This is a genomic window from uncultured Halomonas sp., assembly GCF_947501415.1.
Taxonomy (GTDB): domain Bacteria; phylum Pseudomonadota; class Gammaproteobacteria; order Pseudomonadales; family Halomonadaceae; genus Halomonas.
This window is the reverse complement of the sequence record NZ_CANMVL010000017.1, coordinates 55341-137614: the sequence shown is the minus strand read 5'-3', so window position 1 is coordinate 137614 and position 82274 is coordinate 55341. Positions and strand designations below refer to the sequence as shown.

The 82274-nt window shown below is 65.5% G+C and carries 72 protein-coding genes and 2 tRNA genes (1 of these 74 only partly in view); 25 read left to right on the top strand and 49 right to left on the bottom strand.

Features of this window, described 5'->3' with window-relative positions; genetic code table 11:
- Positions 1-235, top strand: a 235-nt coding sequence (locus Q0894_RS12390; RefSeq protein WP_299235813.1) for a hypothetical protein, incomplete at its 5' end; no start/stop codon positions are given.
- Positions 236-298: 63 nt separating this feature from the next.
- Here Q0894_RS12390 and pssA read toward each other — a convergent pair.
- Positions 299-1168: a CDP-diacylglycerol--serine O-phosphatidyltransferase gene (gene pssA / locus Q0894_RS12385; RefSeq protein ID WP_299235810.1), complete on the bottom strand. Its 870-nt coding sequence runs from the start codon at positions 1166-1168 to the stop codon at positions 299-301.
- A gap of 161 nt (positions 1169-1329) precedes the next feature.
- Positions 1330-2346 (bottom strand): ketol-acid reductoisomerase, encoded by a 1017-nt coding sequence (gene ilvC / locus Q0894_RS12380; protein ID WP_132045234.1) that lies wholly within the window; start codon positions 2344-2346, stop codon positions 1330-1332.
- Positions 2347-2535: 189 nt separating this feature from the next.
- On the opposite strand from ilvC, the gene ilvY reads away from it, so the two are divergent.
- Positions 2536-3423, top strand: a complete 888-nt coding sequence (ilvY, locus tag Q0894_RS12375; protein WP_195689332.1) for an HTH-type transcriptional activator IlvY — start codon at positions 2536-2538, stop codon at positions 3421-3423.
- 153 nt (positions 3424-3576) lie between these two features.
- Here the strand turns inward: ilvY and ilvN are convergent, their stop codons facing one another.
- The 5 genes from ilvN to rluD all read right to left on the bottom strand — a co-directional run bounded on the left by ilvN (position 3577) and on the right by rluD (position 10993).
- Complete coding sequence (ilvN, locus tag Q0894_RS12370; protein ID WP_132045230.1) at positions 3577-4068, bottom strand: acetolactate synthase small subunit; 492 nt, start codon at positions 4066-4068, stop codon at positions 3577-3579.
- Positions 4068-5792, bottom strand: a complete 1725-nt coding sequence (locus Q0894_RS12365) for an acetolactate synthase 3 large subunit (protein ID WP_299235800.1) — start codon at positions 5790-5792, stop codon at positions 4068-4070. The genes ilvN and Q0894_RS12365 overlap by 1 nt, the downstream gene beginning before the upstream one ends.
- A 544-nt stretch (positions 5793-6336) precedes the next feature.
- A complete protein-coding gene (gene clpB / locus Q0894_RS12360) occupies positions 6337-8922 on the bottom strand; it encodes an ATP-dependent chaperone ClpB (protein ID WP_299235797.1) in 2586 nt (861 codons plus the stop codon).
- A gap of 330 nt (positions 8923-9252) precedes the next feature.
- On the bottom strand, positions 9253-10008 hold the full coding sequence (gene pgeF, locus Q0894_RS12355) for a peptidoglycan editing factor PgeF (protein ID WP_299235794.1): 756 nt from the start codon (positions 10006-10008) through the stop codon (positions 9253-9255).
- 25 nt (positions 10009-10033) lie between these two features.
- Positions 10034-10993: a 23S rRNA pseudouridine(1911/1915/1917) synthase RluD gene (rluD, locus tag Q0894_RS12350; protein ID WP_299235791.1), complete on the bottom strand. Its 960-nt coding sequence runs from the start codon at positions 10991-10993 to the stop codon at positions 10034-10036.
- A 135-nt stretch (positions 10994-11128) separates the two neighbouring features.
- On the opposite strand from rluD, the gene Q0894_RS12345 reads away from it, so the two are divergent.
- Positions 11129-12013 carry an outer membrane protein assembly factor BamD gene (locus Q0894_RS12345; RefSeq protein ID WP_299235788.1) on the top strand — a complete coding sequence of 295 codons (885 nt, stop codon included), beginning with the start codon at positions 11129-11131 and terminating at the stop codon, positions 12011-12013.
- Positions 12014-12150: 137 nt separating this feature from the next.
- On the opposite strand, the gene Q0894_RS12340 is transcribed toward Q0894_RS12345, so the two are convergent.
- Entirely contained in the window at positions 12151-13782 is a 1632-nt protein-coding gene (locus Q0894_RS12340; RefSeq protein WP_299235785.1) for an NAD+ synthase, read from the bottom strand.
- A gap of 96 nt (positions 13783-13878) precedes the next feature.
- Between Q0894_RS12340 and Q0894_RS12335 the strand changes: the two genes are divergently transcribed.
- The gene (locus tag Q0894_RS12335) at positions 13879-14175 is read left to right on the top strand and encodes a PP0621 family protein (RefSeq protein ID WP_299235782.1); all 297 of its coding nucleotides are present in this window, start codon (positions 13879-13881) and stop codon (positions 14173-14175) included.
- Between the two features lie 52 nt (positions 14176-14227).
- Here the strand turns inward: Q0894_RS12335 and Q0894_RS12330 are convergent, their stop codons facing one another.
- From Q0894_RS12330 to Q0894_RS12295, 8 genes are all read right to left on the bottom strand, one after another.
- Positions 14228-16054, bottom strand: a complete 1827-nt coding sequence (locus Q0894_RS12330; RefSeq protein ID WP_299235779.1) for a DEAD/DEAH box helicase — start codon at positions 16052-16054, stop codon at positions 14228-14230.
- A gap of 130 nt (positions 16055-16184) precedes the next feature.
- Positions 16185-16775, bottom strand: coding sequence for a HupE/UreJ family protein (locus Q0894_RS12325; RefSeq protein ID WP_299235776.1), 591 nt, complete (start codon positions 16773-16775; stop codon positions 16185-16187).
- A gap of 92 nt (positions 16776-16867) precedes the next feature.
- Positions 16868-17620: an urease accessory protein UreG gene (gene ureG, locus Q0894_RS12320; RefSeq protein WP_299235773.1), complete on the bottom strand. Its 753-nt coding sequence runs from the start codon at positions 17618-17620 to the stop codon at positions 16868-16870.
- Between the two features lie 22 nt (positions 17621-17642).
- Complete coding sequence (locus Q0894_RS12315) at positions 17643-18500, bottom strand: urease accessory protein UreD (RefSeq protein ID WP_299235771.1); 858 nt, start codon at positions 18498-18500, stop codon at positions 17643-17645.
- Between the two features lie 85 nt (positions 18501-18585).
- On the bottom strand, positions 18586-19260 hold the full coding sequence (locus tag Q0894_RS12310) for an urease accessory UreF family protein (protein ID WP_299235768.1): 675 nt from the start codon (positions 19258-19260) through the stop codon (positions 18586-18588).
- 12 nt (positions 19261-19272) lie between these two features.
- Positions 19273-20982 (bottom strand): urease subunit alpha, encoded by a 1710-nt coding sequence (locus Q0894_RS12305; protein WP_299235766.1) that lies wholly within the window; start codon positions 20980-20982, stop codon positions 19273-19275.
- Positions 20975-21460, bottom strand: a complete 486-nt coding sequence (locus Q0894_RS15780; RefSeq protein WP_366131013.1) for an urease subunit beta — start codon at positions 21458-21460, stop codon at positions 20975-20977. The genes Q0894_RS12305 and Q0894_RS15780 overlap by 8 nt, the downstream gene beginning before the upstream one ends.
- 38 nt (positions 21461-21498) lie before the next feature.
- A complete protein-coding gene (locus Q0894_RS12295; protein ID WP_132045202.1) occupies positions 21499-21801 on the bottom strand; it encodes an urease subunit gamma in 303 nt (100 codons plus the stop codon).
- 297 nt (positions 21802-22098) lie between these two features.
- On the opposite strand from Q0894_RS12295, the gene Q0894_RS12290 reads away from it, so the two are divergent.
- Positions 22099-23247 (top strand): PQQ-dependent sugar dehydrogenase, encoded by a 1149-nt coding sequence (locus Q0894_RS12290; RefSeq protein WP_299235761.1) that lies wholly within the window; start codon positions 22099-22101, stop codon positions 23245-23247.
- 190 nt (positions 23248-23437) lie between these two features.
- Here Q0894_RS12290 and purL read toward each other — a convergent pair whose 3' ends face one another.
- Positions 23438-27400 (bottom strand): phosphoribosylformylglycinamidine synthase, encoded by a 3963-nt coding sequence (gene purL, locus Q0894_RS12285; RefSeq protein ID WP_299235758.1) that lies wholly within the window; start codon positions 27398-27400, stop codon positions 23438-23440.
- Positions 27401-27576: 176 nt separating this feature from the next.
- Here purL and mltF point away from each other — a divergent pair, with 176 nt between their 5' ends.
- A complete protein-coding gene (mltF, locus tag Q0894_RS12280; protein ID WP_299235755.1) occupies positions 27577-29007 on the top strand; it encodes a membrane-bound lytic murein transglycosylase MltF in 1431 nt (476 codons plus the stop codon).
- A 3-nt stretch (positions 29008-29010) separates the two neighbouring features.
- On the opposite strand, the gene tadA is transcribed toward mltF, so the two are convergent.
- Positions 29011-29469 carry a tRNA adenosine(34) deaminase TadA gene (gene tadA, locus Q0894_RS12275; RefSeq protein ID WP_299235753.1) on the bottom strand — a complete coding sequence of 153 codons (459 nt, stop codon included), beginning with the start codon at positions 29467-29469 and terminating at the stop codon, positions 29011-29013.
- A gap of 87 nt (positions 29470-29556) precedes the next feature.
- Here tadA and Q0894_RS12270 point away from each other — a divergent pair, with 87 nt between their 5' ends.
- From Q0894_RS12270 to Q0894_RS12260, 3 genes are all read left to right on the top strand, one after another.
- The gene (locus Q0894_RS12270) at positions 29557-30384 is read left to right on the top strand and encodes an acyl-CoA thioesterase II (RefSeq protein WP_299235750.1); all 828 of its coding nucleotides are present in this window, start codon (positions 29557-29559) and stop codon (positions 30382-30384) included.
- A gap of 35 nt (positions 30385-30419) precedes the next feature.
- Positions 30420-30495 (top strand) — tRNA-Thr (locus tag Q0894_RS12265).
- Positions 30496-30625: 130 nt separating this feature from the next.
- On the top strand, positions 30626-34144 hold the full coding sequence (locus Q0894_RS12260) for an EAL domain-containing protein (protein ID WP_299235747.1): 3519 nt from the start codon (positions 30626-30628) through the stop codon (positions 34142-34144).
- A 49-nt stretch (positions 34145-34193) separates the two neighbouring features.
- Here Q0894_RS12260 and Q0894_RS12255 read toward each other — a convergent pair whose 3' ends face one another.
- The gene (locus tag Q0894_RS12255; protein WP_299235744.1) at positions 34194-36869 is read right to left on the bottom strand and encodes an EAL domain-containing protein; all 2676 of its coding nucleotides are present in this window, start codon (positions 36867-36869) and stop codon (positions 34194-34196) included.
- 123 nt (positions 36870-36992) lie between these two features.
- Here Q0894_RS12255 and Q0894_RS12250 point away from each other — a divergent pair, with 123 nt between their 5' ends.
- Positions 36993-38273 (top strand): MgtC/SapB family protein, encoded by a 1281-nt coding sequence (locus tag Q0894_RS12250; RefSeq protein WP_299235741.1) that lies wholly within the window; start codon positions 36993-36995, stop codon positions 38271-38273.
- Positions 38274-38372: 99 nt separating this feature from the next.
- On the opposite strand, the gene Q0894_RS12245 is transcribed toward Q0894_RS12250, so the two are convergent.
- Positions 38373-38822, bottom strand: coding sequence for an META domain-containing protein (locus Q0894_RS12245; RefSeq protein WP_299235738.1), 450 nt, complete (start codon positions 38820-38822; stop codon positions 38373-38375).
- A 168-nt stretch (positions 38823-38990) separates the two neighbouring features.
- Entirely contained in the window at positions 38991-40181 is a 1191-nt protein-coding gene (locus Q0894_RS12240; RefSeq protein WP_299235735.1) for a Xaa-Pro peptidase family protein, read from the bottom strand.
- Between the two features lie 136 nt (positions 40182-40317).
- Between Q0894_RS12240 and Q0894_RS12235 the strand changes: the two genes are divergently transcribed.
- Complete coding sequence (locus Q0894_RS12235) at positions 40318-41043, top strand: YebC/PmpR family DNA-binding transcriptional regulator (RefSeq protein WP_299235730.1); 726 nt, start codon at positions 40318-40320, stop codon at positions 41041-41043.
- 75 nt (positions 41044-41118) lie between these two features.
- Here the strand turns inward: Q0894_RS12235 and Q0894_RS12230 are convergent, their stop codons facing one another.
- The 3 genes from Q0894_RS12230 to Q0894_RS12220 all read right to left on the bottom strand — a co-directional run bounded on the left by Q0894_RS12230 (position 41119) and on the right by Q0894_RS12220 (position 44210).
- A complete protein-coding gene (locus Q0894_RS12230) occupies positions 41119-42021 on the bottom strand; it encodes a PA4780 family RIO1-like protein kinase (protein WP_299235728.1) in 903 nt (300 codons plus the stop codon).
- Between the two features lie 94 nt (positions 42022-42115).
- Positions 42116-43549: an ATP-dependent RNA helicase DbpA gene (gene dbpA / locus Q0894_RS12225; protein WP_299235726.1), complete on the bottom strand. Its 1434-nt coding sequence runs from the start codon at positions 43547-43549 to the stop codon at positions 42116-42118.
- 268 nt (positions 43550-43817) lie between these two features.
- A complete protein-coding gene (locus Q0894_RS12220) occupies positions 43818-44210 on the bottom strand; it encodes an HIT family protein (RefSeq protein WP_299235723.1) in 393 nt (130 codons plus the stop codon).
- 195 nt (positions 44211-44405) lie between these two features.
- On the opposite strand from Q0894_RS12220, the gene Q0894_RS12215 reads away from it, so the two are divergent.
- From Q0894_RS12215 to Q0894_RS12205, 3 genes are all read left to right on the top strand, one after another.
- Positions 44406-44723, top strand: coding sequence for a hypothetical protein (locus Q0894_RS12215; RefSeq protein WP_132045174.1), 318 nt, complete (start codon positions 44406-44408; stop codon positions 44721-44723).
- 126 nt (positions 44724-44849) lie between these two features.
- Entirely contained in the window at positions 44850-45800 is a 951-nt protein-coding gene (locus tag Q0894_RS12210) for an LD-carboxypeptidase (protein WP_299235721.1), read from the top strand.
- Between the two features lie 249 nt (positions 45801-46049).
- Positions 46050-46436 (top strand): septal ring lytic transglycosylase RlpA family protein, encoded by a 387-nt coding sequence (locus Q0894_RS12205; protein WP_299235719.1) that lies wholly within the window; start codon positions 46050-46052, stop codon positions 46434-46436.
- Here the strand turns inward: Q0894_RS12205 and Q0894_RS12200 are convergent.
- A complete protein-coding gene (locus tag Q0894_RS12200; protein WP_299235716.1) occupies positions 46429-47061 on the bottom strand; it encodes a LysE family transporter in 633 nt (210 codons plus the stop codon). The two genes, Q0894_RS12205 and Q0894_RS12200, sit on opposite strands and share 8 nt — an antisense overlap.
- A 126-nt stretch (positions 47062-47187) precedes the next feature.
- On the opposite strand from Q0894_RS12200, the gene Q0894_RS12195 reads away from it, so the two are divergent.
- Entirely contained in the window at positions 47188-48057 is an 870-nt protein-coding gene (locus Q0894_RS12195; RefSeq protein WP_299235712.1) for a LysR family transcriptional regulator ArgP, read from the top strand.
- A gap of 5 nt (positions 48058-48062) precedes the next feature.
- Here Q0894_RS12195 and Q0894_RS12190 read toward each other — a convergent pair whose 3' ends face one another.
- Positions 48063-48479, bottom strand: a complete 417-nt coding sequence (locus tag Q0894_RS12190; protein WP_299235709.1) for a thioredoxin family protein — start codon at positions 48477-48479, stop codon at positions 48063-48065.
- Positions 48472-49353: a glutathione-dependent disulfide-bond oxidoreductase gene (yghU, locus tag Q0894_RS12185; RefSeq protein ID WP_299235706.1), complete on the bottom strand. Its 882-nt coding sequence runs from the start codon at positions 49351-49353 to the stop codon at positions 48472-48474. Before yghU ends, Q0894_RS12190 begins: the two co-directional genes overlap by 8 nt.
- A 240-nt stretch (positions 49354-49593) precedes the next feature.
- Between yghU and Q0894_RS12180 the strand changes: the two genes are divergently transcribed.
- The gene (locus tag Q0894_RS12180; RefSeq protein ID WP_299235704.1) at positions 49594-50130 is read left to right on the top strand and encodes a GspH/FimT family pseudopilin; all 537 of its coding nucleotides are present in this window, start codon (positions 49594-49596) and stop codon (positions 50128-50130) included.
- Between the two features lie 124 nt (positions 50131-50254).
- On the opposite strand, the gene Q0894_RS12175 is transcribed toward Q0894_RS12180, so the two are convergent.
- The 16 genes from Q0894_RS12175 to rplU all read right to left on the bottom strand — a co-directional run bounded on the left by Q0894_RS12175 (position 50255) and on the right by rplU (position 65464).
- A complete protein-coding gene (locus tag Q0894_RS12175; RefSeq protein ID WP_299235702.1) occupies positions 50255-51358 on the bottom strand; it encodes a PilX N-terminal domain-containing pilus assembly protein in 1104 nt (367 codons plus the stop codon).
- Complete coding sequence (locus Q0894_RS12170; RefSeq protein WP_299235699.1) at positions 51355-52065, bottom strand: prepilin-type N-terminal cleavage/methylation domain-containing protein; 711 nt, start codon at positions 52063-52065, stop codon at positions 51355-51357. The genes Q0894_RS12175 and Q0894_RS12170 overlap by 4 nt, the downstream gene beginning before the upstream one ends.
- A complete protein-coding gene (gene pilV / locus Q0894_RS12165) occupies positions 52065-52499 on the bottom strand; it encodes a type IV pilus modification protein PilV (RefSeq protein WP_299235696.1) in 435 nt (144 codons plus the stop codon). Before pilV ends, Q0894_RS12170 begins: the two co-directional genes overlap by 1 nt.
- Positions 52496-52936 (bottom strand): GspH/FimT family pseudopilin, encoded by a 441-nt coding sequence (locus tag Q0894_RS12160; RefSeq protein ID WP_299235693.1) that lies wholly within the window; start codon positions 52934-52936, stop codon positions 52496-52498. The genes pilV and Q0894_RS12160 overlap by 4 nt, the downstream gene beginning before the upstream one ends.
- Before the next feature lie 6 nt (positions 52937-52942).
- A complete protein-coding gene (locus Q0894_RS12155) occupies positions 52943-53359 on the bottom strand; it encodes a type IV pilin protein (RefSeq protein ID WP_299235690.1) in 417 nt (138 codons plus the stop codon).
- A 288-nt stretch (positions 53360-53647) separates the two neighbouring features.
- Complete coding sequence (gene ispH, locus Q0894_RS12150) at positions 53648-54601, bottom strand: 4-hydroxy-3-methylbut-2-enyl diphosphate reductase (RefSeq protein WP_299235687.1); 954 nt, start codon at positions 54599-54601, stop codon at positions 53648-53650.
- A 59-nt stretch (positions 54602-54660) separates the two neighbouring features.
- The gene (gene fkpB / locus Q0894_RS12145) at positions 54661-55122 is read right to left on the bottom strand and encodes an FKBP-type peptidyl-prolyl cis-trans isomerase (RefSeq protein ID WP_161424024.1); all 462 of its coding nucleotides are present in this window, start codon (positions 55120-55122) and stop codon (positions 54661-54663) included.
- Positions 55123-55272: 150 nt separating this feature from the next.
- The gene (gene lspA / locus Q0894_RS12140; protein WP_299235679.1) at positions 55273-55788 is read right to left on the bottom strand and encodes a signal peptidase II; all 516 of its coding nucleotides are present in this window, start codon (positions 55786-55788) and stop codon (positions 55273-55275) included.
- Positions 55781-58624, bottom strand: coding sequence for an isoleucine--tRNA ligase (ileS, locus tag Q0894_RS12135; protein WP_299235677.1), 2844 nt, complete (start codon positions 58622-58624; stop codon positions 55781-55783). Before ileS ends, lspA begins: the two co-directional genes overlap by 8 nt.
- A 10-nt stretch (positions 58625-58634) precedes the next feature.
- A complete protein-coding gene (gene ribF, locus Q0894_RS12130) occupies positions 58635-59735 on the bottom strand; it encodes a bifunctional riboflavin kinase/FAD synthetase (RefSeq protein ID WP_299235675.1) in 1101 nt (366 codons plus the stop codon).
- Between the two features lie 256 nt (positions 59736-59991).
- Positions 59992-61515 (bottom strand): murein biosynthesis integral membrane protein MurJ, encoded by a 1524-nt coding sequence (gene murJ / locus Q0894_RS12125; protein ID WP_299235818.1) that lies wholly within the window; start codon positions 61513-61515, stop codon positions 59992-59994.
- Positions 61516-61698: 183 nt separating this feature from the next.
- Entirely contained in the window at positions 61699-61965 is a 267-nt protein-coding gene (gene rpsT, locus Q0894_RS12120; protein WP_132044187.1) for a 30S ribosomal protein S20, read from the bottom strand.
- Positions 61966-62349: 384 nt separating this feature from the next.
- Positions 62350-63489: a glutamate 5-kinase gene (gene proB / locus Q0894_RS12115; protein WP_299235673.1), complete on the bottom strand. Its 1140-nt coding sequence runs from the start codon at positions 63487-63489 to the stop codon at positions 62350-62352.
- Between the two features lie 87 nt (positions 63490-63576).
- Positions 63577-64764 (bottom strand): Obg family GTPase CgtA, encoded by a 1188-nt coding sequence (cgtA, locus tag Q0894_RS12110; protein ID WP_132044183.1) that lies wholly within the window; start codon positions 64762-64764, stop codon positions 63577-63579.
- Positions 64765-64862: 98 nt separating this feature from the next.
- Positions 64863-65120, bottom strand: coding sequence for a 50S ribosomal protein L27 (gene rpmA, locus Q0894_RS12105; RefSeq protein WP_132044181.1), 258 nt, complete (start codon positions 65118-65120; stop codon positions 64863-64865).
- A gap of 32 nt (positions 65121-65152) precedes the next feature.
- The gene (rplU, locus tag Q0894_RS12100; RefSeq protein WP_132044179.1) at positions 65153-65464 is read right to left on the bottom strand and encodes a 50S ribosomal protein L21; all 312 of its coding nucleotides are present in this window, start codon (positions 65462-65464) and stop codon (positions 65153-65155) included.
- A 259-nt stretch (positions 65465-65723) separates the two neighbouring features.
- Here rplU and ispB point away from each other — a divergent pair, with 259 nt between their 5' ends.
- Entirely contained in the window at positions 65724-66722 is a 999-nt protein-coding gene (ispB, locus tag Q0894_RS12095) for an octaprenyl diphosphate synthase (RefSeq protein ID WP_299235669.1), read from the top strand.
- 81 nt (positions 66723-66803) lie between these two features.
- Positions 66804-66880 (top strand) — tRNA-Pro (locus tag Q0894_RS12090).
- Positions 66881-67147: 267 nt separating this feature from the next.
- Here Q0894_RS12090 and Q0894_RS12085 read toward each other — a convergent pair.
- From Q0894_RS12085 to Q0894_RS12070, 4 genes are all read right to left on the bottom strand, one after another.
- The gene (locus tag Q0894_RS12085) at positions 67148-67711 is read right to left on the bottom strand and encodes a PIN domain-containing protein (protein WP_299235667.1); all 564 of its coding nucleotides are present in this window, start codon (positions 67709-67711) and stop codon (positions 67148-67150) included.
- On the bottom strand, positions 67711-68163 hold the full coding sequence (locus Q0894_RS12080; RefSeq protein WP_132044173.1) for a helix-turn-helix domain-containing protein: 453 nt from the start codon (positions 68161-68163) through the stop codon (positions 67711-67713). The genes Q0894_RS12085 and Q0894_RS12080 overlap by 1 nt, the downstream gene beginning before the upstream one ends.
- A 318-nt stretch (positions 68164-68481) precedes the next feature.
- Positions 68482-68934: a universal stress protein gene (locus tag Q0894_RS12075; RefSeq protein ID WP_132044171.1), complete on the bottom strand. Its 453-nt coding sequence runs from the start codon at positions 68932-68934 to the stop codon at positions 68482-68484.
- Between the two features lie 128 nt (positions 68935-69062).
- Positions 69063-69314: a hypothetical protein gene (locus Q0894_RS12070; protein WP_132044169.1), complete on the bottom strand. Its 252-nt coding sequence runs from the start codon at positions 69312-69314 to the stop codon at positions 69063-69065.
- 174 nt (positions 69315-69488) lie between these two features.
- On the opposite strand from Q0894_RS12070, the gene Q0894_RS12065 reads away from it, so the two are divergent.
- Entirely contained in the window at positions 69489-70301 is an 813-nt protein-coding gene (locus Q0894_RS12065) for a TlpA disulfide reductase family protein (RefSeq protein WP_299235662.1), read from the top strand.
- Positions 70302-70303: 2 nt separating this feature from the next.
- Here the strand turns inward: Q0894_RS12065 and Q0894_RS12060 are convergent, their stop codons facing one another.
- On the bottom strand, positions 70304-71752 hold the full coding sequence (locus Q0894_RS12060) for a sigma 54-interacting transcriptional regulator (RefSeq protein WP_299235659.1): 1449 nt from the start codon (positions 71750-71752) through the stop codon (positions 70304-70306).
- 230 nt (positions 71753-71982) lie between these two features.
- Here Q0894_RS12060 and speB point away from each other — a divergent pair, with 230 nt between their 5' ends.
- From speB to rapA, 5 genes are all read left to right on the top strand, one after another.
- Positions 71983-72933 (top strand): agmatinase, encoded by a 951-nt coding sequence (gene speB, locus Q0894_RS12055; protein WP_299235656.1) that lies wholly within the window; start codon positions 71983-71985, stop codon positions 72931-72933.
- Between the two features lie 92 nt (positions 72934-73025).
- Positions 73026-74411 (top strand): YjiH family protein, encoded by a 1386-nt coding sequence (locus tag Q0894_RS12050; RefSeq protein ID WP_299235653.1) that lies wholly within the window; start codon positions 73026-73028, stop codon positions 74409-74411.
- 51 nt (positions 74412-74462) lie between these two features.
- Entirely contained in the window at positions 74463-76103 is a 1641-nt protein-coding gene (locus Q0894_RS12045) for a 5-guanidino-2-oxopentanoate decarboxylase (protein ID WP_299235650.1), read from the top strand.
- A 46-nt stretch (positions 76104-76149) separates the two neighbouring features.
- Positions 76150-77598: an aldehyde dehydrogenase family protein gene (locus tag Q0894_RS12040; RefSeq protein WP_299235647.1), complete on the top strand. Its 1449-nt coding sequence runs from the start codon at positions 76150-76152 to the stop codon at positions 77596-77598.
- 257 nt (positions 77599-77855) lie between these two features.
- Entirely contained in the window at positions 77856-80804 is a 2949-nt protein-coding gene (rapA, locus tag Q0894_RS12035) for an RNA polymerase-associated protein RapA (RefSeq protein WP_299235644.1), read from the top strand.
- 133 nt (positions 80805-80937) lie between these two features.
- Here rapA and Q0894_RS12030 read toward each other — a convergent pair whose 3' ends face one another.
- Entirely contained in the window at positions 80938-81843 is a 906-nt protein-coding gene (locus Q0894_RS12030; RefSeq protein WP_299235641.1) for a TIGR01777 family oxidoreductase, read from the bottom strand.
- Positions 81844-81928: 85 nt separating this feature from the next.
- Between Q0894_RS12030 and Q0894_RS12025 the strand changes: the two genes are divergently transcribed.
- On the top strand, positions 81929-82274 hold the 5' end (the start) of the coding sequence (locus Q0894_RS12025) for an FAD-dependent oxidoreductase (protein ID WP_299235638.1). Its footprint extends 695 nt past the window's final position; the window shows 346 of its 1041 coding nt (coding positions 1-346); the start codon lies at positions 81929-81931; its stop codon lies beyond the right edge, outside the window.

Here is an 82274-nt window from a genome sequence, read left to right as displayed (position 1 = left end):
CCCTGAAGGATCGTTTCGAGAGGATCGCCGCGGAGACCTTGAGGTCGCCGTCACGAGTGGCGCACATTCTAGCGAATTTGCCGCGACTGTCAACCGGTCATTTTCGAAGCATTCCGAAAAAACCATTTCAGAACAGCCACTTCTGCCACATCCACCGCCTGCAACGTTTGCCCGTCGCCGGCAGCGGATGCGTACTTTACGGCTTTACTGGCGGGTCCGCAAGGCCTTCCTGTAAAAAGTTTCAAAACCGACGACGCCCGCACGGGGCGGGCGTCAATACATGCGGCGTGAGTGCGGATCAGTCCGACGGCGGCGCATGTCGCAGCTTGCGCATCGTCGCCATCAGCGGGCCCGAGATGACATAGGCGCCGAAAAGCAGCAACAGCATCACGGAGGGCTCCAGGGAGATCACCACGAAGCCCAGCACGATGGCGAGCAGCACCACGAAGGGGACCGGCCCCTTCAAGTCCACATCCTTGAAGCTGTAGTAGCGAATATTGCTGACCATCAGCACACCGGCGGCACCGACAATCACCAGCATCAGCAACTTGTAGCCAAAGGCATCGGCATCGAAGCTATGGAAGGTCCAGACACTGGCCGCCACCAGCGCCGCCGCCGAGGGGCTGGGCAGGCCGATGAACCACTTCTTGTCGACGCTGCCGATCTGTACGTTGAAGCGAGCCAGCCTCAAGGCAGCACAGGCCACATAGAGAAAGGCCACCACCCAGCCGGTCTTGCCGATATCCTGAAGAATCCAGGTAAAGGACACCAGCGCCGGCGCCACTCCGAAGGAGAGCATATCGGAGAGGCTATCGTACTCGGCACCGAAGGCGCTCTGGGTATTGGTCATCCGGGCCACCCGGCCATCCAGCCCATCGAGCACCATGGCGATGAAGATCGCCACGGAAGCCGCGGCAAAGTCACCGTTGATACCGGCAACAACGGCGAAGAAGCCAGCGAACAGGGCCGACGTGGTAAAGAGGTTGGGCAACAGATAGATACCCTTGCGCCGAACGGTACGCCCATCCTCTTCGGCCTCCTCGATCACCTCCGTCTCACGCAGAAAGACCGACGCCAGGGCCTCCTCCCGGTGGGCACCCTGCTCCCGGGGCGAATCCTCGCCATGCGGCGTGTCGACATGCTCGTTGTTACGGGAATCCTGACTCATTGTCCCACCCATTGCCTGGAAGTCATGCTGGCCATTCTTGCACGACCACCGACAAGCGCAAAGCCGACTCGCTGCCATTCAGCGTCGGCCACACGAAAACGACCAGAGGCGCGGTCGCCCGCGCCCCTGGTCGTGTTGCCACTCTCGACCGAACCGATCGATCAGTTCTTGGTCTTGTCGACCAGCTGGTTGGCGGCGATCCACGGCATCATGCCGCGCAGCTTGGCCCCCACCTGCTCGATCTCATGCTCGGCGTTCAGGCGACGGCGGGCGGTCATAGAGGGGTAGTTGCTGTTGCCCTCGTTGATGAACATCTTGGCATACTCGCCGGTCTGGATACGCTTGAGCGCATTGCGCATGGCGGCACGCGACTGCTCGTTGATCACCTCGGTGCCGGTCACGTACTCGCCATACTCCGCGTTGTTGGAGATGGAGTAGTTCATGTTGGCGATGCCGCCCTCGTACATCAGGTCGACGATCAGCTTGAGCTCGTGCAGACACTCGAAGTAGGCCATTTCCGGTGCGTAGCCTGCCTCAGTGAGGGTCTCGAAACCGGCCTTGACCAGCTCGACGGCGCCACCGCACAGCACGGCCTGCTCACCGAACAGGTCGGTCTCGGTCTCATCCTTGAAGGTGGTCTCGATGATACCGCTGCGACCGCCGCCGATGGCTGCCGCGTAGGAGAGCGACAGCTCCTTGGCATTGCCGGTAGCGTCCTGGTGAATGGCGATCAGGTCGGGGATGCCGCCGCCACGTACGAACTCGGAGCGCACGGTATGGCCCGGGGCCTTGGGGGCGATCATCACCACATCCAGGTCGCTGCGCGGCTCGATCTGGTTGTAGTGGATGTTGAAACCGTGGGCGAAGGCCAGGGTCGCGCCCTGCTTCAGGTTGGGCTCGACCTGATTCTCGTAGATCGCCTTCTGGTTCTCGTCAGGCGCCAGGATCATCACCACATCGGCGCTCTTGCACGCCTCCTCGACGGAAGCCACCTTGAGGCCAGCACCCTCAGCCTTGGCGGCAGAAGAGGAACCCTCACGCAGGGCGACGGTAACGTCGACACCCGACTCCTTGAGGTTGTTGGCATGGGCATGACCCTGGGAGCCGTAACCCACGATGGTGACCTTCTTGCCCTGGATAAGGGAGAGATCGCAATCCTTGTCGTAATAAACGTGCATCTCGTGCTCCTGGAAACGTGATCTGAAAAGCATGGTTGAGTAAAGCGTGTCAGCGTCGATGGCCACCCGCCCCGTCTATCGCAGGGCTGGGCTTGCGGCATCCGATGACTCAACCATACGTCAGCCCAGCCATTGCGTAAAACGCTATATTTGCAACGACACATCCCGGTTTGTGCAATAATAATGACCATGGACATGCGCCCCCTCAATCACTTCCTCGCCCTGGCGGAATCCCTGCACTTCGGGCGCGCCAGCGAGGCGTGTCACATCAGCACCTCCACCCTCTCCCGCTCCATCCGACATCTGGAGGAGAGCCTGGGCGTCACGCTCTTCGAGCGCGACAATCGCCACGTGGCTCTGACCCGCCAGGGCGAGATCTTCCAGCACTATGCCCGTGAGACCCTCGAGCGCTGGGAAGAGCTTCGCCAGTCGCTGATGAGCGAGGCCCGACGATTGACCGGCAAGATCAGCGTCTACTGCTCGGTCACCGCCAGCTACAGCTTTCTCTACGAGCTGCTTAGCGAGTTTCGCAGCCACCACCCCGGTATCGAGCTCAAGCTGCACACCGGTGACCCCGCCGAAGCCATGAACCGGGTCCTGGCCGGTGACGAGGACATGGCGATCACCCCTCGCCCGCGCCAGCCCCCCGAAGCCCTCGCCTTCAAGTCGCTGACCCGGGCCCCACTGGTGTTTATCGCCCCCAGGGAGGCACCCGACTGGATCCCCTCCACGCCCGAGACGCCCTGCGCCGAGCAGTGGCGTGAGGTGCCGATGATCCTCTCCGAGGCGGGGCTCTCGCGCAGCTACGCCGATACCTGGTTTCGCGCCCTGGGCATCGTGCCGAGGATCTATGCCCAGGTCGCCGGACACGAGGCGATCGTCAGCATGGTCGGCCTGAGTTTCGGCATCGGTGTGGTACCCAGGATCGTGCTCGACAACAGTCCGCTGCGTGAGCGAGTGCGCGTGCTACCCGTGAAACCGGAACTGCCCCATTACGACGTCGGCCTCTGCGTGCTGGAACGGCGCCTGAAGAGCCCGCTGATTCGGGCGCTCTGGGATGAAGTGGCGGAAAGGTAGGAAATGGCGGAAAGGTAGACGAGGCAGGGAAGCCCAGAGAGGGTGGAATGAAGATGAGATGGAATGATGGGTGAGGTGGAAAGAAACGACCGAAAAAGCAGAAGGCCGCCTCTCGAGGCGGCCTTCGCATGCCAGTAACAACCAGGAGTCGAGCTAGAGGCTCAACACCTTGTCGCCCCGGGCAATCCCCGACACCCCGGTACGCGCCACTTCCAGCACCCCTACTGGCTCCATGGCCTGCAGGAAGGCATCGAGCTTGCCGGCGTCGCCGGCAATCTGCACGGTGAACAGGCTCGGGCTCACATCGACGATCTGCGCGCGGAAGATATCCGCGGTGCGCTTGACCTCGTCGCGATTCGCCCCCAGTGCCTTCACCTTCACCAGCATCAGCTCCCGCTCGATATGGTTGCCCTCGGTGAGGTCGACCAGCTTGACCACATCGATCAGCTTGTTGAGATGCTTGGTGATCTGCTCGACGACCCGGTCGTCCCCCACGGTCGTGACCGTCAGGCGCGACAGGGTAGGGTCCTCGGTGGGCGCCACGTTCAGCGTCTCGATATTGAAGTTACGCTGAGAGAAGAGCCCCACCACGCGAGACAGGGCGCCCGGTTCGTTTTCCATCAGAATCGAGATGATATGGCGCATCAGGTCCGCTCCGTCTTGGAAAGCAGCATGTCACGCATGGAGCCAAGGGGCACCTGCATCGGATAGACGTGCTCGTGCGGGTCAACCGCAACGTCGAGGAACACCAGCTCGTGCGGATCGGCGAAGGCACGCTCCAGTGCCGGCTCGAGCTCTTCGAGGGTCTCGACCTTCAGCGCAGTGAAGCCATAGGACTCGATCAGCTTCTGGAAGTCGGGCAGCGACTCCATGTAGGAGTGCGCGTGACGCGACTTGTAGTTGAGGTCCTGCCACTGGCGCACCATGCCCAGTGACGCATTGTTGAGGTTGACGATCTTCACGCCGCCCCCGAACTGCTTACAGGTGGAGAGCTCCTGCATCATCATCTGGAAGCTGCCCTCCCCGGTCACACAGATCACCTGCTCATCCGGGAAGTTCTGCTTGATTCCCATGGCGGCCGGGAATCCGAAGCCCATGGTGCCAAGCCCCCCCGAGGTAATGAAGCGGTTGGGCTTGTCGAACTTGTAATACTGGGCCGCGAACATCTGGTGCTGACCGACATCGGTGGTCACATAGGCCTCACCGCGCGTCACCCGGCACAGAGCCTCGACCACCTCCTGGGGCTTGAGCGTCTCGCCGGGCTTGGAGGGCTCATAGAGCTTGCCCGCGCGCTCTTCGCGCCAGCCCTCGATCTTCTGCCACCACTCCTCGAGGGCCTCCGGATTGGCGATCTCCTTGCCCTGCACCAGGCTGATCATCTCGCTGATCACGCTGCCCGCCGGCCCCACGATGGGCACATCGGCTCGCACGGTCTTGGAGACCGAGCTGGGGTCGATATCCACATGGATGACCTTGGCGGTGGGGCAGAACTTCGAGGTGTTGTTGGTCACCCGGTCGTCGAAACGCGCGCCGATGGCGATCACCAGATCGGCATGGTGCATGGCCATGTTCGACTCATAGGAGCCGTGCATGCCCAACCAGCCCAGGCACTGACGATCGCTCTGGGGATAGGCGCCGATGCCCATCAGGGTGGTGGTGATGGGGTAGCCCAGACGCTTGACCAGGTCGGTCAGGCCTTCGCTGGCCCGCCCGGTAATCACCCCGCCGCCGGTGTAGAACACCGGGCGCTTGGCCTTGAGCATCAGCTCCACGGCCTTCTTGATCTGACCGCTATGGCCGCGGGTCACCGGATTGTACGAGCGCAGCTTGACCTTCTTGGGGTAGACGTACTCGTAGCGCTCGGTGGGGGCCGTCATGTCCTTGGGAATATCCACCACGACCGGGCCCGGCCGGCCACTGGCGGCCAGGTAGTAGGCCTTCTTGAGGACTTCCGGAATCTCGCTCGGATGCTTGATCGAGAAACTGTGCTTCACGATCGGCCGAGTCACGCCAACGATGTCGGTTTCCTGGAAGGCATCATCGCCGATCAGGTGACTCATCACCTGGCCACATAGCACCACCATCGGAATCGAGTCCATGTAGGCGGTGGCGATGCCGGTGACGGCGTTGGTAGCGCCGGGACCGGAGGTCACCAGTACCGTGCCTGGCTTGCCGGAGGCTCGCGCATAACCATCGGCGGCATGGGTGGCGGCCTGTTCATGGCGTACCAGGATATGTTTGACCTTGTCCTGGCGGAACAGGGCGTCATAGATATGCAGCGCCGCGCCACCGGGATAACCATAGATATATTCGACGCCCTCATCCTGCAGGAAGCGGGCGATCATGTCCGCGCCGGAAAGCAATTCCACGTGTTTTTCTCCCCTGGAGGTCTCGAGTGCGATCCGTCACCACTTGGGGCAACGGTGTCGAGTGCGGCGGTATGCCGCTGCCGGATACACCGGCACCTGATGCCAAACCCTGGCAAGAAGCCCTGTTAGGGCCTGCACTCTCATCACGGCGGTTTGCCGCGTCGGGGCGTTGGCCGACCCGGGCGGTGAGCCCGCAATCGGAAGTCCTTCGGCGGGTAGAGGCCACAGGCCTACCCTTCACACGGTAATGGGGGATTGCCCGCTGGGTCCGTGCCCGTATCAGGAAGGGTCAAGATTCCATTAGCGCCAAGGGCGTGTCAACCGCGGAAACAGCGTGGGTAGTCCATGGAAGGGGGTTGGGCAAGGCAATATTGGGAACAGATCCAAAAAAAGCCCGCACTCTCGCGGGGAGAGACGGGCAAGGGGGGTTACAGGACGCAACCTGTCATTCAGTCTAGACGGCCAGGCTCAGGATGCGAGTGCCGGCGCCCGCTCAGCGTGCGCCGGCACCGGCTCCCTTTCACTTCTGTGCGGCGACACCGTCTCAAGACTTGTCGAACACCAGCCGATCCTCATCGGCATCTACCCGGATGGTGTCGCCGGGCGAAAACTTCCCGGCCAACAGATCCTGGGCCAGCGGGTTCTCGATACGCGCCTGGATGGCCCGCTTGAGCGGCCGCGCGCCGAAGACCGGATCGAAGCCCACCACCGCGAGCTGGGCCATGGCCGCATCGCTGACCTCCAGAGAGAGCTCATGCTCCGCCAGCCGCACCCGCAGGCGATCGAGCTGGATCCCGGCGATGGCCTGGATCTGCTCCTGTCCGAGGGCATGAAACACCACCACCTCATCGATGCGGTTGATCAGCTCGGGGCGGAAGTGAGTACCGACCACCTCCATTACCGCGCTCTTCATCTGCTCGTATTCGGTGTCGCCACCGCCCATGCGCTGGATGATGTCCGAGCCCATGTTGGAGGTCATCACGATCACCGTATTGCGGAAGTCCACGGTGCGACCCTGGCCATCGGTGAGGCGTCCATCTTCCAGCACCTGCAACAGGATATTGAAGACATCCGGGTGTGCCTTCTCCACCTCGTCGAGCAGCAGCACCGAGTAGGGCTTGCGACGCACCGCCTCGGTCAGATAGCCCCCCTCCTCGTAGCCGACATAGCCGGGAGGGGCACCGATCAGCCTTGCCACGGAGTGCTTCTCCATGAACTCCGACATGTCGATGCGCACCATCGCCTCCTCGGTATCGAAGAGGAAGTTGGCCAACGACTTGCACAGCTCCGTCTTGCCGACTCCGGTGGGGCCGAGGAACAGGAAGGAGCCATTGGGGCGATGTGGGTCGGCCAGCCCCGCCCGGGAGCGACGCACGGCATTGGCCACCGCGGTCACCGCCTCGTGCTGGCCGATCACCCGCTCATGCAACGCCTCCTCCATGCGCAGCAGCTTGTCGCGCTCACCCTCGAGCATCTTGGCGACCGGAATGCCGGTCCAGCGCGAGACCACCTCGGCGATCTCCTCCTCGGTGACGTTGGAGCGCAGCAGGGTATGCTTCGAGATATCCGACTCGGCCTCGCTGAAGTCCGCGATCTTCTTCTCGAGCTCGGGTATCACGCCGTACTGCAGCTCGGACATCCGCGCCAGGTCACCCTGCCGCTTGGCCTGCTCCAGATCGATGCGAGCACGATCGAGCTCCTCCTTGAACTGTCCCGCCCCCTGGATGCTGGCCTTCTCGGCCTTCCACACCTCGTCGAGATCGGCATAGTCGCGCTCGAGCCCGGCGATCTCCTCCTCGAGACTCTCCAGGCGCCGGCGAGAAGCCTCGTCGGTCTCCTTCTTGAGGTGCTCGCGCTCCATCTTCAGCTGAATCAGCCGGCGGTCGAGGCGATCCATCTCCTCTGGCTTGGAGTCGAGCTCCATGCGGATGCGCGAGGAGGCCTCGTCAATCAGGTCGATCGCCTTGTCGGGCAGCTTGCGATCGGTGATATAGCGGGTGGAGAGCTTGGCCGCGGCGATAATGGCGCCATCCGTGATGTCGACCTTGTGGTGCACCTCGTAGCGCTCCTTGAGGCCACGCAGGATCGCTACGGTGTCTTCCTCCGAGGGTTCATCCACCACCACCTTCTGGAAGCGACGCTCCAGCGCCGCATCCTTCTCGATGTACTGGCGATACTCATCAAGGGTGGTGGCACCCACGCAGTGCAGCTCGCCACGAGCCAGGGCCGGCTTGAGCATATTGCCGGCATCCATGGCCCCCTCGGCCTTGCCGGCCCCCACCATGGTGTGCAGCTCATCGATAAACAGGATGACCCGGCCCTCCTCCTGGGCGAGCTCCTTGAGCACCGACTTGAGACGCTCCTCGAACTCGCCACGGAACTTGGCCCCGGCCAGCAGCGCGCCCATATCCAGCGACAGCACGCGCTTGTCCTTGAGCCCCTCGGGCACCTCGCCATCGACGATGCGCTGGGCCAGCCCCTCGACGATGGCGGTCTTGCCGACGCCGGGCTCACCGATCAGCACCGGGTTGTTCTTGGTACGCCGCTGGAGGACCTGAATGGTGCGACGGATCTCGTCATCACGCCCGATTACCGGGTCGATCTTGCCGCTGGCGGCCCGCTCGTTGAGGTCCAGGGTGTACTTTTCCAGCGCCTCGCGCTGATCCTCGGCATTGGGGTCATCGACCCTCTCGCCGCCACGCACGCCATCGACCGCGGACTCCAGCGCCTTGCGCGAGAGCCCCGCCTGTGTGAGCAGCTTGCTGACCGCGCCCCCCATCTCCAGCGCGGCGAGCAGCACCAGCTCGCTGGCGATGTACTGATCACCACGCTTCTGGGCTTCGCGATCGGTAAGATTGAACAACTTGATCAGGTCGCGTGAGGGCTGCACCTCGCCGTCGAACTGGGCGACCCTGGGCAGGTCGTCGAGATGCCCAACCAGCACATCGCGCAACCGGGCGGCATCGCCACCGGCCCTCTGAACCAGCGCCTTGGCACCGGTGTCGGTGGCGTCGAGCAGTGCCAGCAGCAGATGGCCGGGCTCGAGCTGGTTATGACCGTGCCCCACGGCCAGCGACTGGGCATCGGCCACGGCGTTCTGCAGCTTGGCGGTAAACTTGTCGAAACGCATATCACGTCCTCCATCGGGATGACGAGGCGATCGGACGCCCCGCTTGACCCTGTGAATGTCTTGACAACTTAAATGGCGTCAAGACAGGCCGGTTTCAAGTCGGCCGTCGGGAGGAAGTGCATGACAAGTTGACGCGGATCAAGCGACAAGGGGTTGCGCGAGGCTGTTCCGGCGACAGGCCTTCGAGGGGGCGCTGTAAATACTTCCCTGTACGCTACCTCGGCCATCCCTGGTCCTCGGACCCCCTCTGCGACCTATCCCCGGCGCCTCTAGCTTAGTGCGTCTGCGATAGCCGCGGGTTTCCTTGAGCCTTGAAGCTTGTAGCTCGCTTCAGCGCAGCCAGATCACGCTGGCCATTCTTCCCGTGCTGCCATTGTCGCGGCGGTGGGAGTAGAAGCGTGACTCGCAGGCGGTGCAGAAGTGGCCGCCGCTGATATGGGAGACGCCCAGACGCTCCAGACGCAAGCGCGCCAGGCGGTAGAGGTCGGCCATGTAGTGGCCCAGGCGATAGGGGCTGGGGTCGAAAGCATCGGCGGCCTCGGGGTGCACGCCAACGAAGGCCTGATAGACCTCGGGTCCCACCTCAAACTGGGCATTGGAGATCGCCGGTCCCAGCCAGGCCAGCTGCTCCTCGGGCGGCACACCCAGTGCCGCCACCGTGGCCTCCAGCACCCCGCCCGCCAGCCCGCGCCAGCCGGCATGGGCCACCGCCACGCGCTCGCCGCGGCGGTCACAGAAGAAGACCGGCAGGCAGTCGGCGGTAAGGACCACACAGGCATGGCCACGATCGAAGGCGACCGCGGCATCGGCCTCCGGCGATTCGTCCGTATAGCCTTGCTGCACCCGCGCGCCGTGTACCTGATTGAGCCACAGCAGCGGTCGTTCGTTATCAACCTGCTTGTGCAGCAGGCGACGGCATAGTGCCACATGGGCGGGATTGTCACCCACGTGGTCGGCCGGGTTGAAGCAGGCAAAGTCCCCCTGACTGGGACCGGTCTCGCGGGTGGTGACGAAGGCCCCCACGGAGGTGGGTGCCGGCCAGTCGGGCAGGACCAGGGTGGGCCGCAGGTCGGGGGCGTCGCTCATGACAGTATCCTCGGTGCCGCAGGGTTCAGCGCATCGTCTCGTGGTCGTCACGCAGGTAGTCGAGCAACATCAACAGGTCGTCCGGCAGGGCCGCCCGGAAGCTCATCGTCTCACCACTGCCCGGATGCACGAAAGCCAGCCGGCGGGCGTGCAGCGCCTGGCGCGGAAACTCGCGCAGAATCTCCTTGAGCGTATCCGAGGAGCCGGCGGGCAACTTCAGACGACCGCCGTAGACGGGGTCGCCGACCAGCGGGTAGCGCAGATGCGCCAGGTGCACGCGGATCTGGTGAGTACGCCCGGTCTCCAGCCGGCAGCGCACATGGGTATGAGCACGGAAGCGCTCGACCACTCGGTAGTGGGTCACCGCCGGCTTGCCGGCGGCGGTCACCGCCTGGCGCTTGCGATCCTTGGCATGTCGGCCGATCGGCGCGTTCACCGTGCCGCCGGCAGTCATCACCCCAACGCAGATGGCGTCATACTCCCGTGACACCGTGCGCGCCTGCAGCTGCTCCACCAGCGCCGTCTGGGCGGCCAGCGTTCTGGCCACCACCATCAGGCCACTGGTGTCCTTGTCCAGGCGATGAACGATGCCGGCCCTGGGCACCGTCGCCAGCGCCGGGTCGTGATGCAGCAGCGCATTGAGCAGGGTGCCATTCGGGTTGCCTGCTGCCGGGTGCACCACCAGACCCGGCGGCTTGTTGACCACCAGCACCTGCTCATCCTCGTACACCACCTCGAGGGGAATATCCTCGGGCTCGAAGCGGGTATCGTCCTCGACTTCGGTGCAGAGGCGCAGCCATTCGCCTCCGTAGACTTTATCCTTGGGGCGCGCCGGCTGGTCATCCAGGGTCAGGTCGCCGGCCTTGATCCAGGCCTTCAGGCGCTCGCGGGAAAAGTCGGAGAAGAGCTCCGCCGCGGCCTGGTCGAGCCGCTGGCCGGCCATGGCGTCGGGAACACGCTGCTGTGCTTCGAAGGTCTGGGACATGAAGAGAGTGACCGTTTCGGGGATCGGAATCGGGCGCCGCCGATGACTGCGTTTTGCCACGCAGTGCTTTATAGTGGGCGGGTTTACGGCCGATTCTAACACGGCCCGTCCGCGTTGTTTGCCACGAGGATCACGATGCGCGTTTCCAACACCCCTGCCCGTTTCGCGGCCCTGCTCCTGGCTACCAGCCTGCTGACCGGCTGTTCCCTGTTCGGCGGTGGCTCCGACGCCTCGCGCGACGAGAGCGACAGCAGTGCACAAGCCAGCCCCTCACAGCGGGTCGCGGAGGAAGAGGTCGAGTATGCCAACCTCGGTGAGCGCGAACTCTACGAGGAGGCGCGCGACTCCCTGGACCGCGGCAACTTTACCGCGGCGATTTCCCGGCTCGAGGCGCTCGATACCCGCTTCCCGTTCGGTGCTCACGCCGAACAGGCCCAGCTGGAGCTTATATACGCCTACTACGAGACCGGCAACTGGGAGGCGACCCGTGCGGCGGCCAACCGCTTTATCCGCCTGCACCCCAGCCACCCTCAGGCCGACTATGCCCTCTACATGCGGGGGCTGGCCGCCTGGCAGGCCGGTCGCTTCAGCCTCGAGCGTCTCAAGCTGATCGACATCTCCAAGCGCGACCTGGGCGCCTCCCGTGATGCCTACAGCGACTTCCGCGAGCTCGGCAGGCTCTACCCCAACAGCCAGTACGCACCCGATGCTCGCCAGCGCATCATCTACCTGCGCAATCTGCTTTCGCGCCATGAGCTGCATGTCGCCGACTACTACATGCGCCGCGGCGCCTACCTCGCCGCCGTGGAGCGCGGCCGCTGGGTGATCGAGAACTACCCCCAGAGCGAGGCCACTCGCGACGCCCTGGCGGTCATGGTCGAGGGCTACCTGGGCCTGGAGATGCGCGACCGCGCCCGCGAGACCCTGCGCGTGCTGATCGACAACGCCCCCGACCACGAGCAACTGCGGGGCCGCACCTTCACGCCCCGCCACGTCGACGCCGACTCGATCTCGGCCTGACCGGCGGCAGGCTACACGTCAGAATCACGTGATCGCTCGAAGTAAAAGAAAACCCGGAGGCCTTGGCCTCCGGGTTTTCTTGTAGCTCGGCACTTGTAGCTCCGCTCTTGTAGCTCGTAGCTCGTAGCTCGTCGGCGCTATTCGCCGGGCTGCCAGCCATTGACGATAGGGTAGCGGCGATCGCGACCAAACCCGCGGCGGGTTACCCTCACCCCCACCGGTGCCTGGCGACGCTTGTACTCGCAACGGTCCACCAGCTTGACCACCCGGTAGACATCATCGCGGTCAAAGCCCGCCTCGATGATCGCCTCGGCACTCATGTCGCCCTCGATATAGCGCACCAGAATGGCATCCAGGGTGTCGTAGTCGGGCAGCGAGTCGCTGTCCTTCTGGTCGGGTGCCAGCTCCGCGGAGGGCGGACGCTCGATCACCCGCTCGGGGATGGCCGGCGACTGGGTGTTGCGCCAGCGCGCCAGACGGTAGACCCAGGTCTTGTAGACATCCTTGATGGCGTTGTAGCCGCCCACCATATCGCCATAGAGCGTGGAGTAGCCCACCGCCATCTCGCTCTTGTTGCCGGTGGTCAGCACCATCAGGCCCTTCTTGTTGGAGATCGCCATCAACAGCACGCCACGACAGCGGGACTGCAGGTTCTCCTCGGTGGTGTCCCGCGTCGTGCCCTCGAAGGTACCGGAGAGGGTCTCCATGAACGCCTCCACCATCGGCTCGATGGGCATCACCTCGTAGTGCACGCCCAGCATATCGGCCTGTTCGGCGGCATCCTGCCGGGAGATATCGGCGGTATAGTGGTAGGGCATCATCACCGCCTGTACCCGCTGGGGGCCCAGGGCATCCACGGCAATCGCCAGTGACAGGGCGGAGTCGATGCCCCCCGAAAGTCCCAGCACCACGCCCTCGAAGCCGCTCTTGTTGACGTAGTCACGCAGGCCGGTAACCAGCGCACAATAGAGATTCTCTTCCGGCTCGACGTCGGGCTCGGTCTCGCCGGCCTGGGGCACCCAGCCGCCCTGGCGGTGAATAAACTGCACCGGCATCACGCCCACGGCCCAGTGGGGCGCCTGCACGCACAGCTCGCCGGAAGCGTCCACGCAGGCCGAACCGCCGTCGAACACCAGCTCGTCCTGACCGCCGATCTGGTTCACATAGACGATGGGCAGCGACACCGCCGCGGCACGCTCCTCCAGCAGACGCAACCGCTCGGCAGGCTTGTCCTGATGGAAGGGCGAGGCGTTGAGGCTGATCAGGATCTCGGCGCCGGCCTCCTTCGCCAGCCGCGCCGGGGCCTCCTCCCAGAGATCCTCGCAGATCAGCAGACCCAGCTTCGCGCCCCGATGCTCGACCACCAGCGGCTCGCTGCCCCGAGCAAAGTAGCGCTGTTCGTCGAACACCTCATAGTTGGGCAGCGCCTGCTTGGCATATTCACCCAGCCACTCGCCGTCGAAGAGCGCACCGGCGAGGTTCCAGAGCTGCCCCTCGCGACGGCCGGGATAACCGACGATCACCAGCACATCACGCACGACCTTGGCCGCCATCCGAGCGCGAGCCTCGCGCAGACGACTCTCCATGGAGGGTCGCAACAGCAGGTCCTCCGGCGGATAGCCGGTCAGACAGAGTTCGGGCAGCACCACGATATCGGCGCCATGCTCGATGCGCGCCTCGCGCACCGCCTCGATGGCGCGATCGGTGTTGCCGGGAATATCCCCTACCAGGGGGTCCAGCTGAGCCATCACCAGCGTCAGGTCTTGCATGGGCTTGGAAATCTCTCGAGAATCAATGAATACCCTCATTGTCCCGCATGGGCGGCCGACTGGCAAAGCCGACCACCCCACCTGGGAGTCACCCGGATGAACCTCTTGATAATACGCCTGATCATCTTCGCCGTGCTGTTCTTCGCCGGCCTCAAGCTATACCGCATGTACCGAGAGTGGAAGCTGAACCGTGAAGAGCTGCTGGAGGACGACCGCGACGACTCCCGGGGCAATAAGATGGTGCGCTGCGCCTGGTGCCAGGTGCATGTACCCGAGAGCGAAGCCCAGCGCGCGCAGGGCGAGTGGTTCTGCTCCAGCGCCCACCGTGACCGCTACCTTCAAGAGCAGAAGGAACATGACGAACCGGGAAGCGACGACGACCCGCACGCCTGAAGCGCCGACACCCTGGATGCGGCTCGCCTGCTCCCCAGACTAGCCAGCCGCCCTACTCCGCCTCAACCGCCCGGCGAAAGCGCCCGACATAGTCGAACAGCTTCTCGCGCACCTGCCAGTGGCGCCCCACCCTGCGTCCCACCACGAAGTCGGGATGACGCAGGCGGTGACGCTCGGCGATCACCTGCTCTGGGGTCTCAGGCCGAAACGGCACCCCCGGGGCGCGCAGATGCTCACGCAGGAAGGCCGCAGCGAAGGCGCCGCGCTGGGCCGGGGTCTCAAGGGCGAACCACTCGGCTAGCGTCGTGCCATCCTCGTCATGGTAGGTGACCTTGAGGCGAGGCAGGCCGCGGCCGTTGACGGTGGCCTCCAGCTGCATGCCGGCGACCCGCAGCACCCGGGCGTCACGCAGGCGCAACGCCTCCTTGAGCTTGTCGTCGGCATCCACCAGCTGGACGCCGCAGCCATGGCAGCGCCGGGCGGCGATATCGTTCTCGGCGCCGCAGTCGCCACACACCTTGAAACGAAAGCGAAACGAACATTGCTCCATCGCCGTCGACGTCGACGTTGAAGTTACGCTTTTCGCTCGGGGTCGGGCGCGATTGGAAAGCACCAGCCCCTGGCAACGACGCCCGAAATGCTCGATCACCAGGTCGCCGTCGCGCTTGCCCCAGAACAGATTGGCATGACCGCAGGCCGGGCACTCCACCTGCACCGGTTCGCTGTCGCCTGTCGGCTTGGGTGATCCCACCTCGGGGGCGTAGAGATCCCAGGGGTTACCGGCGTAGTCGAGGATCAGGCAGTCGCGCTTGCCCGGCGCGAGGCGCAGCCCGCGGCCGGCGATCTGCTGGTAGAGGCTCACCGACTCGGTGGGGCGCAGGATAACGATCAGGTCGACATGCGGCGCATCGAAGCCGGTGGTCAGCACCGCCACATTGACCAGGTACTTCAGCTTGCGCGCCTTGAAGACGTCGATGATCCGTTCACGCTCGGCCGAGGGCGTCTCGCCGGTGATCAGCGCCGACTCCTCTGCCGGCAGATAGCCGAGGATCTCCTCGGCATGGGCCACACTGGCGGCAAACAGCATCACCCCCTGGCGATCCCGGGCTCGCTCAACCACCTCGGCAATGATGCCCGGCGTGGCACGATGGCCCGCAACCACTCGATTGAGCTCCTCCTCCCGGAAGAGCCCACTCGTGGTCGGCGTGAGCGCCGAGAAGTCGTAGCGCTCCACCGCCGCGTCCACCCTCACCGGCTCGGCCAGGTAGCCCTGCTTGACCATCAGCCTGAGCGGCTGCTCGAAGACACACGCCTGGAAGAAGCAATCGGCCTCACCGCGCACCATGCCATGATGGTGGCGGTGGTAGATGAAGCCCTGGCCGAGACGATAAGGCGTCGCCGTCAGCCCCAGCACCTTGAGCCGGGGGTTGGCCAAGCGCAGTCGGTCGATCACCCGCCGGTAGCTGGCGTCCTCCGCCGGTGAGACACGGTGGCACTCGTCGATCACCAGCAGGGTGAAGTTGCCCTGCCCCGGGGCCGGAGAAGCGAAGCGGTCCAGGCCACGCACCACCGACTGTACCGAGCCAAACACCACCTGCCGCTCGGACTCCTTGCGCCCCAGGCCGGCGCTGAAGATATCGGCCTCGAGGCCGTAGGCCAGATACTTGGCGTGGTTCTGCTCCACCAGTTCACGCACATGGGCCAGCACCAGCACCCGCCCGCGGGCCAGGCGCGCCAGCTCGGCGATCACCAGCGACTTGCCGCTGCCGGTGGGCAGCACCACCACTGCCGGGTCGTCGGACCCACGGAAGTGCTCGATGACTCGCCCCACCGCCTCCCGTTGATAGGGTCGCAGACTTGGCACAGGCTTTTCGATCATCAGGCACCTCCCACACTGAGGGGGCGCCAGTCTACCGGGCGATGGTGGCTGCGTCAGCCCGGCTCGCAATGCTCGGCAACGCAGCGGACAGGGTCACCCCGCCCGCTGCATTCGGTTAACCACACAAGGGTCAGGCGAAGCCGAGATAGAGCCCGAAGGCGGCGATAAGGGCGCCGGCGTATTGCGCGATGCGCGGGCTGGCCCAGCGCCTGGCGAGGTGGCCCAGGCCCACTCCACAGCCATGCAGAGCCGCGGTGGCGATAACAAAGCCGATACCGTAGGCCAGCCCCGACGCCATCGCCGGCATCTCGGTGCCGTGAGCATGGCCATGGAACACCGCGAACAGGCCAACCAGGCCGCCACTCGCCAGCAGCGGCAAACGCACCGAGGCCGCAACCAGCAGGCCGAGGACAAGCACCGACGCCACGATGCCCGGCTCGACCCATGGCAGGGCGACTCCCGCCATGCCGATCGCGCCGCCGAGCAGCATGACCGTCATGAAGCTGACGGGCACGACCCAGATGGCACGCCCACCTCGCTGGGCGGCCCAGAGACCGACCGCGAGCATGGCAGCCATGTGATCGATGCCCATCCAGGGGTGCAGGAAGCCCTGCGCCATCCCTCCCGAGTATCCGCTGCCGACATGGGCATAAGCCAAGGCTGGCAACAGCAGAAGGGCCGCGCCCCACCCGATGCGTCGCGTCAGTTCGTGTGATTGCATGTTACTCCTCCTACCTTGACCCAAAAGTATGACCTCAACCGCCTGTGGCGCTGATCGCCGTGTTGAGCCCGGTGGCTCCATGTCTCCATGCGTCACTCATGACCATGTTGGTGATGAGTATGCCCGCCTCCGTGGCTGTGTACGTGACTGCCATCGTCTGTTGCGTGGAAGTGCGGCGCCATGGGGCCGGGATCGACCGGGGCATGGCTGCCATCGGCGTAGGCGCGATGTAGTTGCCGCACCCAGTCGCAAAGCTGGCTCGTGGTCTCGGGGCGCTTGCGTGATATCGCCAGTACCGGGCGCCCCTCGCGGGCCTTCTCGGCATCTGTGACCATTTGCTCGACGTCGACATCGACATGCTCGGCGAGGTCGACCTTGTTGATGACCAGCAGGTCGGCGCCACCGATGCCGGGGCCGCCCTTGCGCGCCACATCGCCGCCCCCGGCGACGTCGAGCACGAAGAGCTGTGCATCGATGAGGGCCGGCGAGAAAGTCGCGGTGAGGTTATCTCCGCCACTCTCGACGAGCACGATGTCCAGCGGGGCAAAGTCACGCTCGAGGTCCTCGATGGCGATCAGGTTCATGGTCACGTCGTCGCGAATCGCGGTATGGGGGCAGGCGCCCGTCTCCACCGCACGGATTCGCTCGGCCGGCAGCACGCCCTCGGAGCGCAGGAAGCGCGCGTCCTCGTCGGTGTAGATATCGTTGGTGATCACGCCGATGACGAATTCATCGCTGAGACTGCGGCACAGCGTCGCGATCACCGAGCTTTTCCCGGTTCCCACGGGACCGGCGACACCGATCCTCAGTGCACGATGCTCGTTCGGCGGGGTTGTCTTCGCCATGCTGTTCTCCTCCGTGGCCGGTTTATCCGGCACCTGTGTGCTCAGTTTCGCTGACCACCTCATCACGGTGGCCCTCGGGTTCGGGCAGGGGGGCATCCCTGGGTGCCCACGGCGCCCCAAGCGTGTCGAGTCCGGCGCTCAGGCGCCGGCGAAGCTGCAGGCTATCGGGTGCCACGGCACTGACGAGCATGCCCGGCCCCGGCAGTGGCGCCAGGATGGCGCTGGAATGAAAGGCGGAGGTGGCCGGAGCCCCGCTCTCCCAGGCGGGGTCGACCGCAATGATCGACCCGACGGCGCCGTTCTCGCCCACGACGGCGGCACCACGCCAGCCATCGGCCTGCGGCCCAACGCACAGCTGCTGGTGATAGAGGGGGGTATCGTCATGGGTCACGCGCAGGGTGGTGCGGAAATCTCCCGGTGGTTCGCGGTGTCGCCCGAGCAGCGTCTCCTCACGCATCACCAGCCGGGCACCGCGTTCGAGGCGGACCCGCACGTCATGCTCATGGTCACAGCCACGAGCCGCGATGATCGGCTCCGGCAGCCAGACGAAGGTGGCGCCCTCGCCGACATACACATTGATTCGCATATGCGAACGCCCGCCACACGGACCCGGCAGCACCAGCATCGCCGAGGCCTCGGTCAGCACCAGTGTGCTGCCTGCCCCGACATGCACATCGAGCGAATAGTCGTCGCCGCCGAGCGGGCCAGCGGCGCCGGCGGCCAGCATGACACGCGCCACCTCGCGACGACGATGGGTCAGCGGCTCCGACTCCTTGGGATGGGCCGGACGCAGGACGAGTGCCCCCTGGGAGCGCAATACACCGACCCTCGAGCGTGCCAGGACGTCTGCCTCGGTGGTCAGCACCGCCCGTGACGACATGGCACCCGGCCGTCTCGCCCCCTGATCACGACGTACAGGCTCACGAGGCGAATGTTCATGAGGTGAATACTTATGAGATGAATGTTCACGAGGCGAAGAGGCGTACATTCCAGCTCCTGTGGTGTTCGGCCGCGATATCGCTCAGGGGAGCCCCCCGCGAAGGCAGTTCGCTTGCGGGAGCATCGGCGTGATTGGCGGCGGCGTCTGCCAGGCGGTCGAGCCGTTCGGTCGCCCGCGCGAGGGCGGCGTGGACATCGAAGGGGTCGATGCGCATCAGTTTCGCCGCGGCCGCGGCCGGCCCCGCCACGCTCTCGTGCAGGATGGCCAGCGCGGCGTCGCGAGGGCCGAGGCCGAGCGCCGCGGCGGCCACCCCCATGACCACAGGCTGATGGGGCGCGGTGCCGAGCAGCGCGAAGTGCGGATGGGGGTGAATGGTGCTCATCACTCGAAGCAACTGCCTGCCGAGCGTTCGCGACACCGAGCGCAGTTCCGGGGAGGGTGTACGTGCGTCGAGCTCGGACTCCAACGCCGACAACGCCGCGATGTCATCCCGTACCGCACGCTCACAGGCGGCGGCGGCGAAGACCGCGGCAACGAAGCCCGTGGTTTCGGCTCGGCCGACAAGAAACTGCTCGAGCCCCGCCGCATCCGACACCCTGCCCGCCTGTACCGTCGGCTCTAGCCCGCCGGAGTGCGCATAGCCGCCTGCCGGCAAGCGACCATCCGCAAGCAGAAGTAGCGCCGCCTGTCCCTGTGCCATATGCCTTCCTGCCTAGAAGAGAAAGTATCGCTGCGCCATCGGCACGTCATCGGTAGGCTCGTGGTCGACGAGCTCGCCATCGATCTTCACCGCATAGGTATTGGGATCGACCTCGATCCTGGGCAGCGCCTGGTTTTCGGGCATATCCATCTTGGTTCTGCCGCGGCAGCTCTCGATGGCGACAAACTGTCGGTGGGTATTCACACGCCCGGGTAGCCCATCATCGATCGCCGTCTGGGAGACGAACGCCATGCTGGTTGCCCCGGCAGCGGGGGAGTAGACATTGAAACCGAGTCGCTCGAGTACGGGTTGAGGGGTAGGAATCGAGGCGTTAGGGTCACCAAGCGCGGCCGTCGCGGCCATCCCTCCCGTGAAGACGATAGTGGGTCGAATGCCGAAGAGGGCCGGCTGCCACAGCACCAGGTCGGCCTTCTTTCCCACCTCGATGGAGCCGATATGCTTCTCGAGCCCATGGGCCACCGCGGGGCAGATCGTGTACTTTGCCACATAGCGGCGCGCCCGGTGATTGTCGGCGTTGGCGTCTCCCGACAGGGGCCCCCGCAGCTTCTTCATCTGGTGCGCGGTCTGCCAGGTACGGATCACCACCTCGCCGATCCGCCCCATCGCCTGGGCGTCCGACGACATGATCGAGATCGCGCCGAGATCCTGCAGCACGTCCTCGGCCGCGATCGTTCCCGCGCGAACCCGGCTTTCGGCGAAGGCGAGGTCGTTGGGCACCTGCGGGTTGAGGTGGTGCGCCACCATCACCATGTCGAGGTGCTCGTCCACGGTATTGCGAGTGAACGGCCGTGTCGGGTTGGTCGACGCCGGCAGCACGTTGGCCTCGCCCGCGATGCGGATGATATCCGGCGCGTGCCCGCCACCGGCGCCTTCGGTATGAAAGGAGTGAAAGGTGCGACCGTCTACCGCCTTGAGCATATCTTCGACGAACCCGGCCTCGTTGAGGGTGTCCGAGTGGATCGCGACCTGAACCCCCGAGGCGTCGGCCACCTGCAGCACGGCGTCGATGACCGCTGGCGTCGCCCCCCAGTCCTCATGCACCTTGAAGCCGCCCACGCCACCGCGGAGCTGCTCCCACATCGCCTCGTGGGACATGGTGTTGCTGCGCCCGAGAAACAGCACATTGACCGGCCAGGGATCGAAGCTCTCCAGCATCCGCTCCATCCACCAGGAACCGGGAGTCGCGAGGGTAGCCTTCGACCCTTCGGTGGGCCCCGTGCCACCGCCCAGCACGGTAGTGGTTCCCGATGCCAGGGCGATCTGCATCATCTGGGGGCCGACGAAGTGCACATGGGTGTCGATCGCACCCGCCGTGGCGATCAGCCCGTTACCCGCCATGATCTCGGTCGAGGGACCGATCACCAGGTCGGGGTGCACGCCATCCATGGTGTCGGGATTGCCGGCCTTGCCGATCGCGGTAATACGGCCGTCGCGCACGCCGATATCGGCCTTGATCACGCCCCAGTGGTCGAGAATGACCGCACCGGTGATCACCAGATCCGGGGTGCCCTCGGCACGCGTCGCCGTGGACTGCCCCATCGACTCACGCACCGACTTGCCGCCGCCGAAAACCGCCTCGTCGCCGCCGCCACAGCGGTCCTCCTCGACCTCGATGACCAGATTGGTATCGGCGAGGCGAATACGATCGCCCTTGGTCGGACCATACGACGCCACATATTCCGAACGGGAAATCTTACCCATCGAGACCTCCTCGGCAGAGCCCACGCAGACCGGGCACGATGCGTCGCCCCCGAATAGGGATCAGTTCGACCTCTTCCACGGCCCCGGGCTCGAAGCGGACGGCGCCCCCCGAGAGCACGTTGAGTCGCTTGCCCCAGGCCGCCTCCCTGTCGAACTCGAGCGCCTCGTTGGCCTCGGCGAAGTGATAGTGCGAACCGACTTGCACCGGACGATCCGCGGCATTGATCACCCTGATCGTGGTGATGGGTTGACCGGCATTGATCTCGACATCGCCCTCTCCGTAGAGGACCTCTCCGGGCACCAGAGGATCGCTCTCCTCGAGCCGCCCCATCGACTCCCGACGCGGCGCCTGCCGCGCCCCGGAGCCTGGTCGACGGGGCTCGCTTGGCGAATGGGCACCCGAGGAGCGTGTCCGCTTCTCGATCTTGTAACCGGGTGCATCGGAGGCATGCTCCGCCTTCGGCGAATCGGCAGCCATCTTTTCAGGTGGCCCGAACGGATTGGATGGTTTTCTGGTCATTGTACTGGCCCCGTTACCGTCACGAGTTTGGTGCCGTCGGGGAAGGTCGCCTCGACCTGCACTTGAGCGAGCATCTCCGGCACCCCCTCCATCACATCATCGCGGCTCAGCACGTGACGCCCCGACTCCATGAGGTCGGCAACCGTTTCGCCATTGCGAGCCCCCTCGAGCAGATACGAGGTGATGAGTGCCGTGGCCTCGGGAAGGTTGAGCTTGAGGCCACGCTCCTTGCGCTCCAGCGCCAGCTTGCCGGCCGTGTAGATCATTAGCCGCTCTTGCTCGTGCATACTGAGAAACATGGGACTCCCCCTGAGCGTTATGGCAAGAGTCGCGACGACGCCTTTGTCCAGCTGTCTAGCTGTCTAGCTGACTCCAGCGTGCCGTTCGGATAAACAACCGCTGTTCAAGCAAGCTAGCACACACTCAAGAGGCCACAGCGTTTAATTACCGCTTATGAAGAAGTGCTACACCATGCTGCCGAGCCATACTGAAGGGCCGGGACGCCCCACCCTTCGCCCACACCGCCGCACCAGAGGCGGGTGCCGGTCTATGCTGGTCGATAAGAACCCGAATCGATTCTGAAGGAGGCCCGCATTATGCCGACCACGTTGCGCAGTCTGACCCTCGCCCTGCTGCTGGGCGGTCTGCCCCTCGGCGCTTCGGCCCAGGCGGCCGAGACCCTGATCGATGACCTGGAGAGCGATCACCACACGCTGCGCCTGGAGCGCATCGCCGCCGGGCTCGAACACCCCTGGTCGCTGGCCTTTCTGCCCGACGGCGACCTGCTGGTCAGTGAACGCCCGGGGCGTCTGGCACGCATCGACCAGGCGGGCCAGATTTCCCGTCTGGAGGGTGTCCCAGAGGTGAGCACTCGCGGCCAGGGTGGCCTGCTCGATCTCGCCCTGCACCCGCGCTTCGGCGATGGTAAGCACGACTGGCTCTACTTCACCTGGAGCCAGCCCGGCAGCGGTGGCAGCGCCACCACTCTCTCCCGGGCGCGGCTGGGCGACGACTCCCTGAGCCATATCGAGACGCTTTTCGAGCAGGGCCGTTTCTCCGCCCCCGGGCGCCACTATGGCTCGCGGCTCGCCTGGCTCCCCGACGGCACGCTGCTGATGAGCATCGGCGACCGCGGGCGCGAGCCGTCCCGCGCCCAGGATGGCGGTGATCATGCCGGCAGTGTGCTGCGCCTGACCGACACCGGCGGCGTGCCGCCCGACAACCCCTTCGTCGACGACGCCGCGGTGCTCGACGAGCTGTTCACGATGGGCAACCGCAACCCCCAGGGACTCACCGTCGCTCAGGATGGCACCCCCTGGTCCACCGAACACGGTCCGCGTACCGGCGACGAACTCAACCGCCTGGTGGGCGGCGACAACTATGGTTGGCCGATAGTCAGCCGCGGCAACAACTACGCCACCAATCAGCCCATCGGTCGTGACAGCGCACCGGGCATGCGTGATCCCGTGCATGTCTTCGACGGACGCTTCGCCCCCTCGGGGCTGGTCGAGGTCAGCGGCGACACCTTCACCGCCTGGCAGGGTCACTTTCTGGCCGGTGGCCTGGCCAGTGAACGCCTGATCCGCCTGGCGCTGGAAGGAGATGAGGTGGTGGAACACGAAGTCCTGCTGGAGGGCGAGATCGGACGCATCCGCGACGTCCGTCAGGGACCCGACGGCACCATCTATCTGCTCGAGGACGCCACGAATGGTGCGCTCTACCGGCTGACGCCGGTAGCCCCTTAACGTAGCCCCATAGCCTGGCCCCATAGCGCCCCGGGGCCGCCTTGTCGCGACTCGACTGGATCGCGATAACGACCGGCATGTCGAGTGCGCCTTGACTTGCTACTGGAAGACCGACGTGAGCCAGAATGACGACGCCCGGGGCAGAACAAGTGCTCCCGGGCGTCGCGAGGTACGGAGAGTTGCTAAGCGATCAGCCGAGCCAGACGCGGGCGTTGCGGAACAGCCGCTGCCAGGCACCGTCCTGGGTCCACTCGGCGGGACGCCAGGAGTTGGTCACCGCACGCACCACCCGCTCCGGATGGGGCATCATGATGGTGACCCGGCCGTCCGGGGTGGTGAGCCCGGTGATGCCGGAAGGCGAGCCGTTGGGGTTGGCCGGATAGCGAGTGGTGACCTGGCCGTAGTTGTCCACGTAGCGCAGGGCCACCTCGCCACTGCCCTGCAGCTTGCGCAGGTGGGCGCTGTCACGGAACTCGGCGCGGCCCTCACCATGGGCCACGGCGATGGGCAGTCGCGAGCCCTCCATGCCGGCCAGCAGGATCGAGGCGCTCTTCTCCACCTGGACCATGGCCACGCGGGCCTCGAACTGTTCCGACTCGTTGCGCACGAAACGCGGCCACGCCTCGGCCCCGGGAATCAGCTCCTTGAGCTGGGCAAGCATCTGACAGCCATTGCACACCCCCAGCGAGAAGCTGTCCTCGCGCTGGAAGAAGGCCGCGAACTGGTCGCGAGCACGCTCGTTGAACAGCACCGACTTGGCCCAGCCACCGCCGGCACCCAGCACGTCGCCGTAGGAGAAGCCACCACAGGCCACCAGGCCCTTGAATTCATCCAACGACACCCTGCCCGCCAGGATATCGCTCATATGCACATCCACCGACTCGAAGCCGGCACGGTCGAAGGCCCAGGCCATCTCCACCTGGCCGTTGACCCCCTGCTCGCGCAGCACCGCCACCGCCGGCCGTGCCAGGTTGAGCCCGGGTGCCTGGAGATAGGGGGCCGCGATATCCTCGTCGACATCGAAGGTGGGGGTGGCTGAGAGCCCCGGGTCGCGGTCGTCGAGTAGGCCGTCAAACTCGCTCTTGGCACACTCGGGGTTGTCGCGCAGCGCCTGCAGGCGATAGCTGGTTTCGGCCCAGGTGCGCTGGGTCCGTAACCGCGTGGTCTCGAGCAGCGGCTCCTCGAACAGGGTCACCCGCACCTGATCGTCGTAGCGCGGCCGCGCGATGACGCCACAGGTCTCGAGCCCCGCCGCGGCAAACTGAGCCAGCACCTCCTCGGTGTGCTCACGACTCACCTGGATCACCGCACCCAGCTCCTCGGCGAACAGCGCGTTGAAGGCCTCCACCGGCTCGTCCACCAGCCAGTCGAGCTTGATCTCGAGGCCGGCATGGGCCGCGAAGGCCATCTCCAGCAGGGTCACCAGCAGGCCGCCGTCGCTGCGGTCGTGGTAGGCGAGCAGCTTGCCCTCGGCGTTGAGCCCCTGGATCACCGCGAAGAACGCCTTGAGGTCCTCCGGGTCGTCGAGGTCGGGGCACTCATCCCCCACCTGGCCATAGACCTGGGCCAGCGCGGAGCCGCCCAGGCGATTACGCCCCCCGCCAAGGTCGATCAGGATCAGGTCGGACTCGTCCTGCTCCAGATTGATCTGGGGCGTCAGGGTGCGCATGGCATCCGTGACCGGAGCGAAGCCGGTGATCACCAGCGACAGCGGCGAGGTCACACTCTTCTCCTCGGTCTGGCCTTCACCAGAGCTGTTTTCTTCCTGCCAGGCGGTGCGCATGGACATGGAGTCCTTGCCCACCGGCACGGCGATGCCCAGGGCCGGACAGAGCTCCATCCCCACGGCATGCACGGCGTCGTACAACGCCTGGTTCTCGCCGGGATGATCGGCGGCACTCATCCAGTTGGCGGAGAGCTTGATGTCGGAGAGCTTCTCGATGGGCGCGGCGGCCAGGTTGGTGATCGCCTCGGCCACCGCCAGGCGAGCACTGGCGGCCGGGTCGATCAGCGCCACCGGCGGACGCTCGCCCATGGCCATCGCCTCGCCGGCATGGGTGTCGAAGCTCGCCGTGGTCACCGCCACATCGGCCACCGGCACCTGCCAGGGCCCGACCATCTGATCGCGGGCCACCTGGCCGGTGATCGAGCGGTCACCGATGGTGATCAGAAAGCTCTTGGAGGCCACGGTGGGCAGGCGCAGGACACGATCCATGGCCTCGCGCAGGTCGAGGTTGTCGAGCATCACGCCCGACAGCTCATGGCTCTGCCGCTGGAAGTCACGGGTCATCTTCGGCGGCTTGCCGAACAGCACGCTCATCGGCAGGTCGACGGGCCGGCTCTCGAAGTGGCCGTCACGCACCGTCAGGTGATGGGCCTCGGTGGCCTCGCCAACCACGGCGTAGGGGCAGCGCTCACGAGCACACAGGGCCTCGAAGGTCGCGAGATCCTCCGGCGCCACCGCCAGCACATAACGCTCCTGGGCCTCGTTGCACCAGATCTCCAGCGGGCTCATGCCCGGCTCGGCGTTGGGTACCGCGCGCAGGTCGAACAGGCCACCGCGCTCGCCATCCTTGACCAGCTCCGGCAGCGCATTGGAGAGACCGCCGGCGCCCACGTCATGGATAAAGCACATCGGGTTGTTCTCGCCCAGCGCCCAGCAGCGGTCGATCACCTCCTGGGCCCGGCGCTCCATCTCGGGATTGCCACGCTGCACGGAGGCGAAGTCCAGGTCGGCGCTGGAGGCACCGGACGCCATGGAGGAGGCCGCCCCGCCGCCCAGGCCGATCAGCATCGCCGGGCCGCCCATCACGATCAGCTTGCCGCCTACCGGGATCTCACCTTTCTGCACGTGGCCATCGCGGACATTGCCGTAGCCGCCGGCGATCATGATCGGCTTGTGGAAGCCACGGCGCTCGATGCCATTGGCCCCCATCGCCTCCTGCTCGTAGGTACGGAAGTAGCCGGTGAGGTTCGGCCGACCGAACTCGTTGTTGAAGGCCGCACCGCCGATGGGGCCCTCGAGCATGATCTCGAGCGCCGAGACGATACGCTCGGGCTTGCCATAGTCGAACGCCTCCCAGGGCTGCACGAATTCGGGGATGCGCAGGTTGGAGACGGTAAAGCCGCTGAGACCCGCCTTGGGCTTGCCGCCGATGCCGGTGGCCCCCTCGTCACGAATCTCGCCACCGGCGCCGGTGGCCGCTCCGGGGTGTGGAGCGATGGCCGTCGGGTGGTTGTGGGTCTCCACCTTCATCAGGATCTGGATCGGCTCTTTATGGCCGGCGTAGGTGGCGCGCTCCCCTTCACGACCGGTCAGCGGGGCCGGGAAGAAGCGCGGCGCCTCGCACCCCCGGATCACCGCGGCGTTATCGCTGTAGGCGGAGAGGATGTCGTCCGGCGAGGCCTGATAGGTATTCTTGATCATCTTGAACAGCGAGTGCGTCTGCGCCTCGCCGTCGATCACCCAGTCGGCATTGAAGATCTTGTGACGACAGTGCTCGGAGTTGGCCTGAGCGAACATCATCAGCTCGACATCCGTGGGGTTGCGCCCCAGTTCGCGGAAGGCCTCGACCAGGTAGTCGATCTCGTCATCCGCCAGGGCCAGGCCAAGCTCGGCGTTGGCGGTCACCAGCGCCTCGCGCCCGCCCTCGAGAAGGTCGACGCTACCCAGGGGAGCCGGCTCATGGTGAGCGAAAAGCTGCGCCGCATCGCTGGAGTCGGTCAGCACCGTCTCGGTCATGCGATCATGCAGGATGGCGATGATCTTCTCGAAGGCCTTCTCGGAGAGCATGCCCTTGAGCTTGACCCGGTAGGCGATGCCGCGCTCGATGCGATTCACCTGGGACAGGCCGCAGCTATGGGCGATATCGGTGGCCTTGGAGGACCAGGGTGACTGGGTGCCGATGCGCGGCACCACCAGAAAGAGCTGGCCCTCGCCGGCATCCCCGGCGGCGCTCTGAGGCTCGGCCCCGTAGTCGAGCAACTGCTCCAGCACGGACATGGCCTTGCCAGAAAGCTCGCCCTCATGGTCGACGAAGTGCACATACTCCGCACCAAGCGAGGCAACGTCACCCACGTCATCACGCAGGGCGGCCAGCAGCTTGGCATGACGGAAGGCGGAGAGGGCGGGGGCGCCGCGCAGTTCGAGCATATCCAGGAGCCTCTGAGAATCTTTACGATCGGGGGCCGCGGCCTGCGGCACAGAGCGCACATGATACTGGAAAGCCAGTGGCGGAAGAAATCCGGTTGAGCAAAGAGGCAAGCGCACGGATGACAGCCGCAGCAAGGCTGGGTATCGTGAAGGGCCTCACTGCAGCCGATCACCGCATGCCACTGATTCCGAGTGCACCCCTGAGGCATACCGCCATCGCGCTGCTGGCGATAGCGGTGCTGACCCTGCTCCCCGAGCCGCCACGCACTGCCAGGCAGGGCCTGCTCGACACCATCCTCATCCGGGAACTGCTCAGCGTGCACACCCGCAACACCCCCACCACCTACTACGAGGGGCGCGAGGGGCCCACCGGGTTCGAGTACGAACTGGCGCGACGCTTCGCCAGGCAGCTGGGCGTCAGCCTGACCATTCGTGCCGATCACCATATCGAAAGTGCCCTCGAGGCGGTGCGCCAGGAGGGCGACATGGCGGCGGCGGCCCTGCCCCTGGAGCCCGACCTGCCAGGGGTGGTCTTCAGCCGCCCGATCATCGAGCTGCAACCGGTCGTCGTCTATCGTCGTGGGCTTCCCCCGGTGGAGACCGCCGACGACCTGCCCGGCCTGACTCTGGGCGCCATCGGCGGTGCAGGCACCGGTCGTGTACTGAACGAACTGCAGGCTGACTATCCGGATCTGCGTTGGGAAGCCTCCTCCGAGGTGGAGGTCGCCGAACTGCTCGGCCAGGTGGAGGATGGCGAACTCGACGCGGCGGTGCTCTTCGACCATCAGTTTCGCCTCAACCGGCTCTTCTTCCCCGACGTGGAGCGCGGCTTCCTGCTCGGCGACCCGCTCTCCATGGCCTGGGCCTTCCCGACCGAGCACAGCCTGGCGCTGGTCGAGGCCGCCAACCGCTTCCTTTCCGGGCTGCACGAGAGCGGCGAGCTCGAGGCCCTGGTGACCCGCTACTTCGGCCATGACGACTTCCTGGAGTACGTCGGCACGCGCACCTTCCTCAACCATGTCGAGGCGCGCCTCCCCAAGTACACCGAGCTGTTCCGCGAGGCCGCGCGAGCCACGGATTTCGACTGGAAGCTGCTGGCCGCCGTGGGCTACCAGGAGTCGCACTGGGACCCCCAGGCCACCTCCCCCACCGGCGTGCGAGGCTTGATGATGCTGACCAACGCCACCGCCGGCGACCTGAGGGTCAGCAACCGTCTCGACCCCGCCCAGAGCATCCATGGCGGGGCCCGCTACCTGCGCCAGCTGCATGACCGCCTGCCCGATTCGATTCAGGGAGACAACCGCCTCTACATGGCCATGGCGGCTTATAACGTGGGGCTGGGGCACCTCTACGATGCCCGCCGAATCACCGAGCAGCGCGGCGGTGACCCCGACCTCTGGGCCGATGTCCGCGAGTCGCTGCCGCTGCTGCAGCAGCGTGAGTGGCACAGCCAGACGAAGTACGGCTATGCCCGGGGCGGCGAGCCGGTGATCTATGTCCGCAACATCCGCCGCTATCACGAGATTCTCAGCTACGTGGAGCGCAGCCGACGCGAGTTCCCGCAGCTCAACGCCCGCACCGCAGGCCCCAGCCCTACTGCCCCGTAAGGCCTACGAGGGGCGACGTGTGGCGAAGAACTCCTTGAGCAGGCGTGATGCCCGCGATGCCAGCACGCCCCCTTCCACCGCCACTCGGTGGTTGAACCAGGGCTGGGCAAAGAGATTGGCCTTCGACTCCACCATACCGCTGCGTGGCTCGGCGGCGGCATAGACCAGGCGCGCGATGCGGGCGTGGATGATCGCCCCGGTGCACATCAGGCAGGGCTCCAGGGTCACGTAGAGGGTACAGCCATCGAGGCGGTAGTTGCCGAGTCGCGCGCCGGCATCACGCAGCGCGCGGATCTCGGCATGGGCGCTGGGGTCGTGCCCGCCCACCGGCGCATTGTAGCCGACGCCGAGGATCTCACCGGCGGCATCCACCACCACCGCCCCGACCGGCACCTCGCCCGCGGCGAGCCCTGACCGGGCCTGGTCCAGGGCCCGGTGCATATAGAATTCATCGCTGCGCACTGCCCGGAACTCCCGTAGACTGAATGGCTGGCAGACGATCGTATGATACCGATGGCCTTCCTGCATGCCATCACCCGGAGGAGACCGATGACGCCCGACGCCCTGAACGACCTGGTGGACCTGCTTGGCCTGGAGCCCCTGGAAGAGAACCTGTTCCGCGGCCGCAGCCAGGACTTGGGGCTGCCCCAGCTGTTCGGTGGCCAGGTGCTCGGCCAGGCGCTCTCGGCGGCCACGCAGACTGTCGCCGCGGCTCGCCGCCCCCACTCCCTGCACGGCTACTTCCTGCGTCCCGGGGACCCGCACCGTCCGGTGATCTATCAGGTCGAGGCGGTGCGCGATGGCGGGAGCTTCGCGACACGCCGGATCACCGCCATTCAGAAGGGGCGCCCCATCTTCTTCTGCAGTGCCTCCTTCCACGATGCAGAGCAGGGCTTCACCCACCAGACGGCGATGCCGACGGTCTCATCGCCGGAGCGCCTGATCGAGGCGGGTGCCGAGCTGGCCCGCTTCGACAACCACCCCATCGAGTTCCTCCTCGACAGCGAGGAGTGCCAGCCCGGCCAGCCGGCCCGCAAGCGCGTCTGGTTCCGGCTGGTGGGCGACCTTCCCGACGACCCCGCAACGCACCGTGGCCTGCTGACCTACAGCTCCGACTTCAATCTGCTGACCACCGCCCTGGTGCCCCACGGCATCGGCTTCCGTGACCCCAAGCTGCAGATCGCCAGCCTCGACCACGCACTCTGGTTTCACCAGGAGGTCAGGGTCGACGACTGGCTGCTCTATGACATGGACAGCCCCTGGGCCGGCCAGGCACGGGGCTTCGCCCGTGGCAGCATCTACGACCGCGACGGTCGGCTGGTCGCCTCCAGCGCCCAGGAAGGCCTGACCCGACTGCACGACAAGCCCCGGGGCTAGTCGGTGAAACTTCCCGGCGCTACCATGACGGTCAGGCCGCAATAGCTCAGCCGGTAGAGCAACGCACTCGTAATGCGTAGGTCGGAGGTTCGACTCCTCTTTGCGGCACCAGATCCTCGCGCCAGAAGCATCCTGTGAAGCGGCCACTCGCGAATCCTCGCGGTGGCCGTTTACATTTCTGCTACTTGATTAGCCTTCCACGAGACGTTATCTCCCCAAGCCGTTATGCTGGAGCTAAGGCATGAACGACCAACGGAGTAATACCAGCGGTATGGCACGCCTTTACGACTCCCCCCCGTGGCTTTGGCTGATCGCCATCACCGGGGTCATGCTGACGCTGACCTTCGCCCAACAGGCTCGTCACGACGCCGAGACCGAGGCGATGCAGCGGCTGGCCTTCGGCGCCGACCAGATCACCCTGCGTATCGAGGAGCGCCTGGCGGCCTATGCACTGATCCTGCAGGGTGCCTCGGCACTGTTCGATGCCTCGGAGACGGTGAGTCGCAGCGAATGGCGCGCCTTCGTCGACCGCCTGCACTCCTCGCCACTGCTGGGGGATATCGAAGGGGTCGGCTTCGCTCGCCATATTCCCGCCGAGCACCTGGACGCCCATCTCGTCAGCGGGCGCGCCGAAGACGTCGCCGACTACAGGATCATGCCTGCCGGCGAGCGTGAGGTCTACGGCCCTGTCCACTACTACGAGGCCTTCAGCAACCGCTATCGGCACGCTCTGGGCTACGACATGCTCTCCAACCCCACGCGGCGCGATGCCATGGAGCGCGCCCGTGATACCGGCCAGGCGGCCCTGAGCGGACGGGTCGAGCTGGTCACCGAACAGGACGAGCCGCAGCCTGCCACCCTGATGTACCTGCCTGTCTATCGAAGCGGCATGCCCCTGGAGAGCATCCAGCAGCGCCGCGATGCCCTGCTCGGCTGGACCTACATGCCCTACCGCATGCACGACCTGATGACCGGCATCCTGGCTACCCATGACTGGAGCGACGGTCTGCCCCTGGACCTGAGCCTATACTCTGGCGGCAGCAACACCCAGCAAGCGCTGCTCTACCGCAGCACCACCGGCCCTCACTCCGATACAGACCTTGTCCAGACTCGCCAGATCAAGGTCGCCAGACAGGCCTGGGAACTGGCTTTCCAGTATCATGATCCCGGTGCCGCCATCCCCCTCGCCACGGCCTGGTGGCGACTGGCTGGCGGCTTCACCCTCACCCTGCTGCTCTGCGCCCTGATCGACTCACTGCTCAGCACTCGAGCTCGTGCCCAGCAGATGTCCCGGGCACTGACGCAGACCCTTCGCCAACGCGAGGCGCAGCTCGAGCGAGCCGTCTCTCGGCTACAGACCATCGCCAGCCAACTGCCAGGAGTCGTCTATGAATACCGTCTCGAGCCCGATGGTCACTCGCTCTTCCCCTATGCCAGCGAGGGCATGCGACGGATCTACGGCGTGGCACCCGAGCAAGTCCGGCAGGATGCCAATCCGGTATTCAACACCATCCATCCGGATGACCGTGATGCCGTGGTGCGCTCCATCAACCGCTCCGCCGAGTCCCTGACCCCATGGCGCCAGGAGTACCGTATCCAACTGCAAGATGGCGAGATTCAGTGGGTGTTCGGCGATGCCCAGCCCCATCTGGAGCGGGATGGTGCCATCACCTGGTACGGCGTGATCATCGATATCTCCGAGCGCAAGCAGACTGAGTTGGCGCTGCACGCCGCACACCTCGAGACCCAGCGATTCCGCGAGGCCCTCGACCATGTCGATTCCTACATCTATATGAAGGACCGACACTACCGCTATACCTACGCCAACCGCGCCACCCTGGAGCTGCTGGGTTGTGATACCGAGACCCTGATAGGCAGCAAGGATGAGCACTTCCTCGACGCCGAGAGCGTGGTGCGTCAGTCAGAACTCGACCGGCGAGCGCTCGCCGGCGAGCAGATTACCGAGGAGATGGTCAGTCACGATGCCGAAGGCAATCGCCGGGTCTATCTGGAGATCAAGACACCCATCCGGGACGGTGGAGAGATTACCGGACTGCTCAGCACCTCCAGCGATATCACCCTGCTCAAGGAGCACGAGCGCCAGCTGGAATACCTGGCTCACTATGACCCGCTCACCGGCCTACCCAATCGGGTACTGCTTGCCGACCGCCTGAATCAGGCCATGGCCCATGAGCAGCGCCTGGCACGCCAACTGGCCGTTATCTACCTGGATCTCGACGGCTTCAAGGCCATCAACGACAGCTTCGGCCACGACGCCGGCGACCACCTGCTGGTCACCCTGGCTCATCGAATGAGTCAGGTGTTACGGGAGGGGGACACCCTGTGTCGACTGGGTGGCGACGAGTTCGTGGCGGTGCTGGCGGACCTCACCGACACCCAGAGCATAGAACCCTTGCTACGCCGGCTGCTAAACATCGTCACTCAGCCAGTGTCATACGAGGGCCAACGCCTCATGGTCAGCGCCAGCCTGGGAGTGACCTTCTACCCTCAGCCGGAGAGCGTCGAAGCCGACCAGCTGCTGCGCCAGGCCGACCAGGCCATGTACCATGCCAAGCTGACCGGCAAGAACCGCTACCACTTTTTTGATCCCGACCTCGACCGCTCGATACGCAGCCGCCACGAAAGCCTGGAACGCCTGCAGCAGGCGCTGGAGCAGGAGGAGTTCGTGCTCCATTATCAGCCCAAGGTCAATATGCGCAGCGGCGAGGTGATCGGAGTCGAGGCCCTGGTCCGCTGGAACCACCCAGCGCGCGGCCTGCTCACCCCGGACCAGTTCCTTCCCGTGATCGAGGAGCATCCGCTTATCGAGGCACTGGGGGAATGGGTGATCCGGCAGGCTCTCGCCCAGGCCGCCGTCTGGCACGAGACCGACCTGCCCCTGGCGATAAGCATCAACATGGCGGCGCATCACCTCAACCAGCGCCAGCTGCCGGAACGACTGACGGCACTGCTCGCCGAACAGCCAGGTCTTCCCGAGGGCAGCCTGGAGCTGGAGATTCTCGAGACCAGTGCCCTGGGTGACCTCACCCAGATCACCGAGTTGCTGGAGGCATGCCAGCACATCGGCGTACAGATCTCGCTGGATGACTTCGGCACCGGCTACTCCTCGCTGACCTACCTCAAGTGGCTGCCGGCGGGTACGGTCAAGATCGACCAGAGCTTTATCCGCGACCTTCTCGACACCCCCGAAGATCTCAAGATCCTCGCCGGCGTGCTGGGGCTGGCCGAGGCCTTCGAGCGCCAGGTAATCGCCGAGGGGGTCGAGACCCTGGAGCATGGCCAACTGCTGCTTCGTCTGGGCTGCGAGCTGGGCCAGGGCTACGGCATTGCCTCCCCCATGCCTCCGGAGGCGATCCCCGCCTGGTGCGCCGAGTGGCGCCCACCCGCCCAGTGGGCCAGCCAGATGCCGCTGCCTGCCAACCGGCTACTGCTGCTGACCGCCGGTATCGAGCATCGCGCCTGGTGTCGCCAGCTGCATCGCGACCTGGCTGCCGGGGACAGCCCGATATCCTCACCGCTGGCAGGCTCACCCTGTCACTTTTGCGACTGGCTGATCAAGGATCATGGACAGAATTTTCCCGACCTGAGGCGCCTCGCCACGCTGCACCAGGAGGCACATCGTCTGGTGGCGAGCCTGATCGAGTCCGGCACCGAGGAGGATACCGACCGCCAACATCGCCACCCCGATGACGTCTGTAGGGCACTGCTTGCCGAGATCGAGCGCCTCCTTTCGAGCTGAGGGCCCACTCTGACGGCCTGAGGCTGGACTAAACACTTCTGCCGGCATCTCATTCGGCGACCGACAGGGGCAGCCGCTCGATTGGCTGAGGACGACTGAACAGATAGCCCTGGAAGCGTGTGCACCCATGGGCGATCAACCAGTCTCGCTGCGCCTCGGTTTCGACCCCCTCGGCGATCACATCCAGCTCCAGGCTGCGTGCCAGGGAGATGATGCTGGCCACGATGGCCGCCGAGGCCTGGTCCTCCAGCAGGTCGCGAACAAAGCCCTGATCGATCTTGAGCTGTGCCAGCGGCAGGCGCTTGAGATAGGAGAGCGAGGAGTAGCCGGTGCCGAAGTCATCCAGGGAGAAGCTCACGCCACGCTCGTTCAGGCGCAGCATCTTGGCCCTGGCATCATCACGCTCCTCCATGAACAGGCTCTCGGTGACCTCCAGCTTGAGACGCTTGGCAGGCGCCCGGGTGGCATCGAGAATCGCCTGCACCTGCTCGACGAAGTCACCCTCGCGAAACTGCACGGGGCTAACGTTCACCGCCATGACCAGATGCTGTCGCTCAGGGTCAGCGGACCAGACGGCCAGCTGACGGCAGGCGCTCTCCAGTGCCCAGCCGCCGATCGCCAATATCATGCGATTCTCCTCGGCCAGGGGAATGAATTCGCCCGGTGAAACGACACCCCGCCCGGGATGCTGCCAGCGCAGCAGGGCTTCCACACCACACATCTCGCCACCGGCCGTTACCTGGGGCTGATAGTGAAGCCGAAACTCCCCCCGTGGCAGCGCCTGTCGCAGGTCGGACTCGAGTCGAGCCCGCGCCTGCAGGCGCGCCTGTATCTCCGGGTCGAAGAAGCTCAGGGTGTCCCTGCCCGCCGCCTTGGCCTGGAACAGCGCCGTATCGGCCTGCTGGAGGATGCCATCCAGGTTGACCGCATGCTCATGGAACAGCGTCACCCCCAGGCTGCCGGTCACCACCAGCGGCTCACCCGCGACCACCTGAGGGGCCTGCAGGGCGGACAGCAGCTTGAGTGCGACCCCTTCGGCGCCCTTCGCGGCCTCCTCGGGACACTCGCCGAGATCTTGCACCAGCAGCGCGAACTCATCGGCGCCCAGCCGCGCCAGGGTGTCGGTTTCACGCACCACCGAATGCAGGCGCTCGGCAACCTGTCGCAGCAGCTGATCCCCCCTTCGATGGCCCAGGGTATCGTTCACCCGCTTGAAGTTGTCGAGGTCCAAAAAGATCAGCGCCGCGAAGTGGTCACCACGCTTGCTGTCGCGCAGCAGGCCCTGCAGGCGATCCATCAGCAGGCGTCGATTGGGCAGCCCCGTCAGCGGGTCGAAGAACGCCAGCTGATGGATCTCTCGCTCGGCGGCCTTGCGCTCGGTGAGGTCACTCAGGGTCGCCACATAGTGGGTCAACTCATTCTCGGCATTGCGCACCGCGCCGATGGTCAGCCACTCGGGGAACACCTCGCCATCGCGCCGGCGATTCCAGATCTCACCCTGCCAGCTGTCGCGGCGCTCGATGCTGTCCCACATCCCCGCATAGAAGGCCTCATCATGCAGCCCGGAGCTGAGCAGGTTCGGAGTCTGGCCCAACACCTCCTCCTGCGAGTAACCGGTAATGCGGGTGAAGGTATCGTTGACGCGCAAAATGATGCCCTCGGCGTCGGTGATCAATATCCCCAGGTGTGTCTCGAAGGCAGCGGCGGCGATTCTCAGCTGGGCATCATGCTGGCGCGCCTCCCCCTCCAGCCGCAGCCGATTGAGATAGTGACGCAGCAGCAGGCCGCCAAGCCCGACCGCCGTCGCAACGATCGAAAGGTAGAGCCATAGCCGCTGAATCCAGCCCTCAAGCGCCACCGATACCTCCTCGCCAACCACCGTCACGAAAGGCAGGTCACCGATCCGCCCCGCATCGAAGAAGCGCTCCTCGTTATCCAGGGCCGAACGGACGCGATAGTCGCCTCGCTGCTTCCCGCTCTGGAGAAATGTCTCGATCAAGGCCCCATGCACCATCTTGCCGAGCCCACCCTCGGAGCCCTTCTCTTCGAAGGCGGGAAACCGGGCGACCAACTGCTTCTCGGTATCGATGATGGCAGTGCTCTGCCCCTCTGCCATGCTCATCGATGCCAGGCCACGATGGAAGACCTCAGGCTTGAGCTCGACGCTGACAACCCCACCATCGGCCAGACCCCGGGCATGCACCACTCGATAGCCAAGGGCCGCGGATGACCAGAAGAGCGGGGTAACGGTCTGCTCGCCGGGCGCTAGCGACAGCAGCCGATGGTAATAGGGAAGTCCCCCCAGGGGGCGGCCCGGTGGGTAGTCACTACGGGAAGAGGCCAGGACTCGCCCCTGGGCATCCAGCACGCTGATGCTGTCGAAGAACGCCAGATCGGCAATCAGTGCACTAAGCCAGTGTGTCAGCTGCAGTGATGTTTCATCCTCGATACCCGCCGCCTCATCCTCCAGGTGCGCCGATACGCTGGTCAGCATCACCTCGCTTGAGGTGAAGATGCTGGACACCCACTCCGCCACCAGGTCGGCCCTGGCTGAGTTGCGCTCCTCGGCGGCCTGGGTATCGTGCCAATACTGTTCGAGCGCAAAGGAGCCGATCACCGCCAACAGCAGCACCATGCTGCCTACATAGACGATGATGGCGCGGCGCCTGTCGCGCTGAATGTCAAGCTCGGTATCGAATGGCGTAAGGCCCGAAGCGTGCGGCATGCTGATGCAGCCTTTGCTAAATCATTAGGTGTACCCTGCCCATAGGTTAACAGCTCTGCAACGTTTTGCCGGCAGATGTCGCCCCCCCCTCACTCGCACGTATCGCCAGTCGGAGCCACGCCCATGGAAGAGGTCACTCGCCATTTCCTCGACGCCAACCAACCGCTGTTCCGGCTGGTCGTGGCCCTGCTGCTGGGCGCGCTGATCGGCATCGAGCGCGGCTGGGTCGCCCGCGAGCAGCAGGCCGGCGAGCGCATCGCCGGCATCCGTACCCACGCCCTGGTGGGACTGCTCGGCGGCATCGCCGCCCTGCTCTCCACCACCCTGAGCGCCTGGGCATTTCCCTTGATGTTCCTGGCGGTGGCGGGCACCGCCCTGGTGGCCTGGCGGGCACGCCTCACCGAGCGCCAGGACTACAGCATCACCGGTCTGGTGGGGCTGCTGCTGACCTTCTGCTTCGGCGCCGTGGCCGTGGAGGTGGACCCGGCCCTGGCCACCGCCTGTGCCGTGGCCACGGCGCTGATTCTGGACAACAAGCGCGAGATACACGGCCTGCTCGCCAAGCTGCAGGCCCACGAGCTCGACGCCGGCCTCAAGCTGCTGGTGATCAGCGCGGTGATGCTGCCACTGCTGCCCGACCAGGCCATGGGGCCCGGTGGTGCGCTCAACCCCTACGAGATCTGGTGGATGGTGGTGCTGATCGCCTCGGTCTCCTTCGTCGGCTACTTCGCCATCCGCATGGGCGGCGCCGAAAAGGGCATCCTCTTTACCGGCCTGTTCGCCGGCCTCAGCTCTTCCACCGCCCTGACCCTGCACTTCGCCCGTCAGTCACGGCTGACCCCGGGGCTCTCGCCGATGCTCGCCGCCGGCATCCTGATCGCCTGCGGCACCATGTTCCCGCGCATCCTGCTCTACGCCGCGGTGATCAGCCCCGGTCTGCTGCCGGCGCTGCTCGTGCCCATCGCGCTGATGGGCGCCACCCTCTACCTGCCGGCGCTCTGGCTGTGGCGTCGGCATCGCGGCGATGGCGCGGTACAGCAGCCGGGCTCCGGGCAGAACCCGCTGGATCTGCGCATGGCACTCTTCTTCGGCGCCCTGCTGGCAGTAATCATGTTGCTGGGTGAGTGGCTACGCGACGCGCTGGGCGACGCTGGCATCTATCTGCTCGCCACCACCTCGGGCATCGCCGACGTCGACGCCATTACCCTCTCCCTGACCCGCATGTCACTGGACGCCATCAGCCCCGACACCGCGGTGATCGGCATCATCCTGGCCGCCGCCACCAACAACCTGGTCAAGGCGGGCCTGGCCGGCGCCTTCGGCACGCGCCGCACCGCCGGTCGGGTGGTCATGCCAATGCTCGCCTCCTTGACGATCGGCCTCGCCACGGCCTGGCTGCTGTAGTCGGTAGCGCAAAAAAAGACGACGCCCGTCACGGCGGTGACGGGCGTCGCTCGGGTCGAAAGGCACCTGGCGAGTGCAGGGCTTAGCCTCGTACGGCACTCAGTAGAGGTGCACCGCCTCGAAGTGTGCCAGCGCCTCGCCCTCGGCATCGACGAGGGTCAGTGCCTTGCCGTCGACCTGCCAGGTATCGACGCTGCCCAGTGCATCGAGGAAGGCGCGTTCGAGCGCCATCACCTCACCGGGGCAGGCCATCATGGTGGTGGCCACCTGCGCAAAGCTCAGCCGATCTCCCTCGAGCTCGTACTGCCCCATCATGCGGTTGCACCCGGTGGAGCCGGCCAGGCGGCTATCCTCGGCGTGCAGCACCAGATGCGCCTCCCGCGCCTCGTCGATGGCAATCGCTTCACGATCACCCACCGTTTCCAGCTTCCAGTAGGTGTTCTCCAGCGGCTCGTCGCCGGGGCCATTGGAGGTAGCATCGAACCCGGCACAGCCGGCCAGCGTCACGGCACCCAACAGCAGGGCCGGAAGAGAGAGTCTGCGGATCATCGGTGGTCACTCCATTGCCATTTGCGGTGGCCATATCAGACACCTCTGAAACATAAAGTTCCCATCCTCGCTGTATATGTCTTATCGGTCCGCGGGCCCATAGTCGTTAACTCAGTCGTTAACTTCGTCGTTGACATGGCCGCCACCGCCGGCCGGGGTAATCGCCCGTCACCCCCCGGCCTCCCTCAGCCGCCAGTCGTTGTCGGTGATGGCCTCACCGCCCTGAGGGGTGACGCGCACCGTATCGCTGATCCCAACACCCCACTCACCCGGTCGGCGCAGGCAGAGCGGCAGATGAAATACCATGTCGGCGGCGAACTCGCGCCGCTGACCACGGGCGATATAACCGGTCCCCTCTACCCAGCTGGGCGGGAACTGGGCGCCCACGGCATAGCCGAACACCCCCGAGAAGAAGAGCCGATCGGCATGGGGGGCGAGTACCGTCTCGGCGGCCCTGGCGGCATCGTCGAAGGTGCGCCCCGGGCGCATCTCGGCGATCAGACTCTCGAAGAGCGCCCGACATAGATCGCGCAGCGCCTGCATCTCGGCGCTGGCCCACCCGGCCACGGCGGTGCGCATCATCGGTGCGGTATAGCGCTGGAAGGCAGAACCGAACTCCAGAAACACCGGGTCATCACGCTCGATCACGTTGCGCTTGTGGTTGACGTGAATGACGCTGATGCGCCGGCCGCTGGTGACGATGGGCTGCAGGCTCATGAACTCGCTGCCGGCAGCCAGCAGCGCTCGGCTGCCCTCCGCCGCCACCTCGTTGTCGGTCACTCCCGGCGCGATTATCGCCTCGGCGGCGGCCAGTCCCGCCGCGGTGATCCTGGCGCTCTCGCGCAGACATTCGAGCTCCGCCGGTGTCTTGACGAGGCGAATGGTATCAAGCAGCGCGCCGCCGTCATCGCGGAAGCGCTCGGCCCCCAGCCGCGCCTGCAGCTCGCGAATGACCCCCAGGCGCAGGCCGGCGCCATAGAGATCCAGGCCGATGGCGCGATACGCCGCCAGTGTCTCGGCCAGCGGCGCGATCACCTCGTCGATGCCCTCCCAGCGGTAGCCGAGGATCTCGTCCACCGCGGCGGTGACCACCGCGGGCCCGGTCTCGATGGAGGGCACCTGCAGCACCAGCCGTTCGGCGCCTACCACCAGCGCGGTGTGCACTGAGACCTCGAAGGTGTGATAGCCGGTGAGGTAGAAGATATCCGCCGGGTCGGTCAGCAATAGAGCGTCGAGGCCGGCCGATGACATCGCGTCGCGCACCCGGGCCAGGCGGGCGACGAATTCGCCAGGGGCAAACGGCAGCTCGCTGCCGCCAAGGGCCCCGGCCAGGGCGTGACGATAGGCGTGATGGTCCATGCGGCCTCCGCAGCCGAAGGGGTGACTCCCGGAGTGTAGTCGTGACGGGCCGTGTCGCGAGCGTAAAATAGCCCTGTTCGCGTCCCGCCCGGTCTCGTAGAATCCTGTTCCATGTTGAACTCGACAGGACAGTGATATGGGCAGGGCCTTCCAGAACCGCAAGGAATCCATGGCCAAGACGGCCGACGCCAAGACCAAGGTCTACAGCAAGTACGGTCGCGAGATATACGTGTGTGCCAAGCAGGGCGGCACCGACCCGGCCGGCAACCTCAGCCTGCGCGGCCTGATCGAGCGCGCCAAGAAGGACCAGGTCCCCTCCCACGTCATCGACAAGGCGCTGGACAAGGCCAGCGGCGTGGGCGGCGAGGACTTCTCCCCGGCGCGCTACGAGGGCTTCGGGCCGGGCAACTGCATGGTCATCGTCGACTGCCTGACCGACAACCCCAATCGCACCTTCGGCGAAGTGCGCACCTGCTTCAACAAGACCAAGTGCAAGCTGGGCACGCCGGGCAGCGTCAGCCACATGTTCGACCACTGCGCCATCCTGGCCTTCCAGGGCAGCGACGAGGAGGCGGTATTGGAGGCGCTGATGGAGGCCGACGTCGATGTCACCGACATCGAGAACGAGGAGGAGCGGATCACCGTCTTCGCGCCCCATACCGAGTACGCCAAGACCAAGCAGGCACTGCTCAACGCCTTCGGCGAGATCGACTTCGAGGTCGACGAAATCCAGTTCGTGCCCCAGACCACCACGCCGCTGGAGGGGGACGACGTGGCCACGTTCGAGAAGCTGCTCGACGCCCTGAATGACTGCGACGACGTGCAGAACGTCTTCCACAGCGCCGAACTGCCCCAGGAGTAAGTCGGGCGAAGGCTAACCTGGGCGAAGAGTAATCCGGGCGAAGAGTACGTCGGCCCGGGAGCAAGCCGGCGTGTCTCAGCGCTGGCGCTGCGACTCCTGCCACTCCGCGGCGGCTTCCTCCACGCCGGGCTCGTCGCCGCGGTTGAGCGCCGCCTGGCGACTGGCCTCCTCCTCGCGAACGTCATCGATCACCGTCATCAGCTCGTCGACATCGACGGGGGCGGTGTCATGCACGAAGCGGCCGGTCAGCTGGCTCTCCGGGTGGAGCTCCCCCGCCTCGAATAGCGCCCAGATCTCCTTGCCGTAGTCCGTGACCAGCAACTCCGGCGCGAAACGGCCGAAGTAGCGGCGCATATTGTCCACGTCACGTTCAAACATCCACTCGGCGCTGTTGTTGCCGGCGGCATCCACCGCCTGGGGCAGGTCGATGATCACCGGCCCGTCACTGGCCATCAGCACGTTGAACTCGGACAGGTCGCCGTGCACCAGCCCGGCACACAGCATCTTCACCACGTCCCGGATGATCTTAGTGTAGGACTCGCGGGCCTGCTCGGCGCTCAGGGTCACGTCGTCCAGGCGCGGCGCGGTGAAACCCTCGGCATCGCTGATCATCTCCATCAGCAGCACGCCATCGATAAAGCCAAAGGGCTTGGGTACCCGCACATCTGCCGCGGCCAGCCGGTAGAGGGCGTCGACCTCGGCATTGAGCCAGGCCTGCTCCTGCTCCTTCTGCCCGTAACGGGTCTTCTTGGCCATCGCCCGCGAGCGGCGACTGTTGCGCCCACGGCGCCCCTCCTGGTACTGCACGGCCTGCTTGAAGCTGCGCTGCTTCGCCTCCTTGAAGACCTTGGCGCAGCGTCGCTCCCCGTGGGAGCGCACCACATAGACCTGGGCCTCCTTGCCGCTCATCAGCTGACTCTCGACCGCGTCGATCAGGCCGTCGTCCACCAGCGGCTGCAGGCGCTTGGGTATCTTCATCTATTGTTCCTGGTATTGCTGAAACGAATCACTGAGCCGGCTGGCTAAGCCGGCTTATCGAAGCGAGCGGCCGAGCCGATCGGGCGAGCCGCCATCAACGGCTGATGCGCCGGGCGCGAAAGCTGCGCCCCTTGATCTTGCCGTTGGCCAGCCGCTCGAGAGCCTGGTCGGCCACCTCGCGGCGCACCGCCACATAGGCGCTGTTGGCCAGCACCTTGATCTTGCCCACCTGGTCACCGGCCAGCCCCGCCTCTCCGGTCAGGGCGCCCAGGATATCCCCCGGGCGCACCTTCTGCTTCTTGCCGCCGCCAATCTGCAGGGTCGTCATGGGCGGCACCAGCGGCTCACGGGAGAGCACCGAGCGCGGCGGCAGGCTGGCCTCCTCGAGGGGCTCGCCGAGAAAGTCGGTGAGGCGCTCCAGGCGGTAGCCCTCGCCCTGGCCGACCAGGGTGCAGGCGATCCCCGCGCTGCCGGCCCGGCCGGTGCGACCCACGCGGTGCACATGCACCTCCAGGTCCCGGGCGATATGGTAGTTGAACACCGCATCCAGCTCGGCGATATCGAGCCCGCGTGCCGCCACGTCGGTGGCCACCAGGATCGAGGCGCTGCGGTTGGCGAACAGCACCAGCAGCCGGTCGCGGTCGGGCTGCTCCAGGTCACCATGCAGCGCCAGTGCCCCGAAGCCCGCCGCGTTGAGCGCCTGGGCCACCTCATCGGTCTCGCGCTTGGTATTGCAGAACACCACGCTGGAGGCCGGGCGGAAATGCAGCAGCAACCGACACAGCCCCTCGAGGCGCGCCTCGTCGCCATCGGCGACCCGGTAGACCCGCTCGTGGATGCTGCTGGCGTCGTGGGTCTCGGCGACCTCGACCCTCAGCGGCTGGCGCAGCATCGCCTCGGCCACGGGGCGCACCGCATCGGAGAAGGTGGCGCTGAACAGCAGCGTCTGGCGGCTGGCCGGCGTCTCGGCGACGATCGCCTCCAGGCTCGCCTGGAAGCCCATGTCGAGCATGCGATCGGCCTCATCCAGCACCAGGGCCTCGAGCCCTTCCAACCTGAGTGAGCCCTTGCGCAGATGCTCCTCTACCCGGCCCGGGGTGCCCACCACGATATGAGCGCCATGCTCCAGGGAGGCGAGCTGCGGGCCGAAGGGCGCACCGCCGCACAGGGTCAATATCTTGACGTTGGGCAGGCTGCGCGCCAGCCGGCGCAGCTCGACGGCCACCTGGTCGGCCAGCTCACGGGTCGGGCAGAGCACCAGCCCCTGCACTCGGAAATTCGAAAGGGTCAGCCGCGAGAGCAGCCCCAGGCCGAAGGCGGCGGTCTTGCCGGAGCCGGTCTTCGCCTGGGCGATCACGTCGCGACCGTCCAGGATCGGCGGCAGGCTCTCGGCCTGGATCGGCGTCATGGCGGTAAAGCCCAGCGAGGCGAGATTGTCGAGCAGCTCCGGCGCCAGCGGCAGCGCGGCGAAGGAGGCGTCGGAAGGGGTATCAGACAAGGGAGTATCCTGCAGAAAGAGGCGACCCATAACGAACGATAAGCCGGGTCGTAAACGAGCAATGGCACGGGCCGGCGGCAGGCGCCATTGGCCAGATAGAGAAGGAGTTGAATGACGACAGGATAACAGAAAGACCGCCCCGACACCGCTTGAGCTCTTGATCGACGCAGGGCTATCGCAGCTACCGGAATTAGGGGGCGCTGGGGACAAGCCGATGAGGAGCTCCGCTCCCTCTCCAGCCTTTCCTCGGCGCCTCTCGCTTGATACAGGCGCGAACAGGCCAACGCTTATAGGGAACTCAGCCCAGCGCGGCGCGCAGCTTCTCGGCGGCCGCCGCCAGATCGGCCGAATCGGCCATGGGCAGGTTCTCCACCTGGATATCGCTCATCTCATCCAGCGGCGTCAGATGGATATGCACATGGGGCACCTCCAGGCCGACGATCAGCATGCCCACCCGCTCACAGTGGAAGGCCTTCTTGATCGCCTTGGCCAGGCGCCGCGAGACCGTCATCAGGTGCTGGTAGAGCGGCTCGGGCAGGTCATCCCAGTGGTCGACCTCCTCCCGGGGAATCACCAGCACATGGCCGGGCTTCATCGGCTGGATGGTCATGATGACCACACACTGGTCATCCTCGTGAACGAAGTGTCCCGGGATCTCGCCCTGCATGATGCGGGTAAAGATGCTGGCCATGCTGCTCTCCTGACGATGACGATAATGGATGCTTGTGACTCAGTAGCGGTGCGGCAGACAACCCACGGGGCGAGTCACGACTAACGTCGCTTACCGCGACACCGGCGATCCAGTATGCTGGACGAGGCAGTACCGCACGACCAAGGAGCAGAATACACGATCGATCCCGCAATCCAAGCCAGCACGGAGGTTCACATGAAGGTCTATAAACCTGAATGGCGGTGCACGTTTAGCGTAAACGAAGGCGTGGATGAAGCAGCCGGCTGGAAGGCACGCATCGCCTGGCGCCTGCGCGATGTCGCCGACCGGCTCGAAGGTGGCGGTAGAACGTTGAAAGTCGACTGCGATGTGGTCCCGGCAGTAAGCCGGGAGGAAGTGGATACCTGTCTGGGCAAGGGCTTCGCCGTGACCCAGGGCCTGCTCACCCAGCTCGCCCACCAGGCGGCCTGCGAGGACGTAATGCGTGATGCCAAGGCAGAACTGTTCGAAGAGGAGAACGCCTCGCGACACTGAGGCCTGCGCGACTCCTTCACACCCCGGGCACCGCTCGGGGTGTTTTCGTTTCAGCCCGGGTGACGAGATGCGTCGACGCGCCCTCCATGCCATCCTAGAGGCTTTTCCAGCCGCCGGACCCTACCCATGTCGCTTGCCATCAGCCTGATTGCCCCTTCATCGGTCACCGACGACGCCGCCATCGCACGCGGCATTCGTGGGCTGGAGTCGCTGGGTGTCAGAGTGCGCTGCCCCGAACCGCTGCAGCGGCCCTGTCGCTACCTGGCCGGTTCCCGCGAGTGGCGGCTGGCCCAGCTACATGCCGCTTATGACGACCCCGAGACCCAGGCGGTCTGGGCGATCCGCGGCGGCTACGGCGCCGCCCAGCTCCTCGACGGCATCGACTGGACCCGGCTGGCCGCCAACCCCAAGCCCCTGGTGGGCTACTCCGATGTCACCGTGCTGCTCGACCACTGGCACCGCCACGGCCTGCCGGCGATCCACGGCCCGGTGGTCAAGGCCGCGAGCGGCCTGCTCGAGGCCGAACACACGGCCGACGATGGGGAGACCGAAAGCGAGGCTGCCAGCGAGGCCGCAAACGAGGCAGGTCACGAAGAGCACCGGGTAGTGCATCAGCAGTTCACCGAGACCCTGGCACTGATTCAGGGGACGACAGCGCTCGACTACCCAGTTGCCGCCTGGGGCGAGGCCCCCGCCACGCTCTCAGGCCCCCTCGTCGGCGGCAACCTCACCACCCTGGCAAGCCTCACGGGCACCCCGGCCGCCTTCCAGGCACCGCCTGGGGCGCTGGTGATCCTCGAGGACGTGGGGGAACCCTGGTATCGCCTGGAGCGGGCCCTGTGGCAGCTGGTGCAGGGCGGCGCCCTGGACCGTGCCGCCGCCGTCTGTCTGGGTACCTTCGAGGGCTGCCCGCCCTGGGGCGACGAATGCCTCGAGGCGATCCTCGCCGCGACCCTGGCGCCATTGGGCATCCCGCTCTATCACGGCCTGCCGATGGGCCATGGACTGCACAACCGCCCCTGGCGTTACGGCGCCAGCGGGCGGATCCACCAAGGGCGTCTCAGCGTGGCGAGCTGACTGGCAGTCGGCCTGTGCCAGCGCTTTCCTACTCTACAACGGGGCTTTTATATAAGATTGTCGCGATCATGCAGGCATCGGTAACCATCTTCGCGATTTCCTACCTCCCTCTTGCCTCCCCACTCCACTGGCGGTTATTATTTGTGCGCTGCAGCGGGGAGGCTACCCTTGGTCATACCGCACCGTGCTGACTCACGTGGGATCGTGAAAAAGCACACACTGCCCAGCGAGAACCGTGAGGAAACACCGATGAGACCCCAATCCCGCCTGATGCTGACCTGCTGCCTGGCAGGCCTGCTGACCCTCGGCACTGCTGCCAACGTTCATGCTCATGACGCCAGCGCCGAGACTCAGCAGGGATACGCCTCCTTCTATGCCGACAAGTTCCAGGGCCGCACCACGGCCAGCGGCGTGCCGTTTGACCAGAACCAGCTTACCGCCGCCCATCGCCACCTGCCCTTCGGCACCGAGGTGGTGGTAGAGCGCCCGGATACCGGCCAGGAGGTCACGGTCGTGATCAACGATCGCGGCCCCTTCGTAAGGGGCCGCATCATCGATCTCTCCAAGCGTGCCGCCAGGAAGCTGGGCCTTATCAACCGCGGCGTGGCCCCGGTGATCATCACTCAGATCAATTGATTCCCGCCATGGCGGTCGGCATGGCCGCCCCGCTCGCCAGCTGAATCGCGATGGCGGCCATCATCACGCCGATGGCCCCGTCGATGGCCCGCCACGCCACCGGCCGTTTCAGCCAGGGCGCCAGCGCCGCCCCTCCCCAGGCCAGCAGGCTGAACCACAGGATCGATGCCGACCCCGCCCCGGCCAGGAAGCCGGCGGTGCTGCTCTGCTGTGCCCCCACCGCCGGAATCAGCAGCAGGGTATCCAGGTAGACCTGGGGGTTGAGCAGGGTCACCGCCAGGGTGGCCAGGATCACCCGGCGACGCCCCGGCGGTGCCTGGGCCTCGCCATCCAGCCCCTGGCGCCCGCTGACGGCACGCCACAGGGCCTGGGCAGCCAGCCAGCCAAGAAACAGCACCCCGGCCCAGCGCATCACCTCCATCGCCTGGGGCACCGCCAGCAGCAGCGCACTGATGCCCAGCATGCCGGCACTCAGCAGCAAGAGATCGCTGGTCATGCACAGCCCGGCCGACCACCAGTGGTGCTGACGACGCACCGCCAGCCCCAGCACATAGGCGTTCTGGGCACCGATCGCCATGATGATCCCGCCGCTAACCACCAGCCCGGTCAGATAGCTCTCCAGCATCTCCCTGCTCCCATGTCGTTATCGATGGCGGCCAGCCTAGCCGATGCCAGCCATACGCAAAAATCATCCTGTTAATGCCGCATCAGTTCTGCTTATGATGAGCCAAATATTGGCCGGATACATGGAATGCTGGATTACAAGCTGCTGGAGGCCCTGGCGGCCGTGGTGGAGTGTGGCGGCTTCGAGCGCGCCGGCGAGGCGCTGGGGCTTTCGCAATCGGCGATCTCCCAGCGCATCCGCACCCTGGAGATACGCCTGGGGCAACCCGTGCTGGTGCGCACCCCGGCGCTGGCCCCCACGCCGGTGGGTCGCCAGCTGCTCAACCATGCCCGACGCGTGCAGCTGCTCGAGCGCGACCTGAGCCGGGCGCTGCCTACCCTGGAGAGCGAGGCGCCCCGCCTGCGCATCGCGGTAAACGCCGACAGCCTGGCCACCTGGTGGGCCGAGGCCGTCGGGGCGCTGTGTCGGGAGGAGGGGGTCGTCCTCGATCTGGTGGTGGAGGATCAGGAGGTCGGCCTGCGCCGCCTGCGCGACGGCGATGTGGCCGCCTGCCTGTGTGCCAGCCCGCAGCCCATCGCCGGGGCCCGCGCCCTGCCCCTGGGCCGGATGAGCTATCTGCCGCTGGCCACGCCCACCTATCGCGAGCGCCACTTCTCGGCGGGCCTTGCCGCCGAGGCCTTTCGCCAGGCGCCGGCCATCGTCTTCGGCCCCAATGACCAGCTGCAGCACCGTTTCCTCGCTCAGTGCGGCTACCATGGCCCCTTTCCCTACCATCTCTGCCCCGCTTCGGAGGGCTTCGTCAGGCTGGCCCTGGCCGGCATGGGCTACGGCATGATCCCGCGCATGCAGGTAGAGAGCCGGCTGGCGACCGGCGAGCTGGTAAGCATTGCCCCGGGGCAGGCGCTGGAGGTGCCGCTCTACTGGCACAGCTGGCGCCATAGCGGTCAGCTGATCGAGCGGCTGAGCGAGGCGTTGGGCGCGGTCACTCTGGCCTGATTATCTCAGGCCGGATTTCCCTTGTGGTAGGGGCGCTCGATCGCGCGATGCAGCGTCGCCAGCGAAAAGGCCCGCACGAACTCGTCGAACGGGCGGCCGTCGAACCACAGCCGAATCACCGGCAGGCTGAACACCTGACGCTGGGCACACACCGACTGCCCCTCGCCCTGGCAGTCCACATAGACGCCCCGCATGGCGGGAAATGACTCGGCCAGCATCGCCTCGATGCGCGGCTTGATCGCCTGACACACCCCACAGGCCGGGCCGCCATAGAGCACCAGCAGCGCCGGAGACTCCGCCTCCAGCGCCGCCAGCTCCTCCAGGTAGGAGACAGGGCGCAGCGCACGTGGCTCGCCCTTCTCACTCAGCTCGCCCTTCTCACTCGGCTTGCCCTTCTCACTCGGCTTGCTCGACTTACTCATCGTCACCGTCGGCGAGCTTGTCCTGGGTGCGGGTGGCGAAGTCCTCGGCCGCGTGACGCTCATGGAGCTGCATCTCAGGCTCGCCGAAGGTGCGATTGACCATGCGCCCGCGCTGCACCGCCGGGCGCTCGTCGATTTCCCGGGCCCAGCGCACCACGTGGGTATACTCCTGCACCTGCAGGAACTCGCTGGCATCATAGAGCCGCTCCAGCACCAGCTGGCCATACCAGGGCCAGGTGGCCATGTCGGCGATGGTGTAGGTGTTGCCAGCCAGGTAGCGGTTCTCGGCCAGATGGCGATCCAGCACATCGAGCTGGCGCTTGGTCTCCATGGCGTAGCGGTCGATGGGGTACTCGAGCTTCTCTGGCGCATAGGCGTAGAAGTGCCCGAAGCCGCCGCCCAGGAAGGGGGCGCTGCCCATCTGCCAGAACAGCCAGTTCAGGGTCTCGGTACGCGCGACGTGATCGCTCGGCAGAAACTCACCGAACTTCTCCGCCAGGTAGAGCAGGATGGAGCCGGATTCAAACACCCGGGTGGGCGGCGTGGTGGAGTGATCCATCAGCGCCGGGATCTTGGAGTTGGGATTCGCCTCGACGAAGCCACTGCCGAACTGGTCGCCATCGCCGATGCGGATCAGCCAGGCGTCGTACTCGGCGTCTCGATGCCCCAGCGCCAGCAGCTCCTCGAACATCACCGTGACCTTGACCCCGTTGGGAGTGGCCAGGGAGTAGAGCTGGAAGGGGTGCTCGCCCACCGGCAGCGCCTTCTCATGGGTCGTCCCGGCGATCGGGCGGTTGGTGCTGGCGAAGGCGCCACCGCTGGGATGCTCCCACTTCCACACCTTGGGCGGCACGTACTGATTCTGTTCGCTCATGCTGACTCCTGGTTGCGAAGCCGCCCCGATCATCGGCGACGGCGTGTGAGCCTCCGACAAACGATAGCGGGTTAAGGTTTCGGATTCGAGCCGCCGAGCCCGCCAGCCACCATGAATCACGCATAAGCGTGGTGGCAACCGCTTACAACCGTGGTAGGAAAAGACCGACAACGTGCCGAAGGCGCTTGGCTAAGGTGAAAGAATCACTGCGGGTCAGGGAACCACTCCCGGGAGGGCCCCATGCGCCCCATCGCGTCACCATCGGCCGGCCTGACCTCGCACCACGGCTTTACGCTGATCGAGCTGATCGTGGCCATCGCCGTGCTCGCCATCATGGTCACCTGGGCGGTGCCAAGCTTCCAGCAGTTTACCGCCCGCAACGAGGTTGCCGCCGAGGTGATGCGCCTCAAGAGTGCGCTGGCGATGACCCGCAGCGCGGCCATTACCCGCCGCGGCACCGTTACGCTATGCCCGAGTGTGGATATGCGCCAGTGTGCGATCAGCAACAACGCCGAGGGCAAGGCGTGGCTGGCTACCCTGGTTGTTTTCGAAGGACGGGGCGAGCTCGGAGATACCCTGCTGCGCACACTAGGCGAGAGCCGATTGCCCGCCCTCACCTATCGCAATGATAATCGCCCGGTGCGCTACAGCGCCCTGGGCAGGGCTGGCGGCTACTTTGGGTCGTTTCGGCTCTGCGGCCGCCGGGACGAGGGTGCCAAGATCATCGTCAATATCATGGGGCGTGTGCGAGTGGATTCGAAGCGGCCCGAGTGTTGAGCCATTGTAAAGCTAGTCACAGTGTTATATCGAGGAACAGCTCCCCCTAACACACTGTAAACAGCTACGGATCATAGGTAAAAAATAAAAAATCTCTAAAAACCACCTCACTTAAAGTGCATAATTACTTCCAACTTTCTATACCCCAACCACCTACACCACCACCTCCACCATTACCCCCTCCACCGGCGCCACCAAAAAACTCATCTAAGGTAACCCCCCCAGACGAAAGCGCGGCCTTTACCACATCACTATCAAACCATACAGTACCTTTATTACCTCCTCCATTGAGTTTAGCCTTTTTAACCTCGCCTAGCTCATCTGCATCCCAACTCGCATCATCTATCTCATTATCCCCCAAGTTCAAAACAATTAACACGCCCTGAATATCAGCATTACCACCAACCTGCACATCACCATCAAGAACAATATGAACACCTTCAAGCGTTCCGTTACCAGTATGCTTTAGCCCCTTATCATAAAAGCACAGCCCTGAACATGGATTTTTCTTTGCGTCCTTCTTGCTAGTTACTGAGTTATTATCATACATTCTTTTAATAAGGTCCAACCTATCTTGAACAGAGCTTGAAAAATAGCCTGTATTACTTTCTGTCAAAGCTGCTTTCGACCCAATCTTAACAACACTTTCTTTAGTATAACTTGACAGCCCGAACTCTATCATGAAAGAAGCCACAGACACTGCCTCACCATCATCATTAACATACTCGCCCTCTGAAACCTCGCTAGCCGAAGAGCTTGGCAGTTGAAGCGCACCGTCTTTAACATCACCAACAAGGCTAGTGGTTGCAAAATTCCCCATACCGGAACTAGGAGGAATAACTTTTACGACCAAAATATTGCTAGTAGCACCAGAACTCACAACCTCTCCAGCAGCAATAATATATTCTTCTCCCCCTTCTTTTACATATTTATAATAACACGCCACAGGAAGTTGACATTCACCGTCCTCTCCGTCACTCAAGTCAGACCAAGTCAAGCCCTCCAAGTCAGAAATTTCAGGAGCCTTATCCCAATCTGCGGACTCAATATTATCAAACCCCATCGATGCGGCCTCTTCGGCTGCCATCTGCGCCTGAGATTGCGCCTTGTAATTCCCTGCCAGCCGCTCATCGAGCTGCGATGATTGCATGCTAGTCAGGCCAACCATCAGCGATACTGTCAGCAGAGAAAGGACGACTATTAGCGCTGCGCCTTTTTGTCTACTCATACCTCGCACCCTCCCTTCCCAGGGCGAAATCCGTGATTCTTATGGTAGCAGCTATCACTGTACATTTTACTTCCATCCATATAATAACCAGGATTATCAGGATTAGGCGTAGTTGATGGGTTATGGCCACCGGCACCACCAGCACCAGCACCACCAGCACCACCACCGGCCTCACCACCCCCAGACTCGGCACCGCCTTTACTACCACCAGCTGCAGTAGTACGATCTACAGCAATAAACTTTATAGGATCTCGACTGCCATCCACACTCTCCAACTCAAAATCAAAAGTTGTCACAGCGCCACTTGATGTCGCCAACCCATAACTTGAGTTTGAAAAAAGAATGTTTTCTTCACTCGCACCCTGAGGCATCATCAACCCACCCACAAGCGCCTGAAAGTTGGCACCATCTTTTCTCTCAATTACAGCAGGCTCCTCGTTTTTATTGATCCGGGACAACCTATAATCCACAGATTCAAACTCTCCTCGCCTTACCTCTCTAATCAAATCCTCGGTAAGGAAGGTGATAGCCGCTTGCTTTTCGCTAAGCAGCTCGACTTGACGGTTAGTCTGAAATACGGTTAAAAAAAGCTGGCCGGCACCTAAAATTATGATCAGACCAATCACCATGGCGACCATGAGTTCGACAAGCGAAAACCCGGAGGAAGATGACGGGACTCGGTGAGGAAAGCGTACATCCGGCATCATCAATTAATCTCCGGCAGTCGAAACTTATAGACAAACTCACTAGCGGCATCACTCAAGCGCTCTTCTTTCCAACTCACGACGGCCTGATACTCGCACTTAGGAAGGTCAGAGCCACTTCCATCCTTGTCTCTAATCACACTGCCAGCATCCGCAAACGGAGCCATATCGGGAAACCAATGCCCCTTCCAATCTGTCGATACTTGAGCAATATCCGAAGGGCACTCTTGATCGGATGAAAACTCCTTCCAGACTCGCTCTTGGGCATCGACGGCGATCAAGGTGGCATAGGAGCGCTGATAGGCAGCATGGGCTCCTTGCAGGGACTTGAGCTGCATGGCTGCCACACCCAGCATGCCGATGGACAGCACCAGCAGGGCAACCAGCGCCTCAATCAAGGTAAAACCGCGCAGCCTGTTGGAAGAAAGGCCCATCATGAGCCACCTCCCGCTCGCCCCATGGGGCTGATATTGATGGTGCGGTCATCCACTTCCGAGTACGCATTGCTTAGTGTCAGAGTGCAACCCGAAGAGCAGGAGCCTGTCGGCTTGCCAAGGGAGCCAAAGGTAACCGAAAAGTCCTTGGTCAGCCAGGTACGCTCGTCTCTTCCAGTGCGAATACGAATATCACCACCATCTGACACTTTATACTCCCAGGGCTTCGACTGAGACACCGTAAAGGTTACATTCTTGCGTTTCTTTATGGCCTCGCTTCGAGCATAGTTGATACCAGAGAGCACTTCATTATAGTCCGAGGCAACATGGCTCACTGCCATCATGCGCTGAAACCCCGGCACCGCCACAGTCGTCAAGATAATGGCAACGGCGATGGTTACTATAAGCTCAATAAGCGTAAAACCTCGCTCAACTTTCATAATTCCTTACCAACAAGCATCGGGGCCACGCGTTCCATCACTTTTCACCCATATCTTTTTGCAATTAGAAGGTACTCGTGATCCATTTATTGCCTGCAGCTTGAAAGAAGCAGAGGGATCACCATCAAATTCAATTGTTGGGTAGACATTTTCAGGTGAAGAGGTCGTCTTGAGACAATCCTTCTTGTAGGTGTACTCCTTCGTATAACAACGCTCCATCTCACTAGCAGCCTGCATCAGACCTGCCTGACCATCAGACAGCCGGCTACGCTCTACATACTGTTGATAACTCGGATACGCAATCGACGCCAAGATGCCGATGACGGCGACCGCAATCATCAGCTCGATAAGACTGAAGCCGGCGCTGTGCCGGGCAGTGCCTGCCGGACGCCGGGGAGTGCGTTGAGAGGTGTCGATGATCACGCGTGACGTCTCCCTACGAGTGATGTATTTGTTTCAGTATGTATCAAGAGGCGAGACTCCGGTAGGGTGATGGACCAAAAATGTCATGCTGCCAGGGTGAGCGCCATCCTGCACATCTGCCATGATGGACTAGGCGCTGAGGCGCTGCTGGCTATCGGGCATGATCGTCACCCCTGCCCCCCATACCCGTGCAATGCGCCCATACCCCTTCCCGGGAGACAGAAACGCCGCCGTCTTTCGGGTGACGGCGGCGTTTCCGGCTTGGCGCGGGCGGTGATTGCGGCGCCGCTACTCGCTGACGATCACGCGCTCACGCAGCTCGCGGGGCATGGAGAAGGTAATGGTCTCCTCGCGGCCGGCGAGCTCCTCGGGGGCGCTGGCGCCGAGGCTCTTGAGCCGCTCGATCACGCCCTGCACCAGCACCTCCGGGGCGCTGGCGCCGGCGGTGACGCCGATGGCATTGACGCCCTCGAGCCAGGCCGGGTCGATCTGGTCGGCGTTGTCGACCAGATAGGCGGGGGTGCCGACCCGCTCGGAGAGCTCACGCAGGCGGTTGGAGTTGGAGCTGTTGGGGCTTCCCACCACCAGCACCAGATCCGCGCCGTCGGCGAGTTCGCGCACGGCGTCCTGGCGGTTCTGGGTGGCGTAGCAGATGTCATCCTTGCGCGGCCCCTGGATGTCCGGGAAGCGGGCGCGAAGGGCGTCGATCACCTTGGCGGTGTCATCCATGGAGAGGGTGGTCTGGGTAACATAGGCCAGGCGACTCGGATCCTTCACCTCGAGGGTGGCCACGTCCTCCTCATTCTCCACCAGATGAATGGTGCCGCCGAGGCTGGTGTCGTAGCGCCCCATGGTGCCCTCCACCTCGGGGTGGCCGGCGTGGCCGATCAGCACGCACTCCTGACCACGGCGGGCGTAGCGCAGCACCTCCAGGTGCACCTTGGTGACCAGCGGGCAGGTGGCGTCGAACACCTTGAGGCCACGCTGCTCAGCCTCCTCCTGAACGGCGCGAGAGACGCCATGGGCGGAGAAGATCACGATCACGTCGTCGGGTACCTCATGGAGCTCCTCGACGAATACCGCTCCCCGCTCGCGCAGGCTGTCGACCACGAAGCGGTTATGGACCACCTCATGACGCACGTAGATCGGCGGACCGAACACGTCCAGCGCACTGTTGACGATCTCGATGGCGCGGTCGACGCCAGCGCAGAAGCCACGGGGATTGGCGAGCCTGATTTGCATGGTGAAAAATCCTTGATGCGAAGCAGCATCAGTCTAGCTGATTGCCAGGGCGAAATGGCTTAGTGGGTAGTGGCCGGCACTACGTCGATGATCTCGACCTCGAAGGTCAGGGTACGCCCCGCTAGCGGGTGGTTGAAGTCCACGTCCACCTGCTCCCCCTCGATGGCGCTGATCACACCGGGCAGCTCGCCGCCGGCGGGGTCGGCGAAGGACATCACGGTGCCGATCTCCAGGGGCTCTTCACCGAAGTCCTCGCGCTTGAGGCGCTGGATGTTCTGCGGGTTGTGCTGGCCGAAGGCGTGCTCCGGGGTGATCTCGAAGGTGGCGCTCTCGCCGGCGCTCATGCCCTTCATGGGGTGTTCGAAGCCGGGCGGCAGGTTGCCGTCGCCCAGTTGGAAGGTGGCCGGGGCCTTGTCGCGGGTGGAGTCCACCACGGTGCCGTCTTCCAGCTTGAGGGTGAAGTGCAGGGTCACTTCCATGCCCTCGTCGATGCGGTGCTGCGGGCTGTTCTGGTCGGTCATGGGAATTGGGACTCGGTAAACAGGATTTCGGTTCGGTAATCTTGCTAGGGCCGGGTGGCACCGCCGGGGCGCCTTCGGCGCCATTCGGCGAAACGTCGCACCGCCGGCGGAGCCGGCCTCCTACAAATTCTCGCGGTTGTCTTGGGTGGCCTAGTCCCGGTGGCGGGCGCGACGCTTCTCGCCGAACACCGACTCCCAGATCAGCCCGATGGCGCCCAGGGTGATGCCGATGTCCGCCACATTGAAAGCGGGGTAATACCAGCCCGCCGCGTGGAAGGAGAGGAAGTCGACCACATAGCCGTGCACCAGGCGATCGTAGAGGTTGCCCAGGGCGCCGCCGATGATCATGGCCAGCGACGCCGCGAGCAGCGTCTCGTCACGCTTGAGCCGGCGCATCCAGAGCGTCAGGCCGATGCTGGCCCCCACCGCGATGGTGGCGAACAGCCAGCGCTGCCAGCCTGGGTGGCTGGCCAGGAAGCTGAAGGCCGCGCCGGTGTTGTGCAGCAGCGTCAGGTTGAAGAACGGCAACACCTCCACCGGCCGGGCGTACTGCAGCCAGGCAGAGGCGGCGTACTTGGTGGCCAGGTCGAGCACGACCACCGCCAGCGCCAGCCATAGCCAGCGCAGGGGCTGGTGCACCGGCGGTATGGGCGACACCTCACGCATAGTGACGCGTCTCGCCCGGGCCATCCGGCAGGTTGCTGATGCAACGGCCGCAGAGGTCGACATGCGCGGCGTGGCTGCCCACATCCTCGCGGTGGTGCCAGCAGCGCTCGCACTTCTGGTTCGGGCTCTCGTTGACGGCGACCCTGAGGCCCTCGAGCTCGGTGGCCTCGGCACCCTCGGGCGTTTCACCCTCGGCCAGCGGTGCCAGGCGCACCTCGCTGGTCAGCATCACGAAGCGCAGCTCGTCGCCCAGCTTGGCCAGTGTGGCATGCAGGGCATCGTCCACATGGAGGGTGACCTCGGCGGCCAGGCTGCCCTTGATCGCCTTGGCGTTACGGGCGTCTTCCAGGCACTTGTTGACCGCCTGCTTGACGTTGAGCACCTGCTCCCAGAAGTCGCGGCCCATCTCGGCGTCATCGGCCAGGGTCTCGAGCCCGGTGTAGTACTCCTCGAGCAGCACGCTGTCGCCGCGCGCCCCGGGGATATGCTCATGGATCTCCTCGGCGGTGAAGCTGAGGATCGGCGCCACCCAGCGCGAGAGCGCCTCGACCACATGATAGAGCGCGGTCTGGGCGCTGCGGCGCGCCACCGAGTCGGCCTGGGTGGTGTACTGGCGGTCCTTGATCACGTCCAGGTAGAAGCCGCCCAGCTCGCGGGCACAGAAGCCGTGCACCTGCTGGTAGACATCCAGGAAGCGATACTCCTCATAGGCGGTCTCGATGCGCGCCTGCAGCTGGGCGGCGCGGTCCACCACCCACTGGTCCAGGGCCAGCATCTCATCGAATGGCAGCGCGTCGCGCTGCGGCTCGAAGCCATTGAGGTTGGCGAGCAGGAAGCGCGAGGTGTTGCGGATACGGCGATAGACATCGGCAGTGCGCTTGAGGATCTCGTCGGAGACCGCCATCTCGCCGGAGTAATCGGTGGAGGCGGCCCACAGGCGCAGGATATCGGCGCCGAGCTTGTCCATCACCTGCTGGGGGGCGACCACGTTGCCCACCGACTTGGACATCTTGCGGCCCTGGGCATCCACGGTGAAGCCGTGGGTGAGCAGGCCACGGTACGGCGGGTGGCCGTCGATGGCGCAGCCGGTCAGCAGCGAGGAGTGGAACCAGCCGCGGTGCTGGTCGGAGCCCTCCAGGTAGAGGTCGGCGCGCGGGCCGCTCTCATGGCCGTGGGGGTGCGAACCCCGCAGCACATGGCGATGGGTGGTGCCGGAGTCGAACCACACGTCCAGGGTATCGGTGACCTTGTCGTAGTCGGCGGCTTCCTCGCCCAGCAGCTCGGCGGGATCGAGGCGGAACCAGGCATCGATGCCCTCGGCCTCGACGCGCTTGGCGGCCTCCTCCATCAGCTCGACGGTGCGCGGGTGCAGCTCGCCGCTGGCCTTGTGCAGGAAGAACGGAATCGGCACGCCCCAGTTGCGCTGGCGGGAGATACACCAGTCGGGGCGGTTGGCGATCATGCTGTGCAGGCGCGCCTTGCCCCAGGCCGGGGTGAAGCGGGTGGCCTCGATGCCCTCGAGCGCACGCTCGCGCAGGGTGCGGCCATCCTTGCCGGCCACGTCCATGCCCACGAACCACTGGGCGGTGGCGCGGTAGATCACCGGCGTCTTGTGGCGCCAGCAGTGCATGTAGCTGTGGGTGATCGGCTTGTGAGCCATCAGCGCGCCGACTTCCTCGAGCTTGGCAACGATCTGGGGGTTGGCCTTCCAGATCATCTGGCCGCCGAAGAACGGCAGGCTGTCGACGTAGACGCCGTTGCCCTGCACCGGGCTCTCGATCTCGTCGAAGGTCATGCCGTGGGCACGGCAGGTCACGAAGTCATCCACGCCGTAGGCCGGCGCCGAGTGGACGATGCCGGTGCTGCCCACCTCGCACTCCACGTAATCCGCCAGATAGACCGGCGACAGGCGCTCATAGAGCGGATGGCGGAAGCGGATGCCGTCGAAGGCCTCGCCACGGGCGGTGGCGATTACCTCGCCGCTCAGGCCGAAGCGCTCCAGGCACGACTCCACCAGCTCCTCGGCCAGTACCAGCAGCCGCTCGCCGGTGTCCACCAGGGCGTAGGTGAACTCCGGGTGCATGTTGAGCGCCTGGTTGGCGGGAACGGTCCAGGGCGTGGTGGTCCAGATGACCACCGCGGCCGGCTTGGGCAGCGCCTCCAGGCCGAAGGCGGCGGCCAGGCGGTCCGCGTCCTCGATCGGGAAGGCTACGTCGATGGCGTCGGACTGCTTGTCCTGGTACTCCACCTCGGCCTCGGCCAGCGCGGAGCCACAGTCGAAGCACCAGTTGACCGGCTTCAACCCCTTGAACACATAGCCGGCCTCGACCATGTCGGCCAGGGCGCGGATCTCGCCCGCCTCGTTGGCGTAGTCCATGGAGCGGTAGGGGTTGTCCCAGTCGCCGACCACACCCAGGCGAACGAAGTCCTTGAGCTGCTCCTGGATCTGCTCGGCGGCATACTCGCGACACAGCTCGCGGGCGCGCTCGGGCTCCAGCTGCTTGCCGTGGGTGGTCTCCACCTTGTGCTCGATGGGCAGGCCATGGCAGTCCCAGCCGGGCACGTAGGGGGCATCGAAGCCGGCCAGGTTCTTCGACTTGACGATGATGTCCTTGAGGATCTTGTTGACGGCGTGACCGATATGAATGCTGCCATTGGCGTAGGGAGGGCCATCGTGCAGCACGAACAGCTCACGACCCTGGCGCGCCTCGCGCAGGCGGTGGTAGATATCCTGCTGCTGCCACTGGGCCAGCCGCTCGGGCTCGCGCTTGGGCAGCATGCCGCGCATGGGGAAGTCGGTTTCTGGCAGGTTCAGAGTGGGCTTGTAGTCGCTCATATTCTGGGGATCAGCCGTCGTCATGGTCGGCGGAGATACCCGCCGAGGAATCGAGTGTCACGGCCTCGCGCGCCAGCGGCGCCGATGCCAGAGGAAGAGAATCATCGTTACCGAAGGTCTCGGGGTGCCGAGCGCTCTTAGCACCGGCTTCGGAGTGCCGAGAACCGTTAGCACCGGCTTCGGGGTGCTTAAAGAAGTAATCGCGAGCACGCTGCTGGTCGAGGCCGATCTGATGCTTGAGCGCCGCGAAGTCCTCGAACTTCACCTCGCCGCGCAGCTTGGCACAGGGCACCACCACCAGGCGCTCGCCATAGAGGTCACCGTCGAAGTCGAACAGGTGCACCTCGAGCACCGGCCGCACGCTGCCCACCGTGGGCCGCCAGCCGATATTGGCCACCCCCGGCAGGCGGCGACCATCGGGCAGCTCGGTCAGTACCGCATAGACCCCATGCAGCGCCAGGGAGCGCATCGGCTGGGGCAGGTTGGCGGTGGGCACGCCGATGGTGCGGCCAAGCTTCTGGTCGGCCACCACGCGGCCACCCAGACGATAGGGCCGCCCCAGCAGGCGTGCCGCGGCCTCGAAGTTGCCGCTGGCCAGCAGGGTGCGAATACGGCTGCTGGAGACCCGCTCATCGTCGATGGTGAAGGTGCGGGTATGCTCCACGCCGAAGCCTTCGGCCTCGCCCACCGCGGTCAGCAGATGAAAGTCGCCACGGCGGTCGCAGCCGAAGCGGAAGTCATCGCCCACCACCAGGTGGCGCACGCCCAGCCCCTGGATCAGCACCCGCTGGATGAAGGCCTCGGCGGTCAGGCTGCGCAGGGCATCGTTGAACGGCAGGCAGAGCACACGCTCCACCCCCGCCTCGCCGAGCAGCCGCACCTTGTCGCGCAGGCGGGTAAGCCGCGGCGGCGCCTGGTCTTCGGCGAAGAACTCGCGGGGCTGCGGCTCGAACACCACCACCGTCACCGGCAGGCCGAGACGCCGGGCCTGTTCGCGACACTGCTCGAGAATCGCCTGATGCCCACGATGGACGCCATCGAAGTTGCCGATGGTGGCCACGCAGCCACGATGCTCGTCGCGCAGGTTGTGCAGTCCTCGAATCACTTGCATGGCGTGCTGGAGCCCCGCTCGGCGTCGAATGGTGGTTAAATCGTCGATTATACCGGACAGACGGCCCCTTGACAGCCGGGGCGGGCTAGTCTTCAGCATCAGGCATGCCACAGAAGGGATGCTACGCATCGCGAGTGGCGACGCCAGGCGCCTCGGCGGTGCTGCCCACGCCCGCTACCGCCCGCCGAGGAGGCCTGCGGCCTCCATTCGCCCGGCTGAGCCGGCCTCCCACAATGATGCCGAGCTCGACACCAGCCTAGCCCTTCATCCTGAAGTGCCTGAGCCGCACCCCGGTGGCGGCCAGCCAGGCGAAGTAGAGGCCTGCACCGCCGATCACCAGCGCCGCCAGCCAGGCGACACGCTGCCAGACACCCCAGCCGAGCCACGCCTGCCAGTCGGGAGAGAACCACCAGAGGCCGAGCCCCATCACTGCGCAGCCACCCAGCAGCTGGACCGCATAGCGGCCCCAGCCGGGCTGGAACACCAGCACGCCCTGCTTCCTGAGCAGCCAGCCCAGCAGGCCGGCGTTCATGAATGCCGAGAGCGCGGTGGCCAGCGCCAGGCCGGCGTGGGCCAGGGGCCAGATCAGGATCAGGTTGAAGATCATATTGGCGACCATGGCGATGATGCCGACCTTCACCGGGGTCTTGGTGTCCTGGCGGGCGAAGAAGCCCGGCGCCAGTACCTTGATCAGCATGAAGGCCACCAGCCCCAGGGAGTAGGCGCGCAGGCTCATCGCCGCCATGGCGATATCGCGCTCGGTCATGGCGCCGTAGTGGAACAGCGAGATCAGCAGCGGCTCGGCGAGCAGGGCCAGGGCCAGGGCCGCGGGCAGCCCCAGCAGCAGCACGGTGCGGATCGCCCAGTCGAGCATGGCGCTGAAGTGCTCGCCGGACTGCTCGGCATGGCGGCGCGACAGGGCCGGCAGGATCACGGTGCCGATGGCGATGCCGAACACCCCCAGCGGCAGCTCCACCAGGCGGTCGGAGTAGTAGAGCCAGGAGACGCTACCCGCTGCCAGCAGCGAGGCGAGCACGGTATCCAGTAGCAGATTGATCTGCGATACCGAGACGCCGAACAGCGCCGGCACCATCAGCTTCATGATCCGTTTGACGCCAGCATGGGCGAAACTGGGCCAGGGCCGCGGCGCCAGCCCCAGCCGCACCAGAAAGGGCACCTGGAAGGCGAGCTGGGCCACACCGGCGATCAACACCCCCCAGGCAAGCGCCATGGCCGGCTCGCTCATCAGCGGGGTCAGCAGCAGCGCCGCCCCGATCAGCGAGAGATTGAGCAGCACCGGGGTGAAGGCCGGCACCGCGAAGCGGTTCCAGGTGTTGAGCACGCTGCCGGCAAAGGCCGTGAGCGAGATCAGCAGCAGATAGGGGAAGGTGAGGCGCAGCATGTCGGCGGTGAGCGCCAGCTTGGCCGGGTCACGACCGAAGCCGGGGGCGAACACCCATACCAGCCAGGGGGCGGCAAACATGGCCAGCGCGGTCAGCAGGAACAGCACCGCGGCCAGGCTGCCGGAGACGGCATCGAGCAGTTCGCGCACCTCGCGTCGGCTGCCCCGGGTGGCGTACTCCGAGAGCACCGGCACGAAGGCCTGATTGAAGGCGCCCTCGGCGAACAGCCGGCGCATGAAGTTGGGGATCTTGAAGGCGACGAAGAAGGCGTCGGCCCCCTGCCCCGCGCCGAACAGCGCGGCGATCACCACGTCACGCGCCAGCCCCATCACCCGCGAGAGCATGGTCATCACGCTGACCACCAGGCCCGAGCGCATCAGCCCGCCGCCCTTGGGGGCCACTACCCTGTCGTTCTCGTCCACCGCTGCCGGTGGCGCCTGTTCGCGATCCGCCACGTCTGTTCCTCGGCTTGATAACTAACGGCCACAAAAAAACCGGCCGCAGCCGGTTTTTTCACGAGATGCCGGCCAGTGGCCGGCTCTCGATGGCATCGGACAGGCTTAGGCAGCCAGGGCCTTGATGCGCTTGTTCAGGCGGCTCTTCAGGCGCGCGGCCTTCTTCTTGGAAAGCACGTCCTTGTCGGCGATGCGGTCGATGACCGGCTGCGCCTTCTGGAAGGCGGTCATCGCCTCGGCGTGGTCACCACCGTTGATGGCGGTGATAACGCGCTTGATGTAGGTGCGGACCATGCTGCGCTGACTGGCCTTCAGGACACGACGACCTTCGGCCTGACGGGCGCGCTTGCGAGCTTGCTTGCTGTTTGCCACTTGCTGTCTCCTTGGAGATTCTTCGCCGCCCGTGTAATGACGGCTGCGATAACGTATTGATCCGGCAGCAAAGAGTCATCTTTACCGCCGGTTTGGCCATCTGGCCGACCGCTGCTGGTGCGGCGATCGTTCACGGGCCGTGTCTGAGAGGATGGCGCATCCTACCATAGCCCGGGCGGGGCTTGCCATAGGTCCTGGTCTATAACACAGGGCTATCGCAGTAACCGACAGGTTGATAGCGAAAGGCGCCGGGGACAGGTCGGAGAGGGGGTCCGAGGACCAAGGATGGCCGAGGTAGCCTACACGGAAGTACTCGTAGCGCCCCCTCGACGGCCTGTCGCCGGAACAGCCTTAAGCGATGCTGCCACCTGCAATCACCCTGGCCTACAGCACCACCAGGTTGTCGCGATGAATCAGTTCCGGCGCTTCCATAAAGCCGAGGATCGCCTCGATCTGGTGGCTTGGCTGCCCGATGATGCGCTGCGCATCGTCGACCCCATAGTTGACCAGCCCCTTGGCCACTCGCTCGCCCTGCTCGTCGACACACAGCACCATATCGCCGCGCCGAAACTGCCCGGCCGCCGCCCTCACCCCGACCGGCAGCAGGCTGGAGCCGCTCTCGCGCAGCACCTTCACCGCGCCGGCGTCCAGGGTCAGGGTGCCGCGCACCTGGAGCTGCCCGGCCAGCCAGCGCTTGCGCGCCGCCATGGGGGCCTGATCGGGCCGCAGCAGGGTGCCCAGGCGCTCGCCATCGACCAGCCGAACCAGCACATCGGACTGGCGACCGCTGGCGATGGCGGTGACGGCACCGGAGCGCGCCGCCAGGCTGGCGGCGCGAATCTTGGTGGTCATGCCGCCACGCCCCAGCGCCCCGCCGCCGCCGGCCACGGCCGCCAGGGCCGGGTCGTCGGCGCGCCCCTCGGCGATCAGCCGGGCCTCGGGGTTCAAGCGCGGGTCGGCGTCGAACAGCCCCTCCTGGTCGGTGAGGATGACCAGGGCGTCGGCCTGCAGCAGGTTGGCCACCAGGGCCCCCAGGGTGTCGTTGTCGCCAAAGCGGATCTCGTCGGTGACCACGGTGTCGTTCTCGTTGATCACCGGCACCACCCGCAGGTCGACCAGGGTGCGCAGCGCCGAGCGTGCATTGAGGTAGCGCTTGCGGTTGGAGAGGTCATCGTGGGTCAGCAGCACCTGGGCGGTGAGCAGGTCATGGCGTGCGAAGTGGCCCTCGTAGCACTCGGTGAGGCCATTCTGGCCTACCGCCGCCGCGGCCTGCAGCTCATGCACCGCCGAGGGGCGCGCCTGCCAGCCGAGTCGCACCATGCCCGCGGCCACGGCGCCGGAGGAGACCAGCACCACCTCGATGCCACGCCGATGCAGCGTGGCGATCTGATCGACCCAGCCGCCGATCGCCGCCTCGTCGAGATCACGCCCGTCGTTGGTCAGCAGGGCGCTGCCGATCTTTACCACCACCCGGCGGGCGCCCTTCAGCGCCTCGCGACCCATCACCTGCTCGTCACTGTCCATTCGCTCATAACCCTGGCATCCATGGGGTCAGACCCCCAACCAGATGGGGTCTGACCCCATCGACTCCCGGCACCGACAAGAGCTCTCTCAGGGCGCGTATTCAACTTCGACATCGTAGTCGTCGTCATCGAAGTCATCATCGTCCTCGGCGGAGGGCTTGCGCTTGCGCCCCAGGCGCGCCTCGGTACGGGCCACTGCCTCTTCCTCCATGCGCTCGCGCATCTCGCGGGCGCGCTCGGCGGCCTCCTCGTCCTCGTTCTCCAGGCGGCGCTGCTCGGTGAGCCAGCGGTAGGCCGCCTGCACCAGCGCATCGGTGCCATCGCTACCGATCGCCGAGACACGGAACACCGGACCCTCCCAGCCCAGGCGACGCACGATCTCGTCGGCCGTGGCCTCGCGCTCCTCCGGCGGGAGCAGGTCGAGCTTGTTGAGCACCAGCCAGCGCGGCAGCTCGGCCAGGGCCGGCGAGAACTCGCCCAGCTCGTGGATGATCGCCTCGGCGGCCTCCACCGGATCGGACTCGTCGAAGGGCGCCACATCCACCACGTGGAACAGCAGCCGAGTGCGAGTCAGGTGCTTGAGGAAGCGCAGCCCCAGGCCGGCGCCATCCGAGGCACCCTCGATCAGCCCCGGCACATCGGCCATCACGAAGTGCTCGTGCATGCCGAGCTTCACCACCCCCAGGTTGGGCACCAGGGTGGTAAAGGGGTAGTTGGCCACCTTGGGCTTGGCCGCCGAGACGGCGCGAATCAGCGTCGACTTGCCCGCGTTGGGCAGGCCCAGCAGCCCCACGTCGGCCATCACCTTCATCTCCAGACGCAGGTTGCGGCGCTCGCCATCGGTACCCGGGGTGGTGCGACGCGGCGCCCGGTTGGTGGAGGACTTGAAGTGGATATTGCCAAGCCCGCGGCGGCCACCCTGGGCGACCAGCACCACCTGGCCGATCTCGGTGACGTCGGCGATCACCTCGAGGGTGTCCTCGTCGATCACTGTGGTACCCACCGGCACCTTGACGTGCAGGTCCTCACCGGCCTTGCCGCTCATCTGCCGACCCATGCCGGGCTGGCCGTTCTGGGCCTTGTAGAAGCGCTGGTACTTGAAGTCGATGAGGGTGTTGAGGGCGTCGTCACCGATCAGGTAGACGCTGCCACCATGGCCGCCGTCGCCGCCATCGGGGCCACCCTTGGGCACGTATTTCTCGCGCCGGAAGCTGAGGCAGCCGTTGCCCCCCTTGCCGGCTTCCACAATGATCGAGGATTCGTCGACGAACTGCATCTGTCACTCTCCAGGCTGCCTGTACCGCTTCGGCCGCCATAATAAAGACAAGAAGGCCCCGCCATGGCGGGGCCTTCTCGCGGCAAGAATCAGGTGTCTCAGGCAGAGACGACGCTGACGAACTTGCGGTTCTTCGGACCCTTGGTCTCGAACTTGACCACGCCTTCGTCCAGAGCGAACAGGGTGTGGTCCTTGCCGATACCGACGCCAGTGCCGGCGTGGAACTTGGTGCCGCGCTGGCGAACGATGATGTTGCCGGCGGTCACGGCCTGGCCACCGAAGAGCTTGACGCCAAGGCGCTTGGATTCGGAATCGCGACCGTTACGGGTAGAACCCGCTGCCTTCTTATGTGCCATGGTATAAACCTCCGTTCAGGGGGATGGACCGCTTAGGCGGAGATCCCGGTGATCTTGACTTCAGTGAACCACTGACGGTGGCCCTGACGCTTCATGCTGTGCTTGCGGCGACGGAACTTGATGATGGTGACCTTGTCGCCACGGCCGTGGGAAACGACCTCGGCAGAGACCTTGGCACCGTCAACCAGGGGCGCGCCGACCTTGACCTCGTCGTCGCTGCCGACCAGCAGCACTTCGTCGAAGTCGATGGACTCGCCGGTCGGGACTTCGATCTTCTCGAGCTTCAGGGTCTGGCCTTCCTGAACGCGGTACTGCTTGCCACCGCTCTTGATAACTGCGTACATGCTTTTCTCTCCAGGACTCATCGGGGTTGGGCTCTTCGTCGGCCTGCTTCGAGTGGCGCCCCTTTCGGCAACCATCTGACAGGGAGCGAGATGAGTGGGTCGCGAATTATAACGACAGGCGACCCGGCAGACAACCCGCGAGATGGGCGTTTCTGCCGCCGCCTTGACGCCCCCGAGGACGCCCCATAGCATGGCCGGCAATCCAAGGCCAGCAGGGGGCCGCCTCGCCCCGGCCCAACCGACTGTTGATACCGCCTACATGCCCATCCACGCTTCCGCTTCCGACACCGCCGCCCCCTCCCCGATCCACGCCGTCGTGGCCGAGGACTTCGCCGCCGTCAACCGCACCATCATGGCCAAGCTCGGCTCTCGCATCCCGCTGGTCGAGACCATCGGCCAGCACATCATCGTCAGCGGCGGCAAGCGCCTGCGCCCGCTGCTGGTACTGCTCTCGGCCCGCGCCCTGGGCTACCGGGACGACCGGCATATCACCCTGGCCGCCCTGATCGAGTTCATGCACACCTCCACCCTGCTGCATGACGACGTGGTGGACGAGTCGCACCTGCGTCGCGGCAAGGCCACCGCCAACGACGCCTGGGGCAACGCCCCCTCGGTGCTGGTCGGCGACTTCCTCTACTCGCGCTCCTTCCAGATGATGGTCGAGGTGGGCTCCATGCGCATCATGGATGTGCTCTCCTCCGCCACCTGCGTGATCGCCGAGGGCGAGGTGCAGCAACTCACCAATGTGGGCAACCCGGATATCGACGAGGCCGCCTACTTCGAGACCATCCAGGGCAAGACCGCCATGCTGTTCGAGGCGGCCAGCCATAGCGGCGCCATTCTCGCCGAGGCGACTCCCGAACAGGAGTCCGCGCTGCAACTCTATGGCCGTTACCTGGGCCTGGCCTTCCAGCTGATCGACGACCTGCTCGACTACCAGGGCGACGCCGAGGCGATGGGCAAGAACGTCGGCGACGACCTGGCCGAAGGCAAGCCCACCCTGCCGCTGATTCAGGCCATGGCCAAGGGCACCCCGGAGCAGACCAGGGTGATCCGCAAGGCGATTCGCCAGGGGGGGCTGGATCACCTGCAGGAGGTCCTGGAGATCATCAACGCCACCGGCGCCCTGGAGTACACCCGCCAGCGCGCCGTGGAGATGGCCGACCTGGCCCTGGCTCAGCTCGAGGCGCTGCCCGAAAGCCCCTACCGCGACAGCATGGCCGAGCTGGCCCACCTCGCGGTGGATCGCCAGGCATGAAAAGGCCTGGCGGGGTTGCATTTTCCCGCCATCTGCGTAAACTACGCTGCGTCGATCAGGGACACTCCTCGAAAACGACATCGGAGTATAGCTCAGCTTGGTAGAGCGCTGCCTTCGGGAGGCAGAGGTCGTAGGTTCGAATCCTGCTACTCCGACCAAGAACATCAGTAAAAACGGCCACTTAGCTCATCAGAGCGGTGGCCGTTTTGCGTTGCCAGCCTTCCAGGTTCCAAGCGCCAGGAAGTCGTCTGCGCAGGTTCCACAAGCGGCTGGGGGCAGCGCGATCACGCCTGCCATGCTCAACTCAGCGACTTCGCCAGCGAGGACGAGTGCCAAACCTGGCTGGCACAGCGGCTCAACCATTTCGTCAACGTTTCCCGCCCGCGGCTGAAGGCGATGGCCAGGCAAAGGAAGCCTGCTGACTGTTACAGGACCTCGATGAACTCTCGCAATCGGTCCGCCGTGACGATCAGACCACAGGCCGCCAGGGTGTCGAGGTACTCCTCGGCGCTTCTTGGCGACTTGCGCAGGCTGGCACGGTGGCGATGGACGGTCCTGAGCACCAGCCCCTCATTCAGCTCGAACTGCTGCTCCAGGAAGGTATCGGGATGGACGGCCTCGATACCGAAGCGGGCCAGGGTATCGGCCGGGAAGTCCTTCAAGTTGAAGGTGACGATCAATTGCGCCCCGGCGCGAATGGCTGCGGCCAGCACGTGGCGGTCGTCAGGGTCGGGCAGCTCGAGAGCGGGGATCAACGGCTCGTGCCCGGTGACCAGCGCATCCGGCACCGCCCGATTCATGAGCTTGACGGTTCGCGGCAGCGCTTTGGCAAGCTCTGGGCGATTATTGAGCAGGTTGCGCGTCCACTCGCCGTGAATCTGCTCGGTCCAGTGCGCCGCGTAGAGCCCCGAAGTAGCCAGTCTCATCAGCAGATCCCGAAAGGGTGCGGGGTAGAGCACGCAGGCGTCGTAGACGACCACGAAGCGCATCAGTAGCCCATATCCAGGTCCTGAGCCTGATCGGCCAGCTCCTGAAGGGCGGCCTCGGAGACCTCCTCCTGCTGGCGCTTGTAGGCCAACAGATCCTGCAGACGAATGCGACGGTGTGTGCCCACTCGGGAGAAGGGAACTGCACCCTCCTCGAGCAGCTTGACCAGGTGGGGCCGCGAGACATTGAGCATGTTGGCGGCTTCCTGGGTCGTCACCTCGGCATGGGTGGGGAGGATGGTCACGGCATTGCCCTGTGCCATCTCGGTCAGCAGGTCACGCAGCAGCACCAGCGCCTGACGGGGCAGCACCAGGTCCGCCCCATCCAGCTTGATATGCGCACGGTCGCTGTCGGGCCGCTCGCGTAGCAGCTGGCTAAGCTCGGTGGCGCTGGCCCTGGCCAGGTGGGTGAGCTCGAGGTTGTCGGGCACGGTATCTTGAGTGGCAACGTTCATGTCATGTCCTCCACGCAGCCCGCTACTGCAGGCTACCGTCTCGTGTTCTATCGGTACCTGTCAGGCTATTCGAAATAAACAAAAATCGCAATATCCGAAACAAGCTGCTGACCTGTCACCGGCATGCTGAGGGAAATGCATTCACACAGATAGCCACAGCATGGGAGGACCCGAAAACACGGATGCTGGAGAAGCCCTTCATCGACCAGTACTTCCTGAAGAGCGAGGACGTTAAACGGCCACTTAGCTCATCAGAGCGGTGGCCGTTTTGCGTTGCCGACGACTCCCGCCTGCCTCAAGCGGGGGTCATGTGATAGCTCAGGTCACGGTGATCACCCCGCAGCCGGCGATATGGCTGACCTTATGGGAGACACTGCCGAATATCATGCCGCGCACATTGCCGAGCCCACGGCTGCCCATCACGATGACGTCGGCGCCAATCGTTTCCGCCCGCTCCTTGATCTGCTCGGCGGGACGCCCCTGAGACACGCTCTCCTTCACGTCCAGGCCGTCGAGATCGACCAGGGAGCGCGCCTGATCGATCACCTTGCGAGCCTTGTCCCTCATCGCCTGCGCCATCTGCTCACGCTCCTCCTCGGAGAAGGGGTCGGCGGAGCCGCCGACAAACAGCCCGACGTTGTCCGGCGGATACTCCGCCACGGTCATCAGATGCAGCGTCGATGCCCCGGCACGAGCCAGGGAGGCGGCGACCCTCAGCGCCTTGATGGCGTGTTCGGAACCGTCGAGGGGAACCAGAATCTTGGCGTACATGGCGTCACTCCTGCAGCAGCCGAGAGGTAAGGGGCGCGGCACGGCCCGCTTCTCTCAGCATAGCCCTTCGGTAGGGCTTCGCTTCGCTCCAAGCCCCCTCCCCGGTCTTCGCCGGCATGACGGTGGCATCAGTCGTCGTCCTCGTCAGTCTCGCCCCCCGCCGCCTGTCGCCGGGAGTGCGCCTTGCGGGCCCGATTGCGCCGATAGAGTCGCACCAGGGCGATCCATAGCGCGGCCACCACCATGGCCGCCAGGGTCCAGCCCTGCCAGGGGCGGGCGGCGTCGCCCATGACGGTTTCCAGGGTGATGATCAGGATAAAACCCAGCGCCTGACTGGCGATGGCCAGGGCACGCAGGGTGTCGAAGGCAGGCTTGGCCATGGCGGCTCCCGGTGGCGGATGCTTCGGCTAGGATCGGACCCCGCGGATGACAGCCCCGCCAACCGGCAGTAGGCTTGGCAGGATCCAGGATCGGCTGCACCACATTGTACCCCCTGGCCTTTCGTTCGCCGACCCTGCCCTCAAGGAGCCACACCCCTAAGGAGTCGCCACCCCATGGATGCCATCGCCCTGGGTCCCGTCCTGCTCTCGCTGCCGCGCCTCTACGCCTTCGTGGCTGCCCTGCTACTACTGGGTGCCAGCGCCTGGCTGCTCGGCCTGCCCCGGCGCGCCCACTCCCGCTGGTTCAATGGCCTGCTGCTGGCCTGGCTGCTCGGCGCGAGGATCGGCCATGTGGCGCTCCACCCTGATGCCTATGCCGCCGCCCCGCTGGATGCCCTCAAGCTGTGGCAGCCCGGCTATCACGGGCTCTGGGGCCTGATGGCCGGCCTGATCTGGAGCGGCTGGATGCTGCGCGACCACCTGGGCCGTCTGGTTGGCGCCATGGCGCTACTGGTCGTGGTCTCGGCACTCTGGCTGGCCACCGTCACCCTGGCGCCCTTCGGCGGTGGCATGGCTCTGAAGACCCTGCCCGACCTCGCTCTGGAAAACCTCGAGGGCGAGACCGTCAATCTGCGTGAGCTCGAGGGCGAGCGCGTCGTGCTGAATCTATGGGCCACCTGGTGCCCGCCCTGCCTGCGCGAGATGCCGCTGCTGGCCGAGGCGAGCGCTCGGGACGATGTTACCGTGGTGGTGGCCAACCAGGGCGAGTCGCTGCTGCAGGTGGTGCGCTACCTCGACGACCAGGCACTCGACTTTCGCTACCCGCTGCTCGACCCGCACCAGGAGCTGATGGTACTCAGCGAGTCTCCCGGCCTGCCCACCACCCTGCTGTTCAACGCCCGGGGCCACGCCGTGGAGCAGCATGTCGGCGAGCTGACCCGCGCCCAACTGGATCGCTGGCTGGGGCAGGAGAGCTCCGAGCCTTAGCCCTAGGCCTCGGCCCTGGCGATCCTCAGGCCATGCTTGCGGAGCTTGCGCACCACGCTCGGCTGACTGATGCCCAGGCGCCTGGCGATGGCATAGGTCGAGTCCAGCTCGCCACACAGCTCCGCCAGGATGTCGTGCTCGGTGCGGGCCAGGGCCGACGCCAACGACTCGTCCTCTCCCAACGCCGGGGCAGGCTCGGCCGCCACCGGCTGGGGGCTCGGTTCGGCCAGCTCCACATCGCTCGGTTCCGTCATCGAGCGCGGGAGCTCACCCAGCTCCTGATGGCGAATGACATCGCCCTCCGCCGATAGCCAGGCGCGCTCCAGGACATTCTCCAGCTCGCGCACATTGCCGGGCCACTCCCGGCCCATCAGCGACTGCCACACGCTGTGCGCCAGCATCTTGTCGCGCCCGTAGCGGCGATTGAGACGCCCGAGCTGACGCTCGACAAGCCCGGGAATATCCTCGCGACGCTCGCGCAGGGGCGGCAGGGTGACCGGAATCACATTCAGGCGGTAGTACAGATCGAGCCGAAACAGCCCCTCCTCCACCCGTGCCGAGAGGTTCTGGTTGGTGGCCACCACCAGGCGAAAGTCCACGCGCCTCGGCGCGCTGTCGCCGAGCCGAGTGATGAAGCCATCCTGGATGGTCTTGAGCAGCTTGGTCTGCACCGCCAGGGGCAGCTCGCCGATCTCATCGAGAAACAGGGTGCCGCCCTCAGCCTGTTCGATCAGCCCCACCCGCCCACCGGGGGCGGCGCCGGAGAAGGCGCCGGGGCGATAACCGAACATCTCCGACTCGAACAGGCTCTCGGGAATGGCGGCACAGTTGACGTCGATGAAGGGTCCCTCGCAACGCGAGCTCCAGCGATGAAGCTGGCGAGCGAAGGCGGTCTTGCCCACCCCGGACTCCCCCAGCATCAGCACGGTGGCATCGGTAGGGGCGACTCGGCGCAGCAGCAGGGCCACCTCACACATCAGCTGACTCTTTACCTCGAGGTCGTCCAGTTCCGCCTCAAGTGCTTCGGCGTCGGTCTCCAGCGCATGCCCCCGCCGGAGGTGTTCACTGAAGCGGCGCTGCAGCAGCGCATACTCCTGCTGCAGCAGCTGCAGGTCGGTCATGTCCATGGAGCGGCTCACCACCGCCACCAGGCGCTCGTCTTCGAACACGGGGTGCGCCTGGGCAATGACCCGCCGCCCGGTACCGGTTCGCTGCTCCAGCTGCACCGGTCTGCCCGTCCGCATGACCTCCAGGCTCACCGAAGGCGTCAGCACACCATCGGCCTCCAGCCGCTGGACGCTGGTGGCACAGAGGGCTTCACGGGACATGCCATAGACCGCCGCCGCCCCGGGACTGACATCCTGGATACGGCCATCGGGCGCGACGATAAAGAAGTGATCGTGGGCGGTGTCGATGATGGTCTTGAGGATCAGGGCGTCATGCTCGGACATCGGTGATTCACTCCTGGATCACGATCCATTATTGTATCACGCCACTCCGGCCCACCGATCCAGAATTGAATCACCCACCCCTGCCACACGCCCCGAGGCCATAGCATCCCGCCTCATTTTTTAATCTTTGGTCTAACGAAATCGACATTGGCACACATCCTGCTCCTTCAGGGGTATCGCACCGGCCTTACCTCGGCCAGGCATATCAATCAGCTTCACAGGAGCCCTGCATGAGCGACTTCAACCAGCCCCTCGGCGGCAACGACATGCCGCGTTTCGGCGGCCCCGCCACCATGATGCGCCTGCCCACCCAGGAGAGTGCTGCCGGCCTCGATGCCGCCTTTATCGGCATCCCGATGGATATCGGCACCTCCAACCGGCCCGGAACCCGCCTGGGGCCGCGACAGATTCGCGATGAGTCTCGCATGCTGCGGCCCTACAACATGGCCACTCGTGCGGCCCCCTTCGACAGCCTGCAGGTGGCGGATATCGGCGACGTGCCGATCAACACCTTCAATCTGCCGAAGAACCTGGACATCATCAACCAGTTCTACGACGACGTCCTGGCTCATGACTGTGTTCCGCTGACCCTGGGCGGCGACCACACCCTGACCTGGCCGATCCTGCGCGCCATCGCCAGGAAGCATGGCCCGGTCGGCCTGATCCATATCGATGCCCACGCCGACGTCAACGAGCACATGTTCGGTGAGGAGGTCGCCCACGGCTGCCCCTTCCGTCGCGCCCAGGAGGAGGGCCTGCTGGATGCCAACCGCGTGGTGCAGATCGGTCTGCGCGGCACCGGCTATGCCGCCGAGGACTTCGACTGGTGTCGTCAGCAGGGCTTCCGTGTCGTCCAGGCCGAACAGTGCTGGCACAAGTCGCTGGAGCCGCTGATGGCCGAGGTGCGCGAGCAGATGGGCGACGGCCCGGTGTATATCTCCTTCGACATCGATGGCCTCGACCCTTCCGTGGCACCCGGTACCGGCACCGTGGAGATGGGCGGCCTGACCTCCGCCCAGGGCCTGGAGATCGTGCGTGGCGCCCAGGGACTCAACATCGTCGGCGGCGACCTGGTCGAGGTGGCGCCGCCCTACGACCCGAGCGGCAATACCGCCCTGATGGGCGCCACGCTGCTTTACGAGATGCTGTGTGTCCTGCCCGGCGTCAAACGTCGCGACTGATTCACCCCGGAGCCAGGGAGCGGCCCCGACAACCGCCTGATGGCGCCCCGCAGCGGGCGCCCACCATTACAACAGCAATGAGTAATCGCCCCATGTCCTCCCATCTGCATTCCGCCGACAAGATCACGACCGAAGGGGGCAAGCTGAGCACCCACGGTCTGATCAAGTTCCTCGTCCCCTCGTTGATCGGCATCCTGCTGTTCCTGGTGCCCTTCTCGGTGGGTGACACCATCAACATCGGCATGGGCCTGGCCGCCGACTGGCTCAAGGCCACTCTCGGCGACGCCCTGCCCGCCATCGCCACCGTGGTGCTCTGCCTCTCCATCCTGCTGACCCTGGTGGTCAAGCTGACACGGCCCGGCTGGGCCCGCCAGGGCGCGATGAAGGAGCTCTTCGACATCTCGCCGCTATGGGTGGTGATGCGCGCCCTCGGCGCTGCGTTCGCGCTGATGACCTACTTCCAGGTCGGCCCGCAGATGATTACCGCCTCTTTCACCGGTGGGGTGATGCTCAACGATCTGGCGCCGGTCCTGCTGACCTTCTTCTTCTTCGCCGCCATTCTGCTGCCCTTCCTGGTCGATTTCGGCTTCATGGAGTTTATCGGCTCCATGGTGCGCACCCCGTTCCGCAAGATCTTCGGCCTGCCCGGGCGCAGCGCCATCGACGCGACCGCCTCCTGGATGGGCTCGGGCACCGTGGGTGTGCTGATCACCACTCAGCAGTACGAACAGGGCTACTATAACGCCCGCGAGGCCTCGGCCGTTGCCACCAACTTCTCCATCGTCTCCATCGCCTTCGCTCTGCTGGTGACCAGCTTCATCGGCATCAACCATCTGTTCGTTCCCTTCTACCTGACCGTGGTGGTGGCCGGCCTGGTGGCTGCCGTGATCGTGCCTCGTCTGCCGCCCCTGTCACGCAAGTCCAACGACTACTATGAGCCGGTCGGCTGCCAGATCCAGGAGGAGAACACCGGCGACCAGAGCCTGCTGCGCTACAGCCTGGGCATCGCCGTGGCTCGCGCCGAGAAGGCTCCGGGTCCGCTGAAACTGGTCCGCCTGGCCCTGTTCAACGTCGCCGACATCTTCTTCGGCCTGCTGCCGCTGGTCATCGCCATCGGTACCGTGGCGCTGGTGCTGGCCGAGTTCACGCCGCTGTTTACCTGGCTCTCCATGCCGATGGTGCCGGTACTCGAGTGGATGGGCCTGCCCGAAGCCGAGGCCGCCGCACCGGCCACCCTGGTGGGCTTCGCCGACATGTTCCTGCCGGCGGTGCTGGCCAGCGACATCGAGAGCGAGCTCACCCGCTTCGTTATCGCCTGCCTGTCGCTGACCCAGCTGATCTACATGTCCGAGATCGGCGCCCTGCTGCTGAAGTCCCGCATTCCCCTCAAGCTGTGGGAACTGGTGGTGATCTTCCTGCTGCGTACCGCCATCACGCTGCCCATCATCGTGATCATGGCCCACTGGCTGGTGGGGTAAAGGGAGCCCCCTACCCCCGAGCCCACCATGCCCCTGAGGAGAGAGATATCCATGACCTGCGCTGAACTGCTGATCCGCCTGCTGCGCGACGCCTACGACGTGGACACCGTGTTCGGAATTCCGGGTGTCCATACCATCGAGCTCTACCGCGGCCTAGAAGGCGGCGGCGAGCATGAACACCAGGGCAGCGGCATTCGCCACGTGACGCCACGCCATGAGCAGGGCGCCGGCTTCATGGCGGACGGCTACGCTCGCGCCACGGGCAAGCCCGGTGTCTGCTTCATCATTACCGGCCCCGGGATGACCAATATCGCCACCGCCATGGGCCAGGCCCTGGCGGACTCGATCCCCATGCTGGTGATCTCCAGCGTCAATCGCCGTGACACCCTGGGTCGTGGCCAGGGGCGCCTGCACGAGCTACCGGGGCAGCGCGAGCTGATGGCCGGGGTCTCTCGCTTCAGCCACACCCTGCTCGACCCGGAGGGTCTCGGTGAAGTCCTGGCCCGTGCCTTCGCGGTGTTCGACGGAGCCCGCCCGGGGCCCGTGCATATCGAGATCCCCATCGATCTGTTCGATGCCCCGGTCAGCGCCCCACGCCACCTTCGCCGCAGCGTGCTGAGCAAGGCCGCCCCGGACCCGCACGCCCTCGAGCAGGCTCGGAGCTGGCTCGGCGAGGCCGAACGCCCCCTGGTGCTGCTGGGGGGTGGCTGCGTCGGCGCTCCCCAGGCGGCCCGCCGTCTGGTCGAGCTGCTCGATGCCCCCACCGTCACCACCATCAACGCCAAGGGGCTGCTCGGCCGTGACCATCCGCTGGACCTGGGCGCCAACGCCTCGCTGCCGGCGGTGCGCCAGCTGGCTCGTGAGGCCGATGTGGTGCTGGCCATCGGCACCGAGATTGGCGAGACAGACTACGATGTGGTGTTCGACGATGGCTTCGAGCTGGGCGGCCGGCTGATCCGTATCGACCTTGACCCCGAACAGCTGGCGCGCAACCAGCACGCCGACCTGGCGCTGGTGGCCGACGCCGCCTCGAGCATCGAGGCGCTGGCGGCGAGCTTCGAGCAGGCACTGGCCGGCCGCCCCCTGGCACGGGATGGAAGGAATCGTACCCGCGCCGCCCTCGAGTCCCTGGCACTGGCCGAGGACCCGGCCTTCCGCGCTTATGTTCCGCTGTTCGACACGCTGCGTGAGTGCCTGCCTGAAGCGATCCTGGTGGGTGACTCCTGCGCCACCACCTACGCGGCCAACCACCTGGTGAGCCAGGACGCCCCGCGGCGTTTCTTCAACGCCTCCACCGGCTACGGCACGCTGGGCTACGGGCTGCCCGCCGCCATGGGGGCGAGCCTCGGCCAGCCCGAACTGCCGGTGGTCGCCCTGGTCGGCGACGGCGGTGTGATGTTCACCCTCACCGAGCTGGCTTGTGCGGTGGAGGAGGGCCTGCCGATCATCGTGCTGCTGTGGCACAACCAGGGCTATGAGGAGATCCGCCGCTTCATGGACAATGCCGGAGTCACTCGCCTCGGGGTCGATATCCAGGCACCGGACTTCCAGACCCTGGCCGCCGGCTTCGGCTGCGCGGCGAGCCGGGTCGGCAATCCCGCGGGCCTGGCACGCGCCATCGCGCACCGTCCCCAGGATGGCCCGATGCTGATCGAGATCGACGCCGCGGCCTGGTCCGAGGCCGTTGCCTGACCGCCTCACCCTCCAGCATGGTGCCGAGACAACCGGGAGCCTTTGCATGCAACAACTGATTCAGCAGTTCATCGACAACCGATGGGTCGAGAGCCGGGGCCAGCGCCGCCTGTCGGTGATGGACCCCTATCACCAGACCCAGATCGCCGAGCTTACCGCCGGCGACAGCGCCGATGTGGAGGCCGCCGTGCAGGCCGCACGTGCGGCCCTGCCCGGCTGGCAGGCGCTGGGTGGCGTCCGCCGCGGGGCCTACCTCGCGGCCTTCGCCGACGCCCTGGAGGCCCGTCGGGAACGCCTTGTGCGGTGCTCGTCGACCAACAACGGCAAGGCGCTGGCCGAGGCCGCCATCGATCTGGACGATGCCATCGCCTGCTACCGCTACTACGCCGGCCAGGCGAAGGCACTCGAGCAGCGACAGGGACGCCGGATCGAGCACGGCATGGCGGGCATCGAGGCGCGGGTCTTCGAGGACCCCGCCGGGGTGGTCGGCCTGATCACTCCCTGGAACTTCCCGCTGGTCACCAGCGCCTGGAAGATCGCCCCGGCACTGGCCGCCGGCTGTACAGTGGTCTTCAAGCCCTCCGAGGTCACCCCGCTACCGGAGGTCGTGCTCGCCGAGATCGCCCTGGAGGTCGGCCTGCCCGCCGGAGTGCTGAACCTGCTCAATGGTGACGGCGACGGCATCGGTGCGCCGCTGTCCGCCCATCCGGGTGTGGACAAGCTGTCGTTCACCGGCAGCAACGTGGTGGGCGAGAAGGTCATGCAGGCCGCCGCCAACGGCGTGCGCGGCGTATCGCTGGAGCTCGGTGGCAAGTCACCGATCCTGGTGCTCGATGACGCCGAGGTGGAGAGCGCCGCCGACTGGGTGATGGCCGGCATCTACTTCAACTCCGGGCAGATCTGCTCGGCCACCTCCCGGCTGCTCGTCCACGAGTCACTGGCGGAGCCGCTCTACCAGGCGCTGGCCGAGCGCATCGATGCGCTGACCCTGGGGGATCCTCTGGTCGAGGGCACCGACATGGGGCCGATGACCAGTGCCCGCCAGCGAGAGGCGGTGGAGCGCTACCTCGAGGTCGCCGGGGCCGAAGGGCTGGTGGCGGTCCGCGACGGCCGCCATCGCGACCTGCCCGACCAGGGTGAGTTCGTCGCCCCGACGCTCTATCGCGACGTGCCGACCAGAAGCCGCCTGTGGCGGGAAGAGGTCTTCGGGCCGGTGCTGTGTGCCCGCAGCGTGGCCAGCGAGGCCGAGGCGATCGAGCTGGCCAACGACTCGCCCTTCGGGCTCGCCGCCACGGTCATCTCGGGAGACAACGAGCGTGCCCGCCGAGTGGGACGCGCCCTGCGCGCCGGCAGCATCTGGTTCAACAGCGAGCAGCTGGTGATGCCCGAGGCCAGCTGGGGCGGCTTCGGGATCAGCGGCATCGGTCGAGAGCTGGGCCCCTGGGGGCTGGCCGGCTATCTGGAGGTCAAGCACCTGATCGGCCCCCAGGACTGAGGCCCTCGCCGACACCCTCACCGATACCCTCGCCGATACCAGCGACGCCCCGGCCCAGCGGTCGGGGCGTTCGCGTCGAGGGCCAGCGTGCCCTCTCGTCAAGGCGCCGGCGTCGGGTCTGGCAGCGGCTCTGGCCTCAAGGGCAGCGTGCGAGGCTTAAGCCGCGTCGAGCTTTGCTGTAAGATACCGCGCCTTTGTCCAGGTCGCCCCTTCCCTGCGGCCGTGAGCGCACCCTGTTACAGCATCCTCGAGGCATCATGAGCGACTTCACCCCCGGTCAGCGTTGGATCAGCGACGGCGAGGCCGAACTCGGCCTAGGCACCATCCTCAACTGTGACCCGCGCAGCGTGACCGTGCTGTTCGGCGCCAGCCAGGAAACCCGCACCTACAGCAGCCGCCAGGCCCCGCTGACGCGCGTGGCCTTCGGCAGCGGCGACCGCATCCGCGCCGCCGAAGGCTGGACGCTGACCGTCGATGACACCAAGGAGGTCGGCGGCCTGATCGTCTATATCGGCGAGGACGAACAGGGTGAACTCACCGAGCTTTCCGAGGCGCGCCTGGCCGACAGCATGCAGTTCGATCAGGCCCGCGACCGCCTGCTCACCGGCCAGGTCAACCGCAACGACTGGTTCGACCTGCGCTTTCGTACCCTGCACCACTACCACCGTGTGGAGCAGAACCCGGCACTGGGCCTCTCCGGTCCTCGCATCGACCTGATCCCCCACCAGCTCTACATCGCCGACGAGGTGTCCCGCCGTCACGCCCCGCGGGTGCTGCTGGCCGACGAGGTGGGCCTGGGCAAGACCATCGAGGCGGGTCTGATCCTGCACCGCCTGCTGCTCACCGGGCGCGCCGAGCGCGCCCTGATCCTGGTCCCGGACAGCCTGACCCATCAGTGGCTGGTGGAGCTGCTGCGCCGCTTCGCCCTCGAGGTGACCCTGCTCGACGAGCAGCAGAGCCAGGCCCATGGCGACACCAACCCGTTCGAGGCCGGCCAGCTGATCCTGGCCAGCCAGGACTGGCTGTTCGCCAATCCTCACCGTCAGGCTCAGGCTCAGGCCTGCACCTGGGACCTGCTGATCGTCGACGAGGCCCATCACCTCGACTGGAGCGCGGAGCAGGTCGGCACCGGCTACGCCTGCGTGGAACAGCTGGCCGCCGAGAGCGAGGGCCTGCTGCTGCTGACCGCCACCCCGGAGCAGATGGGCATCGAGAGCCACTTCGCCCGCCTGCGCCTGCTCGACCCGGGTCGCTATCACAGCCTGGCGGCCTTCCGCGAGGAGGAGACCCACTATGTGGCGGTGGCCGAGGCGATCGACGCCCTGGAGCGCCTGCCCGGCGGCGACGAGGAGCGCGAGCGGGTCGCCGCGGTGATCGACGAACCCGACAGCCTGGCACTGCTTGCCACCCTGGCCAATCCCGAGGCCGACGCCACCCAGCGCGATGCCGCTCGCGACCAGCTCCGCGACCAGCTGCTCGACCGTCACGGCACCGGTCGGGTGATGTTTCGCAACAGCCGGCGCCACGTGGGGGGCTTCCCCGAGCGCCGTCTGCATGTGACGGAGCTTGCGCCCCCGGCCGCCTATCGGCGCGTGCTGCGCAAGCTGGGCCGCGACGAGGAGTACCTCGACGACCTGTTGATCGAGACCGGCCTCGACCACCCCGAGGTGCTGATCTACCTGGACGCCATGTACCGCGCCCTCTCCGACGATCCGCTCAACGGCGAGCCCTGGTGGCAGATCGACCCGCGGGTCAACTGGCTGCTGGAGCGCCTGGCCGATGACGGCGAAGGCGGGCTGGCCGGTGACAAGGTGCTGGTGATTGCCCACGAGCGGGAGACCGCCGAGGGCCTGGCCGAGGCCCTGCGCGTGCTGGGTGGCTACCATGCCCCGGTGTTCCACGAGGGGCTCTCGCTGGTGGAGCGCGACCGCGCCGCCGCCGCCTTCGCCGACGAGGAGGAGGGCTGCCAGGTGCTGGTGTGCTCCGAGATCGGCTCCGAGGGGCGTAACTTCCAGTTCTGCCGCCATCTGGTGATGTTCGACCTGCCGCTGCACCCCGACCAGCTGGAGCAGCGCATCGGCCGCCTGGACCGTATCGGCCAGCGCCACGCCATCGAGATTCACGTGCCGGTCTTCGAGGCCAGTCCCGGCGAGAAGCTGCTGCGCTGGTACCGCGACGGCATGGACGCGTTCAGCGCGCCCCACGGCATCGGCAGCGAGATCTTCGATGCCTTCGGCGACCCCCTGGCCGATGCCCTGCTCGACGATGAGTCCCTCGAGGAGGTCATCGAGGAGACCCGGGCGCTGTTCGATAGCCGCCTGGCCGAGCGCGATGCCGGCCGCAACCGCCTGCTGGAGCTCAACGCCTGCCGGCACGAGCGTGCCGAGGCGGTGGCCGTGGCGATCGGCGAGCTGGATGAGGACCGCGCCCTGCGCCGCTACCTGGACCTTGCCCTGGACATCTTCGGCGTCGACAGCCAGGACCTGGGCGGTGATATCCAGCACCTGGTGGCCGGCCCGCAGATGCTCGACGGCCTGCCGGGGCTGGCCAAGGGCGAGGAGGGCTTCTCCGCCACCCTCTCACGCTCGCGGGCGCTGGCCCGTGACGATGTTCAGCGACTCTCCTGGGAGCATCCGGTGGTGCGCGAGATGATGGGGCGCATCCTCGACGGCAGCATGGGCAATACCGCGCTGGCGCTGCTCCGGTATCCGTCACTGCCACCCGGGCGGGTGATGGTGGAGCTGATCTATCGCACCCACTGCCCGGCCCCCAGGAAGCTGCATCTCAACCGCTTCCTGCCGCCCACCGCGGTGCGCGTGCTGCTGGATGAGTCCGGGGCCAACCTGACCGACAAGATCTCCTTCACCGGGCTCTCGAAGAACCTGCAGAAGGTCAAGAAGGCGATGGCTCGGGATCTGATCCGCAGCCGTCTGGAGGTGCTGCGCGAGCTGCTCGACCGAGGCGAGGGGGAAGCGGCTCGCGAGCTGCCCTCCATCGTCGAGGCCGCCCAGGGTCGCATGCGCGAGGAGCTTGACGGAGAGCTGGCGCGGCTGACCGCCCTGGCGCGGCGTAACCCGGCGGTTCGCGAGGAGGAGCTGGCCGCGCTACGCGACGAGCGCGCCGCCCTGGACGAGGCCATCGAGGGGGCGCGGCTGCGCCTGGACGCGGTGCGGGTCATCGTAACGGTGGGCGAAGAAGGACGGTGAGTCCGGGCTGATCCGGGGACAGACCTACGAGGAGGCGTTATAAACCCCTCCCTGGGCACTACCTCGGCCGTCCCTGGTCCTCGGACCTCTCTTCGGCCTGCCCCCGGAGCCCCTCGATTTTATGGTTTGACTATCAGGCCAGGATATCTGCCAGTGCCTCCTCCAGCGTCTCGAACCGGAACTCGAAGCCGGCCTCGAGGAGCCGCATCGGGCGCATATCGGCGCCGGTCAACAGCAGTCGCGCCATCTCGCCGAAGGCGGTTTCCAGCACGATGGCGGGCACCGGGAAGATCGCCGGGCGCTTCAGCTGGCTGGCCAGGGCACGGGTGAACTCGGCGTTGGTGACCGGGTGCGGGGCGCTGCCGTTGAAGGCTCCCTCCAGCTCGTCGCGCTCGAGCAGGAAGAGAATGGCGCGCACCAGATCCTCGCGATGGATCCACGGCATGTACTGCCTGCCGCTGCCGAAGCGCCCGCCCAGTCCCAACTTGAAGGGGGGCAGCATCTTCGCCAGGCTGCCACCTCCCTGGTCCAGCACCAGGCCGGTACGCAGCAGGGCGACCCGCACACCAAACGCCTCGGCCTCGAGGGCGGCCTCCTCCCAGCGACGACAGAGACGGTGAGCGAACTCATCATGGGGTGGGGTCTCCTCCGTCACCTCACGGTCGCCCTGATCGCCGTAATAGCCCATCGCCGAACCGGACACCATGACGCGAGGCACCCGGGTGCCGGTCTGCTGCAGCTGCTCGCAGAGCCCCACCAGTTCACGGGTGGCGTTGAGACGCGAATCGATCAGCTTCTCCTTCTGGTCGTGACTCCAGCGCTTGGCGGCGATCGGCTCGCCCGCCAGGTTGACCAGGGCATCGGGCGGAGCATCGACGAAGTCCAGCGCCGAGCGTCGCACATCCACCGCCTCGTGCAGCCGCGAGTGCGCCGCGGCGGGATCTCGCGAGACCACCTGCACCCGATGCCCCGCCTCGACCAGCCGCTGACACAGGCGCTGGCCCACGAAACCGCTTCCTCCGGTAATCAGCACGCGCATCCGGACCTCCTGGTAAACCGTGGTGAGTTATACAGCTGTTGTACACTTCTGCTAGTCTAGCGGAAAACCATCCTGCGAGGGTGTCATGACTCAGCCCCGGAACCATACCGCCATCATCGGCGCCGGCATCGCCGGCCTGGCCTGCGCCAGGTCGCTCGTTGCCGCCGGCCGGCCGGTGACCCTGTTCGAGAAGGGTCGCGGCCCCGGCGGGCGACTGTCGAGCCGCCGCCTTCCCCAGGCGACTCTGGACCTGGGCGCCCAGTTTCTCAGCGTGCGCGACGCCACCTTCGCCGCGGCCGTGCAGGAGTGGCAGGCAGCGGGCTGCCTGGCCGAATGGCCCACCTCGCTATGGTTCGCCGCCGAGGACGGCTGGCAGCGCCATCGAGACGACCTGCTTCGACTGTGCGGCACTCCGCGCATGAGCGCGTTGA

Bases quoted from the DNA above. Each gene is read 5' to 3' on its own strand.
- pssA (WP_299235810.1), bottom strand. From the start codon at position 1,168: ATGAGTCAGGATTCCCGTAACAACGAGCATGTCGACACGCCGCATGGC.
- ilvC (WP_132045234.1), bottom strand. From the start codon at position 2,346: ATGCACGTTTATTACGACAAGGATTGCGATCTCTCCCTTATCCAGGGC.
- ilvY (WP_195689332.1), top strand. From the start codon at position 2,536: ATGGACATGCGCCCCCTCAATCACTTCCTCGCCCTGGCGGAATCCCTG.
- ilvN (WP_132045230.1), bottom strand. From the start codon at position 4,068: ATGCGCCATATCATCTCGATTCTGATGGAAAACGAACCGGGCGCCCTG.
- clpB (WP_299235797.1), bottom strand. From the start codon at position 8,922: ATGCGTTTCGACAAGTTTACCGCCAAGCTGCAGAACGCCGTGGCCGAT.
- pgeF (WP_299235794.1), bottom strand. From the start codon at position 10,008: ATGAGCGACGCCCCCGACCTGCGGCCCACCCTGGTCCTGCCCGACTGG.
- rluD (WP_299235791.1), bottom strand. From the start codon at position 10,993: ATGTCCCAGACCTTCGAAGCACAGCAGCGTGTTCCCGACGCCATGGCC.
- Q0894_RS12345 (WP_299235788.1), top strand. From the start codon at position 11,129: ATGCGCGTTTCCAACACCCCTGCCCGTTTCGCGGCCCTGCTCCTGGCT.
- Q0894_RS12340 (WP_299235785.1), bottom strand. From the start codon at position 13,782: ATGCAAGACCTGACGCTGGTGATGGCTCAGCTGGACCCCCTGGTAGGG.
- Q0894_RS12335 (WP_299235782.1), top strand. From the start codon at position 13,879: ATGAACCTCTTGATAATACGCCTGATCATCTTCGCCGTGCTGTTCTTC.
- Q0894_RS12330 (WP_299235779.1), bottom strand. From the start codon at position 16,054: ATGATCGAAAAGCCTGTGCCAAGTCTGCGACCCTATCAACGGGAGGCG.
- Q0894_RS12325 (WP_299235776.1), bottom strand. From the start codon at position 16,775: ATGCAATCACACGAACTGACGCGACGCATCGGGTGGGGCGCGGCCCTT.
- ureG (WP_299235773.1), bottom strand. From the start codon at position 17,620: ATGGCGAAGACAACCCCGCCGAACGAGCATCGTGCACTGAGGATCGGT.
- Q0894_RS12315 (WP_299235771.1), bottom strand. From the start codon at position 18,500: ATGTCGTCACGGGCGGTGCTGACCACCGAGGCAGACGTCCTGGCACGC.
- Q0894_RS12310 (WP_299235768.1), bottom strand. From the start codon at position 19,260: ATGGCACAGGGACAGGCGGCGCTACTTCTGCTTGCGGATGGTCGCTTG.
- Q0894_RS12305 (WP_299235766.1), bottom strand. From the start codon at position 20,982: ATGGGTAAGATTTCCCGTTCGGAATATGTGGCGTCGTATGGTCCGACC.
- Q0894_RS15780 (WP_366131013.1), bottom strand. From the start codon at position 21,460: ATGGCTGCCGATTCGCCGAAGGCGGAGCATGCCTCCGATGCACCCGGT.
- Q0894_RS12295 (WP_132045202.1), bottom strand. From the start codon at position 21,801: ATGTTTCTCAGTATGCACGAGCAAGAGCGGCTAATGATCTACACGGCC.
- Q0894_RS12290 (WP_299235761.1), top strand. From the start codon at position 22,099: ATGCCGACCACGTTGCGCAGTCTGACCCTCGCCCTGCTGCTGGGCGGT.
- purL (WP_299235758.1), bottom strand. From the start codon at position 27,400: ATGCTCGAACTGCGCGGCGCCCCCGCCCTCTCCGCCTTCCGTCATGCC.
- mltF (WP_299235755.1), top strand. From the start codon at position 27,577: ATGCCACTGATTCCGAGTGCACCCCTGAGGCATACCGCCATCGCGCTG.
- Q0894_RS12270 (WP_299235750.1), top strand. From the start codon at position 29,557: ATGACGCCCGACGCCCTGAACGACCTGGTGGACCTGCTTGGCCTGGAG.
- Q0894_RS12260 (WP_299235747.1), top strand. From the start codon at position 30,626: ATGAACGACCAACGGAGTAATACCAGCGGTATGGCACGCCTTTACGAC.
- Q0894_RS12255 (WP_299235744.1), bottom strand. From the start codon at position 36,869: ATGCCGCACGCTTCGGGCCTTACGCCATTCGATACCGAGCTTGACATT.
- Q0894_RS12250 (WP_299235741.1), top strand. From the start codon at position 36,993: ATGGAAGAGGTCACTCGCCATTTCCTCGACGCCAACCAACCGCTGTTC.
- Q0894_RS12245 (WP_299235738.1), bottom strand. From the start codon at position 38,822: ATGATCCGCAGACTCTCTCTTCCGGCCCTGCTGTTGGGTGCCGTGACG.
- Q0894_RS12240 (WP_299235735.1), bottom strand. From the start codon at position 40,181: ATGGACCATCACGCCTATCGTCACGCCCTGGCCGGGGCCCTTGGCGGC.
- Q0894_RS12235 (WP_299235730.1), top strand. From the start codon at position 40,318: ATGGGCAGGGCCTTCCAGAACCGCAAGGAATCCATGGCCAAGACGGCC.
- Q0894_RS12230 (WP_299235728.1), bottom strand. From the start codon at position 42,021: ATGAAGATACCCAAGCGCCTGCAGCCGCTGGTGGACGACGGCCTGATC.
- dbpA (WP_299235726.1), bottom strand. From the start codon at position 43,549: ATGGGTCGCCTCTTTCTGCAGGATACTCCCTTGTCTGATACCCCTTCC.
- Q0894_RS12220 (WP_299235723.1), bottom strand. From the start codon at position 44,210: ATGGCCAGCATCTTTACCCGCATCATGCAGGGCGAGATCCCGGGACAC.
- Q0894_RS12215 (WP_132045174.1), top strand. From the start codon at position 44,406: ATGAAGGTCTATAAACCTGAATGGCGGTGCACGTTTAGCGTAAACGAA.
- Q0894_RS12210 (WP_299235721.1), top strand. From the start codon at position 44,850: ATGTCGCTTGCCATCAGCCTGATTGCCCCTTCATCGGTCACCGACGAC.
- Q0894_RS12205 (WP_299235719.1), top strand. From the start codon at position 46,050: ATGAGACCCCAATCCCGCCTGATGCTGACCTGCTGCCTGGCAGGCCTG.
- Q0894_RS12200 (WP_299235716.1), bottom strand. From the start codon at position 47,061: ATGCTGGAGAGCTATCTGACCGGGCTGGTGGTTAGCGGCGGGATCATC.
- Q0894_RS12195 (WP_299235712.1), top strand. From the start codon at position 47,188: ATGCTGGATTACAAGCTGCTGGAGGCCCTGGCGGCCGTGGTGGAGTGT.
- Q0894_RS12190 (WP_299235709.1), bottom strand. From the start codon at position 48,479: ATGAGTAAGTCGAGCAAGCCGAGTGAGAAGGGCAAGCCGAGTGAGAAG.
- yghU (WP_299235706.1), bottom strand. From the start codon at position 49,353: ATGAGCGAACAGAATCAGTACGTGCCGCCCAAGGTGTGGAAGTGGGAG.
- Q0894_RS12180 (WP_299235704.1), top strand. From the start codon at position 49,594: ATGCGCCCCATCGCGTCACCATCGGCCGGCCTGACCTCGCACCACGGC.
- Q0894_RS12175 (WP_299235702.1), bottom strand. From the start codon at position 51,358: ATGAGTAGACAAAAAGGCGCAGCGCTAATAGTCGTCCTTTCTCTGCTG.
- Q0894_RS12170 (WP_299235699.1), bottom strand. From the start codon at position 52,065: ATGATGCCGGATGTACGCTTTCCTCACCGAGTCCCGTCATCTTCCTCC.
- pilV (WP_299235696.1), bottom strand. From the start codon at position 52,499: ATGATGGGCCTTTCTTCCAACAGGCTGCGCGGTTTTACCTTGATTGAG.
- Q0894_RS12160 (WP_299235693.1), bottom strand. From the start codon at position 52,936: ATGAAAGTTGAGCGAGGTTTTACGCTTATTGAGCTTATAGTAACCATC.
- ispH (WP_299235687.1), bottom strand. From the start codon at position 54,601: ATGCAAATCAGGCTCGCCAATCCCCGTGGCTTCTGCGCTGGCGTCGAC.
- fkpB (WP_161424024.1), bottom strand. From the start codon at position 55,122: ATGACCGACCAGAACAGCCCGCAGCACCGCATCGACGAGGGCATGGAA.
- lspA (WP_299235679.1), bottom strand. From the start codon at position 55,788: ATGCGTGAGGTGTCGCCCATACCGCCGGTGCACCAGCCCCTGCGCTGG.
- ileS (WP_299235677.1), bottom strand. From the start codon at position 58,624: ATGAGCGACTACAAGCCCACTCTGAACCTGCCAGAAACCGACTTCCCC.
- ribF (WP_299235675.1), bottom strand. From the start codon at position 59,735: ATGCAAGTGATTCGAGGACTGCACAACCTGCGCGACGAGCATCGTGGC.
- murJ (WP_299235818.1), bottom strand. From the start codon at position 61,515: ATGCGCTCGGGCCTGGTGGTCAGCGTGATGACCATGCTCTCGCGGGTG.
- proB (WP_299235673.1), bottom strand. From the start codon at position 63,489: ATGGACAGTGACGAGCAGGTGATGGGTCGCGAGGCGCTGAAGGGCGCC.
- cgtA (WP_132044183.1), bottom strand. From the start codon at position 64,764: ATGCAGTTCGTCGACGAATCCTCGATCATTGTGGAAGCCGGCAAGGGG.
- rpmA (WP_132044181.1), bottom strand. From the start codon at position 65,120: ATGGCACATAAGAAGGCAGCGGGTTCTACCCGTAACGGTCGCGATTCC.
- rplU (WP_132044179.1), bottom strand. From the start codon at position 65,464: ATGTACGCAGTTATCAAGAGCGGTGGCAAGCAGTACCGCGTTCAGGAA.
- ispB (WP_299235669.1), top strand. From the start codon at position 65,724: ATGCCCATCCACGCTTCCGCTTCCGACACCGCCGCCCCCTCCCCGATC.
- Q0894_RS12085 (WP_299235667.1), bottom strand. From the start codon at position 67,711: ATGCGCTTCGTGGTCGTCTACGACGCCTGCGTGCTCTACCCCGCACCC.
- Q0894_RS12080 (WP_132044173.1), bottom strand. From the start codon at position 68,163: ATGAACGTTGCCACTCAAGATACCGTGCCCGACAACCTCGAGCTCACC.
- Q0894_RS12075 (WP_132044171.1), bottom strand. From the start codon at position 68,934: ATGTACGCCAAGATTCTGGTTCCCCTCGACGGTTCCGAACACGCCATC.
- Q0894_RS12070 (WP_132044169.1), bottom strand. From the start codon at position 69,314: ATGGCCAAGCCTGCCTTCGACACCCTGCGTGCCCTGGCCATCGCCAGT.
- Q0894_RS12065 (WP_299235662.1), top strand. From the start codon at position 69,489: ATGGATGCCATCGCCCTGGGTCCCGTCCTGCTCTCGCTGCCGCGCCTC.
- Q0894_RS12060 (WP_299235659.1), bottom strand. From the start codon at position 71,752: ATGTCCGAGCATGACGCCCTGATCCTCAAGACCATCATCGACACCGCC.
- speB (WP_299235656.1), top strand. From the start codon at position 71,983: ATGAGCGACTTCAACCAGCCCCTCGGCGGCAACGACATGCCGCGTTTC.
- Q0894_RS12050 (WP_299235653.1), top strand. From the start codon at position 73,026: ATGTCCTCCCATCTGCATTCCGCCGACAAGATCACGACCGAAGGGGGC.
- Q0894_RS12045 (WP_299235650.1), top strand. From the start codon at position 74,463: ATGACCTGCGCTGAACTGCTGATCCGCCTGCTGCGCGACGCCTACGAC.
- Q0894_RS12040 (WP_299235647.1), top strand. From the start codon at position 76,150: ATGCAACAACTGATTCAGCAGTTCATCGACAACCGATGGGTCGAGAGC.
- rapA (WP_299235644.1), top strand. From the start codon at position 77,856: ATGAGCGACTTCACCCCCGGTCAGCGTTGGATCAGCGACGGCGAGGCC.
- Q0894_RS12030 (WP_299235641.1), bottom strand. From the start codon at position 81,843: ATGCGCGTGCTGATTACCGGAGGAAGCGGTTTCGTGGGCCAGCGCCTG.